Annotated in this window: 66 protein-coding genes and 2 pseudogenes; 24 read left to right on the top strand and 44 right to left on the bottom strand. The window is 43.9% G+C overall.

Annotated elements, in window-relative coordinates:
- The first annotated feature begins 18 nt into the window (after positions 1 to 18).
- Positions 19 to 2,241 carry an exodeoxyribonuclease V subunit alpha gene (gene recD, locus CXF61_RS09445; RefSeq protein WP_165598019.1) on the top strand — a complete coding sequence of 741 codons (2,223 nt, stop codon included), beginning with the start codon at positions 19 to 21 and terminating at the stop codon, positions 2,239 to 2,241.
- A 107-nt stretch (positions 2,242 to 2,348) separates the two neighbouring features.
- Here the strand turns inward: recD and CXF61_RS09450 are convergent, their stop codons facing one another.
- Positions 2,349 to 2,912 carry a hypoxanthine-guanine phosphoribosyltransferase gene (locus tag CXF61_RS09450; protein WP_057760160.1) on the bottom strand — a complete coding sequence of 188 codons (564 nt, stop codon included), beginning with the start codon at positions 2,910 to 2,912 and terminating at the stop codon, positions 2,349 to 2,351.
- A gap of 102 nt (positions 2,913 to 3,014) precedes the next feature.
- Positions 3,015 to 3,683, bottom strand: a complete 669-nt coding sequence (locus CXF61_RS09455; protein WP_165598020.1) for a hypothetical protein — start codon at positions 3,681 to 3,683, stop codon at positions 3,015 to 3,017.
- A gap of 302 nt (positions 3,684 to 3,985) precedes the next feature.
- Between CXF61_RS09455 and CXF61_RS09460 the strand changes: the two genes are divergently transcribed.
- The 3 genes from CXF61_RS09460 (at position 3,986) to CXF61_RS09470 (ending at position 7,190) form a co-directional block, all read left to right on the top strand.
- The gene (locus tag CXF61_RS09460) at positions 3,986 to 5,668 is read left to right on the top strand and encodes a carbon starvation CstA family protein (protein WP_165598021.1); all 1,683 of its coding nucleotides are present in this window, start codon (positions 3,986 to 3,988) and stop codon (positions 5,666 to 5,668) included.
- 115 nt (positions 5,669 to 5,783) lie between these two features.
- A complete protein-coding gene (locus CXF61_RS09465) occupies positions 5,784 to 6,095 on the top strand; it encodes a cory-CC-star protein (RefSeq protein ID WP_165598022.1) in 312 nt (103 codons plus the stop codon).
- Positions 6,096 to 6,167: 72 nt separating this feature from the next.
- Positions 6,168 to 7,190 carry an ArsA family ATPase gene (locus CXF61_RS09470; RefSeq protein WP_165598023.1) on the top strand — a complete coding sequence of 341 codons (1,023 nt, stop codon included), beginning with the start codon at positions 6,168 to 6,170 and terminating at the stop codon, positions 7,188 to 7,190.
- Positions 7,191 to 7,215: 25 nt separating this feature from the next.
- Here CXF61_RS09470 and CXF61_RS09475 read toward each other — a convergent pair whose 3' ends face one another.
- From CXF61_RS09475 to CXF61_RS09485, 3 genes are all read right to left on the bottom strand, one after another.
- Positions 7,216 to 8,892, bottom strand: coding sequence for a DUF3482 domain-containing protein (locus CXF61_RS09475; RefSeq protein WP_165598024.1), 1,677 nt, complete (start codon positions 8,890 to 8,892; stop codon positions 7,216 to 7,218).
- 239 nt (positions 8,893 to 9,131) lie between these two features.
- Positions 9,132 to 10,115 (bottom strand): sterol desaturase family protein, encoded by a 984-nt coding sequence (locus CXF61_RS09480; protein ID WP_165598025.1) that lies wholly within the window; start codon positions 10,113 to 10,115, stop codon positions 9,132 to 9,134.
- A gap of 214 nt (positions 10,116 to 10,329) precedes the next feature.
- The gene (locus CXF61_RS09485) at positions 10,330 to 11,730 is read right to left on the bottom strand and encodes a DUF2868 domain-containing protein (RefSeq protein ID WP_165598026.1); all 1,401 of its coding nucleotides are present in this window, start codon (positions 11,728 to 11,730) and stop codon (positions 10,330 to 10,332) included.
- A gap of 220 nt (positions 11,731 to 11,950) precedes the next feature.
- Between CXF61_RS09485 and CXF61_RS09490 the strand changes: the two genes are divergently transcribed.
- Entirely contained in the window at positions 11,951 to 12,742 is a 792-nt protein-coding gene (locus CXF61_RS09490; protein ID WP_264755681.1) for an SDR family oxidoreductase, read from the top strand.
- Positions 12,743 to 12,834: 92 nt separating this feature from the next.
- Here CXF61_RS09490 and CXF61_RS09495 read toward each other — a convergent pair whose 3' ends face one another.
- The 12 genes and pseudogenes from CXF61_RS09495 to CXF61_RS09550 form a co-directional block, all read right to left on the bottom strand.
- Positions 12,835 to 14,361: a bifunctional 2-methylcitrate dehydratase/aconitate hydratase gene (locus CXF61_RS09495; protein ID WP_165598027.1), complete on the bottom strand. Its 1,527-nt coding sequence runs from the start codon at positions 14,359 to 14,361 to the stop codon at positions 12,835 to 12,837.
- Positions 14,362 to 14,515: 154 nt separating this feature from the next.
- The gene (locus tag CXF61_RS09500) at positions 14,516 to 15,142 is read right to left on the bottom strand and encodes a GNAT family N-acetyltransferase (protein ID WP_165598028.1); all 627 of its coding nucleotides are present in this window, start codon (positions 15,140 to 15,142) and stop codon (positions 14,516 to 14,518) included.
- A gap of 71 nt (positions 15,143 to 15,213) precedes the next feature.
- Positions 15,214 to 17,067, bottom strand: coding sequence for an ABC transporter ATP-binding protein (locus tag CXF61_RS09505; protein WP_165598029.1), 1,854 nt, complete (start codon positions 17,065 to 17,067; stop codon positions 15,214 to 15,216).
- A gap of 38 nt (positions 17,068 to 17,105) precedes the next feature.
- The gene (gene prpF / locus CXF61_RS09510; protein WP_165598030.1) at positions 17,106 to 18,359 is read right to left on the bottom strand and encodes a 2-methylaconitate cis-trans isomerase PrpF; all 1,254 of its coding nucleotides are present in this window, start codon (positions 18,357 to 18,359) and stop codon (positions 17,106 to 17,108) included.
- 80 nt (positions 18,360 to 18,439) lie between these two features.
- Positions 18,440 to 18,700 (bottom strand): Txe/YoeB family addiction module toxin, encoded by a 261-nt coding sequence (locus tag CXF61_RS09515; protein ID WP_037025847.1) that lies wholly within the window; start codon positions 18,698 to 18,700, stop codon positions 18,440 to 18,442.
- 119 nt (positions 18,701 to 18,819) lie between these two features.
- A pseudogene (locus tag CXF61_RS09520) lies at positions 18,820 to 19,068 on the bottom strand (type II toxin-antitoxin system Phd/YefM family antitoxin); the annotation flags it as partial.
- A 258-nt stretch (positions 19,069 to 19,326) separates the two neighbouring features.
- Positions 19,327 to 21,960, bottom strand: a complete 2,634-nt coding sequence (gene acnD / locus CXF61_RS09525; RefSeq protein WP_193834212.1) for a Fe/S-dependent 2-methylisocitrate dehydratase AcnD — start codon at positions 21,958 to 21,960, stop codon at positions 19,327 to 19,329.
- A 304-nt stretch (positions 21,961 to 22,264) separates the two neighbouring features.
- Positions 22,265 to 23,392: a bifunctional 2-methylcitrate synthase/citrate synthase gene (prpC, locus tag CXF61_RS09530; protein WP_165598033.1), complete on the bottom strand. Its 1,128-nt coding sequence runs from the start codon at positions 23,390 to 23,392 to the stop codon at positions 22,265 to 22,267.
- A gap of 96 nt (positions 23,393 to 23,488) precedes the next feature.
- Positions 23,489 to 24,145, bottom strand: coding sequence for a DUF2059 domain-containing protein (locus CXF61_RS09535; protein WP_165598034.1), 657 nt, complete (start codon positions 24,143 to 24,145; stop codon positions 23,489 to 23,491).
- A 100-nt stretch (positions 24,146 to 24,245) separates the two neighbouring features.
- On the bottom strand, positions 24,246 to 25,139 hold the full coding sequence (gene prpB, locus CXF61_RS09540) for a methylisocitrate lyase (RefSeq protein ID WP_165598035.1): 894 nt from the start codon (positions 25,137 to 25,139) through the stop codon (positions 24,246 to 24,248).
- A gap of 372 nt (positions 25,140 to 25,511) precedes the next feature.
- Positions 25,512 to 26,798: an NRAMP family divalent metal transporter gene (locus CXF61_RS09545; RefSeq protein ID WP_165598036.1), complete on the bottom strand. Its 1,287-nt coding sequence runs from the start codon at positions 26,796 to 26,798 to the stop codon at positions 25,512 to 25,514.
- A gap of 284 nt (positions 26,799 to 27,082) precedes the next feature.
- A complete protein-coding gene (locus CXF61_RS09550; protein WP_165598037.1) occupies positions 27,083 to 28,108 on the bottom strand; it encodes a LysR family transcriptional regulator in 1,026 nt (341 codons plus the stop codon).
- A 233-nt stretch (positions 28,109 to 28,341) separates the two neighbouring features.
- Between CXF61_RS09550 and CXF61_RS09555 the strand changes: the two genes are divergently transcribed.
- On the top strand, positions 28,342 to 29,370 hold the full coding sequence (locus tag CXF61_RS09555) for a hypothetical protein (RefSeq protein ID WP_165598038.1): 1,029 nt from the start codon (positions 28,342 to 28,344) through the stop codon (positions 29,368 to 29,370).
- A 162-nt stretch (positions 29,371 to 29,532) separates the two neighbouring features.
- Complete coding sequence (locus tag CXF61_RS09560) at positions 29,533 to 29,985, top strand: hypothetical protein (RefSeq protein ID WP_165598039.1); 453 nt, start codon at positions 29,533 to 29,535, stop codon at positions 29,983 to 29,985.
- Between the two features lie 169 nt (positions 29,986 to 30,154).
- Here the strand turns inward: CXF61_RS09560 and CXF61_RS09565 are convergent, their stop codons facing one another.
- The 7 genes from CXF61_RS09565 to CXF61_RS09595 form a co-directional block, all read right to left on the bottom strand.
- Complete coding sequence (locus tag CXF61_RS09565; RefSeq protein WP_165598040.1) at positions 30,155 to 31,321, bottom strand: TauD/TfdA family dioxygenase; 1,167 nt, start codon at positions 31,319 to 31,321, stop codon at positions 30,155 to 30,157.
- Between the two features lie 258 nt (positions 31,322 to 31,579).
- On the bottom strand, positions 31,580 to 34,360 hold the full coding sequence (gene ppc, locus CXF61_RS09570) for a phosphoenolpyruvate carboxylase (protein ID WP_165598041.1): 2,781 nt from the start codon (positions 34,358 to 34,360) through the stop codon (positions 31,580 to 31,582).
- 160 nt (positions 34,361 to 34,520) lie between these two features.
- Positions 34,521 to 35,978, bottom strand: coding sequence for an alanine/glycine:cation symporter family protein (locus CXF61_RS09575; RefSeq protein ID WP_165598042.1), 1,458 nt, complete (start codon positions 35,976 to 35,978; stop codon positions 34,521 to 34,523).
- 67 nt (positions 35,979 to 36,045) lie between these two features.
- Positions 36,046 to 37,533 carry an aldehyde dehydrogenase gene (locus CXF61_RS09580; RefSeq protein WP_165598043.1) on the bottom strand — a complete coding sequence of 496 codons (1,488 nt, stop codon included), beginning with the start codon at positions 37,531 to 37,533 and terminating at the stop codon, positions 36,046 to 36,048.
- A gap of 52 nt (positions 37,534 to 37,585) precedes the next feature.
- Positions 37,586 to 38,449, bottom strand: coding sequence for a 4-hydroxy-tetrahydrodipicolinate synthase (gene dapA, locus CXF61_RS09585; protein ID WP_165598044.1), 864 nt, complete (start codon positions 38,447 to 38,449; stop codon positions 37,586 to 37,588).
- Between the two features lie 100 nt (positions 38,450 to 38,549).
- Positions 38,550 to 39,812, bottom strand: a complete 1,263-nt coding sequence (locus tag CXF61_RS09590) for an NAD(P)/FAD-dependent oxidoreductase (protein ID WP_160021742.1) — start codon at positions 39,810 to 39,812, stop codon at positions 38,550 to 38,552.
- A 69-nt stretch (positions 39,813 to 39,881) separates the two neighbouring features.
- On the bottom strand, positions 39,882 to 40,871 hold the full coding sequence (locus CXF61_RS09595; RefSeq protein WP_165598045.1) for a proline racemase family protein: 990 nt from the start codon (positions 40,869 to 40,871) through the stop codon (positions 39,882 to 39,884).
- Between the two features lie 234 nt (positions 40,872 to 41,105).
- Between CXF61_RS09595 and CXF61_RS09600 the strand changes: the two genes are divergently transcribed.
- On the top strand, positions 41,106 to 41,903 hold the full coding sequence (locus CXF61_RS09600; RefSeq protein WP_165598046.1) for a helix-turn-helix domain-containing protein: 798 nt from the start codon (positions 41,106 to 41,108) through the stop codon (positions 41,901 to 41,903).
- A 42-nt stretch (positions 41,904 to 41,945) separates the two neighbouring features.
- Here the strand turns inward: CXF61_RS09600 and CXF61_RS09605 are convergent, their stop codons facing one another.
- Together CXF61_RS09605 and CXF61_RS09610 are read right to left on the bottom strand one after the other, a co-directional pair.
- The gene (locus tag CXF61_RS09605; RefSeq protein ID WP_165598047.1) at positions 41,946 to 43,211 is read right to left on the bottom strand and encodes a tyrosine-type recombinase/integrase; all 1,266 of its coding nucleotides are present in this window, start codon (positions 43,209 to 43,211) and stop codon (positions 41,946 to 41,948) included.
- 1,337 nt (positions 43,212 to 44,548) lie between these two features.
- Positions 44,549 to 45,040, bottom strand: a complete 492-nt coding sequence (locus CXF61_RS09610; RefSeq protein WP_227526653.1) for a hypothetical protein — start codon at positions 45,038 to 45,040, stop codon at positions 44,549 to 44,551.
- A gap of 202 nt (positions 45,041 to 45,242) precedes the next feature.
- Here CXF61_RS09610 and CXF61_RS09615 point away from each other — a divergent pair, with 202 nt between their 5' ends.
- A complete protein-coding gene (locus CXF61_RS09615; RefSeq protein ID WP_165598048.1) occupies positions 45,243 to 45,911 on the top strand; it encodes a hypothetical protein in 669 nt (222 codons plus the stop codon).
- Between the two features lie 261 nt (positions 45,912 to 46,172).
- Here CXF61_RS09615 and rhuM read toward each other — a convergent pair whose 3' ends face one another.
- The 3 genes from rhuM to CXF61_RS09630 all read right to left on the bottom strand — a co-directional run bounded on the left by rhuM (position 46,173) and on the right by CXF61_RS09630 (position 47,990).
- Positions 46,173 to 46,310, bottom strand: coding sequence for a RhuM family protein (gene rhuM, locus CXF61_RS14335; RefSeq protein ID WP_413775336.1), 138 nt, complete (start codon positions 46,308 to 46,310; stop codon positions 46,173 to 46,175).
- 280 nt (positions 46,311 to 46,590) lie between these two features.
- Entirely contained in the window at positions 46,591 to 47,334 is a 744-nt protein-coding gene (locus CXF61_RS09625; protein WP_165598049.1) for a M90 family metallopeptidase, read from the bottom strand.
- A gap of 83 nt (positions 47,335 to 47,417) precedes the next feature.
- Positions 47,418 to 47,990, bottom strand: a complete 573-nt coding sequence (locus CXF61_RS09630; protein ID WP_165598050.1) for a TetR/AcrR family transcriptional regulator — start codon at positions 47,988 to 47,990, stop codon at positions 47,418 to 47,420.
- 118 nt (positions 47,991 to 48,108) lie between these two features.
- On the opposite strand from CXF61_RS09630, the gene CXF61_RS09635 reads away from it, so the two are divergent.
- Positions 48,109 to 49,548 carry an NAD(P)-binding protein gene (locus CXF61_RS09635; RefSeq protein ID WP_165598051.1) on the top strand — a complete coding sequence of 480 codons (1,440 nt, stop codon included), beginning with the start codon at positions 48,109 to 48,111 and terminating at the stop codon, positions 49,546 to 49,548.
- A gap of 38 nt (positions 49,549 to 49,586) precedes the next feature.
- Positions 49,587 to 50,717 carry a DUF2855 family protein gene (locus tag CXF61_RS09640; protein WP_165598052.1) on the top strand — a complete coding sequence of 377 codons (1,131 nt, stop codon included), beginning with the start codon at positions 49,587 to 49,589 and terminating at the stop codon, positions 50,715 to 50,717.
- Positions 50,718 to 50,904: 187 nt separating this feature from the next.
- Here the strand turns inward: CXF61_RS09640 and CXF61_RS09645 are convergent, their stop codons facing one another.
- Positions 50,905 to 51,543 carry a GDSL-type esterase/lipase family protein gene (locus CXF61_RS09645; RefSeq protein ID WP_227526654.1) on the bottom strand — a complete coding sequence of 213 codons (639 nt, stop codon included), beginning with the start codon at positions 51,541 to 51,543 and terminating at the stop codon, positions 50,905 to 50,907.
- 358 nt (positions 51,544 to 51,901) lie between these two features.
- On the opposite strand from CXF61_RS09645, the pseudogene CXF61_RS14275 reads away from it, so the two are divergent.
- From CXF61_RS14275 to CXF61_RS09680, 7 genes and pseudogenes are all read left to right on the top strand, one after another.
- Positions 51,902 to 53,359: pseudogene (locus CXF61_RS14275) on the top strand (circularly permuted type 2 ATP-grasp protein); the annotation flags it as partial.
- An 854-nt stretch (positions 53,360 to 54,213) separates the two neighbouring features.
- The gene (locus CXF61_RS09655) at positions 54,214 to 54,999 is read left to right on the top strand and encodes a transglutaminase family protein (protein ID WP_165598053.1); all 786 of its coding nucleotides are present in this window, start codon (positions 54,214 to 54,216) and stop codon (positions 54,997 to 54,999) included.
- A gap of 42 nt (positions 55,000 to 55,041) precedes the next feature.
- Positions 55,042 to 55,782 (top strand): proteasome-type protease, encoded by a 741-nt coding sequence (locus tag CXF61_RS09660; protein ID WP_165598054.1) that lies wholly within the window; start codon positions 55,042 to 55,044, stop codon positions 55,780 to 55,782.
- A gap of 608 nt (positions 55,783 to 56,390) precedes the next feature.
- A complete protein-coding gene (locus tag CXF61_RS09665) occupies positions 56,391 to 59,777 on the top strand; it encodes a BRCT domain-containing protein (RefSeq protein WP_165598055.1) in 3,387 nt (1,128 codons plus the stop codon).
- A gap of 71 nt (positions 59,778 to 59,848) precedes the next feature.
- Complete coding sequence (locus CXF61_RS09670) at positions 59,849 to 67,534, top strand: HEAT repeat domain-containing protein (protein WP_165598056.1); 7,686 nt, start codon at positions 59,849 to 59,851, stop codon at positions 67,532 to 67,534.
- Positions 67,531 to 69,774: a hypothetical protein gene (locus CXF61_RS09675; protein WP_165598057.1), complete on the top strand. Its 2,244-nt coding sequence runs from the start codon at positions 67,531 to 67,533 to the stop codon at positions 69,772 to 69,774. The genes CXF61_RS09670 and CXF61_RS09675 overlap by 4 nt, the downstream gene beginning before the upstream one ends.
- Before the next feature lie 12 nt (positions 69,775 to 69,786).
- Complete coding sequence (locus CXF61_RS09680; protein ID WP_165598058.1) at positions 69,787 to 71,226, top strand: reverse transcriptase family protein; 1,440 nt, start codon at positions 69,787 to 69,789, stop codon at positions 71,224 to 71,226.
- Positions 71,227 to 71,324: 98 nt separating this feature from the next.
- Here the strand turns inward: CXF61_RS09680 and uvrA are convergent, their stop codons facing one another.
- The 5 genes from uvrA to yghU all read right to left on the bottom strand — a co-directional run bounded on the left by uvrA (position 71,325) and on the right by yghU (position 80,445).
- Positions 71,325 to 73,892, bottom strand: a complete 2,568-nt coding sequence (gene uvrA / locus CXF61_RS09685; protein WP_165598059.1) for an excinuclease ABC subunit UvrA — start codon at positions 73,890 to 73,892, stop codon at positions 71,325 to 71,327.
- Between the two features lie 237 nt (positions 73,893 to 74,129).
- Positions 74,130 to 75,374, bottom strand: a complete 1,245-nt coding sequence (locus CXF61_RS09690) for a DUF819 family protein (protein WP_165598060.1) — start codon at positions 75,372 to 75,374, stop codon at positions 74,130 to 74,132.
- A 277-nt stretch (positions 75,375 to 75,651) separates the two neighbouring features.
- Positions 75,652 to 77,322 carry a DEAD/DEAH box helicase CsdA gene (locus CXF61_RS09695; RefSeq protein WP_165598061.1) on the bottom strand — a complete coding sequence of 557 codons (1,671 nt, stop codon included), beginning with the start codon at positions 77,320 to 77,322 and terminating at the stop codon, positions 75,652 to 75,654.
- A gap of 744 nt (positions 77,323 to 78,066) precedes the next feature.
- Complete coding sequence (locus CXF61_RS09700; protein ID WP_227526656.1) at positions 78,067 to 79,359, bottom strand: DUF1176 domain-containing protein; 1,293 nt, start codon at positions 79,357 to 79,359, stop codon at positions 78,067 to 78,069.
- A gap of 264 nt (positions 79,360 to 79,623) precedes the next feature.
- Positions 79,624 to 80,445, bottom strand: a complete 822-nt coding sequence (yghU, locus tag CXF61_RS09705) for a glutathione-dependent disulfide-bond oxidoreductase (RefSeq protein WP_165598062.1) — start codon at positions 80,443 to 80,445, stop codon at positions 79,624 to 79,626.
- A gap of 339 nt (positions 80,446 to 80,784) precedes the next feature.
- Here yghU and CXF61_RS09710 point away from each other — a divergent pair, with 339 nt between their 5' ends.
- On the top strand, positions 80,785 to 82,161 hold the full coding sequence (locus tag CXF61_RS09710; RefSeq protein ID WP_165598063.1) for a DHA2 family efflux MFS transporter permease subunit: 1,377 nt from the start codon (positions 80,785 to 80,787) through the stop codon (positions 82,159 to 82,161).
- A 175-nt stretch (positions 82,162 to 82,336) separates the two neighbouring features.
- Here CXF61_RS09710 and bfr (CXF61_RS09715) read toward each other — a convergent pair whose 3' ends face one another.
- The 3 genes from bfr (CXF61_RS09715) to CXF61_RS09725 form a co-directional block, all read right to left on the bottom strand.
- Positions 82,337 to 82,816: a bacterioferritin gene (gene bfr, locus CXF61_RS09715; protein WP_057760255.1), complete on the bottom strand. Its 480-nt coding sequence runs from the start codon at positions 82,814 to 82,816 to the stop codon at positions 82,337 to 82,339.
- A 68-nt stretch (positions 82,817 to 82,884) separates the two neighbouring features.
- Entirely contained in the window at positions 82,885 to 83,373 is a 489-nt protein-coding gene (bfr, locus tag CXF61_RS09720) for a bacterioferritin (RefSeq protein WP_165598064.1), read from the bottom strand.
- A gap of 364 nt (positions 83,374 to 83,737) precedes the next feature.
- Positions 83,738 to 83,929, bottom strand: coding sequence for a (2Fe-2S)-binding protein (locus tag CXF61_RS09725; protein ID WP_165598065.1), 192 nt, complete (start codon positions 83,927 to 83,929; stop codon positions 83,738 to 83,740).
- A gap of 388 nt (positions 83,930 to 84,317) precedes the next feature.
- On the opposite strand from CXF61_RS09725, the gene CXF61_RS09730 reads away from it, so the two are divergent.
- A complete protein-coding gene (locus CXF61_RS09730) occupies positions 84,318 to 84,647 on the top strand; it encodes an ArsR/SmtB family transcription factor (RefSeq protein WP_057760261.1) in 330 nt (109 codons plus the stop codon).
- A 165-nt stretch (positions 84,648 to 84,812) separates the two neighbouring features.
- Here the strand turns inward: CXF61_RS09730 and CXF61_RS09735 are convergent, their stop codons facing one another.
- The 5 genes from CXF61_RS09735 to CXF61_RS09755 form a co-directional block, all read right to left on the bottom strand.
- Positions 84,813 to 85,535 (bottom strand): sulfate/molybdate ABC transporter ATP-binding protein, encoded by a 723-nt coding sequence (locus CXF61_RS09735; protein WP_082624600.1) that lies wholly within the window; start codon positions 85,533 to 85,535, stop codon positions 84,813 to 84,815.
- Positions 85,536 to 85,631: 96 nt separating this feature from the next.
- Positions 85,632 to 86,582: a sulfate ABC transporter permease subunit CysW gene (gene cysW / locus CXF61_RS09740; protein ID WP_165598066.1), complete on the bottom strand. Its 951-nt coding sequence runs from the start codon at positions 86,580 to 86,582 to the stop codon at positions 85,632 to 85,634.
- A gap of 1 nt (position 86,583) precedes the next feature.
- Positions 86,584 to 87,468: a sulfate ABC transporter permease subunit CysT gene (cysT, locus tag CXF61_RS09745; protein ID WP_057760265.1), complete on the bottom strand. Its 885-nt coding sequence runs from the start codon at positions 87,466 to 87,468 to the stop codon at positions 86,584 to 86,586.
- A gap of 223 nt (positions 87,469 to 87,691) precedes the next feature.
- Positions 87,692 to 88,783, bottom strand: coding sequence for a sulfate ABC transporter substrate-binding protein (locus CXF61_RS09750; protein ID WP_165598067.1), 1,092 nt, complete (start codon positions 88,781 to 88,783; stop codon positions 87,692 to 87,694).
- 258 nt (positions 88,784 to 89,041) lie between these two features.
- Positions 89,042 to 90,169, bottom strand: a complete 1,128-nt coding sequence (locus tag CXF61_RS09755) for a sulfate ABC transporter substrate-binding protein (protein WP_165598068.1) — start codon at positions 90,167 to 90,169, stop codon at positions 89,042 to 89,044.
- A gap of 366 nt (positions 90,170 to 90,535) precedes the next feature.
- Here CXF61_RS09755 and CXF61_RS09760 point away from each other — a divergent pair, with 366 nt between their 5' ends.
- Complete coding sequence (locus CXF61_RS09760; protein WP_165598069.1) at positions 90,536 to 91,051, top strand: hypothetical protein; 516 nt, start codon at positions 90,536 to 90,538, stop codon at positions 91,049 to 91,051.
- Between the two features lie 127 nt (positions 91,052 to 91,178).
- On the opposite strand, the gene sat is transcribed toward CXF61_RS09760, so the two are convergent.
- A complete protein-coding gene (gene sat, locus CXF61_RS09765) occupies positions 91,179 to 92,441 on the bottom strand; it encodes a sulfate adenylyltransferase (RefSeq protein ID WP_165598070.1) in 1,263 nt (420 codons plus the stop codon).
- Positions 92,442 to 92,784: 343 nt separating this feature from the next.
- On the opposite strand from sat, the gene CXF61_RS09770 reads away from it, so the two are divergent.
- The 3 genes from CXF61_RS09770 to CXF61_RS09780 are packed head-to-tail and all read left to right on the top strand — an operon-like array spanning position 92,785 to position 95,743.
- A complete protein-coding gene (locus tag CXF61_RS09770; protein ID WP_165598071.1) occupies positions 92,785 to 94,470 on the top strand; it encodes a nitrite/sulfite reductase in 1,686 nt (561 codons plus the stop codon).
- The gene (locus CXF61_RS09775; protein WP_165598072.1) at positions 94,463 to 95,053 is read left to right on the top strand and encodes a DUF934 domain-containing protein; all 591 of its coding nucleotides are present in this window, start codon (positions 94,463 to 94,465) and stop codon (positions 95,051 to 95,053) included. The genes CXF61_RS09770 and CXF61_RS09775 overlap by 8 nt, the downstream gene beginning before the upstream one ends.
- Positions 95,054 to 95,104: 51 nt before the next feature.
- A complete protein-coding gene (locus CXF61_RS09780) occupies positions 95,105 to 95,743 on the top strand; it encodes a phosphoadenosine phosphosulfate reductase domain-containing protein (protein WP_101205909.1) in 639 nt (212 codons plus the stop codon).
- The last annotated feature ends 136 nt before the right edge of the window (positions 95,744 to 95,879 follow it).

Consider the following 95,879-nt stretch of genomic DNA (forward strand, 5'->3'; position numbering starts at 1 on the left):
ATAAGAGATAAATATACGATGAGTAATAATAACAATAAAAGTAAGTCAGCCATTAGTTTACAAGAGAGCTGGGCCAGTAACATCAGCGATTATATCTTGTTACGTCGTCAACAAACGCATGTAGCGTATGACGCGACAAATGCAAAGACGAATGATGAGAGCAAAAAAATCAATAAGTCGGAAAACAATGACTTATTTACTGCTCTATTCGTTATTTTAGCGGCTCATTTGGAAGAAGGGCATACTGTATTAACCATTGATGCAGCCGATCATGAAACGCCGCTACAAGGGGAAATTAATGGGGAAATAGTCACGTTATATGCATGGCAGCAGCAATTATTGGGGATACTTGCAACACCAATTTTTGCGCTGATTGATACTCAGATAAAAACGCAAATAGACACGCAATCAAACATGCAACTAGACGATGACACTACAACAGAGACATCGCTATTTGTATTACTAGATACTTTGTTTGGTCAGCGAGATTACCTGTGGGCGCAGCTAGCACTTAGTAACCATGAAAAAGAGACGTTGATCAAACGTTTTGATGCGATAACTACGTTATATCATCGCTTGAAAAATAGCGACTTAAATACTTTCGTTCATTCAATCCATGAGCATGCTTTATTTGCTAACGTTGAGGCGAATACTAATTATAACAACAATCAAAATAGCCTAAGCAAAGATAATCAACCGATTATTTACAACATAGCTAAAAGTGAACAAACTCGAAGTTCGAAAATCACATTTTGGTTACACCGCACTTGGCAAGCAGAATTTAACTTAGCGCAGCATATCAATCATATTTTGAATCAGCAGATAGTGCCTTTAGACATTACCATGCCTGAGAACTTAAATGACCAACAGATAGCCGCTATCAATGTGGCGAACAATAATGCATTTAGTATCATTACTGGTGGCCCAGGGACAGGTAAAACCTATACTGTGGCTCAGTTAGTCATGGCATTGCAGCAAGCGACAGAGAGTAGGGGAGATGAGTCTGAACATATTAGGTTTAGTACAGACAGTGCTAGCCTAGCATTAGCAGCGCCAACGGGTAAGGCGGCCCAACGTATGCAAGAATCTCTACAGGCGGCTTTAGACGACGCAAATGTAGAGCTGCAGTTGCAAGAGGCAAAAACCATCCATCGTCTACTAGGCATCGGTCGAACGGGTAGACCGCGCTACGATGCCAACAACCCTCTAGGTGAAGATATTATCATCGTTGATGAAGCATCTATGCTCGGAGTTGAGTTGGCCAATTATCTTGTGAGCGCGGTAAAGCCAGGTGCTAGGCTGATATTATTAGGCGATGCTAATCAGTTAGCAGCCGTCGATGCAGGAGCAGTATTGGCTGATCTCTGTCGCATTCCTCTACTGCAACCTATACATGCAGAACTAACCGAGAGCCGCCGATTTAGCGACGACTCAGGTATCGGTAAACTGGCCACTCAAATTAATAAAGCAGAGACAAATCTTCAAGCTATTTGGCAATTATTAAGGCAAGACGCTGCTTTGAGTTTTCGATATGTTAATACTTTACAAGCAGAGTCTATATTAAATAACAAAATAGAAAATAGCCTAAGCGAAAAAAAAATTGTTTCAAAGATATCTAAAAATTACCAATCATACGTAAATAAAGTTAAAAATTTACTAAAAAATCCAATAGAAAAATCCGTACCAGAATCAGTTAAAAATACTACCACTTCGTTGATGGAGGTATTTAATCAATTTAGAATCTTAACCGCTGGCCACAATGGTGAATGGGGCGACCACTATATCAATAACTACCTTACTCAGTGGCATCTTGCTGAGCTAAAGTTACCATTGGGTCAAAACACATGGTTCCATGGACGTCCTGTTATGATGCTACAAAATAACTATGAGCTTGGGCTATTTAATGGGGATATTGGTTTCTGCTTACAAACATCAGATGAAAGGAGCCAATTAGAAGTGTTCTTTGAAAATAAGACACAAGGAATAGCTATTAATTTGCTAAATGAAGAGGTGATAGCCACGGCGTATGCAATGACTATTCATAAGTCGCAAGGATCTGAATTTGATCATGTTGCTATTACTTTTGATAATAGTCATGCAAGATTGCTGAGCAAAGAGCTTATTTATACAGCAGTGACTCGTGCTAAGAAGCAGGTAACGATATATAGTACCAAGCACGCTTTAGAAAAAGCGGTTCAAACACCGACTGAACGCCATACAGGTTTGGCATTACAGTTTTAACGATTCATTCAAGTTGTTGTCGGCGCAATAAGTCAGTGCAATAAAAAAGCATCCAATTTGGATGCTTTTTTATTGCGCTGACTTATTTTAAGTAATTAAATCTAGAATTAAACTTTGTCTTCTTTGATTGCATAGATACCTGGCAGGTGACGCAAGTAACCATGGAAATCCATACCACAACCGTAAACATAGCGATCTGCAACATCAATACCCACAAAATCTACGTCGAAATCTGCAACTTTGCGATCATGTTGCTTGTTAAGCAAGACACAAGACTCAAGTGATAGAGGCTTTTCTTTACTTAATTCTTCAACAACTGCTTTTAGGGTAATACCTTCGTCAAAGATGTCGTCGATTAACAATACGTGCTCACCTTCGATGCTAACATCAGGCTTGAATTTCCAATCAAGCTCATTAGTACCTTCGTTATCACGATAACGAGTCGCATGGATATAGTGCATGCGATGGTAGAACGTAAGATGTGTCAGTAGTTGACCAGCTGGGATCAAGCCGCCGTTCATCACGACCATAACAATTGGGTTTAGACCAGCATAATGTAGATTGAGCTGAGCGGCCAAACGCTCATAAGCAGCAGCTACTTCGATACTGCTGATAAGGCACTCTGAGTTGCGTAAGGTTTTTTCAATTTCTTGGTTACTGATTTGGGTCATCGGGTGCGCCTTTGGTAAAAAGTGCCGCTTATTTTAGCAAATTTTAGTGAATTTGCCCAACGTCATATGACTTTTGGGACAAAATTAATCCAACTTTTGGGGTTATTCTGGCTTTTCTATAATAAATGGACGGTAATAGTTGGCCAATCTATTCAATGAGTCATTTGGTAGGTCAGGTAATAGCTTATTAAGTGCCATACTCATGCCTTTATCAATTGCCGATTTCGCAACTGGAACTGACTTACGCTTGATCATGCCTAGCTTCAATGTCTCGGCATAACGACTGATGAAGTGGGTCAATGTTTCTTCGTTCATGGTTTCGAGTGCTGTTTTAAATTTGACTCTATCTACATGCTCAGGCGTGATAGCAGCAAAACCTTCAGTGATGGTATTGGCATCTTTTTCTGATAGTTTAAAGCCGACACGTTTAACACCTTCATTATCAATAAAGGCTGCATGATCTCTTAGAAAATGAAAACTTGGTAACACGTCTTTGTTGTTTTCTTTACCTAGTAAGATATTGAGCAAAGTATCTGTCGCACGTTCAATCGTTCCAACAATTTTACGCATAGAGGCTTGGCGCTCAGGGTTCGGAATAATATCTACCAAACCAACCAATAAATTATCAGTAAGATCACGCGCTGTCTGATGCGTAAGGGCATCGCGATAAGGGTAGTACTCTACATTCTCATTTGAAGCAACGACTTGTTCGGCCTCACTGATTAAAGCTTTTAGTTTATCTGAGGGTACGAATCCAAAATAATGTGCCATTGCACTTCCTTTATTTGTTGTTTTTTATGTCTTACTTGCGTTACATTGATCACCAAATCGGTTATTATTCAAACAAAGTTTCAGTCTCAGGCTCATCAAACCAAATGCTGATTAGTGACATGCCCTAGTTATAAGATAAATGACTTTGTTGATTGGTAATAATTTTGCAAATTGCTAGAATTTACCTAAACGATAGATGAGCTGAGTCACTCATCGCACACTAATTTAGCATATTTTTCATATTTTAATTCAAAAAGCTTGAACTTATAAGGCTATTGACTACTTGTCTAGGGAGAGATGAGATGAATAGTGCTATCGTACTACTATTCGCCGTTGCCGCTATGCTCTGCGGCTACGTGTTTTATTCAAAATTTATCGCCACCAAAATTTTAGCATTGGACAACAGCCGTCCTACACCCGCACATACGATGAAAGATGGGATCGATTATGTTCCCACCAATAAGTATGTATTGTGGGGGCATCACTTTACGTCAGTGGCAGGGGCTGCACCAATTATCGGTCCTGCCATTGCAGTCATTTGGGGCTGGGTGCCTGCCATTATTTGGGTAGTGGTAGGTACTATCTTTATGGCTGGCGTACATGATATGTCTGCTATTTGGGCAAGTATGCGTAATAGAGGTCAGTCGATTGGCTCTATTGCTGGTACTGTCATGGGCACACGTGTTCGCAGCTTGATGATGGTTGTCATCTTCTTATTACTACTGATGGTCAATGCTGTATTTGGCGTAGCTATCGCCAATATGATGATCAAGACGCCATCTGCTGTATTGCCAGTTTGGGGTGCCTTAGTGGTTGCCTTTATCATCGGGCAGTGTATCTATCGCTACAATATGAATCTGGTCTGGGTGTCCATTATCGGGGTAACGGCCTTGTACGGGCTTATCTATCTCGGCCCTATGTTCCCGATTGTGTTACCTGAAACTGTCATGGGTTTGCCTGATAACGCGGTATGGATCTTGATCTTGTTTGCCTATGCGGCGATTGCGTCGTTGTTGCCCGTATGGATGCTGCTTCAACCTCGTGATTATATTAATGGCTTACAGTTATTTGTCGGTTTGATTCTACTATATGCCGCTATTTTTATTGGCACGCCTAATATTGTCGCGCCAGCGGTTAACACTGCATTACCAGCGGATACACCGTCACTTCTACCATTGTTGTTTGTGACAATTGCTTGTGGTGCCATATCAGGTTTCCATGGTTTGGTCGCAACAGGGACCACTTCTAAGCAGATTGATAAAGAAGAAGACGTTCGTTTCGTTGGTTACTTCGGTGCATTGGGCGAGGGTATGCTAGCACTTGGGGCAATCCTTGCAGCAACCGCAGGTTTTGCGACTCTTGGTGACTGGCAAGCGGTCTATCAAAAATTTGGTGATGGCTCTATCGGTGCGTTCATCGATGGCGGTGCAACCATCTTGAATGCTGGCGTTGGTATCGACATGGTGCTATCACAGACGATGCTCACGGTAATGGCTGCATTGTTTGCTGGTACGACGATGGATACTGGCGTACGTTTACAACGTTATATCTTCCAAGAATTTGGTGAATTTTATAATTTACCTGTACTCAATAAGAGTGTCGTTGCAACGTTACTTGCTGTCGGAAGCTGTTTGTTATTAGCATTCGGTGCTGGTGGTATCGATGGTGCGGGCGGTATGATCATTTGGCCACTATTTGGTACAACCAACCAGTTAATGGCCGCCTTAACCTTGATGATCGTTACCGTTATCTTGTTACGTAAGGGCAAGCCAGTTTGGTATACCTTAGCGCCATTGTCGTTCTTGTTGGTTATGACTGTCTTTGCACTATTGATTCAGCTCAAAACCTTCTTTACTGATGGTAATTGGCTACTTATTATTATGGATATTATTATCTTAATCGCGACCATTTTGGTGACGTTTGAGAGTTTGTCTGTACTACGCAAAGAATGGTCACTACATAAAGGTAAAAACGGTGAGGTTTAAACGTTAAACCATATTGAGTGTCTGTTTAATAAAAAACGCTAGCAGCAATTGCTGGCGTTTTTTATATCATATAGGCATGATAGATCATAAGAATTAAGTAAAATACGAGCATATTATGGAAAATGAAAACACATCAAATAATATAGTAAAGGTTCAACCATTAGAGAACACTCAACCATGGTGGCAACGGTTTAAGAGTGGATTAAATGAATTTTATCATGCGCCTTATCGTCAGACGATGGCACGGGCCGCACGTGATGAAGAAGATTTTTTTATGTTGCTCATGTTTGCCGAGAGCTTGGGTATTGATAATCCCGCCAGCTTTTATACATTAGAGCTACAGCCACTATTTTTAGAGAACTTTCATGAGTGGCATACACGTATGGGAATGGATAGATGTCCATTTGACCACGTTGGGTGCTGCTAACAGTAGTGGATTGACTATATAAAAAGAAGCTAAGCATTGATTGCACAATGAGACAAGAGACGAGATAACGATATGGCATTACACCCTTTACATGGCTTGGTAGAGCAGCTGGCGACACAACCGATTATATTTATCGGTGGAAAAGGCGGTGTGGGAAAGACTACGACTGCCGCTGCACTTGCCAGCTATTATGCAAGCCAGCAGCAAAAAACCTTAATTGTCTCAACCGATCCAGCACATAGTTTGGGCGATGTATTGAATGTACGACTCAATAATGAGAAAACGGTGATATCACCTTATCTAGATGCGATTGAGTTAAATCCTGATGTGATTGTCGATGAACATTTTGCTCAAGTCGAACGTACAATTAAAGCTTATGCCAACCCAGATATGATGCCAAAAATTCGTGAGCATCTGAGGTTATCGAAGTCGGCACCTGGCGCTCAAGAAGCCGCGATGCTCGAATCCATGTGTCACCATTTAGTCGAAGCGGCAGCGGCAGATGCTGGGTATGAACACATCATCTTTGATACCGCACCGACAGGTCATACTTTGCGATTATTGGTATTACCAGAAATGATGGGGGCGTGGACGGATGGGCTGCTTGCACAGCAGCGACGACAGGCCAAACTACGTTCGGCGGCGACACACTTGGATAGTCACAATCAGAAAAACAGCGCTCAAAAGAACGATGTAGCCAATCCCTTTGCAGCAAAAAAATCAGATCGCTGGGAACAAGCTGTCTCCGTATTAGAAAAGCGCAAGCAATTGTTCCGCCAAGCAGGGTTGCTACTACATGACCGTACACAAACAGCGATTGTGTTGGTGATGACTGCTGACGTCTTACCATTGGCTGAGACCAAGCGCGCTATCGAGCAATTAGAAGACAGTAAACTCATGCCAGCAGCAATCATCATCAATCAATTGATATCAACAACGCAGTCGGATGAGTTTTGGCGACACCGTGCTGAGCGTCAGCAGCATTTGCTGCAGGATATCGAACAAAGCTTTACCAAGTACCCGCTGTATCCGATCTATCTGCAACAGACAGATGTACGCGGCACTGATGCATTGAGTGCGTTGTTAAGTGCATAGGATGCATAGATAGTTCGCTGGTAATTTATGACTCACGCTTATACGACTGTAACTTACCTGACAGAGACCATGCCATGTCTGTACGTAACAACTGAGCTTGTTCGGACTTACCGCTACTAAGCGACGACCATTGTGGTTTACCACGCGCTTTTTTGAGTTCACTTGGTAATTTATGAGCTGGCCAGACAGTAATTGGATTATTGTCTTCATCTGCATGATCACTGTCGTCAGTTAACGACGTTCCAAGACTGCTGTTTTCGCCCTTATATAATAACTGAGTGGCATCTGTAGCAGCATGACCACGATGGCGTAATGCAGTAAGTAAGTCTAATGCTCGTGTTGCTAATAGCGTCAATGTTGCAGGATCGATATATAAGCGTTTTACCCCAGTAATCCTATCGGCAATACTGCTGGTATTCGATAGCAACCCGCCTGCGATACCACCTATTGCGGCGCCCAATCCTAATGTAGTACCTAGGGCTGCTGCATCGATACCTAATCCTAGAAGCGCACCAGCTGCTGCACCAGAAGTGGTGCGAATGCCGTAGCTCTTGAGAAGTTCAGGGTCGAAAGGATCTTGTTGATAGGCTTGTAGTTCAAGCGGCGTTGCTGCGACGGCATTGTCATAAAACTTATAAAGGTTGAGTAGGTTGTGCTGCATCGCACGTTCACTTTGCCTAACCACTTCTTGCATTTGCTGTAACACAGGAAGTGGGTCGTCATCTTCATTGATCTCGCGTACAAAGGCAGCAACATTCAATAAAAAATCAGCAATGATGATATTTGCTTCATCACTCAATTGTGCCCAATTTTCCGTTCGACGCTGCATCAACTGCTCAAGCATTTCAGAGTGGGTGAGCATAGTCGATAGATTTTTCCACAGCCGCATTTCATCTTCAAACTCAAAAGCAACCGAATCAAAACGCGTGGATATATGCAGATTGCGTCTTGCCAGCATCGTTTGCCAGTCGTCGATATTGGCGTTCTGGCTGTCGGTGAAATTAAAAACAGGCATGATAGGAATCGCAGCCCAAGACAAAATCGCTAGCTCATCTTTATATTTACCCAATACAGGCTCACGAGCATCTACCACGTAGATGGCCATATCGCTTGCCAGCAGCTGACGAATTACCTTGGCTTCTTGACTATAATCATAGGGCAAGTCATAACTGTCTGAACCTTGAGCAACATCCGCCGCCAAAAACTGTTGCAGACGTTCAATACCATCACGGCGACTGGCAGTGTTGTCCTCTAGCCAATCCATAAGCCCTGAAGCATCTTCCAGACCAGGTGTATCGTATAGTGCAACTAAGACTTCGCCAGTTTGGCTATCTGTCAATTGAGCCTGCTCGACATGCCGTGTGGTTGCCGCTTCGTTTTTGACTTCACCAAAATATACGTCTCGCAATAACGTGCGCAATATAGAGGTTTTACCCGTATTGGTATGACCGACGACCGCCAATTTAAGCGGTTCACCACTGGCGATGGTTTTTTTTGTCATCTTTGCCACTGGTGCTGTCGTTGCTGATGCTTCGGTTGATACAGGTTGATTATCCTGAGTAGCTATTGACTGAGCTACTGTGGATTTTGAAGTGTTGTCTGAAGGAGTGCTTGAAACATCAGGAGTTGGCTCATAAGCTTTGTCCGCAAACATACCTGTAGGCTTATTGTTCTCATGATTATTGTTATTGTCATTATTCATAGTAACGTCTTATATTTATTGATGGCAAAAATACACAGTAGCCATTTATTGTAAAGCAAATCTGATTGGGTATCGGTTATGAATGCGTATTGTCATATCATAAATCGTAGTCCACGTATTTATAATCAGGCTCTAGTCGGTTCAATATACTTTGGATACAAGAAAGACGAGTGAAAGCACTACAAATAGTAGGCTAAGCGAGACTGACACCGTATCCAATGTATAGAGAATTGACTATATTAGACAGCACTAGGTGGACGCAGCAGTACCTTTAGCTTTTTCTTGAACCCTTTGGCACGAAAAAACCGCTGCCACATACGGTAAAAGACCCCAAATATCAGACTAATAATATTGTCATGACTGGTTTCGCCAACCGCACCATATTTGACTGGGTTATTGACCGTATCTTCTTCTACATAAGTGCCGAACCAGCGATCAAAAATAATGAGAACACCGCCGTAATTTTGGTCAATATATTCGTCGTTGGTACCATGATGGGCACGGTGATTGGATGGGGTATCAAAAACATACTCCACCCATTTTGGAAATTTTCCCACGGTTTCGGTATGGATAAAGAATTGATAAATCAAATCCAACGCATAAAAGAAAAATACCCAGACAGGATGTACGCCTAGCATCATCAGCGGAACAAAGAATAGCCACCATCCCGTCACTGAGTACAGCAGGCTTTGACGCATGGCGGTGGACAGATTCATATGGTCATCTGAATGGTGCACGACATGCGCTGACCAAAACCAATTCATACGGTGTGACGCACGATGGAACCAGTAATAGCTAAACTCAACCGCAACGAATATAGGGATGGCGGTAAGCCATGTCACCTCAATAGTAAATAAGCGATATTGATATAACCATAAGCAGATAGGTATGACGATAAGCGCTTGGACAATCAATTCAAACCCTAGATAAGAGCCGCCCAAACTAAAATTGGTCATCGCACGGCGCCAACTAAAGCTTTTACTATTGCCGCGCTTGGACTGATAGAACCATTCTGCCAAAAATAACAAGAAAAATGGACCACCAGCCAGCGGTAGCAGCCACTCTTGCCAATACGCAGGCAAAATGCTCGCTAGCATTGGCTGCCACGCCTCTGGCGCAGCTGTTAAGATACTTTGGTTTAATGCCTCTCGGTAACCATCCAATAGTTGACCATATTGACCTAGGGTCATAAGGGGGCTGTTTAAAGAGTTATCTGCTGCCATCTTGGGCTCCTAGCCACTATAAAACATCCTTGTCGTCTTGATATGACGTCACAGCTATCAAAATATATCTTAACAACTGTTATATCAATAAGTCTTTAAGCCTGTCTGAGGTTATAGATCTATAATATTTATTTATTGTATATCATGCGAGTCATAATGATAAGTTCATATATGAAAAATAGATTGCAAGTAATAGATTAAAAATTAGAATGTATTAAGCATCTATATCAACCAAGCCAATTTTTCGTGCAGAGAGCGCTGTTTGCCATTGCTGATAGCGAACTGCTTGTTTGTCTAATGGCTCATCATCGGTACGTGCGTCAGTTAAGTCAGCAGCAGAGTTAGTATCGCTAAGCAGTTGTACGATAAGCCCATCTTTGGCGTGAGCAGCAATTTGATCGAGTTTGCGTAGCGTACCGCGGTCGGGCAGTGCGTTGCTATGAATGCCAAGTAAGACCTGTACAGGATGCGCATCTAAATAGTTTTTAAGCCGTGCCATATCATCACGGTCATCAACGATGCCAAAATCCTCAACTTCGCTTGATTGTCCAAAATCATGATGGCTGTCATCAAACCCTGACTGCCACCATTTGTCCTGATTTGCAGGGTATTCAAGCAGCGCAACTAACTTCTTGCCCGCACTGACCGTCGCTTTTGGAGCGATAGGGGCTGGTGCTTCTGTAAAGTCATCAGCATCCACCACGTGTCGCTGCCAAAAATTTAGGATTTTTTGATAATACGGCTGTTTGATATCCAAACGCATTTTTTTACGGCGGAACATCAATGCACAGAATGCCCATGCTATCGCTCGCGGTACAATACCGTACATCAGCAAGCTACCAACTAGTAACCCTGCCCATTGCCTTGCAACAGAAAGCGGCATCGCTTCGGTGACAAGCCTGCTCTGTGCGATCGCTGTACTGTCTGGCACACCAAATCCCACCATACTCGGTAACCAACCTAATACCTGAGTCAAGCTTACTAGCGCCTGATCAGAGAGTAGGGTTGACTCCCAACTAAAGCTATACTGACGTACAACCAACAAGAATATAATCGCAAGCAGCATACCGGTCAAGGTAGCCAGCCACAACTGATGACTAAACCGTCCCAGATACCAGCGCATACCGCTATGCTGCAACTGCCGCTCATACAGATCGACGGCTGCCTTGGTCACATCGTCCTTACCGCGTATGAGATAACTTGGACTGACAAAGCTCGCAAACCAGCTGGGCGATTGCTGATCTCGATTGATGAGTGTCATGACAAGCCAGCCACCAAGTATAATGGTATGAAAACCAAGCAGACAGACCAACACATAAAAGAAGTTCACAACATTAGACTGCAATAACGTAAATAACCCCAAAAATCCCGAGATACACCACACCACACTCATAACGATCATGATGCCCTTTATACGGCCGTCAATCTTACCCAGTACACGTGCAAGCGCACCGTTGCTATCTATACGTGATGCTCGTCGATGCAGCTTTTGGATAGGCGTACCGTCCTCGCCCTGTAGCTTTTCCGTGATTAATAACGGGTCAGTGGCAAAGACGTGCTGATCGGTCTCTAAAGCACGTACCAGCTCGGTCAGTTGATCTTGGGGTGATAGCATAATGCGATAATATCCGTATGAAAGCGTCAATATAAGAAATAGGAAGCAAAAAATGCGCGTTCTAATCGTTATAGATTATTGTAGCGTATATAGAATGAGGATGACTTGTATTATTTTTATCATAGTAAACCCTCATAAAATCATCCAAAATAAATATATAAAACCAAATCGTGTCAAAAAGCGTATAAAAGAGACATATCAAAAAAAAGGAAGGTGCCATATGAATAACGAAATGAATAATAAAACCTATCTTATCATCGGTGGAACAGGTGGTATTGGTCAAGCCATGGTGCAGCAGCTAATACAAAAAACGACTGCCAATCAAACGGACAGTCAATTTAATCAAAGCCATCGCGCACAAGTATTTGCTACTTATCATCGCAATGAGCCAAACATTGAAGCAGAAAACCTGCACTGGCTGCCAATGGACGTCAGTGATGAGGATAGCATTAAAAAAGCTGCCGATACCATTAAGCAGACAGTCGGTCATGTGGATTGGGTAATCAATTGCGTAGGGTTATTGCATACAGAGACCGCGCAGCCAGAAAAGGCCTTGCGACAGATGGAAACGGAGTTCTTTTTACAGAACATGCAAATCAATGCGCTAGCCAGTTTTCTGATAGCCAAACACATCAAACCGTTGCTAGCCAAGGCTACTCGCAGCGCCAATCATCCTGCTATTTTTGCGACCGTATCAGCCCGCGTCGGTAGCATCACTGACAATCAGCTAGGCGGCTGGTATAGCTATAGAATGAGCAAGGCCGCTCTCAATATGGGCATGAAAAACCTGAGTATCGAATGGGGCAGATCACTTAAAGATGTGTGCGTGGTCGTTATGCAACCAGGCACCGTCAACACTCAGCTGTCCGCACCGTTCCAAGGCAATGTCGCTGAAGGACATCTATTCTCGCCAGCGTATAGCGCGGAGTGCTTATTGGAAGTGCTCTCAGGTATGACTGCTACCCAGTCAGGCAGTTTTGTCGATTGGGCTGGAGAGTCGATACCTTGGTAGCCATCGAGTTGACAGCATATAACATGATGATAAATAGCTAGATAAAGACGTTAGGAGGCTGGCACAAGCGTACATACTGGTGAGCCATAAATCTAATATGCCTCAAACAGCGCCATAAACTCATTAACAGGCGTCTGCTCCAGTCTTTCTTGATCGTCGCATAGCTCAATAATCTGCTGACAGCGACTTTCGATAAAACGAGTGGCTAGACTGGCGCGGAATTTGGCTTCCAGTACAGGAATGCCCTCGGCGCGGCGACGTTTATGGCCGATAGGATATTCAACAGCCACTTTTTCTGTACTGCTGCCATCTGTAAAAAATACTTGAATGGCATTGGCAATAGAGCGCTTGCTTGGGTCATGATAGTCTTTTGAATACTGCGCGTTTTCTTCTACAACCATCTTGCTGCGCAGCTCATCGATTGACAAATGCTGTTCGTGATAGTCATCTTCGTAGTTCTCTGCCATCAGATCGCCTGTCAATAACGGCACAGCCACCATATACTGCAAGCAGTGGTCACGATCGGCCGGATTGGCAAGCGCGCCTTCTTTTGAGATGATGCGAATCGCTGAGTCATGTGTGATTAGAACGATTTTGTCGATATCGTCAATTCTGTCTTTTACGTGTGGGTGCAAAATGACCGCGGCTTCACAAGCGGTCTGAGCATGAAACTCAGCAGGAAAGCTTATTTTAAATAAGATGTTTTCCATCACATAACTACCAAAATCCCGCTGGAATTTAAAACGACGTTCGCCTTCAGGCTTGGTCGCTAGATCCTTATTGGTATGGCTAAATAGCACATCATAGAATCCCCACTGCGGTGCGGTTAATGCGCCAGGGATACCCATTTCACCACGTGCCGTTATATCGACCAGACGTACCGCACGACTAGTCGCATCACCTGCTGCCCATGATTTTCGGCTGCCAGCATTGGGTGCATGACGATAGGTGCGCAGTGCCTGACCATCGACGATGGCTTGTGAAATCGCTGCCATGATGCGCTCACGTGGTAGCTGATAAAGTTTGGCGACGACTGCTGTTGAAGCCAACTTGACCAAAAATACATGATCGAGCCCCACACGGTTGAATGAGTTTTCTAGTGCCAGTACGCCTTGAATTTCATGCGCCATGATCATGGCTTCAAGCACTGCTCTCATGGTTAATGGTGCTTGTCCTTGGCTGATATTTTTCTGACTAATATAGTCGGCGACCGCCAGGATACCACCCAGATTATCAGAAGGATGGCCCCATTCGGCGGCAAGCCACGTATCGTTATAGTCAAGCCAGCGCACCATACAGCCAATATCAAAAGCGGCTTTGATAGGATCTAGTCTATAGGAGGTGCCAGGGACGCGAGCGCCATGCGGCGTTATTTGATCGGGGCAATCAGGCCCCAAGTGCTTGGTACACTCAGGGAAGCGCAAGGCCAATAGACCGCAGCCAAGCGTGTCCATTAGACAGTGGCGCGCGGTATTCCATGAATCAGTAGGGTTTGGGGATTGCTCGTCTATTGAATAATCGAGAACGTAATCGGCGATTTTTTGAATTTCATCGTCATATTCTGGACGGACGTTACTCTCTACCGTCGCATCGTTAATATTTGAATTGGTAGTTGACATGGTTGTTACCTCATCCTGAGTGTACTACTTCCTTGACTGAGACTGAGCTGATTGGCTCAGCCATCCTTTTAAAGGAATCATCATTTAAAAGTAGCATACTCAATATGGAACAACCAATTTGAATTATGTTAAGAATTAAGACGTTAGCAGCGATCTAAATCATTAAGTACAACAGACCTAAAACAAACAAAGCGGCCATGATAAACAGCAGGAAACTTAACACTTTAGTCGTGGTTGACGCGGTGTCTGTGCTCTCTTTTTTGATTTTATTTTTCTTTGCAACGTATAGCACCATTTTTACATGCTCGATATTGTCCTCGAGGTAGTGATCGCCTTCAGGTACAAAACCTAACGACTCGTAAAAGCTAAGCAAGTAAACCTGTGCCGAGATAATAATCGGGCGCTTTTTACCATACTTTTTGCGGCACTGTGCAATAGCCTGATTCATCATCTGCCGTGCCAGACCATCACCTCTATGCTCTGATAGCACAAGCACTCTACCGATAGCAGGCATCGCAGTGTGGTTGGTCTTAATCGCAGGATCAGCTACTGATAGGTTGGATTTTAGCTTATTAAACTCAGGTGGGATAATACGGCAATAGCCCACCAATGCTGCGTTTTGATGAGCGATTAGGTGCAAGCAATCAAAATCCACTTCATCCATATCTTGATAGGCACAGTTTTGTTCGACGACAAACACTTGCGAGCGCGCCTTTAAAATATGATAAAGATCAACTGAGGTCAGCTCGTCAAAGGTTTTTAGAGAAAATTCACAAGTCATAATGGGCTAGCTTCTGGCAATAGGCAGTAAAAGATTAGCATTATAACGATTTAGGCAGGCATTAACCATTCCTAACCGTTTAGGGTCTGGCTGATTTTATCTAAGTTTAGGCTATCAGACATAGCGCTAAAGATTTCAAAGTATTTGCCGCGTTGGGCATAAAGTACCTCGTGGGTACCTGTCTCAACCACTTCGCCATTTTCTATCACTACGAGATCGTCGGCATCGATGATTTGGGCAATATTGTGCGAGACCATAATGACGGTACGGTCTTTTTTGATCAGATCAAGGCTTTTTTTGACCTGTTGGCTGGCAATGGCATCGAGGCTGGCTGTTGGCTCGTCCAAAAACACAATAGGTGGGTCTTTTAAAAACATCCTTGCCAGCGCAATACGCTGCTGCTGACCACCTGATAATGACTTAGCAGTGCTCTCATAGCCATCAGCTAACCCTATGATCTGCTCGTGGATAGAGGCTTTTTTTGCAGCCACGATGATGTCATCTTCGCTGGCATTCATATCCCCATAACGGATGTTTTCACTGATCGTACCCGAAAAAATATGATTACTCTGTAGGACTAGGCCGATGCGCTGACGCAACTCATGGGTATTACAGTCAGCCAAATCATGCCCATCTAGGCAAATCGTGCCAGCGTCTGGGGCATAGAACTTGACCAATAGATTGATAATCGTGCTCTTTCCTGCGCCAGAAAGGCCAACCAACGCGGTGATACGATTAGGCTTGATGGTAAAGCTGACGTTTTTTAGCGCTTGCGTGCCATTAGGATAAGTAAAATCGACATGTTTAAGCTCGATATGACCTTTGAGGTTTTCGCTACTGATACCAGCGATGCTCTCGACTTGGCTGTCATCTTCTAAAATATCAAAAAACCCTTCGGCATAGGTCAATGCATTATTTATCTGGTCGTAGATGCGGTGTAATTGACGGATAGGGGCGGCGACATTTTGAAACAGCATGACATGAAACAAAATCATACCAATGGTCATCTCACCTTGTAGGACAAAATAAGCGGTGAGCAAGATAATAACCACCACACCAATCTGCTCGATAAAGGTTTTGATAGCATCATAAACAAAACCAATACTGCGAATACGCAGCTGATTATCGGTCATTTCCTTTTGAATGGCTAAGTGCTTTTCTGCTTCTATCGACTCACGGACAAAGGATTTCACCACGCTGATCGAATTGATCAAAGATATTACCAAACCGCTTTTGGCTTCTCTATAGCCACGCATCTGCCGACGAAACCCTTGTAGACGCCGCGCTTGTTTTTGGCTGATAAAAAAGTAAATGGGAATGATAATAAGACCGACCAAGCCAACCCAAAAATTGGTCGAAAACATGATGATAAGCGCCACGATTGCATTGGCAAACAGCGGTAGCATATCGATAAAGAAGTTTTGCACTAAACTGGTTAAGCTGCTGACGCCATAATCAATACGGGTTTGCAACTTGCCGCTGTCGTTTTCGCTACTGGTATAAAATGCCATCCGATAGGTCAAGATGCGCTCAATGATTTTTTGCGATAAATCACGTGATAGATTGATACGAATCTTTTCGCCGAAGAAGCGTTGCCCAAACGAGATGAATATCGATAATATCTCTTTGGTTAAGAGTACCGCACTGATAATGGTCAGCATGCGCACGCCAGCTTCCCAAGGCTCAGCGAGGGTAGCGACTTCGGTCAAGGTATCAACGGCATAACGTAGTACAAAGGCATTAACTTGCGCGGTAAAGGAGCCTAGAGCAGTCAGCGCTAAGGTGGCGATGATAAGCAAGCGATAAGGCTTAGCAAATACCGCCAGTTTTTTGAGGATATCCCACAGCAGCGCCCGCCGTTCTTTTTTCTCGACTGGCGGTTTTTTGTCTAACTGTGCGCGGCGTGGTTGGGGAGATGTCGGCATAAAACTCTATCGCAAATTAAAATAAGCCATGACGACGCTTAAAACGCATCCGAAGGCACAAAAACTTCACCAACCATGATACGCCTTGCTGAACGACTCATCGACACTTTTTTGGCTTGCCAGCGTCCATCGACCAGTTCAGTCTTACCACCGACTAGTAATGTCCCTGATGGGTGGCCAAAACGTACTTCATTAAGCTCACCACCGCCAGCAGCCTTGTTAACAAGCGTACCTTGTGTGGTTGCCGCGGCGGCAATAGCGACGGCTGCTGTACCCATCATGGCATGATGCAGTTGACCCATACTCATAGCACGTACCACTAAATCAATCTCGCTTGCATCGACCGACTTACCACTAGAGGCGATATAGCTCTGTGCTGCGCCAACCCAAGCGACTTTAGGAATGTGTTGGCTGGTCTGTGCCTCGCTCACGTCTTCAAATAATCCCATCGCCACGCCGCCTGTGGCACGGATTTTCTCAAGCTTGGCAAGTAGCTCACCATCGCTATTGATATCGCCTTGTAATTCAGTACCCGTAAAGCCTAAATCTTCAGCTTTCATAAAGATGGTTGGGATACCTGCGCTAATGAAAGTAGCTTTGACGCTATCAGCCTCTAGACCGCAGCCTGACACATCAAAGTCATCGACCAAATTGCCCGTCGGGAACATGTCGCTGGTGGCATCAACCGGATCGATAAACTCAATTTTGACTTCAGCTGCTGGGAAGGTGACACCGTCTAATTCAAAATCACCTGTCTCTTGAACCTGTACTTTGTCATTTGCATCTTTATAGACTGGCACATGGGCAATAATGGTTTTACCAATATTTTCTTGCCAGATACGCACTTCACAAATCCCGCTTTCAGCATTGTCATCGATACTATTAGCAATTTTGTCGGCATCAACTAGACCCATATTAATGCCACAGGCACCGACGGCTGCAGTTAAGTTACCACAGTTACCCGCCCAATCAATCATCGGCTTGGCGATATTAACTTGTCCAAACAGATAATTCACGTCATGATCTGGTCTGTCAGAGGCCGATAAGATAACGGTCTTTGATGTGCTAGAGCTGCCATTGCCTAAGCCATCGATCTGCTTACCGTAAGGATCTGGGCTACCGACGACGCGCAGCAAAAACTTATCACGCGACTCGCCAGCAACTTGGCAGCGCTCAGGTAAATCAGACAATTTAAAAAACGTGCCTTTTGACGTGCCGCCGCGCATATAGGTGGCAGGGATGGGGATTTGCGGGGCGAAAGAAGCTTTTGATTGAGAATTGGTTTGGGCCACTGTATTAAGTCCTTTTTATATTGTTATAAGATTGGGTATGCTGCCATCAGCAAGTAAACATACATGACTAAGAACGCTCGTTAATAATGATAGCGACAAGAGATAATCGTCAGATAGTTATCATCGACGGCATATACCAACCGATTGGCGTCATCGATGCGTCTTGACCAAAATCCAGATAGGTTTTCTTTTAGGGGTTCAGGCTTGCCAATGCCTTCAAACGGATTACGCTTACATTCGGTGATGAGTTTGTTAATACGCTTGAGTGTCTTCTTATCTTGTGTTTGCCAGTACAGATAGTCTTTCCACGCAGCGTCTGTCCATGCTAGTTGTTCACTCATTGTTAGACCCTTTTCCTTTGAATGGATTACAGTCTTTGAGTTCAAGCACTTTCAATATCGCTATCCGTATGTTCATTATTATCGATGCTACCATTACTTTTATCACTATCTTCTGCCGTATCAATTAGCTCACGCGTAACGGTCTTGCCAGCTTTATATTGGGCAATAGATTCCGCTAAGTGCGCCGCATTGGCAGGAGATTTGAGCAAATAGACGGTTTCCATCAGGCTATTGTAATAATCAAGCGACATCACAACCGCATCATCAGCGTCACGGCGGGTTACGATAGTGGCGTTGGCATCATCGTTTACCGTATCTAAGACGGACTTTAGGTGCTTTCTGGCTTCTGAAAAACTAACAACTCTCATGGCTTACTCCTCTCACGACATACTTCATAACTTGTACAATATATCGTACATATTACGCTATTGGTGAAGCAAACTCAATATTTAGCTATTTTTCAATATTAAGATATAAGTAAGAAGGCTCAGTGTGTAGCGTGCAAACCATGTTTTGAACCAAGCTTTAACATTAGCAAATAAAAGCCGATATCATATAAACAAGTTATACAACATCGGCGACTTTTATACTTTGCTGCTTATCACACTAAAAACTACAGGATAGCCTTAGACAATATCGAGCGTACCTTCGATAAACTCTTTAGCAAAACGCTGTAGCATACCGCCTGCGTTGTACATTTTTACTTCGTCAGCAGTATCTAAACGGCAGATAATTGGCGTCTCAGTAGTGGTGCCATCAGTACGATGAATCACTAACGTCATCAATCCGCCAGCAGAGACTTCGCCCGTTACATCGAAGGTTTCTGTACCATCGATATTTAGCGTATGACGATTGGTGCCTGCTTCGAACTGTAGAGGTAGCGCACCCATACCTACCAAATTTTGACGATGAATACGTTCAAAGTCCTCAGCGACAACGGCTTCCACGCCAGCGAGACGCACACCTTTGGCAGCCCAGTCACGGCTTGAGCCTTGACCGTAGCCATCACCTGCGATGATGATGAGCGGCTGCTCACGGTTCATGTAGGTTTCAATTGCTTCCCACATACGCATGACTTGACCTTCTGGTTCAACGCGCGCCAGTGATCCTTGGATGACTTCACCGCTGTCGTCGAGTACCATCTCGTTTAACAGTTTGGGATTGGCAAAGGTGGCACGTTGCGCGGTTAAATGGTCGCCGCGATGAGTCGCATATGAATTATAGTCCTCAGCAGGCAAGCCCATAGTGTCTAAATACTCGCCAGCTGCCGATGCACCAAGAATAGCATTCGACGGTGACATATGGTCAGTGGTGATGTTGTCACCAAGCACTGCTAATGGACGCATACCTTTTAGTTTGTTCATCGCTGCCATTTTGCCTTCCCAATACGGTGGGCGGCGAATATAAGTGGTCATTTCACGCCAGTCATATAGTGGACTTAACGCCTTACCTGTGTCTTTTTTGGCTTCATCAAACATTGGGATATATACAGCATTGAATTGCTCAGGCTTCACAGCAGCAGCGACGATGGCATCAACCTCATCATCATCAAACCAGATGTCTTTTAGATAGACGTCATTGCCGTTTTGGTCTTTACCCAATGAATCTTTTTCGATATCAAAGCGAATATTACCGGCGATGGCATACGCAATAACAAGCGGCGGCGATGCCAAAAATGCTTGCTTAGCATACGGATGGATACGACCGTCAAAGTTACGGTTACCTGATAATACCGCCGTGGTAAATAGGTCATTATCAATGATTTCTTGCTGGATATCAGGGTCTAATGCACCGCTCATGCCGTTACAGGTCGTACAAGCAAAGCCAACCACGTCAAAGCCGATCTCTTGCAATTCTGGCATCAGACCTGCTTCTTCTAGGTACATTTTGACGGTTTTTGAGCCAGGCGCTAAGGATGACTTCACCCAAGGTTTACGTAATAATCCTTTGGCATTGGCGTTACGAGCAACTAAGCCTGCGGCAACCATGTTGCGTGGGTTTGAAGTGTTGGTACAGCTGGTGATCGCAGCAATAATCACGGCGCCATCTGGCATTAGACCATCTTTTGGCTCTGGTAGTTTTTGATCGGGCGCGTGGGCGATACCTTTGGCAACCAAATCATCAGTTGATACGCGGGCATGTGGACGCGACGGGCCTGCCATATTACGACCGACTGATGACAGATCAAACTCAAGCACACGTGCGTACTCGGCTTTTTCCATGCCGTCAGCCCATAAGCCAGTTTGCTTGGCATACTGCTCAACCAATTTGATTTGCTCTTCACTGCGACCAGTCAGTCGTAGATAGTCAGTAGTTTGCTCATCGATATAGAACATCGCAGCAGTGGCACCATATTCAGGTGTCATATTAGAGATTGATGCACGGTCACCAACGGTCAGCTGACGGGCACCTTCACCAAAGAATTCAATATAAGTAGAGACCACACCTGCATCACGTAAGAACTCAGTCATTGCCAGTACCAAGTCCGTACCGGTAATGCCTTTTTGTAATTTGCCTGTTAATTTAACACCAACGTAATCAGGCAGGCGCATATATGACGGGTTACCTAGCATCACGCTTTCGGCTTCTAGACCGCCGACACCGATTGAGATCACACCTAGGGCATCGACCATCGGCGTGTGACTATCCGTACCGACCAACGTATCGGCAAACGCGACTTCTTCACCCGCTTTATTGTGCACGACCTGTACGACAGGTGACATTTTCTCTAAGTTAATCTGATGCATGATGCCGTTACCAGGCGGTACGACATTCACATTGTCAAAGGCATACTGACACCAGTTGATGAAGTGAAAACGGTCATCGTTGCGGCGCTCTTCAATCGCGCGGTTCTTCTCAAAAGCGTTTTCTTCAAAGCCTGCGTGCTCAACGGCCAATGAATGGTCAACGATAAGCTGAGTTGGCACGATAGGGTTTACCTTGGACGGATCACCGCCTTGCTCAGCGATGGCATCACGCAATCCTGCCAAATCAACAAAGGCCGTCTGACCCAAGATATCATGACAAACGACGCGGGCAGGGTACCAAGGAAAGTCTAGATCTTGCTTGCCTTCGATATGCTGCTTCAGCGCATCGGTCAACTCTTCTGGTGGGCAACGGCGTACTAGGTTTTCACATAATACTTTTGAGCAAAATGGTAGCTTGTCATACGCGCCTGCTTCGATGCTCTCGACGGCCTCACGGGTGTCAAAATAATACAAATCAGTACCGGGAAGTGGCTTTTTGAATTGTTCGTTCATTGGTTGTACTAGGGCGTTGTCCATAAGTCACCTTTGGCTGTTGGCTAATTATAATAAGTAGTTAAGCGTGGATATTAGGTAAAAATTCATTCCTTTAGCAAAATCATCGTTTGCTTTTGTAGGCTTTGCTAAAGAAGCGATATTAAAAAGGTATGGTTTATATAAAGGGTAATAAGCGTATGACGATTAAACCTGAAAAACTCATAGCAAGGCTCAATCATCATACCTATATCAGCTAGCACTGCCGCTAGCTGATAAGATTACTTAGCACAAATCATCTTAATAATTGCTAAATAACAGCCGTTTAACGAGCACTCATATCTGGCACTGGACGCAACTCTTCACCGGTATATTCTGCACTTGGACGAATGATACGGTTATTGGCACGTTGTTCAAACACGTGGGCTGCCCAACCAGTCAAGCGTGAGCAGACAAAGATAGGGGTGAACAGTTTGGTTGGGATACCCATGAAGTGATAGGCAGATGCATGGAAAAAGTCAGCATTACAAAACAGTTTCTTCTCACGCCACATCACTTCTTCACAGCGTACCGAGACGGGGTATAGCACTTCATCACCCACGTCAGCGGCCAGTTTCTCAGCCCAGCCTTTAATCACGACGTTACGCGGATCTGACTCGCTATAGATCGCATGACCAAAGCCCATGATTTTGTCTTTACGCGCCAGCATACCCATCATTTCTTCTTCAGCCTCATCAGGTGAGCTAAAACCTTCAATCATATCCATCGCTGCTTCATTCGCTCCGCCATGCAATGGACCGCGTAGTGAACCGATGGCACCAGTGATACAAGAATGGATATCAGACAAGGTAGATGCACACACACGAGCGGTAAAGGTCGACGCGTTAAACTCATGCTCTGCATAAAGGATAAGCGAGACGTTCATTACTTTTTCGTGCAGCTCGTTTGGTTTTTCGCCTTTGAGCAAATGTAAGAAATGACCACCAATAGTGGCATCATCTGTATCGGTCTCGATACGTACATTGTCGTGGGTAAAACGATACCAATAATTGATAATCGATGGGAAGGCCGCTAGCATACGGTCAGTTTGATCGTTTTGCTGAGCAAAATCGGTTTCGGTCTCAAGGTTGCCAAGCATAGAGCAGCCAGTACGTAGCACGTCCATTGGATGCGCATCAGCTGGGATACGTTCAAGTACGTCTTTTAATGCTTGTGGTAGGCCGCGTAAGCTTTTGAGCTTAGTTTGATAGGCGTCAAGCTCGCTTTGAGTAGGCAAATTGCCGTATAACAGCAAATATGCCACTTCTTCAAAAATACACTTATCTGCCAGTTCTGATACATCATAACCGCGATAGGTCAGACCAGAGCCTGATTTGCCAACGGTAGATAGAGAGGTTTTACCAGCGACTTGTCCACGTAGACCTGCGCCTGAAAGTTCTTTCTGTGCTGCCATGTTTACATTCCTTTTGTTGGTAGCTTTTTTGAGTGAAAACGGTGTTTCTGATAATAAGTTTATTGGTTAATGACTGACTATAGCGCCAGTTTAGCGTTATGCAGGCTGTTCAGGCTGTGGACCGTCTAAATCGACGTTACAACGCTCAAATTCAGCTTCAATAGGGCCATTTAAGACTTCCATCGCGCTGCCTTCGCCTTCAGCATTATTGATCTTCATATACTTGGCACCCAGTGGTGACTCCATAAATGTCTGAATTTCAGTCATTTCTTCTGGGGTAGGGTCAGCCAAAGGCGTTGCTACTTCTTCGCCATTCATGACGCGCAATTGCTCATTGCCAAAAGCAAGCAGTTTTTTACCTACATCCGACGTATAAAAGTCATCTAATTCTTTTAACTCTGCATCGGTAAACTGACTCTTATAAAAACGATCGACTTCCGCTTTACCCAAATCTTTGTCGCGTGACTCGAGGCAGCTGACTTGCTCTTCACTGAGCGCGCCGCTATTGATAATTGGTGCAAACAATAGGCTGTTGACGGTATCTAACGTAATCGTCGTCATGATCAAGTCATTTTGAGCATCAGTCTCTGATGGCGCAGTTTCGCTTTCGCTAACAACAGTCTCGCTCGTATCACTGGTAGTATCGTCGACGTTTTCTGGTGTTTTATCACAGCCCGTCATGAATAACAGCGCCGCTAGCGTGCTACTAAGTAGTGAGGATTTAACAACCGTATGAGCAGTAAAAAATGGCATAAATAACCTAAAGGTAAATAAAGACGGGTTTTGAAACGATAAAGTCCACAAAGGTGGTTTACCGTTTCGGCGTTGCTAATTGGTAATTATTAGTTATTAACTACTTATTATCAGCAAATAGCTTGTCTAGTGTCTGCTCAAACTCATGGTAGTTCAAGAAATCATAGAGCTCCATGCGAGTCTGCATGGTATCGACGACTTTGTCTTGTGTACCATCATCTAACAAATGCTGATAAACGTTCAATGCTGCTTTGTTCATAGCGCGGAAAGCGGATAGTGGATATAGCACCATCTCAACACCCACACTATACAACTGATCAGTGGTATATAGATCTGTCTGACCAAACTCTGTCATGTTTGCCAGTACTGGAATATCGAGTACATCAGTGAACTTACGATACATCTCGATATCGGTTAGCGCTTCTGCAAAGATCATATCTGCACCCGCTTCTTGAAATGCGACGGCACGTTCCACAGCAGCGTCCAAACCTTCTACCGATAAGGCGTCTGTACGAGCCATCACTACAAAGTCAGGGTCAGTCTTTGCGTCCAATGCCGCTTTTAGACGATCAACCATCTCTGAGATACTAACAATTTCCTTGTTAGGGCGATGGCCACAACGTTTTTGCGCCACTTGGTCTTCAATATGTACTGCCGCGACGCCTGCTTTTTCCATTTTTCTGATGGTTTGGGCGATGTTAAACGCACCACCAAAGCCTGTATCAATATCAACCAATAATGGGGTATCGACTGCATCAGTGATACGGCGAGCATCTTCTAGTACGTTATCAAGGCTGGTCATACCGAGATCAGGTAAACCAAATGACGCATTGGCCACGCCAGCACCGGAGAGATACAACGCTTGGTGACCAACTTGGGTCGCCATCATCGCTGTATAGGCATTGATAGCGCCTGCAATCTGTAATGGTTGGTTGTTATCATTTTTTTGAACGAGGGCATTGCGAAAGCGCGCGCCTGCTGAAGATGAAGTCATATGATTGTCCTTGCATAGAGGGAAAATATTCTAATTGTTGTAGCTGATTATACTCAATTATTCATGCCTGAAAAGTTTGGGTTATCAGTTAGTATTTAGTTTCAATAATAATTAAATGTAGTATTTATAATATTATTCATAATTCAAATAGCATTATGCAGTTATTGGTAATTTCCTATGATAAGTATTCATATTGCTTAAAATCATAGCTTTTAGAATCGTCTATTTTTTACATTTAGTTACAATTACTAAAGCTGCCTTGCTTTATTGATATAATTACACTCATTAAAAAGCCCCAACAGCTAGGCTATTAGGGCTTATGTTTCGCTTAAATAAGATTGTTAAGTGCTGAGTCTTATAGTAAGCAAAAGCTTAAGCAAATAGACCTGCAAGATTAGCCAAGAACAATAATGCGAAGCCTGCCAAGAATATTAGACCCGCGATAGACAGAGCATTCATACCTGCTGACAGTTTCTTATGCTTTTTAACCAATGAGTAGTTTAACCAACCAAAAATAGGCGCAGAGACGAACGCCGATATCATGGCAAATTTAAGCATAGCGCCTAGTTGTCCTGTGAAGAAAGTGATAATTACTAGACCACCACCGATAGCATAGGTCGTCCAAAAAGCGATCTGCTTTTTATTGATTTCGCTTTCACCTTTTAGCAGGCGCCAGCATTCAGCATTAGCGCGTCCATAGCCATCAGCACAGGTAATGGTTGTGCCGAACATACACATAAAGGCGACGAAAGCGACCAGCAATCTCGACCATTCACCAATGGTTGCGGTATACATATTGATTAACTGGTTGATATAAGCACCGCCGACCAACTCAATCTCTTGTCCTGATCCGTACTGGACAAACACACCTAACGATAAGAAGAACAACGCCAATATCGCTGATACTGCATAGCCAACGTTAAAATCTAACAAGCCTTGGCTATGCGTGGTGTGATCCGCTTTGACTTTGGCAGAGGTCCACATAGAGGTAATTGCAGCAAACTCAAGCGGTGCTGGCATCCAGCCCATGAGTGCTACGATAAAGCCCAACGTGGCTAAATTCCAAGGAGAGGCCGCCACAAAATCTACTGCCATAACGGTTGGCTTGCCAGCAGCAATGATAACTGCAGCAACGGTTGCCGTGGTAAGCGCAATCATAATCCACTTAGTCACACCATCGAGCAACTTATAATGCCCTGCAATCAAAAAGAACCAAGAGACCGCGACGATAATGAGAGATAACGCCATTGTCGACAGACCAAGTGAGGCTGGCAACATAAAGCCCAAAATTACGGCCGCAATAAGTGAAACCGCACCCGTACTAATAACCGCTGACAAGATAGAAAGAATAAAATATACCCAAAGATATACCTTTGAGCGTTTGGCATAGCCTGCAATCAAACTCTCGCCAGTATCGTAGACGTAGTCAGTTGCAAAGCGAAAAAACGGATACTTAAACACGTTGGCCAATACAATCATAATAGCCAATTGCCAGCCATAGATAGCGCCCGCCTGTGTTGATGAAATCAAATGTGAACCACCAATGGCAGCAGTTGCCATCAAAATGCCTGGGCCAAAGATGCGCCAGCTAAAGCCCTCTTGTTGCGAGGCAACGCTATCGTCAGGGGTACTTGGGTTGTTGAGTTGTTGTGTGGACATGAATACCTCGAAATGGTTAAAACAGCAAATTATCACTTACCTGTGTCAGCTTGCCAATGATCAGAAAAGAACGTCCTATAAACCGTCTAAATATAAAACGATTTAGATCGTATCGACTTTATCACACCAACACTGTCTAGGAGAATGATTATTCTAGTTATTATTACTATTTGTTTGCATTGCTATTCTTGTTAGTTAGCATAATTATAAAATAATATCAATATTTAAAATGAATTATTTTTGGCGGTTCTTTATAACACAATATTCATCGGATATCTGCCCATTTAGGCCTGTGACACAAAATTTTGCTGCCGATAAGTGATGCCGCGCTGTTCGTAGACGTGATAAATGGCTGTGAGCAAGTCAGGTATTTTTGGGTGTACAAAGTCTTTGAGGGTGTGTAAATAAATAGGGGAGGTGACATTTTCATGAACCAAACGTTGGTAGCTGATCTGTTCCGTACGTACGGTTTGCAAGCTGGCAGGCACCAATGTAATGCCTTCGCCTGCCGCGACCAGTCCCAATGCTACCTGCAAATCGCTGACTGTCGTGGTCATAAAAGGCGAGATACCATATTGCGCAAATAGATGTAGTAAAGGCTCAGTAATAGGCTCGTTAGATGCTGCTTCATGAGCAGCAGCACGGTTGACTCTACTTGTAGACAGCTTGTCGTTCGCTTGAGTTGCTGTTTCTGTCGTCACCGTGGACGAGACTGGCAAATGTGTTTGATGGTATAAAATTAAGCGATTGTTCGCTAGGTCTATCAAGCGTTGCTTACGTACATTGGCAAGCGGATGTGATTTTGGCAATGCCACCACATAGCGTTCATGACGTAGCAGGATTTGCTGAATCCATGGGTCTTGATGGGCAAATCGGCCAAAACCAACATCAATCTCACCAGACTTCAGGGCATCCATTTGTTGATATGAGCTAATGTCTTTTAAATTAACGTCGATATCAGGGCTGAACTGTTTAAGCATGGCAATTATTTCAGGCAGCAGGCCGTATAGCACTGAGGGCACAAAACCTATATTTAAAACGCTGCTGGGTGCTGATAGACGCTGAGTCATACTAGTCACAGTTTCAATCTCGGTCAGTATGGTGCTTATTTTATCGTAGAAAAAACTACCCGCTTCAGTCAAATGTAGTGGCCTGTGGTAGCGATCAATAAGCACCACGCCCATATCAGTCTCTAACTGTTTTAGCAATCGACTCAGGCTTGGCTGTGACAGTCCTGTTTTGGTGGCGGCAGCGCTAAAGCTGCGCAAATCTGCAACCGCGATAAACGCATTAAGCTGTTTTAAATCCATACTATTGAGCCTGTCATAGTCTATGCTATCTCTACATAGAACAGTTCTTAAGGTTGATTTATCATATTATTTAGAATAGTTCTTATCAATATTAGCGCTATCCCATAAATTGTGCTTGAAGATAATAGGTCGAGCAACTATATTGTTGGCTAATAACACTGTTACACTATAGTAAGAAAATTCATTCTAGCAATCATTTAACACCAGTAGAAAAACTGGTTTGGTATTATTCTATGAGCGACGAAAAAAAAGACGCTGGCACCGATTTTGATGAAAAATTGGCTAGAATTATTGACCAAAAATCGCGTAAGCGTAATAATAATGACATCTACGAACGCTTTATCAATCGAGTCCATGGTTCTGAAGAGAACGATCAGGCTGCGTTTGAAACACTAGAAAGTGCAAAGAACCTTGCCGCTTTCGAACCCTTGAGCACAGAAGAGTTGCAACTGTTTGAAGATCAAAGCAGTGAGCAAGAGTTATTGCTAGAAACAGAAAATGCTACAGCAGCAAACACTACCTCTGAAGCTTCAGATACAAATGTAGTATTTGAAAATATATCTGAAAATAATGTGCTGAATATCGCTAACGATAGCGACAGTATTAGTATCGATGTCAATGATGTCAATGATGTCAGTTCAGATACAGAGGCCCCAGAATATATAGATCGCAACAATATAGATAGTAGTAATCAAACAGAGTCACCCTCTACGATTGACCATAGTGAATCTGTCATAACTGAGATATCAGATGATGATTCTTTAAACATCCCTTTAGAAATTGAGGATGTGTCTGAATCAGCTATCGAAGAGCCAGTCATAGACAATAAAGTGATCAAAAGCAAGAAACCAATCATGATGGCTATGGTAATTGGTTCAGTAGTATTGATTGCTATTATATTAATACTCGTTTTTTCAGGAGTCTTATCTACTTCGGTGGTTGATAGTATAGACAACAGCACTGACGGTAATGTAGAGACAGACAGTACACCAGCTGTTAGTGCTGATCCAGTACTGTCTACTGACAGTCAAACAACTACGGATGGCGTTGACCCTGTAAGTACGCAACCAGCCACTACTCAGCAAGATACTTTGGACAACAATAGACAGGACCTGCCAGCTGTTAGTGAATCAGTGTCAACTTCTGAAGCTCCTACATCAGAGAATGATGCCGCAGTTATAGCTACTGAAGAAGCTGCTATAACTTATGAAGATTTTAGACAAGAGTCGCAGACTACCTTGTACCGCGAAACCAATGATTAAATGGTTTACGTTTTATACCATTTCAGACAGTTAGATAACCGTCTATCAATTTATTCGAGGCGTTCGTACTAGAAATTGTTGCAACACAATATCAAATTCGTATCATTATGTAAAAGGCATGGTTCTGTGCCATTGATGATATGAATTATATGGTACGTAACTATGAACGACTCAGAAAACGTGAATAATGATATCGAGCCAAAAAGCATCAGACCCCGTAGTCTTGTTCTTGCTATTATCAGTGTCATCTGTATTGTTCTAATATCTGCCTTTTATATGTCTAACCGTATTTCTTCCACGCTATCTCAAGCGTCGACGACTAATAACGGTTTAACAGTCAGCAACATTACTAAAGAGGCTAATGCTAATCAGACTGTACAACAGCATTCGAATAGCCAAAATCAACCTAGAAAATCTATAGTTATTGACGGTCATGAAGATGACACCGCCATTAGCTATCATGATTTCAAGCAAGAAGCGCAAAATGTGCTATTTCGTGAGGAAGAAAAGATTATACAAGCTAAATACAGTGCACATGGTATAACGCCTGCTGTCAGCGCTGAAGACTTTAGAATAGAAGCACATAAAACCTTATATCGTGAATCCAGTTATTAGGGCTACTATTAGCACTATAAGATTATATTGATAGCTATAAGTGAATAAGTGAATAAGTGAATAAGTGAATAATATTAAGCCCCATTTCTCCTCTCTAAACATAAGAGAAGAGGAATGGGGCTTTTTTGTGGGCTTAGTGCTCCATGTTTTAGCTAGCTTATGAATCGGCTTAAGCCAATTGCTTTTTAAGCGTTCGTAAACGGCTTTTAAATTCTGAGCGGTCAACATAACAGCCTTTGAGACGACGCTCCCCAACGTTTTCATCAAATGCGTTACGCCCATGCAGGACTCGGCGGTTATCAAAAACCACCATTTGACCAGCCGCTAGTTTTAACTCAATCTTATAGCGACTGTCTTTTAGTCGGGCCATTAGCTCTCGATAAGCAAGGTAGTAGTCGTACATAACATCACTTGGCAAATCAAAAACATATGCAAGATGCGCGTTGTATTTAATTTCGACAATATTGCCAAAGTTGTCTAGATTGATGATGGGGTGGTGCTCACGGATATCATGGGCGCTGTCATGAAAACGAAAGGGGATAGCATATTTGGCAAGCAAACGAAAATACTCAGGCTGCTCTTCTCGTAACCCTTCTAACACCTTTAGTCCATCCACAAAAGTAGATTCGCCGCCTATACTTTCATTGCTCAAAAAATGCAAAAATTGATAGCCTGGAGGCAGTTCCTGATTGGGCAAGTCGGTATGCAACGGTAATGAGAGCGAGGTATAAGCTAAATTAATCGGCGACTTCTCTGATATGACATCAAAGGTCATGCCAAAATTAGTCTGCCGTAAATAATCGACTCGCATGGCTGTTTGTATGCCAGCGTCAGCGTCGTCTGGCATATTATCAATAATGGTAAGCCCATATTTATCCAGCGCACTCATCCACTCATATAAAACGCTGTCACTGGTCATGATGCTGTGTTGGTCATACATCGGAATGTGGTCAATAAACGTGCCATTCCAGCTTTCATAAGGACTGCTATGATCCTTGGCCAATGCACTAGAATACCCAAACTCACGTAACCAGCTTTGTTCAAAGTGGCTGATATGTGCTTGTTCTGACCATTCAATCGTCAGCGTTGTATCATTAAAAGAAACAGATAGTGGATGGATATCTTTTGAGATACTCAGCAAATCAAAGCTACGCTCGCCAGTGTGCGGATGAAAAGCCGATGGGCAGTTATCACGCAGCCAGATATAGTGGTAGGTGCTGTCAATACCATCATTCCAGCGTATTTGAATGGCGTGATCAATGAGCGCAACGGATTCTATTTGATAGTCAGTTGCTACGGCGATGTCTAGAGATGGCGTTGATTGAGGCGTTTCCATTGGAGCAGACCCTACATATACATGAAGTAAAAATATATTTTACGGTATCTTGTTCGGATCGGTTATTCAAACAATGAATTACGAATCACCTAATAGGCAATATCAATCAACGCAGTACTAAACTGCGATTGATATCTGGTGAGATATTTTTTGAAGGGTTTTGAATAATATTAAGGCTTCGCGAACGAAGCCTTAATATTTAGCGACAATTGATATAAGCGTTCTGTTTATCCGAAAGCTAATTATTGAAAAGCTACCTTAACCAGTATTTCGTAACCCTGCAGCTAGCGCATTGATACTACGGATTAATGGATCTTCTACATTAAGGTCGCCATGTGCCAAATCGTTCGGGGTGTCCTGTTGTCTAGCACGTTTCAACAGCTCAATCTGGATATAGTTAATAGGATCTAGATAAGCGTCTCGCCACTGCAGGGATGAAGCAAGATTCTGCTGATTGGACAATAAAGAGTCTTGCTCAAGCAGAGAGTTTAATCCTGAATTGGTCAGCGCGTATTCATCGGTGACCGATGTCATGATTTTTTCGCGTAACGGCTCATCATCACACAGTTGGCTATAAGCCTCAGCGATATTCATATTGGCTTTGGTAAAGGCCATCTCGATATTACTGATAAATACGCTAAAGAAAGGCCAATGCTGATTCATCTCTTTCATCAATGCTTCGTCTTTTTTGACACTATCTAGCGCACTACCGACGCCATACCAAGCAGGTAAGGTAAAGCGTGCCAGTGACCAGCCAAATACCCAAGGAATCGCTCGCAAGGTGGTCTTACTTGGCAGGCCTTTTTTGCGATGGGCAGGACGTGAGCCAATGTTTAATAACGAGATTTCTTGTACTGGGGTGACCTCGGAGTAGAATTTATAAAACCCTTCGGTATGATCGGTCAGCTCGCGATAACGTTGCTCACCCTCATTTGCTAAGCGTGCAAACAGCGCTTCATAATCTGGCAGCTCAGCAGGTTGCACCACAAACCTTGATGAGCAGGCCTTGAGTGTACCCGTGATGCCCATAGTGAGCTCAAATACAGCGGTATCCGTATTGGCGTATTTGGCATAGAGCACTTCACCTTGCTCGGTCACTTTAACCTGACCATGTAGCGTGCCAGCTGGCTGTGCAGCAATGGCTTTATGCGTTGACCCGCCACCACGGCTTACAGAACCACCGCGACCATGGAACAATCGTGTTTTGATACCATATTGCTCAGCAATGTTATTGATGGTTTGCTGTGCGCTATAAAGCTGCCATGCCGAGGTAATAATGCCGCCATCTTTTGATGAATCTGAATAACCTAGCATGATCTCTTGTGTGTTATCGGTATTTTGTAGCAATCCGCGATACAGTGGATTATCTAACACGGCAGGCAAGATTTTATCAATATTTTTGAGATCTTCGATGGTTTCGAACAACGGTGCGACAGGTAGGTCAGCAGACAACTGACCTTCGTCATCAATTCTGCATAAGCCTGCAAACCGCATGAGCAGCAATACTTCTAGTAGCTGGCTAGCATTATTGGTCATCGAGATAACATAGCTACCAAAAGTAGCCTGTCCCACCAATTTGCGTAGAGTAGCGACCGAATTCATCAGTGATAATTGCTCACGCGTTTTGTCTGTCAGGTTATCAGTATAGATAAGCGGCGTGCCTGGTTTTTCTAGCAAGCGCGTCAACCACTCTTGACGTTCGGTTTCGCTTAGCGTCTGATAATCAGGCAGGTTGGAGGCACTAGCAAAGATATCGGCAATCACTTCGCCATGGTATGACGACTCTTGACGGATATCGAGCGCTGCCAAATGAAAGCCGCAAGTTTTGACCAAACGAATGACATCTAGTAGTAATCCATCGCTGTGTGCCGTATCGTGTGTATTGACACTTTGACGGATAATGCGCAGGTCTTCTAGTAATTCTTCTGGATTGGCATAGGCGTCCTTTTCAGCTTCGATGTCCGTGCCTTTGCTTTGGATGCGGCGATTGGTGGCTTTGACTTTAGTCAGAATGATAGAGAGTAGGCGACGATATGGCTCATTGCCATAGTCATCGAGGTTATAGTCAAACACACGTTGATCGAGCTCATCATAACTTTTGATTTTGGCATATACGTCAGGTGAAACGGTGACAATAGTGTCACTATGAATCAGCTGTCTGCGCAGTTTTTTGAGTAGCACTTGATAGTGACGCAGCACGGTATCCGCATGCATCAATACGGCAAGTTCTGTGGTCTCAAAAGTCACAAAAGGATTGCCATCTCTATCACCACCAATCCATGAACCAAAGCTCATAAATGCAGGCAGTGGATAGTCTGTAAGCTCTGGATAGATATCGACAATGGCTTTTTTGATATTACGATACACTTTAGGAATGGCATTGAACAAACTGGCATTAAAGTAATGCAAGCCATTGTTAATCTCATCATATACCAACGGCTTACGGGTGCGCACTTCGTCAGACGACCATAATAGATCAATCGTTTGCGCCGTTTGTTCTTTAGCTTGCTCGTAGGCGAAGCTGTTTTCAGACACGTTGTTTAAAGCGTCGCTATGCGTGAATAGACTTTGTAAGATATTCATCGTTGTACGGCGACGCGCTTCGGTAGGATGCGCCGTAAATACAGGTGTAAACTTTAGCTGATCAATCAGCTCTTGCATTTGAGCAGGCTCGATATTGCGCTCACGACACTCAAGTAAGGTACGACGAAATGATCCTTCCCAGCTTTGCTCAGACTGCATACGCTGCGCATGACGCTGCTCACGCAAGTAATTCTCTTCGCTTAGATTGGCTAGGAAAAAATAGATAGAAAAGCCGCGTATGACGTTTTTTAAGGTTTGATTGTCCAAAGAAGCAATAAAATCGATAAGCTGCTGTTTATGTGCCTCATTCGGCTCACGGCGCTGTTGAATAAAGCCTTTGCGTAGCGTCTCAATCGTATCTAGCGTCTGCTCACCAGATTGGCGAGAAATAGCATCACCTAATAATGAACCCAACAAGCTGGTGCGTTTACGTAGTACGTTGTTATCTAGTTTCATCTTCAACCTTCCTATCAAATGAGTGGATACAATACTATGGTTATCTTATACGTAATATCCTTATGGTTTTTTGCAATTTAACATAAATAGGTGAGGCCTGCTTGATGTTGATAGCAAATTTTTTACTAGTAGATACTGGCAGACCTCTAATGCACTATTATTAGAGCGATTTTTTATGACCATGCTCATTGCTATATTCTATCCAAAAGTCCGCATTATCTACTCCAGCCTTTCTAGGGTCAAAGACAGGGTTTATACCTAATTTCATCTGCTCGTCGTAGTCTTTTAGAACTTTTAGAGCAACTTTACTTAGCAGTAAAATGGCAATGAAATTTAAGTAGCACATACTACCAAACCCTATATCACCTAACGCCCACATCATACCAATCGACTGGACACTACCAGTGAAACAAACGATTAAAAATACCAGTTTGAGTACATGTTTGAGAATGGGGTAGCGCAGTTTATTGTCCAAATAGACCAACGTAGTTTCGGCAATATAGTAATAAGCAACCAAGCAGGTGAAGGCGAATAAAAAGATAGCAATCGCAACAAAGCCACTTCCATACTGGCTAAAGACAGTAGAGACAGCCGCTTGGGTAAATGCCGTACCAGCTTCAACACCAGGCATATTATCAACTAGGGTTACACCTTCAGGGGTCACCACGTTATACATGCCAGTTGATAGGATCATTAGCGCTGTTGCAGTACAGACAAGCACCGTATCGATGTAGATAGAGAAGCTTTGCACTAAGCCTTGTTTAGCAGGATGTGATACTTCGGCTGCCGCTGAGCTAAAGGTCGCCTCGCCAGCACCCGCAACGTTTGAGAAAACAGCACGGCGTACGCCCCAAGAGATTGCGGTCCCAACCATACCACCAAACACTGCATCAATACCAAAAGCGCTCTTAAAGATAAGTGCAAACATTGCAGGGATATTTTGAGCGTTAAATGCCAATACAATCACCATCATAAGAATATAACCGATTGCCATGACAGGTACGACTTTTCCTGCAAAATTAGCAATACGCTTTACACCGCCAAAAATAATGATACCTAAGAGTACGACAAGGATAATTCCTGTTACAACGGGCGGTATATTAAATGCTGTATTAAAAGAGTCCGCAATGGTATTGGCCTGAACACCAGGCACTAACACGCCGTAAGATAGACAGGTCACGATAGCGACGATGATAGCAAAAGGTTTTAGCTTTAATCCTCTTTCAATATAAAAAGGGGAGCCGCCACGATATTGATCACCGACCTTATGTTTGTATACCTGCGCTAAGGTAGACTCAATAAAAGCGCTAGCACCACCTAACACACCCATGAAAATCATCCAAAATACCGCCCCAGGGCCACCTGCTGCGATGGCTGTTGCCACCCCAGCGATATTACCCACACCAATACGTCCTGATAGCGCCATACAGAAAGCTTGGAAGGAACTAATCCCTGCTGATGAGCTTTGTTTGTCGAACAACAGACTAATCATTTCTTTGAAATAACGGATTTGTACGGCGCGAGTCATAATCGTAAAATATATGCCGACGCCTAACGCAAGATAGACCAGGGCGTCACTCCAAATATACCCGACGATAGTATTGATGATATTTTCCATAACTTTACTTCCTTGTAATGTTTTTGGTTATGCTGACTTGGGCGTGGATAGCGGACAATGTCAGTTTTTAGTTCACCAACCAGATAGTTTTGGTTTGGGTATACTGGGACAACGCCTCTAAGCCATTGTCACGACCGCCGAAGCCAGATTGTTTATAACCACCAAAAGGTGTCGTAATATCGCCCTCAGAAAAACCATTAATCGAGACGGTACCAGCTTTAATAGCGGATGCCACGCGGAATGCGCGATGGATATTTTGTGTATAAAAGGAAGCGGCAAGCCCATAATTACTCTGATTGGCGAGCTGAATAGCTTCTTCTTCGGTTTCAAAACTTGTGACAGCTAAAAGTGGACCAAAAACTTCTTCTTTAAACAGCGTCATATCCGGGCTGACATTATCAAAGATGGTAGGCTCGATATACCAGCCACTACCGAGTTCATCGTGGATACGTCCACCTGCGATCAAACGAGCACCCTCCGTTTTTGCAGTATTGAGATGTGATATTACTTTCTCAAAATGCGCTTTTTCGATCATTGGGCCAATAGCGACCTCGGGATTGTGAGGATGACCAACCTTCCAAGACTGAAGACCTTCTTTTAATAGCGTTAACAAGGCTTCTTTTTGGCTAGAGTGGACAAGTAGACGTGAACCACAGCTACAGTTTTCGCTCATATTCCAAAAGGCAGAGGATAAAATATGCTCGATGGTTTGTTCGTTGATAATGGCATCTGCAAAGACGATTTGAGGGCTTTTGCCACCACACTCTAAGACGACTTCCTTGAGGTTGCTTTGTGCAGAGTACTGTAGAAACAGTCGACCGACTTCGGTTGATCCTGTAAAAGAAACCATATCAACATCCATATGCTGACCGAGTGCCGCACCTACTTCTTCCCCAAGCCCACAGACTAACTGCAACGCCGCCTTTGGCACGCCAGCCTCGTACGCCAATTGTGTTAATCGATATGCTGAGAGCGAGGTTAATTCAGCCGGTTTAACAATGACTGAGTTGCCAGTTATTAATGCGGGTGCAACTTTCCATGCATACATTTGTGCTGGGAAATTCCATGGTAGTACTGCACCCACTACACCAATAGGCTCTTGTACTACAAGGCCTAGTGCATCAGCACCAGTAGGAGCAACCTTGCCAAAAACTTTATCAGCCGTTTCGGCGTACCATTCAAAGGTTTCAATCGTAGCGGGTAGGTCAGTGTTGAGACATTCTGTAATAGGCTTGCCTGCATCGACGCAATCTAGGGCAGCTAACTCATCCATATGCTCATGCATCAATTGACACCAGCGCTGCATGATAGCTTTGCGCTCTGCAGGAGACATCCGTCGCCACTCGCCATGTTCAAAAGCGTCTCGGGCTGCCGCGACCGCCGTATTAACATCTTGCCGACTTCCATTAGCAATGCTACCTATGCAGGTATTATCAATAGGGCTGTAGTTAGGGAGTGTTGTCTCAGGTACTGGTGCTGTGGTATCTATTAAATGGCCTGCCCAAAGCTGTTGGTTGCTGGCGAGTTCGAAGACTTGTGCTGTGGTCATACTCATTAGATTGTCCTTTTCTATACAATGGTAGGAATGATAAGAATGGTGCGATGTATCAAGACAGAAGTGCTAAAAATGACTGAGTCTCTTCTTTTGACATATCAGTCAAAGGTAGTCGTACTGACCCAATATTGATGCTCCCGTTAATGCAGCCTGCTTTGGCTTTTTGGTTATAGTTTCCAGACTCCATAGAGTGGATAGCAGGATACATGGCTGTCATTAGTTCTTTAGCACGGTTCCAATCGCCTTTTTGTGTGGCTTCAAACAATGCGACTTGTTCTGCTGGAAATACGTTAGCCGCACCAGCGATCCAGCTCTTAGCACCCCAAAAGAAGAAATCTACTGGTTGGTCGTCACAACCACAAACCACTTCAAAGTTTTCAAAATCAGCCTGTAGCATACGTAATGCATGGCTAAAATCGCCGCTGCTTTCTTTGACACCTACAATATTGGGATGTTTGGATAAATGCGCGACGGTTTCAAACTCAATGCTTACACCGACGCGTGCTGGAAAATTGTACATAATGATAGGTAAGTCAGTGGCATCAGCGACGGTTTCAAAATGCGCAATAATACCGTCTTGGTCTGGTAGGCTATACGGATTGGCTGATAACATTAAGCCGTCGTAGCCCAAGTTTTTGGCTTGGTGAGCAAGTTCGATAGAATGATTGGTCGATAAACTGTTGATACCTGCAATTAGAGTGACTTTGCCTTTGGCAGCGTCAGCGATAGTGGTCAAAACCAGTTCACGCTCTGCAGGCGAGAACGTGTAGTATTCACCCGTTGTACCGCAAGCTACGATTCCGGTAACGCCTTTTTCTACGAATACATTGACCAGTTCGGTTAACTTTTGAGTATCGATATCTCCATTAACATCGAAAGGAGTAACGATAGGGACTAAAACGCCATGAATGTTCATATAAATATCCTTATTTGGAAGTAAAAGCCGTTAGTAAGCCATGAGCTATTAGCGACGTTGTTGGTTCTATGAGTTGTCATAGAGATAAAATGTTCGATTATTATTTAAAAGATTTACGTTTGAAGCGGTTTAGACGATAGGCAGTAGGATCTACCATGGCAGTATCGCCAAAATACAAAGCCGCGATCATCTGTGCGCTTACGACAGCTTGGGTCAGACCTAGATGCTGATGACCAAAGTTTAAAAAGACTGAATTACGTCTATCTATGACAGGTAGTGAGTCTGCTGTAGAAGGTCTAAACCCCATCCATTGCGTATTGCTGTCACTATCTAGTGGGATCTTTAGCATTGCTTGAGCTTGTTTCAACAGCATATTCGCACGGTTCATGTTTGCTGGCGCCTCAAGCCCTGCATACTCAACAGTGCCAGCCAAGCGCAGCCCTTTTTCCATTGGTGTCATAATAAAGCGGCGATCCATGCTAGAAATAGGGATGGTAAGACGCTGACTTTCGTTAGGAAGCATCAGGTGATAGCCTCGCTCTGTATCCATTGGTACTGAGACGCCTGTTAGCTGTTTGGCTAAGGCTTTAGAATGCGCCCCTGCGGCGAGCATAATTTTGCTGGCATGAAGCTGCTTTTGTGTCGTCGTCAAACGAATACCATCAGTTATTACTTCCGCGCTCAGAACACGGCAATTTTCATAAATCTGACCACCAAGCGATCTAAAAATAGTACTTAATTTATGGGTAATGGCTTCTATATTGGTGATATGACCTGTCTCTGGAAAAAACAAAGCACCCAATTGATTGTCTTTTAACGCAGGCTCAAGATCTGTCAGTGCTGATTGTGAGAGTAGGTTGTTAGAAACCCCTAAACGGTTTAAGCGTTGGCCGTGTTCAGTCAGCACTTTTAGGCTGTTGGGCGTCTCTGCGGTTAATACAGATCCTTGTATTTGTACCCAAGAATGTAATTGCCACTCTTTGGTAAAATCTTGCCAAGCTTGAAGGCTCTGTGCATTTAATGCCAAAAGCGCTTGGTGACTGCGTGCAAATGGTTCGGTACGCATATTAAGTAATAACTTGAAGGCCCATGGTGCTAAGCGTGGAAGGTAGCGCCAATCTATACGCAGAGGTCCTTCAGGGTTGAGTAGCATGGCAGGAACATGTCGTAAGATACTGGCATCAGCGATAGGGAAAACCTGTTCAGTGGCAATGTGACCTGCGTTGCCATAAGTTGCACCGCGACCGATTTTATCGGCTTCCAAAATCGCAACTTTTACCCCGCGAGACTGTAGGGTAACCGCAGCACATAGCCCGATAATGCCACCACCGATAATATGTATATCAAACACTTGTGTGTCCATGAGACTCTCGCTTTTCTGACCTTACTGAGCAGTGATTGGTTGCGTTCTAGAAGCCATACAAACGGGTATTTATAAAGAAATACCCCATTTGAATGGATCGCTGTCTTGAACGATGAGAGAGGTCTCTGCACATACGTAGGCGTACCCTCGGATCGTGGGGATAATAGTATTGATAGGGTGGTTATGAAGAGGGTTATGATTACTAAGCACATCAATAGGCTGATAGCTGGCACTAAAGACACTGCCAATGATGCTTTGCTGATACCAAGTCTCACCAGGTGCGAGTACATTGTCGGCGGCTAAGCAAGCCAATTTGGCACTGGTTCCAGTACCACAAGGAGAGCGATCGTAGGCAGATCCAGGGCATAATACGAAGTTTTTGCTGTTAGTGCCGGTGAGATCGCTCTTGCCAAACAGTTCTATATGATCAATTTCGCCATTGTTAGCACCCATAATTCCAGACTTATGAAGTGCTTCCTTAATCTGTATGCTAAATTGAGTAAGCGCCTCAACATTATTGGCTTCAATAGCTTGCTTATGATCGTTGACTAAGAAAAACCAATTACCACCCCAAGCAATATCTCCATAGATAGGACCGATATTGGGTACTTGAACTTCTACTTGTTTTTGGTAGCGATAAGAGGGGATATTCTGGACGCTACAACTACCATCATCATGCAAGGTTGCTTTAACTAGGCCTACGCTTGTTTCTAGATAGTGATCACCAGCGGTTATCTTTTGTCGATAAGCTAGAGATGCAATAACGCCGATAGTGCCATGGCCACACATACCTAAATAGCCATGATTATTAAAGAAGATCACGCCAGCCGTGGCACGAGGATCAGAAGGCGGGCACAAAAGCGCTCCGACAAGCACGTCATTACCACGAGGTTCTAGGATAATACTTTGACGTAAATGATCGAAATTCTGTTTGAAGTCTTGAAGTTTTTCTTGAATAGATTGCCCACTAAGCTCAGGAAATCCTGCATACACCATACGAGTAGGTTCACCGCCAGTATGCGAATCAATAATCTTAAGAGTGAAAAGCGTATCAAACATGACTGCCTACCTGATTCATCCGTGAGTTAATATACTGTTAGCGTTATTCATAAATGAACAAGGCGTAAATATAGAATGACGTTTTTCAGAAAAGCAGTCTTGATGTTTTTATATGAATAAATGCGCATTTCTGCACAGGTTATAAAGATATTTAGGAGTATAAATATGGTGTAGTACCCTAAAATACCTGAAAAGCTCAACAACAAGCTTGAGATGCTATATGGGAATATACCGATGCGGCCGTTAGTATTAGAAGCACCTACAAAACAACTGTCAAAACACCTACAGACTTATCAACCAGCCAATTTTGATGAGTTTGTTGGCAATATATCGTTATTGATGCCTCTGTTTGATATTATGAAAAATGTGGTGTTTTTTGTTAAAGATGATCAAGCATGCTATCGATTAGTCAGTAAAACGCTCATTAGACGTAGCGGGCTTAAAAACAAAAAAGCACTAATAGGACTGACTACAGAACAAGTCTTTCTGGAGTCTCAGGGCAAGGATTATCTCAATCAGGATCTTAGAGTGTTAAGGGAAGGCAGGGAGATTATTGATAAGTTAGAACTACATAGTTATGCATCAGGACAGCTAGGATGGTGTATCACGCAAAAAACCCCCGTCTATGATGTAGAAAATCATATTGTAGCGATGGTAGGTATATCAGTAGATATTGATGAAGATAACGAGCGGATATTACGTAAGCACGCTCGGTTGGCAAGCGTAGATCAATACGTACGAGACAATCTTGATCAAAAAATTAAGATTTGCCAATTGGCGAAATTGGCAAATCTTAGTCAATCGCAATTGGAGCGTACCTTCAAAGCAGTGCTCAATATGTCACCCATTCAGTTTGTACAAAAAATGCGCTTAGAGCATGCCATTCGACTATTAGCGAATCATAAGCTAACAGTAACTCAAGTCTCCTTAAACTGTGGATACGGTGATCATAGCGCCTTTAGTCGACAGTTTAAGCAGTTTACTGGCATGTCTCCTGTGAACTTCCGTAAAATACATTTCAAAGAGCCATAAATAAGTGCAAAAAAATATGGTTTTTGACTCTAAAATAACTCTCTAACGACTCCGAAGATTATCTATATAATCTGCCCAATCTTGCATCATCTGTACCCTAGTATCGATTTCATCGAGTCTGTTGTAAGCCCCGCCATGTGTGTCTTTGATTCGATGACCTAGCTGTAGTTCTGTGACGATGTCAGAATAGCGTAGCTCAGGCTGTTCCATAAGCAAGGTTTTAGCCGATGCTCGAAATCCATGCGCACATTGCACGTCTTTATATCCAAGTCGGTGGAATATCTGTACCAACGTCGCCTTACTGATATAGGCATTGCTTGAACCGCGCATCGACGCAAATACATGTTCCTTATGCCCAGTAATTGATTGGATGTTTCGTAATCGCGCGATTACTTGTGTGGCTAAAGGAACAACTAAGTGCGAGACCATATCGTCACGACCTTCGCCTTTGGTCGGGGAGAATGCCCATGTATTGTTGTCCCAATCAATGTCACCCCAACGCATTGAGCGCAGATCGATGCTACGTACAAACACGTAAGGTAATAAGTTCATCGCCTCTAATGTAATCTTACTTGCACCTCTAAAATTCGACATATCCTTTAAGAGAGTCGCAAATTGGTCTGGCTTGGTGATGGCAGGCAAGTGATTGCCTGAATTGGCAGGTGCAAGCTCACCACGGGTATCAATTGCCACATTTCTATCGCACAACCCTCGAGCAACAGCGAATGAAAATACCTTTTCAGTATACAGACGAGTGCTTGCACCAACGAAAGTCGCTTGGTTTTCATTGTTTTGAATCGACTCACACACACTTAGTATCATCTCGCTGGTGATATCGTCCATTCTTAAATCACCAATTTCTTGGCACATATATCCTAGGCATAAATCCCAGAACTTAAGGGTTGACTCACTGTATGACGGTTTTTTAGATTTACTTTGATTGCGACCTGCTGTTTTGTGTTCTCGCCATGCTTGAGCAATGTCATAAAATGGTGCGTTTTTTAGGTGAGTATATTTATTGGTTTGCTCTTTTTGCTGAATAGCTTTAGGGTCAGAGCCTTTTGCGACCATATCAAGAATGGTGTCTGCTTTATACTTAACCTCATGGAAACTGACATCCTCAATCTTACCCAACATCATCCTAGGACGTTTGCCCTCGATATGCGGATGGGAATAACGTAAGTAGTATTCCTTTTTGCCATTTGGATAAATACGCAGACTTAGGCCAGCCACACCTGAGATACTGACAGAATAATCTTTGTCTCGGCATTCAAGCTTATTGATATCGTTTGCAGTGTCGATAGCCATAATGTACATCCGTCATATGATAATTAAGGTTAATGATAGGTTTATGATTAATGACTTATAAAAAGTCTCTTCTGTAGAAAACTATAGAATTATTGGACACTGTCATGGACACTGTCATGGACACTGGTATTCGTTATTATTATTAGTAAATCCTTATATAATAATACTTTTAATATTAAATTATCCCCAAGGTTCACTTGGGGATAATTATAGCATAGTGGCCAAATAGTGAGTAGGCCATACGCTGAATGGGTTACACGGCATTTCTACCAGTTATTTCGATACATAGTTAAATGCGATTATCGTTTCCATGATTGATTCGGCAAGGAGTTGAGCATATTCTCTACAAAACACATGCTCCTGTACTCGCACAGAATATAAAAATCAGGGTCATAGTACTGTTCTGTGCAAATTTAGAATGCACCAATTTTGAGGGGTTTATAGAAAATATATAACGAAAGGCTGAATATATTAAAAAATATCAATAGATAGCTCATTCATCTTAAAAATAGCTTGGTAACAATAAATAGAGGGCTACTGTTTGTGGGTAGATAAGATTTATCGCTACGCAAAAGAGAATAGAGTCAGTTCTAATGATTTAACAGTCTGTCTATGATTTAAATTTGAAATGTTATACGTGGTGACTTGGCATAGTGATTGAAGGCTAGATAAGATTAGAAATATTCGAAGGAGTTATAAAGTCTGGCTGATTTTTTGCAATTAGATATAGGTTGGTAATATTAGTTGATATCTAGCCACACAAACGATGGTTATCAAAAATAGGCGATTAGCATATCTATATTGAAGACTTAGTCAACAGATACAGATACAGATACAGATACAGATAATAAATAAACTATCGCAGACGAATAGCCATGATCATATCAAATAAAAAGCTAATAACGTATTTGGACGTAGCCATTAGTATTTTAGCGAAGCATAGAATATTAATGGCTAATCATATAGAGCATGCAAATTTCAACGCCTAATAAATCGTTAGGTGACCGATGCAATAATATACCTGTCAGAGATGTTTAGAAGTAAAACTGATCAAGCGTGAACTATCATCCAAAAGATTCGGTTGAATTAACAGGACAGAGTTAGTCGGTGAGAGCTAAATAGTTTGGTAGGATGTTTATACCTAGCAGTATCAGAAATGTATGATCGTCATGATTCTATAGTTAGTAAGGCTTAAACCTACGACCTAATAGACCTTATTTAACATAATATACATTATGCGAAAACAAACCAACGGTTTTAGTAGTTAGGCGAAAAACCATTTATACCATGTCATTCTGATACCTTAACTCGGATTTGATATTAGTTATAGACTTTTACTAACGACAATTTTCAAGCAAATGCTGACGCAAAGTTTTGCCATCCCGATCTAAAACCACGTCTGCGACTTGGCAATTTTTATTATTGTCATCACATGACAACTCATAATAAACATCGCTACCTTGTGCCAAGCTAACCTGAACCAATCCTTGATCAGTTATTGAAAACTTTTTGTCTTGCGTATAGTCAGGATCTTGCGAGTTCCAAAGTACATCGTAATCTATATTGCAGGACGTCTGAGTTTTATCAAAATATTCTTGCTCAAGTTGCATGGCTGCTTGCAAGTCAGCATCTGCGTATTGCTGCAACACTACAGGATGACTCATACCTTGATCATCCATATCTTGTTGGTACATTTTCGTGATGGTCGCAATCTTGATATTAGCCATGGCATTTTGTTTCTGATCTACTTTTGATACATCCGCTATAGCGTGACCGACAGGCATCAGTCCTATGGTCAATAGTAATGTCAGCGATTTATATGTTGGCATTTTATTCTCTGCGAGCTTTTGTCCTATAAGTGTTACCGACTATTACATCATACCTATATTCGGACTCTGCTGTATTATCGTATCATTCAGGTTTACTTACCAAAATATCGATTACATAGCGCTTTTATGGTATTTTTTACCAGTTCCCATGACAATTTATAGTGATGTTTCTTTCGCTAATAACTGTGCTAAGGATGATTTTATGATGACATTACCTGCTTTTTTTAAGGAAAAATCTGCGACATTAGCCTTTAGTAGTTTTTTGCTATTCACGCTAGCTGCGACGGGTTGTCAGTCTGCTTCTGAGTCCAGCGAAGCCATTGTATCTCAGCCAACCAGTAGCTCATCAACACCTAGTAATGCTGATATCAGTCAGCAAACCCTTAGACAGCAAGCGTTACGTATACAGCGCGCACTGGCAAATAAGGACTTTTCTAGAATCACTAATGACATCCATCCAACACGTGGCGTTCGTTTTTCGATGTACGCTTATGTACGGCCTGAGTCAGATAAAGTCTTTAGCCGCGGGCAATTTGCACAGTATTTACAGCAGTCTAACATTCAATTTACTTGGGGCAAAAAAGACGGTACTGGCGACCTATTGGTAACGCCGTTGCCTGCTTATCTGGATACTTGGGTGGGTGGCAAAAATTTCAATAACGCTAGTGTCAATGTCAATGAACTCAAAAATAATGGCAATTCTATCAATAACTTAAAACAGATATACCAAACATCAGATGTTGTAGAATTTTATTATAAAGGCACGGATGAGTATGATGGTATGGACTGGCGAATACTGCGTTTGGTATTTGATGAGTATCAAGGCAAGCGGTATCTGGTGGCGATTATCAATGACCAATGGACGACTTAGAGCGTATAGAAATATTGCCCGACAACTTCTATAAGGCTTGTTTAAATTGGCAGCCTACTCTATCTGGTTATAAATGCTATATATATTCAATTAAATATATATAGCAGCTTGTGCTACATGGTTTTTAGTATAGTTTTTAATGACAATCTTCGTCAGTTTTAAGCTCGGTGCTTTGGGCAATTTTTTTGATTAATTTTAGCGCTTGTTGTAGCTCGCTTGAGTTTTTATAGAAGCGCTGTTGATTGAGCGTATAGCCTTGTACTAAGTAGTCGCTGCGTTGCCCAACGCTCTAAATTGCACACCTTGATGAGATTTGATGCGATAGCCTACTGATATAACCACGTCTAAGTCGTAAAAAGTCACTCGACGGTTTGAATTTGCAATATGCATTTTTTGCATATTGCAAATTCAGCGATTTTTTCATCTTTTATGGCATTGGCGATATGACGAGAAATGACTGATTGATCACGACCAAACAACTCGGTCATTTATGCTTGTGACAGCCAGACAGTCTACTGCTCGAAACGTACATCTACTTGCGCCTTTCCATCAGCACTTTCATAGATTTCTACTTTTGCCACATCATCACTTATAGTGTTAACCACCTCAGCTTCCCCAATTCCAATATGCTTATGCTGTCTTGAATACAGTTTACTGTCACCATCTCTATAAATATCACTCATAACGGCGTCTGACGAAAGAATTTCACCATAATCTGATAAACGTCAGGATAAGCATCGACCAGCTTTTGCGGCGTTTCAAAAAACACTTCACTGAGTACCGAAAAAAACTCAGCAGGATTGGTTGCTCCATAACGATCAAGCCCTGACTTGCGATGTGTTTGAAAATCTTCAAAATCGCGACTCATAATCTGAGTCCAGTTTGCAGGATCCATATCAGGTTGCATCGGTGGAAAACCATTGGCGCGGCCGTTCATCATATCGAGCTTATGTACAAATTCATGAATGACAACGTTGTGTCCGTCACGTTCGCCTGAGTGCTTGGCATCTTTCCATGAAAGAATAACAGGCCCTCGCAGCCATGCTTCTCCGCTACGGTGCTGAGTGCCTTCATGGACGATACCAAACTCATCCACCGTGGTGCTGTTGCTTTTGTACGAGCCCATATAAATAATGATGGATAACCAACCAGCATACCAATCAAGGCCTAAGTTCAAGATCGGCAAACACGCTTGCAGTGCGATAGACTGTCTGACAGCATCGGTAATCTCAAAACCTTGTGCGCCTGTGATGGACTTATTAGCCAAAAACAATGTCGCGAGCTCAAATAAATGCGTCATCTCGTCAACACTCAATCTGTCGAGTATCACGATACGCTCAGCCGCTTGCATCCAATCGGCATGGGTAAACTCGCTATTGTCTAATATACGCTGTTCACGCCAGTCTTTTATGATACCAAACATAATTTTCTATCCTTAAACCTTACGACATTGAAATAACTCAGCCTAGCATGCACTCACTTGCCACAAATATACCAATATCGTTATTAAGAAGACTTTATGGCATCCAACTGTACTCCAACCACACGAAGTGCCATCGTCTTCCAATCTAGCTCCAGTTCATCGGCGAACACAACATGGTGACTGATACTGACGTAACCATGCACGATGGCCCAGATATCTAACGCTATTTGCCGACGTTCCGTCATGCTAGCATCTTCTGATAAATAAGAACCTGCGACCCGAACCAACTTCGAAAACGCGCTATCTCTTGCTGCAATGGCCTCGATTGAGGGCTGATATCCTGCATCAGACTCCCCAAAAATCAGACGATAGTGTGCTTCATATTTCTCGCCTACATTGAGATACCCTAGGCACGCCTCTAGCACTTGCTCTTTGTTTGCTCTACCCTCTGGAATGACATCCATTGCTTCACGGACGAGATTAAACCCTTCTATGTACAGCGCATCTAGTATGCCTTGCTTACCTTGGAAGTGACTGTATATACCGATGGTGGACAGTCCTGCCCGCTTGGATATGGCGCGTACACTCAAGGCGTCCCCACCCCCTTCTAAGAAAAGCTCAGATGCAGCGTTTAGTATTTTGGTTCTGGCATCCATTAGATTCTCACTATGTCTTGACAATTATAACAGTGTTATTCTAGTATATAACACTGTTATGCACAAACAATTATGAATTGATTGTGTTGATGAAAACTCAACTTAGAGTAAGGACACTATGAGTATTCAACAGCTAGAAACGGATTATCTAATCATTGGTAGTGGCGCGGTGGGCATGGCTTTTGCCGATGTGCTGCTCACAGAAACAGATGCTAATATTATTATCGTCGATAAACATCATAAGCCAGGCGGTCATTGGAACGATGCCTATTCGTTTGTCACCTTACATCAGCCGTCGTCTTTTTATGGCGTTAGCTCACGTGAGCTTTGCGGCGGTATGATTGATAAAATTGGTTTAAATAAAGGCTTGTCCGAGCTGGCGTCAGGCGCAGAAGTCATGGCGTACTTTGATAAAGTCATGAAGCACACGTTTTTACCAAGTGGCCGCGTGAAATACTTCCCGATGTGTGACTACAAATGCGACGGTAAGTTTTCATCATTACTGTCTGATACCAGCTATGAGGTTGAGGTCAATAAGAAAATCATTGATGGTACTTATTTTAAAACTTCAGTACCAGCAACCCATACCCCAAACTTTGAGATTGCTGAAGGTATTAAGTTTGGCCCGTTAAATGATTTGCCGAGTCTAACCAAACCCCGTGATGGTTACGTTATCATTGGTGGCGGAAAAACAGGTATAGATGCGGTTTTATGGCTACTAGAGAATCAAATTGACCCAGACAATATCACGTGGATTATGCCAAGAGAGGCTTGGCTGATCGATCGTAAAAACACCCAACCCTCTCGTGATTTTTTCGTTCATACCATGGGTGCACAAGCCACTCAGGCAGAAGCGATTGCTGATGCTGAAAACCTCGAAGACCTGTTTGATCGTTTAGAAAAAGGTGGCGTATTAATGCGTCTTGATCCAAATGTGCGCCCTCAAATGTTCCATGGTGCCACCATTAGTAGTGATGAGCTCAAGCAGTTACGCCGTGTTAAAAACATTGTACGTAAAGGGCGCGTGACTCGCTTAGATACTGACAAGATTTATTTTGGTGAGGACAGCATTTCTACCACGCCCAACACCATGCATATCGACTGCTCTGCACGGGCAGTACCAGTGACAGAGACTTACGATGTATTCAAAGGTGATACCGTGGTGGTGCAAACCGTACGTACCTATCAGCCTGTATTTAGTGCCGCATTTATCGCCCACATTGAAGCCTGTTATGATGATGAAACCATCAAAAATGAGTTGTGCCAAGTGGTGCCAATCCCAAATCATGATACGGACTTTTTAGTTGGCCTTGTCAAACAAATGCAGAATCAGATGCGTTGGTCAAAAGAGCCTGCGCTACGTGAATGGATGATTAACAATCGATTAGATGGCTTTACCAAATTGGTACGAGCCAGCGAAGACACGCCACCTGAAGAGTTAGCCATCCTTAAACGTCTAAAGGAAGCAGGACCAAAAGCCGCTGCAAACATGCCCAAACTCATGGGTGAAATCATGCAAATTACGGCAGCACGTCAAGCCAAAACTGCTAATGCTTAACCTGATGACCATAAAGTAAAATAAAAAAGGAAATAACCATGCAAGAATTTCAGACCAATAAAGCAAACCTAACTCAAGCTCGCCTACAAGAGACGCCTGTACATACCCTAGGTGATGGTGAAGTACGTGTCAAAGTTGATCGCTTTGCTTTTACTGCGAATAATATTACTTATGCAGTCATGGGTGACCAATTACGCTATTGGCAGTTTTTTCCGCCAAATGGTGACGAGCCTGAAAAATGGGGCATCATTCCAGTCTGGGGATTTGGCGATGTGATCGAATCAAATAGTGATACATTACCTGTTGGTGAGCGCTTATTCGGTTACTTCCCGCCCGCCAATGAATTAATCATAACACCCAAGCGAGTCACCCAAACCAGTTTACTTGATGGTAGTGTCCATCGTGCCGAGCTACCACCCGGTTATAATTTATACCAGCGCGTCAATCATGAACGAGGCTATGACCGCGCTCATGACGATCAGCGTATGCTGTTGTTCGTATTGCACCTGACCTCATTTTGCTTACATGATCTATTGAAGGGTAATGATTGGTTTGGTGCAGAGCAAGTGTTGATTATCAGTGCCTCTAGTAAAACCAGTATCGGCCTAGCCTATGGCCTCGCTGATGATAAAGACGCGCCGCACGTTATCGGCCTCACATCAAACCGTCATGTAGATTTTGTTCAGTCAATTGACGCTTATGACAGTGTGCTTAGCTATGACACCCTTGAGCAGATTGATGCAACTAAGCCGACAGTTATTGTAGATATGTCGGCCAATACTGACGTGCTCAGCCGTCTACACAGACACTTAGGCGATAACATGCGCTACACCAGCAATGTCGGCCTTACGCACTGGGACGAGCCACGTCATGCCGAAGGTATCATTCAAGAACGTAGCCAGCAGTTTTTTGCGCCCAGTCATGTACAGCAACGTATGAAAGAATGGGGCCCTGAAGAGTTCAATAAACGCTCTATACACTACATCATGAATAGCACCGCAAAAACTAGTGCGTGGTTAAAGATTCAAGAGCTTGATGGAGTTAAAGGTTTACTGGAGGTTTATAAAGATATCTGCGAAGGTAAGATAGCCGCTGATGAAGGTTTGGTAGTAGTTATGGGTGACGATGAAGGTTTGGTAGTAGTTATGGGTGACAGTGAAAAAGACTAAACTATAAAACTGGCTATAAAATTTATCGACTATTTGTCATTAGAAAAATGAAAATTAAAAAGCAGAGAGCCTTGCCAATAAACTCTCTGCTTTTTTTGCTTTATATACTGACTACAGACATACGCCCTACTCATAATCTTTAAACTTAAAAACTTTTAAATTTAAAAACGGTAGTTTAAATTGCGGTTTAATGCACCCACCCTTCGTCTTTTAGATAATCATTCAACCCTTCAGCGAACTGTCTATAGCCTGCCGCATTGGCATGAATTTTATCAGATTTCAATGCATCATCTGACAGTACAGTTGACCAGCCATCAGAATACAGAGGTATGCCTTCAGCTTCCGCAATATCTTCATACAGTGGATTATCACTTGCCTTGCCAAACAAAGCACTGGTACTGAGATACGGCTCAGCGATTAGGACAACGTCAATATTGTTGGATTGTAAGGTATCTATAGTCGCGATGATATTAGCCCGCGTGGTATCAGGTGCAATCCGCTGCAATACATCATTACCACCCACACCCAGTAAGACTAAATCTGGGTTTTGCTCAGTGATCTCATTCACTCGAGTAAGCACATCTGCAGAAGTGTCACCATTTACGCCTGCATTAACGACGTTCCATTTGCTTAGCTCTGCTAGCACCGTAGGATACGCTGTTTTAGGATTTGCGCCGTAACCATAGGTTAATGAGTCGCCAAGTGCGACCACTGTGCTACCAGCGGGCAAGATATCTTGTTGTGGTTTGCTACCACAGCCAGTTACACTGATAGTCGCTGACAACCCTATACCTGCCAGCATTAAAAACCTACTACGTAGCTTCACGTCTTCTCTCCTCCTGTTTCTATTGAGTTAAACTTATTATAATTAGGTTCAAGTTTTTAAAAATCTATTATTTAACTCTTGTTGTATATTGCTCAGTAACCGTTGTATAGTCCATACAGGAGATAGACTACCTATAGACTACCTGTTGGGCGCAGTACCAGTGCTACTCTACTTAGCATAGACAGTGTATTCATCATAAAGTATAACTTTACCAAGGATACGTGAGGTATTTATGAATAAAACAGCATCTCAAAGTCAGTCTAAGGATGGAAACCCAGACAAAGAAAAATCTGCAAATCAGAGTCAGAGTCAGTCCATTAAAGCAACCAGAACCGATACCACAAGTCCTGATTCAACGATGGCCAAAGATACCTTAACAAAAGACACTTTAGAAAAATCTGAGCAAAAACCACAAAGTTTCGATGAATTGCAGATAAGTAAGGGTAAGTATCGCCCAGTGGCACAAGCTGTTGGCCATTGGCTTGATAACATCAACATGGATGCCCTCAATTATTTAAACGAACAAGCAGAAAATATCTTTTATCGTAAAGGGGTCACCTTTACCGTCTATAGCGACGCCAAAAACATCGAGCGTATGATTCCGTTTGATATCATTCCACGCATTATTGCCGCGAGCGAATGGAAACAAATAGAAGCAGGCTGTAAACAGCGTATCACGGCTCTCAATGCATTCTTACATGATATCTACCATGACCAAGCCATCATGAAGGCAGATATTGTCCCTGCCAGCTACGTCTATGCCAGTGGCTGCTATGAGCCATGGATGATGGGCATTGAGCTCGACAAGCCTATCTATTCGCACATCAGCGGTATTGATTTGATTCGAGACGAGACAGGTAAGTTTTGTGTGTTAGAGGATAACCTGCGTACCCCATCAGGCGTCTCATATATGCTTGAGAGTCGCAATATATCAGAGACACTATTAGCTGATATATTTACTGAAACGCCTATTATGGGTATTAGTGATTACCCTAGCCGTCTCAAAGCCTGTCTTGCCAGCTCAACATCCAAATATGATCCACAAGTCGTCATTTTAACGCCAGGTCGCTTTAATAGTGCCTATTATGAGCATGCTTTCTTAGCGCATGAGATGAATGTACCACTCGTCCATGGGTATGATTTGGTCGTTGAGGACAGCAAAGTCTATATGCAAGGCATTCGCGGCAAGGTACAAGTCGATGTGATCTACCGCCGCATTGATGATCCCTATATTGATCCGTTAGCCTTCAAATCTGATTCCATATTGGGTGTATCAGGGCTAATGAGTGCTTATCGCGCTGGCAACGTGGTGATTGTTAATGCTCCAGGTACAGGCGTGGCCGATGATAAGAGTTTATATCCTTTTGTACCAGATATGATCAAATTCTACTTAAATGAAGAGCCCATCCTACCTAATATCGAGACATACCAGTGCCGTAAGCCCGACGATCTCAAATATGTACTCGACAATCTAGACAAGCTGGTGGTAAAAGAAACGCAAGGCTCAGGCGGCTACGGAATGCTCATTGGTCCAACGTCGACCAAAAAAGAAATCGAAGAATATCGCCTGCGCTTGCTTGAAAACCCAGCCGGTTTTATTGCTCAACCGACTATCTCATTATCTACCAATCCCACTGCCGTAAGCGACGGTATCGCACCGCGTCATATTGACTTGCGTCCCTTTATCCTCAGTCATGGTGATGGCACAGTAGATATTGTACCTGGTGGTCTGACACGAGTGGCCATGGTTGAAGGCTCTTTGGTCGTCAATTCATCACAAGGCGGTGGTATCAAAGATACTTGGATTATTGATGACAGTGATTTAGACAACCAGCAAACCGACAAGTGCTCGCCTTTATCATCAGTAGGTGTCAATGCTTTAGGGCATGCGAACTACTATGATCGAGTCCAGCCCTTAGAAACAGGTTACGAGAGTTTAGATGATGCGCCCATGATACTGCTACTCTCTACCGCCAGCCACTTGATATGGCTAGGCCGATATAGTGAGCGTCTGTATTACTACGACGATGTTATGAAACAACTCATCAAAGGCGATCTCAAAAAATCACAGATTAGGCATCTAATTAGTCATTTAGGGTTTGCCGTTGATGGTGAAGTGTCACTGACCACCATGAAAGCACAAATGATGGCTGATTTGGAACAAAACATCATACCCAATATCGTGCAATCTATTGAGGACAATGTCCAAGAGGCCAAAGGTGTCATTGGTAAAGATACCGCTGAGTTATATAACTTAATCAAGCGTTTATCAAGTGCTGGCACGTATCGAGCAGCGACCTTGCAGCTACACGCGTGTAACGCTGCGATGAAACAAGAAAATCCGACAGTGACTTGCTTCTGGCAATTAGGGCGCCACTTTGAGCAGCTTGAGCGTGCCGTCTTGTTGGAAGAGGATTCAACAGAGATCAGTTTTGAATTCAGACATTGGATTAATGAGTTGCCGGAGAATACGCGCTGGCGTGAGCTTATCCGCTTGACCAACCAGATGATCAGGTCAAAGAAATTTAGTGATTTTGCGCTGATTAGCAAGGAGTTCAATCTCATATTGCGTCAAGGTGTATAGAAGGTGTCTAGCCAAAAACCAATAGCAATGGCTCATGAGACATATGGAATAAACAGAAAGTAGAAAGATGCTATAAGGAAAATGCCATGAAACTTCAAATCAGTCACCAAACCAACTATTATTACAATGAGCTAGCGCAGCGCAGTGTACAGTATATACGCATGACCCCCATGCAAATGCCGCATCAGACCATTCATAAATGGGATGTCATGCTCCCTAAAGTGGCGACTAACCAAAAGGATGGCTTTGGTAATGCATGGCTCACGCTCAGTCGTAACGAGGCACATAACAACTTACAAATGCAGGCGTCGGGTATCGTTGAGATCAACACCGAAACCGAACGTTTAGAGGATATGGATCATGTCCCCTACCTGCTATTTACCGTACAAACCCCGTTGACCAAATGCTCACAAGAGATGCGAGAATTTGCAGCACCATATCTGAAAACCCCTACTCATGACAGCTTAAAGGCGATGGCGAATGCCCTTATTATGAAAATGCCTTTTGTTAAAGACGTCACACATGTGGGCACAACTGCTGCTGAGGCGTTTGCGACAAGTGCCGGTGTGTGCCAAGACCATACGCATGTATTTTTAGGTATCTTGCGCGATCAACAGATTCCAGCGCGTTATGTGTCCGGTTATCTGTATGACGATACCGAAAATCACATGGCCAGTCATGCATGGGCTGAGGTTTGGCTGGATGGTTACTGGTATACTTTTGATATCTCAAATCAGGCATTTACCCCAAACTCACATGTGTACGTGGCTATTGGGCGAGATTATCTAGATACAGCGCCTGTTCGCGGCGTGCGTATGGGCGGCGGTTACGAAAATCTTTACAGTTTGGTATTAGTCAAAAAGCTATCATAGCGTTTGCTATTTTTTATTACGTTTATTCATCAAGGGTATTTTATGACTTATTGTGCTGCCATTCGTCTAAAAGACGGTATGGTCTTTGCCAGTGACACGCGCACGAATGCCGGTGTTGATCACATATCGACATTCAGAAAGTTGTATCAATACGGCGTTGAAGGCGAGCGCTTTATGGTGCTACAGACAGCTGGTAGCTTAGCGACATCGCAGGCAGTGTTCAATAAACTACAAAGCGACATTGACCAGCGTGCTGAGAGTAACCTTAATACAGTAGCGACGTTGTTTGATGCCGCGCAAATGGTTGGTGAATGTATGCGTGATGTTATGAACCATGCAAAAGCAGTCGCTAACTCTACTCGCGATGGTGCATTTACCAGCTCGTTTATGCTTGGCGGTCAAATCAAAGGACAGCTACCTGAGCTATACCTGATTTATCCTGAAGGCAATTGCATCAAAGCCACTGAAGATACACCGTTTTTTCAGTTGGGCGAAAGCAAATATGGCAAACCTATTTTGGATCGTTCTGTCAGCTATAACACGGATGTAAGACACGCGGCACGTGCGCTGATGCTGTCATTTGATTCCACGATTCACTCAAATCTATCAGTCGGTATGCCGATAGATTTTGTACTTTATGACAATGACAGCCTAGCTCTGCCCAACGGCCGACGTATTGATGAGCGTGACGAGTACTTTAACACCATCCGTCATCAATGGTCAGATGCGTTACGTCGCACGTTAGTTGAATTGCCTAAATGTCCTGATGGTTATTGGGGATAAATAGCTCCGTATAAAATCATATTTTCTGCACTAAAAAGCCCTTTGTCTATCACAAAGGGCTTTTTTATTATCAACTAATAATCAGGCAATAAAAAACCGGATTAGCGCTGAATAAACAGCCCTAATCCGGTTTTGCTTTAAAGGCCTTGAATGCCATCATAATGATGTCACACTCAATTGTTGTGTAATCTACCTCATGACCTGGTACATGGAAGACTCACTGGACTGCACCTAGATAAAGGCCCTAGTGCATTAGCTCAATCACGATTGCGTGATTGCGCCAGCGAGCTAATGACACTAGGGCCTTTATCTAGGTATTAGCAGGACTGAAACAGTCTTCCTTGGGTAAAATGTAATGGCTTGACTCGTGGACGACGCAACGTCGCCCCTCACCGTAAACGGTGAAACGCTAAATCTCACAACTCGTTAAGTTTGCCTCATAACAGTTATTATTGTCAATATATAATTGCAAATAAAATCGTGCGCGACGCTATATGTCGCAGCCCATATATTTCCTTACAAAAGTCCTTGATATTTTCTGTGAAACGCGCTTTTATGGTGCTACAAAATTACGCGCACTGACAAAATAAAAATTAAGGCAAATTTCTATGAGTCTGTCATTTTCACAAATTCAGCAAGCTTGGCAAGTCCAAGATCCAAGTTTGGTCGATAAATTATGTACATTGGCAACTCAAGCTGTTGCGATTCCCGAGACGCCCATCCCTGAGCATGAGCTTACTTTTGATCGGTTTTTAGATAAGATATTTAGTCATCAGTTTCGGGACCAACATCCCGAAGTACAGTTTACAGAGCGCGTGGCAATGATTGCCAAACTGGAAGCAGACGAAGGCGTTTACCCCCTCCCAGATCGCTATAAGATCCATATAACACTGACCGCACTGTGGGAAGATGGCAGCGCGTACTCTAGAGCCATCTTAAAACAAGCCATTACGGCTTTGCCAGTCAGCTATGGTGCGTGGAAGGGTTTAAAGCGTATTTATAAGCAAGCTGAATTTTCTCAAGATTATGAGATATTTGGACAAATAGCCGCCAAGATTGATTTACAGCGTTTCAATCAAACCGCCAACTCTGCGGTCAGCCTAGCTACCAAAACCTATATGAGCCTTAGAGCATGGCGTTATTTGCGCCAGCTAGGACAGCAAATGCCAATTGGCTACATTGATGCCGCCGTTTCTGTACTCGCCAGCTATGACGAAACCATGACAGCAGGCAGCCTTGAACAAACGAACAGCTGGGTGCTCAATCATATTTGCTTCCACAACAGCCTTGATTATGGTGTCAATCGATTCAGCAGTCGCTCACCTCGCAAGCTCTTTGATGCAAAAGGTCGCGCGTTCTCTGAGTCATGGCAACGAGACCCTGAACCACTTATCCAGCTATTGGCTATCGCCAAAAATGAGGCTATCAGACAGTTCGCAACCGATAGCCTAAAGCACGACTTTAAGACCCAATTACGTGATGTGAGTGGTGAGACGCTACAATATTTATCTGCCGGACAAGCGCACAGCAAAGCGCGTGATGAGATGATTGTTTGGTTATTAGAAAATTCACCGCATTTTGAAAAGTCTAAATTTCAAGTATTGGGCTTGCATCAAGTCGTACTGCAACTACTCCTTTCACACTATCCTGCCGCCTATCAATATGCGATTGGCTATGCCAAAAGCTATGCTCAAGACTTATCGCTCACTGAGCTGATGTTACTAGCCATGTCAGATTATGAGCCTGTTAGAGCATTTGCCATCAATAGTATCCTGAGTCGTGACCTTGTTGCTGATATTGGTGTCAACGGTTGGGGGCAGTTATTAGATACCGAACATCACTATCAAACCGCGAGCAAACAACTTAGCAAACACTTTACAAGGCGCGATTTGACCCCTGAGTGGTTTTTTGAACGATTGACTAGCGGCAGAACACACAGCGTAAAATTTGCCATAAAAAAACTGCCTGAGCTTTATAGTGCCAAAGAGCTAGGGACTGAATACTTTATTCGCGTTGCCCAGCAGTTAGATATACCAGAGCAACAGGAATTCGCTGCTAATAACGACAGCTACTGCATGGACTTTGCGTTGGACCAGCTCAGACGGTTGGATTTGAGCCAAGTAAACGCTGCCGTGTGGCAAACACTGCTATTACATCCACTGTCGCAAGCGACTATTACTGATTGGTTTGATGAAGATGTACTGTCAGCGGCGACGCTTGATATGAGCTATTGGCATGCGCTTGCCTATGAGCGTGATTGGCAAGTGAGTGAATATATTGAACAATTAAAATCTGCTGACACTCCTATTAAAAACTGGAAAAAGCACTTGACCTTTGATGAGTATTTAGCAGAAAACGTGCGAGATTGGCTGTCTGATGTGCGTCGGTTTGCGCCGATAGATTTAGGTTTCGACTGGCTTATGAATCTTGCGCATAGCGAACAAGCACTCTACCGTGAATTTGCTATTGAGCGCATTAACAAAGGGTTCTTGCCTGCCGACTTTGTCGCATATCTTGACAGTAATGAAGACGCCTCTACTGACAACGCTTCCAGTAATAGCATTGACAATAAAGGTTCTGATAGCAGTGCCGCTACTGAAGTAGATTTAACCGGCCAACGCTATTTATTCACAGGCAAGATGCAAAGTATGACTCGTGGCGAGGCCGAAAAAGTTGTGAAAGCGGCTAATGGTGCCATCAGTGGTGCTGTCAACGGCAAGTTAGATTACTTGGTCATCGGTGATGATGGTTCACCGTTATACGGTAATGGCCGTAAAGGTAGCAAGCAAGTGAAAGCCGAAAGCTTAATCGCCGATGGTGCGCCGCTAAAGATTATCTCCGAAACCGCATTTTTGCAGATGTTAAGTGGTCAATCTAGAGAGGTATCTGAAGACGATACTTTTGCAGGTGCCAATGCACTGTGGCATATGGCAACAGATGATGCTACTGCACCTATCAGTGAGCTTGCGATCAGCTACCTCAGTCATCATCATGAACAGATCTGTATGGCACTGACAGACAGACCAGTCGATCCCGATGCGATTATCCCTTCTTCGTTCTTTGATGCGGAGCGCGTCATTCCTTTATTGCAACACCGTAACAGCCAGCTGCGAGCATTTGGCTTATTACTGAGTGAGTATGAAATGGCGACGTGGCAACCGACGCCGGCCCTATGGCTGATGATGGCAGAATCTCCCTATACTGAGGTCACGCAACTGCTGAAGCGTGCGCTATTGGATAAGCCATCCGTTGCCAATCGACGTTACCACGTTCAGCCAGCACAATTAAATGCTGGCATGTTGAATGCTTTGATTGAAAGCAAAGCGCGAGTCGCTCGCCAAATCGGCATTACCTTGCTGCAGCGTCATGCTAATTTCCAAGATGTGCAGTCTCTATATCGATTGACCCAAAGCACAGACCGCGAAGTACGCTATGCCGCCGTGACCATGCTATGGAAACACTACAAGGCGCGTCACGCGTCTCCAAACTGGCAACCAACCAGTACCGATAGTAAAGATAAAGATGCTACTCAAGATAAAGACAGCAGCGCTCAACCAGTCTTAACAGAGCAGTCAGATAGTCGTTTAGCAAGCTTGCCTGCAGAAGTCGATCAGTTATTGATGCTACTACGCCGTGGTCTCTTTGAGCTACCACCTGGCCGTCTAGGTGGTTCGCAAGAGCCCAGTACTATTGACAGCAGTAAGCATAAGCAACAACGCTACTCAGATAAAACCTTATCGGAGCAAACTGAGTCAAATATCAATATCACGCTAAAACCTATATCTGCGAGTCGTGCTAAATTGGCGTTGATTGAGACCTTTCGTGATGTGGCATTGGCTGACAGCACCTTTGCGGCGCTCATTATGCCCACACTGTTCACCTTTACGCACTCTGCAGGCAAGATGGAGCGTCATGCGTGTTTGGTTGCCGTCACGCGGTTATTGCATCGCTATCCTGAGCTATCTAAAAATCTGCAGCCAGTGGCATCGGCTTAACGGCTTTGGCAAACAGATATAGATAAAAGATACTTAAAAAAATATGACTTCACCTCAACTGAGATAACACAATGAAAACAATAACACTCCCCTATTGGGGTCAAATTATTGGCTTAGTCAGTAAGGCCAACAGCACCCAAACGGCAACTCAAAAGACAACCAAACAAGATGGGCGCAGTCTTTTTATTACTCGCCAGCAGCAAGCATCTACTACGGTCTTATACATCCTTGATCAACAAGGTGAGCAATTTAGCTTATCGACAACAGCGCTGCCTTGTGCGATGCAAGCCATCACCAAAATAGATGACAGCACTATTGTGATGATTGGTGACGATGGTCATCTTTACCAAACGGATTGGCAAGCAAAGAAAGTTAAGAAGACCAGTGCTACATCCTTGTTCGATGCACCTAAAAATAATAACAATGCTATAGGCCGTGCCGTAGCAATGGCACCACTACAAGATGCACTGGCTATTCTATATCCAAAACATATCGTGGTATGGCCTTATCAGGACAGTCAAGCCAGCAGTACTGTCATCATTGAGCCTTATTCGTCTTCTATAGCAGCATCAAGTAAGGAGTCTGCATTAACCGCGCTAGCAACCTCAAGTGATGGCTCGTGGTTAGTCGTAGCAGATAAAACGGGAGATGTTAGTAGCTATCAATGGAGCTCAGATAAAGCTCAGCTCACTCTAAGTAGCCGAAAACAGCTCCACCAAGGTAGGGTAAACGCGCTGTGTTTTGAGCCAGTCGGGCAGTACTTCTTCTCAGCAGGCACAGACAAATGTCTATACCGTACTCATGTCCAAGGCGATCTGCATCCTGTTGATAGAGCCAAGTCTAGCCAACACAGCGAAATGATCACGGCGCTTTGTGTCTCAGACACTCGGCTCTTCACTGCCGCCGATGACAAGAGCGTCAAATCATGGGCATTTGATAAAGGTCAGCCAAACAGCTGTAAAGAGGATCTAACCAAGGCGCGACAGATCGTCTTATCTTCTTACGCTGAACAACCAACGCTCATCGTAGTCAGTGCTGATCAGAGCTTACGTTTTATACCTATTGACCACACTCAAAGTACATCACAGAATAGCACCTCACAAAATAGTACGGCAAAAAATAGCAAGCTATTACCAGTCAATTATATTATCAAAGACGGCTATCAGAGAATCAGCCAATTACTGACAGATACTTCAAACAATAATGATGTGTCGTTTAAAGAAGGCTTAGCGCTGCTACAGGCGCAAGCAGATAACCAAACGTTAGAGCTGATTAAAAAATTACTTGCTGATAGCGATACACTTACGGCCAACCAAGCGTTGCAATTGGTACAGTGGGTTGCGACTACTAATCTTGATAAAACTGCACAGGTTTTAGAGCAGCAACTAAGCTCGGCGCACAGTGCAAAAGTACGCCTTGCTGCTTTTCATGCCTTGGCCGACCGCGCAAGTACGGCGAAGCGCCCGCTGCATTATCTAGAAGAAGCTTTTAAAAACCGTTACTACGAAGAAGTGGTGGCTTCTGCGTTACAAGGTTACCTAAAGGTCGCAATGAAGGATGCCACCAGCCAGCGCCGCATCTTACCTATTTTAAGAGAAGCGTTGTCACACAGTTTTGCGAATATTCGCAAGCAAGCATTGGCGTCCCTTGAGACTTTATTGCCAGAGAACAGTCCGCAAGCAGATTTGATGGCATTAGACTGCAATCAATCAGACATTGTCCAATCAGGGCTGATTCGTCTGTATCAGCGCGGCATGCTAAATCACCTTGAAGTCTCGCGTCAATTGATGCTGCTAAAGAATCATCGTAATATAGAGATTAGGCAAACGGCATTTTATGTCTCATTGCTGTCTCAGCCTAAGTTGATAGAGGCGTTGAAACAGCAAGGTGACACGCAAACATTGCGCACCCTGTCTGATTTTGATGACTTTCGCTTACTGCGCGGCACGCTACTAGATAATGCTAGCAGCACAGCGACGAATGATAAGAGTGTTAAACCATCAGAATCCGATGAGGCGATCCGTTTAACCTTATCTACGCAAGATTTTATCTCGCAAGCAGATAGTACTCAAGCATCTAAGAGTAAGGCTAAAACGACCAAATCCAAGAAGCCTGCTGCTGAATCTATAAATCTAAGCAATGACACGTTAGAGCCCTTATTACAAAGCTTAAGCAATAGTCACGAAGATATCAGTTTCCGAGCGGCTTATGCGCTGGCTTGCCTACAAGACAAACGGGCGTTTGGCACCCTGATTAGTCTGATGAGCCATAATGACAGCGCCATCATCCGTGCTGGTGTGGCTACCGCGCTTGGTCATTTAAATATAGAAGACGGCAAAGCAGTCCTACCGACATTACTAGACGATAAGGACGCTGGCGTGCGCCAAGTGGCTATGCAAGCCTATGGCAAATTGGCAGACAATGCATTGTCTTGGGCAGCGACAGGTTTTGCTTCTAAACATCAAGACATTCATGAGCAGTCTTTAGCACTGTTTTTAAAACATGTCGCACCAGATAGCTCAAATAGTGGTGACAAAAGCACTCAGATGTCGTCAGAGATGACAGACATACTGCTACAGGCATTGAATAATCCTTTTACCAGCATTCGGTTAGAAGTGGTAAAAGTTCTATTAAACCGCCAATTTAAGCAGTCATCTGACACTATTTCTAAAAACGTTTCTGACGATGTTTCTGATAGCGCTATCGTTGACATCATTGAGCTATTGCAGCAGAGCCTCTTTGAAGATGTGCATCAAGTGGCGATAGAAGAATGGCAACGACTGCTGCTAGCGATGAACTCGAAGCATAAAACAAATAAAGCCAATAACACTGAAGAAACGAATCACCAAAAGATCAATCAAGCTGTCCTGACCCTGTTCTTTGCGGATACGTTTGCCGCTATCCGCAAACAAGCCTTTGATATTGCACTTAAGCAAAGTAAACATTTAGGGTTTGCTGAGATAATGCTAAACGCGCTTGCCAGCCCTTATGCGGACACTAAGCAACTGGCCCTTACGACAGTGCAAGCCAGAGCCAATACGACTCAGCTGACACAACTGATGCCAGCTCTAGTGGCCATGTTCGCTGATGACAGTATTGAGCTACGTAAACAAGCTTTGACGGTCGCTTTGGCGCTGACAGACTTACAGTCTACTATTTTAGCGGATCACAGTAGCCTAGATGATAGTAGCGCCGATGATCAACCGAATCATCACGAAGCATTAATTACCGCGGCCCTCAACAGTCCTTATCCTGATATTCAGCTAACAGTCGCTCAACTGCTGGCCAGCCAATCTCGTTTATATGCTGACGAAGAACAGGCAAAGCGAAGTGATGAGCAAGCGTACCAAGTCTTTAAGCATTACTTAGATCTACCAATACCCTCTCAGGACAAAAAAAGTGAAACATATACTCAGTGGTACAGTCATGTAGGCCAAGCATTATTTGGTTTATCAAAGCTAGCTTATCCCTCAACATACAACGCGCTTAACTGGTACGATAAATATTTAAACCACCCTGACGCCGATTTTAAATCACTTGCTCCAACACTCACGCTCATGGTGACTGTAAACGATATTGATCTGCTGCTCAAATGGCAAAAAGATGAGAGCCCCATTATTTGCCATTGTGCCAATTTTGGTTTGGCTATCCTAGGTGATACGCGTGGGCAGGCTTTGTTGACTCATGATATTTATGGCAATATCGACAATAGCAATCTGGTAGCATCAAAAATGCCTGTTTATTGGCTTCAAGCGCAGCACGGTTTAGGTATTACACATGCACTACAATTACAGCCTTTGTTTGAGTCAGAGTCCTATGCAGTAGCAGCCAGACTGTTATTGATATTTAATGATTTACAGAATGGCTTGCAAGGTGGCAGGCAAGCTCCTGAAAAGACCGCTACCAGCACTGTCAGGCCCAATCGACTGATAGAAACATTAAGCTTTGCTGATAATGACACGGCAGTAGTCTACGCCAATATACTCGCTCGTTACCCGAATGACGTACAACAACGCAATAACCAGCAAGCACTATCGTCAACGTGGCAGTACCTAAGTGATTATTTGTCACGTCAATTAGGCAGTATTTTATCTTCTCACTCTGAAGTCATTACGATGATGATAGATGCCATGCCAAACACGGCATATAAAGGTGGTGTTAAAGGACAGTCGCATAATACATCCTCTATCCGAGCAAGTATCCTGACAACCGTCAGTACCGAAAACTTACAACAGCTCGCCAACCTCAGTCGACATCAGCAGCCATTGGTACGCGCGCAAACCATTAGTGTCATTTGTAACTTATCTGAATTACTCGCCCATGACTACTATGACGATGAGGACGATGTTTTTGAGACATTACAAAAATGGCAACGCAGTTTGCAGGCATTGTTAAGTGCTCACCCAGTTACAGCCACAGTTGATGAGGTAGCAGGCGATACACAAACAGGCGATAGCTCTCCTACTGAACAACAAGACAGTCAGGAAGTACATTATCCATACCAGTCTCTTGCCTTTGGCGCTTGGATTGGCGTCATACGCGCAGGCGATGATTATTATGCTAATAGCAGCACCACAGACCAAGCCATTCGAGGGCTAATGTGGCTTGCTACTCAATCATCGCAGCTCAACACTAATAGCGATGAGGACTGGCGAGACAGTACCAGTCGCGTGTTATTGCCATTACTCAACCACAGTAGTTTTGACACTCGTGAGTTGGTTTGGGCATGCTTGTATAAGCTGGACATGCCTGCCAAAAAGCTGGCTGACTATGCCATGAGCACGCCCTACCGTGACATGGTAAAACGCGGCTTGGATTTATTGTTAGATACCGTAAAGAACGATGCTATACAGCAGCAAAGCAAACCATCGGATACAGCTACTGTCAGTAGTAGCGCTGATCAACAACTCATTGATTTGTTAAAAACCAATAATCACACCTTAGCAGAAGAGGCCTATCAGCTGTTAAAGGGCCGACTAGGCCATCTGCCTGCTAGCTTACTTGGGCTACAGTCTTATTGTCAGTCGCTACTGCCTCAGATCGTTGCTGAATGGAAACAAGTCATCGTCACGCCCTTTGCAAACAGTCAATCGCCGTCAGTGCAACGCCAAGACAAACTGACGTTTTTGTTGCATGCTGTGAAGAGTGATGATTGGGATGCAAAATATCAAGCACTGAGTCAACTGGTCGAGTTTCATGACGTACTCTTTGCGGACAACACGCTATTTGATAGCTTATTTGATTTTGCTGAAGACGCTCAGGCCAGTAATGAGAAATACCGTAGCTGGAACTTACTTGTTGAGGCACTCACGTCGTACCAATTCATCAATAAGAACACTTTAGAGGGTCATTTAAAGAATGGTTTGGAGAGCAGCTTTGATATTGCGACTGCTGAACAAGTTGCTAATGAAGCGCACTTACGATTATTAGCCTTACTTGACGATCCCCATATCAACAAACCTAAGCAGTTTATTTATGGTGATATCGCTGACCTGCGTAATACGCATCTGGTCGCACCATTACTACAGCGTTTAGAGAATCTGTTTGAGTACACGCCAGAAAAGCATAAAGAAGAGCGTAAATACTTATTTGACACTTTGGTGAAAATCAGCGGTTACGATCAAAACATCGATGACTACCTAGATGAGCGTGAAGACACGCGTTGGTTACAACGTCAGCATCCTAGAGACTCGAAAGTCTTGCTGTCACTGTTTACGACCCTTATGAGTCATAGTGATTATGCACTTGCCGCGCTGCTATTGCCGTCACTTGCATGGGCAAAATCGGACGACAGTGATTTATCCTCGCGCATTGATAGCGCTTTGGCGCTAGCCTACGAGCAGATGCCAGCTAACTATATCTTTAAGTTGGTTGAAGCACTGGCATATCGAGCCAAAAGACGACATAGCAGCATTACCTCATTACAAAACGCCCTGCGTAATAAAGACGCTGATGTGCAGTTTGCCGCGGCTGAAGGACTCGCTAAATGCGGTCATGCTGATGGGGTCAATATCTTGATGGCCACGATCGATTACAACCCTGATGCTGAGTTCCGCAGCTGCAGTGTGTTAGCCATTGGCGAGCTACTAGGCAGCACTAACAATCAAAATGCGGACAACGCTGATAAAAACTTACAGATTCATACCTTATACAAAGCCTATGATAAGTTAATCAAACTGGCCGAGGACGACGAGCACTACTTACAAGACGTGGCTAGTGAAGCCTTGGGTCGCCTTGCACAAGGCGGTGATTTTGAGCATAGTCCGCATATTTTTGAGCTATTAAAATCGCACTTGTCAGACCCTGCAGTCCATTTCACCAATCCCGCCATTGTCCATTGGTTAAATGGACTGCGCTGGCTCAACACAACGCCTGCTTGGGAACAAATCCGCAGCTATATCCGCACTCATATCGATAAAGCCATATTCTTCCGTCCACAAAGGCATGCGGTATGGCTACTGCAGATGAATGATAACGATGCCAATAAAGCATTAATCTTAGATATTTTAAAAACGAGCAACCTAGATCGTACTGTGCTCATGGTGGCTTATACTGCGGCACAGAAAACTTGGGGCAGTCTCGCGTCGCAGGTTTACCCTTATGATTGGGCAGCCATTCAAAGCCATAATACTGACTTTATAGAAGAGACTGAGCATTTGAGTCTAAAGCGTATCATTGATAATAGCAGCATCGATGAGCTGGCAGCATTTATCACCCAGCATGGCGCGCACTTGCCAGCTGACACCTTGACGGCACTGCAAAATGCCATTCTGGCCAAGCAAGACATGCCAACATCGCAGCTTACCGCGTTGATTACCAGTAGTAACACACTGACACAGCATATTGGACTGTGCTATCTGACTCAGTATCCATCCAGCTATCTAGACAAAGAAATGGTTGCGACATTGCAGCAGCGTTTTGACACTGCAAGCGAGCAATGGCACACGCTTATCGACACCATCAACCGCAGTCCAACGACCATCAATAATAGTCAATGGATTGATATGGTTGAGCAAGTGGGTAGCACCATCAAACAGCTGGTTTGGCTAATCATGCGTCATGTGTCCATTACCATTGCCAAAGGTGCTGTCAATAAAGTGGCGGTTAAGCAGATTCACGCAATGCTGGATTGGCTCAATGATGCTCGTCAACCATTGACTACCACTGCTATTCCATTACTGTCTACTACCGTCAGTGATTGGTGGCAGCAAGCGCTGTTAGGACTACTGGCCAGACCAGTCGCTGACGATAAGGTGTTATCAAATATAGTGCCAACATTGAGCAGCGTATCAACTACGGTTCAATCGCCGCTCACTTATGACAACCAAACCTTACTATCAAAGCTACTAACCCGTATTGAACAAAGCGGTACATCTACCCAAAAATCCATAATAACGGTAGTAAAGAATGCGCTAAAACATAAGAGCTCGTCTACCGAGATACCAATCAATCAGCAGCTACTACAGTGGATCAAAGCAAAAGACGCTAACGCACTGTATCATTGTGCAAGTAATGACAACATGGAGCTGACGGTTCGTATCCGTGCTATCGAAGCGCTTGGACAGCTACATGATCCAAATATCAAACAATGGCTGACGACGCTCATGGCACATGAAAACTCAGACGTTCAGAAGCTTGCTTATAAAGTACTACGCCGCTGGCAACGTGCCATGATACGAGCACAGCAAAAGCGTCCGTTGGCATATAGTCAGGACAGCAGTCAAAAAAGCAATCAGGGTGAAGGAGACAGTCAATGACTATAGACAATCAATTAGACCAAGCATCAGAAACAGAGTCAGAAGTAGTAGCAAACATTGATGGCCTGATGATGCAGTTGGACTACGCCGCCCCTAGCCAAATCAGTCAAGTTAACGAATCGTCAGATTCATTGTCGGAGGCGCAAACGACCGAACACACTCAGCATGTGGCTCTATTTGCTCAGCTGAATCGATCGGAGGTTAACTTCCATGGTAAGGTCAAATCCCCCCTTGTCTTTCGTGACAGTTTGCTAGCGCTGTTTGATGTGGTCAGTAGTGATTATCGCTATGTGCCAAAAGACCGCTCAGCGTACACGGTATTTATGCAGATGCGCCGTGCCAGCAGCAATAAAAACCTGTTTACTGCGCAGCGTGATTATTTCACGTGGCTATTCAATAACGACCCACTGGCTTTTTGTATTTTGGACCCGATTATTCAGGTGCATGAGCAAGGTGTCAGCTTTGAGGTGTTTAGCCGTGATGAAGGCTGCTATGCCCAACTGACATTGACCAATGAAATTTTTGAGCAAAGTGCCGAAGCTACCCTTGGTACCACCAGTATTGATTACAGTACGGCTTTGTTTAACGGTATTGAGAAAATACGAGATCATCAACAAACGATATTAGACATTGGTCATGAAGCGGTCGGCTTACAGTTACTCGAGACTATGCCAGAGACGGCTGAAGCAAATACTGACAGCGCAGTAACTACGCCCACCGTAAAAAAACAGATCATAGAAAAGCGCATCAATGTGCCCAAAAGTTGGATCAGAGCACTGCTGCAAGTACAGTCTGCAGGTCAATTACCGCAAGACACCATCTATCTTGATCCAATCGCACTGTATAACGTGCTGTTTGAGCTGCGTATGCATGCTGATATCAAAGGCAAGCGCCGCGGACTGCTGATTGAGCTTAGACCTCAGCAGCTGCCGGTGATTATATTAGAGCCTTTTGACATTACTGTCACAAGCCAAGTCAGCCAACAGCAAAAGCCCTATCAAGGGAAACAAGCAAAGCTCATTCGCTTATGGGGTCGCCGTCGTCTGAGTCTATTGAAACGCCTGTTGCCACATACTGACAGCATTTCGGTATCGCTACTGGGTCAAGGCATGCCAAGCTACTGGACACTAAAAGGCAAAGGCTTTCATTTTACCTTTGCTATGACAGGCTTTAGCCAAGCCAACTGGTCACAGTCATTAAACTTTGACTTGTTACTGCCAAAGCGCCCACTGCAAAATACATTAGCTGCTATTGAAGGGTTATCAGACAGTAGTAAAGCAACCTTAGATGATAGTAATAATGATAATAACGATGAGCATAATGGCTTGTCTGTATTAATTAAGACACTGGAAAATACCCCTAGTACGCTAGAAGATTTGGTAAAGTCGCTATCAGCAGATGCTTCATTAACGTCTGTGCCTGTTTCTCACTCACAAGTACAGCAGTGGTTACTGTCAGGTACTCAGCAAGGCTTAATTCGCTATGAGATGGCGACGCAGCTGTATCACTACAGACCTTTGAGCCAAGTGCTGCTTGATATGGCACAGTTCGCTTATCACAACGAAGCAGAAAAGCAGGCTTTTGATTTGATTGGCCGTACAGATGCTGTGCAGAAATTCACAGTTGAGACTGTCGCTGTCAAAGGTATTACTATTCGTGCAGATATTCATGTCGAAGAAGACAGACGTACTTATCACAGCCAGCTGCAATTAGGCGATGAAGGGCTAGTTACCAAGGCGGAATGTAGCTGTCCGCAGTACTTGCAACATCGTCTCACTCATGGCGTGTGCGCGCATCTTATTGTGCTACGACTTAGATATAATCAATACGACCCAAACAATACGGGCAATGATAGTTGGCATGACACTCGTGTCTTGAGTAAACGCGTACCGAGTAAGCGCTTTAATCAGCCTAAGAATAAAAAAGAAAGCGTACAAGTAGCATCCAATAGCTCGTTGATGACATTACCTTCTGCACCGACGCTTGATTTAACGGCCTTAGCCCAACCAGCTGCTCAGATACACGCGACTACAAGCGATAAGACACAAGCGTTAACCGCACAAGAGACCGCTATTGCTTATGTTTACATCACCATTGCCCATAAGAAGATTACCATTGAACAAACAATAGGTGACAAGGATACGCGCCAGCAGCTGGTGTTCAATCAGCCTGCCCAAGCCAAAGCCGCTTTTTTACAACATATTGCCAGATTTGAAGCCAAAGGCTTTATCGAAAACTAAGGGATGTAAGGTATGACCACACACACAGCCAACAATAACGATTACATCAGCCCTGAGCCAGTACCCACTCCTTTTGAGCGTCAGTGGCAGCAACTATGGCAAGATATTGAGCTGGCAGGCGGACGTTACCAATATGTTCAGCAGCAGCTGGTCAGTCAAGGCTTTATGGTCGAGCGTCAACCTGTCGATAACATGAGCCCAAAAGAACGGGATCGCTATAAAAAAGCCTTAAAAAAGGAAGCAGCTGAAGAAAAAAGTCTCAAAAAAGCTGCTTGGCAAGCATACAAAGCGCATCACATGGTTTACCTTGGTCGTCATGTATATTGGACGGACGATACCAGTATCGATAAGTGGGACGTAAAAGACGCGGCCAATCGGCTGATTGAAAACAAGCTGCCACTGCTGCGTAAACATAATGAGTTAGCAGAAGCGGTTAACCTTTCCATTCCGCAGTTAAAAGGATTGTGCTATCAAAGAGAAGTTGCCACCAATCTGTCTTATTCGCATTTTACTATTGCCAAACGCAATGGGACAGCACGTCAAATATGGTCGCCGATACCACGTTTGAAGTTTGTACAACGCTGGATTTTGCATAATATTTTGAATAACTTAACGACGCATGGTGCCGCCCATGGCTTTGTACGCGGAAAATCCATCGTGACCAACGCGGCAGTACATAGCAATAGTGAGCTCCTTATTAAGCTTGATGTCAAAGATTTCTTTCCTAGCGTGAGCTGGCGCCGTGTCAAAGGGGTCTTTCGTCATGCTGGCTACCCAGAGCAAATTTCGACATTACTAGCATTACTCTGTACGGAGTCCCCTAGGCAAGTGGTACAGCAAGATGGCGTTACCTACTATGTGGCATTAGGTGATAGAGCCTTGCCACAAGGCGCGCCTACCAGTCCGGCATTAACGAACATTGTTTGCTTAAATCTGGACCACCGCTTGACAGGGTTAGCAGAAAAATTGGGGCTACGTTATAGTCGTTACGCCGACGACTTGACCTTTAGTGTTCCTGCTATTGAAGACATCAAACCCAAATCGAAGGCTAAAACAACGATTAAATCCACGACCAGCACCACAAAGAAACAAGCCGATACGCAGCACAACAAGCTAATCGGACAACTGCTCGGCTCAGTCCATAAGATATTACATGAAGAAGGTTTTGCGTTGAATAATGATAAAACGCGCGTGATTCGTAAAGGTAATCAGCAACAAGTGACAGGCATGGTCGTCAATGGACAAAGCATACCTAGGGTATCTCGTCAAATCAAAAAAATGTTGCGTGCGGCCGTCCATAACCTAGAGACAGGCGGCAAATTACGCGCGGATGAGACTTTAAATACGCTGTCAGGATACGCCGCTTGGATAGCCTCGGCAGAGCCAGAGCTAGGACACAGTTATCTAGCTAGAATTGAACGTTTGCAAGTGAAGCAAGAGACACTTGCATAGATGTTTATTTATATTTATAAAAAATGAGTATTAGAAAACTTCCATTTCTAATACTCATACTTATCTCAATAATATGTACTGATATAAATATACTGCTATCACACCAATAAAAACGGTGCAGTACAACTGTCTCTCGATTGGGCAACGTCATATGGTGTACCTTGAGCAACAATCAGTCCACCTTCTTCGCCAGCCCCTGGCCCAATATCAATAATCCAATCGCTGTTGCTAGCGACTTGCATATCATGCTCAACCATGATGACGGTATTGCCCGCATCGACGAGACCATTCAACTGCGTCATAAGCATAGATACGTCAGCAGGGTGTAGGCCGGTGGTTGGCTCATCCAATATGTATAGTGTGTCGCCTCGCTGCGTGCGTTGCAGCTCGGTGGCAAGTTTAATGCGCTGTGCTTCGCCGCCCGATAATTCGGTAGCAGGCTGGCCCAGACGTAAGTAGCCAAGTCCAACTTGTAGCAATGCCTCTAATGCCCGCAAAATAGGTGCCTCATCAACGAAAAACTCATGAGCCGCTTCAACCGTTAAGTTTAATACTTCAGCGATGTTTTTGTCTCGATAAGTGATTGCCAACGTTTCCTCGTCATAGCGTTGACCATGACAAACCTGACAAGGCGCATAGACGCTTGGCAGAAATAATAGCTCAACACTGACAAACCCTAAGCCTTCGCAATTTGGGCAGCGGCCTTTGGTCGTGTTAAATGAGAACCTGCCAGCATCATAGCCATGAGATTTTGCTTGCTTAGTCGCCGCAAAAATCTTACGCACATCATCAAACAAGCCAGTATAGGTTGCCAAATTAGAGCGCGGTGTACGTCCAATTGCTTTTTGATTGATATTAATAAGGCGACGGACGTGCTCCATACCAGCGACAATTTCACCGCCAGTTACTGACTCAAGCTCTTGCTCAAGTAAGTCCGCCTCACCGACAGGCGCTTCTGTGACTGTCTTTTGCCCCAACGCTTCATTGATAAGCTCTACCAACGCTTGACTGACGAGACTTGATTTGCCTGATCCTGATACCCCTGTGACGCTGGTCATGACCCCAAGCGGAAACTCAACATCTAATCCTGTAATATTATTTCGCTCAATATTGGCAAGCTTAAGCCAGGCTGCTGGCTGCCTTGTATTAGATTTTGACTGTGCGTTAGATGTCGCATCGGCAAAGAGATATTGGCCAGTATGCGACTGCGTAACCTCACGAAGACCATTTACAGGACCACTATAAACAATCTGGCCACCATGCGTGCCTGCCTTTGGCCCGACATCGACTATCCAATCAGCATGTCTAATGACACTCACGTCATGCTCAACAACAAACACTGAATTACCAGACGCGATTAGCTCATCCAACGCCCCTAGCAATGCTTGAGTGTCAGCAGGGTGCAGTCCAGCTGATGGCTCATCAAGGACATACACCACGCCAAACAGCTGCGAGCGAATTTGAGTGGCTAATCGCAGTCGCTGTAGCTCACCAGGAGAGAGTGTCGGTGTGGTACGCTCAAGCGAGAGATAGCCTAGCCCTAACCTTGTCAGCGCTTCAACACGAGAGAGAATATCACTGGCAATACGTTGGGCAACGATGGCTTTTTCGCGGTTTGGTGTCTTGTTAGCTACCTTGGTACGTGCGGTTTTTTCCAGTCTTTGTGCCATTTCAGTCAGTGTTAGCTGTGATAGCTCACCGATATCGAGTCCTGCAAACTTAACTGAAAGCGATTCTTTCTTTAGTTTTTTGCCGTGACATTCTGGACACTCAGATATCTGCATAAACTGCGAGACACGTTTTTTGGTACGCGGGCTCTGAGTCGTGGCAAAAGAGTGCAAAATGAAGTTTTTTGCACTGGTAAAAGTACCCATATAGTTTGGCTTTTCGCCTTTTTCGATCGCATCGCGCGTTTGCTCAATGTTGTATTCAGGATAGACAGGCACTGTCGGCGTATCATCTGTAAACAAAATCCAGTCGCGTGTTTTTTTCGGCAATGTATGCCATGGTTTATCAATATCATAGCCCAATGTGGTCAATATACGACTGAGGTTTTGTCCTTGCCACGCTGGTGGCCATGCTGCAATTGCACGCTCACGGATGGTCTTGGTATTGTCTGGGACCAGCAGCTCTTCAGTGACCTCAAATACGCGGCCAATACCTGAACAAGTCGGGCAAGCACCATCTGGCGTATTGGGAGAGAACGCATCGGCATATAGTATTCCTTGATCTGCGGGATACTCTCCTGCGCGTGAGTACAGCATACGCAGACCATTGGATATCGTCGTTACGCTACCCACGGACGAGCGCACTGAAGGCGTACCTCGCTTTTGCTGCAAGGCGACTGCTGGTGGCAACCCTTCTATGGTATCAACATCCGGCTCATCAACCTGATCAATGAGTCGTCTTGCATAAGGGGATACCGAATCAAGATAGCGGCGTTGTGACTCAGCAAATAGTGTACCGAATGCTAATGACGACTTGCCTGAGCCTGAGATACCAGTAAAGACCACCAAGGCATTACGAGGTAAGTAAACATCAACGTTCTTCAAATTGTGTACGCGCGCACCTCTGACCTGAATATTATCTTGGTCAGGGTTATAAAGGGTATTTCTCACTGTGCTTGTTTTACTTGTTTTTTCTTCTAATTTTTCTGAATTTGCCATAGCATTATTGTTCCTATCGAATCGTTGTTTATTCCTAACGTGCTTAGTTTTCTTTACTTGATTAGTTGTCTTTATTTAATTAGCAGAAAGGTTAACACGTACTCATGTGTGGCCATGGCTAGGCTTACATATCAATAGCATAGATAGACAAAACGATAACTCAAGTCACCCAATCATTAATAATAAAAAACCCGCATCAAGGCGGGTTTTGTTTAGCAAGAACTGAAAATTTAGACATTAAGACACAACCAAGCGCATCAATTGGGTGCTGATATAACCACCAAATGTCCCTACTGCGTAACCTAAAATACCTAAAAACACTCCTACTGGTGCTAGCGATGGATGAAACGCTGTTGCGACAATTGGAGCAGAGGATGCACCGCCTGTATTGGCATTAGAACCAACTGCCAAAAAGAAAAACGGCGCACGAATGATTCTAGCAACGGCAAATATGATAACGACATGGATGCTCATCCATAGTAAACCGATAAGCAATAGTCGCCACTGTGAGACGATTCCAGCCAGATTGATTTGCATACCAATCGCGGCGATTAATACAAAGATAAATACCGTGCCGATTTTTGATGCGCCAACATGATCTAACCTACGTATCTTAGTAAACGAAAATATAACACCTATTACCGTAATAATTACCACCATCCAAAAGAACGAGCTGGCAAAGCTATATTGAACGGCCCAACTATAAGGCGCAAAGAAATCTGCAATCTGGCCACCGACAAAGTGCGCCACTCCGACCATCGCAAAGCATAAACCAAACATCACCATCAAATCATTGATGGTTGCTGGGCGGGCATGATCACGCTCATAGCTTTCAACTGCTTTGACTACTTTATCAATGCTACTGGTATCCGCGCGTAAAAAACGGTCTATCTTGTCGCTATGTTTCGCCATGACCAAAATAGCTAGCAGCCACAATGAGGCATTGGTAGTATCAACCAAAATCATCATACCAAACAAATCATCACTGACCCCAAACAGCTCCTTCATTGCCGCTTGGTTGGCTGCGCCGCCGATCCAACTGCCCGCTACGGCCGAGAACCCACGCCATAACGTATCATCGGTAAACATCGCAGGCGATATCCACTTAGCGACTCCCAAACTGATTGGACCACTGATGACGATAGCAATACTGGCAGCAAAAAACATCGCGATCGCTTTCCAGCCCAAGCCCAGTATTTTTGGTACATCCATAGATAAGGTCATCAATAGTAAACTTGCTGGCAGCAAATAAGTCGCAGTAAAGCCATAAATCTGCGAACCAACACCATCGGCAAACACACCCAAGCTATTTAGAGTGGCTGGTATAAAGCAGCAAAGTACAATACCAGGCAATACGGCATAAAACCGACGCCAAAACTTACCCGGCAAGCCTTGGGTATAAAAAACCAGACCAATAATGGCCATAATGATGCCAAAGGCTAATGGCAAATTATCAATTGCTAAGTTTGAGGTGGCAGGCATCAAGGCGCTCCAAGAGTTACAACGGGCAAAAGTAAATCAGTATAGACAAGGCAAAAAACTCCTGCAAGCAGCCATCGACTATTAGCTAGGATTTGCCGAGTAGTATTTGACGGAATAAATAGCAAGGTAACGGTTAGGCAAGTAAGGGCATAAAGTAATCATGGCGCAATATAAAACAGGTAAACACAAAAAAGCCAGATAACAAGTATCTGGCTTTTTCAATGCTATCTTTAGACGATTAATGAATCAATGATTTTAATCGTCAAATATAGCTGTATTACGAGTTGTTACCACGGTTGCCGCCGTTTGGACGACCTTGGCCACGGCTGTCAGAACGACCAGCTGGACGACCTTGGCTGCCGCTTGGACGACCGCGACCAGTTGCAGCACGCTCACCACGTGGAACGCCATTGCTATCACCGCGGTTTGGGCCACCAGTGCGCTTGCCTTGATACGGCTTGCCACCTGAACGCTCATTTGGTTTGCCTGACGTGTCACGTGGCTTACCTTGATAACCGCTGTCATTGCTAGCGCGTTGACCAGTTGGAGCGCTGTCGCTTGAACGACCACGACCTTGACCACCACCGCTAGATTTACCAGCATAGCCACCGCCTGAACGACCACGGCCTTGACCGCCACCGCCGTTAGAACGACCACGACCACGGCCACGACCATTACCTTTGTTTTCGCTAGGTACGTAAGTTTTCTTAGGCTCCATACCTTCGATGATACATACTTCCATTTTGCGATCTAGATAACGGTTGATAGCGTTAAGCTGTGGACGATCATCCATGCTACATAGGCTGATAGCAACACCAGTACGACCAGCACGACCACAACGACCGATACGATGGACGTAATCTTCAGTCTGACGCGGCAAGTCATAGTTGATAACGTGCGAGATAGCTGGGATATCTAGACCACGAGCAGCAACGTCAGTCGCTACTAGGATTTTTACTTTACCATTACGCAAGTCTTGAACGATACGGTTACGCTTGCTCTGTGGCAAGTCACCATGTAGGAAGCTTGCTTTATGGCCTGCTTCTTGTAACTGTTTAGCCAGTTTTTCAGTGCTACGTTTGGTAGCAGCAAAGATAATGATTTGTTCCATATCTTGTTGGCAAACGATTTTGTCAAGTAAACGGTTTTTGTGATCAAAATCATCACAGTAGTACACTTTTTCTTCGATGTGTGCAGATTCTACTTTGATTGATACGCGCTCAGGGTTCTTAGTGAAACTGGCAGCGATTTTACCTACTGGGCCATCCCAAGTTGCTGAACACATGATCGTTTGACGATCGATTGGCGCTGCACGAAGGATGTCACTGATGTCATCAGCAAAACCCATGTCTAGCATACGGTCAGCTTCGTCAAGTACCAATACTTCTAGGTTTGACAAATCAACGCGACCTGCATTGATATGGTCAAGTAGACGACCAGGAGTTGCAACGATTACTTGAACGCCCTTTTTCAAAGCAGTGATCTGACCGTTGTATGGTGCGCCGCCAACTAGTGGTACACAAAATAGACCGCGCATATCTTTAGAATAAGTGCGAACGCTGTCATGTACTTGCTGAGCAAGTTCACGCGTTGGCGTTAGGATAAGTGCTTTGGTTAGTTTGTCAAAGCTAGTAGCACGGCTCAAACGGTCAAGTACAGGGATAACGAAAGCCGCTGTTTTACCACTACCCGTTTGCGCTGACAATAAAAGGTCACGACCAGCTAGAGCAAAAGGAATGGCTTGTTCTTGAATAGGGGTTGGATTGGTATAGCCACTGCGATCAAGGGCAGTAAGAATTGGCTTAGCAATGCCAAGATCAGTAAAAGTGATTTTGTTTTCTTCAGTGGCGTCAGTAGCAGCCGCTTGAGTATTGTTATCAGTATTTGGAATGTCAGTGCTTTCGATGATGCCGTTTTCAGCGGCGATTGCAGATAAGATGTCAGTCATAAGAATCCTTGGTAAGTATAAGTTGCTGTAAATTCAGCAAACTTGATGCATACCACTGATAACCGTTCACCACGCTGCTCTTATTAGCATTACCGAGCAATATAAAATTGTCGATAATTAGAAACCAAGCCAATAGAGCTTAGCGTCTTTATAATAAATGCGTTCGTGCTGTCTGACGTATTTTGGTGGTAGTGCCGAGTGTCTTATCCTTGCTTGATATACGCTCATTATCAATGCTTTGTCCAAAGCAGATAAAGGCAAACAGCAACCAATCTAGACCCTAGTTATAGGCCAGTAGATAAGATATGAGTCAAAAATAACTGATATTTTTAAAGGTTATTTAAGTACACAAAATCATCGGCAACAATTACTTATGGTCATCCTAGACCCAAAATCGCAGGCGATGTTATCAATCTCATAATTCACGAAAGCCTAAGCTAACGTGGCGACGCAGTATAGCACAATAAAAAAATATATGTACCTATTTCTTCAATTACTGAGTAAATAAGCACTAACAGTGTTGATAATAAACAAGTTTAGTTGTTTTATTGGTGGTGTATCAAAAAGTATGCTAGCGATAAAAGTCAATAAGAAATCTATGCTAAGTTCCCTGATTCTATAGGGCTTTAAAGGCTTCAAAAATTGTTCGAATTTTAATCAGCATACTTTTTGATACACCACCGTTTTATTTAATAACTACAGCAGAATTGAATAACTAAAGCAAATGAGCTACTCACTATTTATCTATCGTACTACTTTGACTTCTGTTACATAAGTAGGTAGCTGCCATGCCCCGCCCGCCTCGATTAAGCGGCAAAGTCCAGTGGTGCTTTCATGGCTTTTTTCAAATGCACGGCCCGTCCATAGCCAATCGGTTTTGCTCATGCAATCACCGATGCCGCGACCTTTTTGTACAGAGGTAAGCTTGCCTTTATCGTAGCCAGTAGCATTGGTCGTAACCAACGTTGGCTTATAAGGTTTACTATCATTGATCACCCAAACCCCTGCTCCAGCGTTATAAGCGCCTGTCCAGCACTCATGCTGTGCCAACAGCTGCGAGCCATTTAGACGACTGATACGCCAAGGTGATTTGTCTGAAAGATTGGGACAAACGCTGTCTGCATCTTTCATTGTGCCTTTTACCAACGATGCCAACTGAGAGGACCTCATCACAAATTTTTTGTCATTACCATCGTCCGCTTTGGCACTTGGCACGACAAACCGTAGTATTGGCGCAGCTTTGGGAGGCAATATACCGCCACTAGATTTAACAGCATCGTCATTTTTGATAAAAGCACTGGATGTACCAACGCGACCTTGGAACTCATCGGCTTTTAGCATAGCAGCACTGGCACCTTTGTCAGAGAGCTGCCAACGTGAATTGCGCAAGGCCAACGTAATCTTACTAGATTTAGTCAAAGCCTCTAATAATGCAGTTACCTGCGCTTGAGTCAACTCAGCGTTACCTGCAGCGGCTGAATATGGCTTCGTCTCGCCATAATCCTTGTCGTTAATAAACAACGAGATGCGATGACGATTACCGAGCTGCATTAGGGCTTTAGACGAGCTGTCCTTTGCCCCGCCAAGCTTTACTTTACCATCCACGCCAGCATTCGCACCTGCGCGGCGTACGAGCAATATAGAAACCGGGAACTCGCTGTTATTCTCTGCTTGATACCCTGCCAGCCGGCATGTACGCGTATTATCACAAGCGACTTGCCAGTCTTGACTGGTAAACTCAGTCGATGTACTGGCCATACTGGTGGTACTAAATAAAGCTGTGCTAAGCGCTGCAAGTACAGGCAGTAATATTTTATTTTTTATCATATAGGTGGGTTGTTCTTTTATTTTTTTAGGTATGTTTTCTGAGTAATACTCTACAATGATGTTTTTGGGATTTTTATTAAACTGGGCACTATCTTTATAGCTATTGTCATCATACTTATTATCGTCATAGGTAATCCCTGACCTACTAACACCAGTTAAATCAAAGCCTTTTGATAGCGACATATTGTTTATATAATTATTGTCTTTCATAATCATCACCTTTCAGTAGAAGAAGTATAAACACCTGTCTATTGTAATGGTGTTCGGCTATCTTAACGCACTAGTGTTTCTATCTGTTGTACTAATGTATCATTGTGTAAATACAAAAGGAAGACCTAGCATACGTTATATTCATTTTTATGAATATAAGTAAAAAGGCTGATAAGCTATTTGCTTATCAGCCTTGCTGCTGTGTTTAAGGTTTATTTATGCTTAAAATGTACTGTTAGATCTAAACTGTATTGAGTACTTGGTTTAGTCTATTGGTTTTAGCTCTAGCGCTACTGCACGTTTAACTGCAGGACGTTCAGCAATTTTCTTAGCCCAACGCTGCAAGTGTTTATAGTCTTCTACTTGCAAAAACTCTGCTGCGTCATAGAGCTTACCTAGTGCTAACTGGCCATACCAAGACCAGACAATCATATCCGCAATGTTGTAATCAGATTCATCATTGCCGCACAGGTACTCATTATCTTTTAAATGCGTATCTAATACATCGAGCTGACGCTTGGTTTCCATCGTATAGCGGTTGATTGGATACTCTAAAGGTTCAGGCGCATACGCATAAAAGTGCCCAAAGCCGCCACCTAAGAAAGGCGCGCTACCCATTTGCCACATAATCCAAGACAGACAATCTGCTCGCGCTTTGCCAGTAGCCAGTGGCAGAAATTTATCAAACTTTTCTGCTAGATACATTAGGATAGCGCCTGACTCAAAGAGTGCTATCGGCTCCCCCGCTGTATCAGTAGAATGATCGACCAAGGCTGGAATCTTTGAATTGGGGTTTATCTCTACAAACCCTGAGCCAAACTGCTCGCCTTTAGAAATATCGATTTTGTAGGCATCATATGCTGCCCCATCAATACCAAGTTCGGCCAGCTCTTCTAATAGTATGTTTACCTTAACACCATTTGGTGTATTTAACGAGTACAGCTGTAACGGGGCATCACCAACGGGCAGCTCTTTATCATAGCGAGCTCCAGACGTTGGACTATTAATACTAGCAAACTTGCCGCCGTTGTCTTTATCTTGCGTCCAAACTTTTGGTGGTACGTATTTATTATTATCTTGACTCATAATTTATCCTCGGTTTGTATTTATGACTGCCGCGAAGGTTTACTATAACGAGAACTCGTAACGATATTAAAGTCCTCTCTTGTAATCAATGTTGTGTTTCTACTGCTAAAGTAAAAAGAGACGAGCTATTAGCACGCATCGAATTTCTTGTCTTGTTTCGCCTCTTTTCCTTTTTAGCAATCCTTCGCATCGTTGCTCTTATATAAGTTATCTTATATCAGTTACTTTGAGTCACTTTTATTATGAGTTAAGCTTTCTTATACTACTCAGCTTGCATAGTGATCTGTTCGCAAATCCGCTATTTTCTTACTTCATAACGAGACGTTCAATGGGACTCACATGGTAACGCTCACCCCGACTCAAGATAAATACTTACCCTATGTGCTAGCGGTAGCGCTATTTATGCAGATTTTAGACGCTACTATTTTGAATACCTCGTTGCCACAAATGGCGCAAGCACTGGGTGAGTCACCATTGAAGATGCAATGGGCCGTCATCAGCTATGCATTAACCTTGGCGATTTTTATCCCTATCAGTGGTTTTTTAGCGGATAAATATGGCACACGCCGCGTATTTCTATCCGCGGTCATCATTTTTTGTATTGGCTCATTACTGTGCGCGGCGTCGCAAACGCTAGATTTTTTGGTTGCTTCACGTGTGGTACAGGGTATCGGCGGGGCCATGATGACGCCTGTCGCTCGCTTGATATTGGTTAAGTCTTATCCGCGCAATAAGCTGCTAACTGTGATGAATTTTGCTGTGATACCTGCATTGGTTGCACCATTAGTCGGTCCAGTATTGGGCGGCTATATCGTGCAATATGCCAGCTGGCATTGGATATTTTTGATCAATATACCGATGGGCGTGGCAGGTTTTATTATGGGCAAAAAACTGGTGCCAGCGCTATATGAAGATACTAAGCGTCTTGATTGGACAGGGTTTGTATTGTTTGCTGCCGCTGCTTGCGGGTTTACACTGGCTGTCGAGTTTGGTTCACAGACAGGTCGCGGAGTTTATGGGTTGTTGCTTGGGTTGGGCGCAAGTCTATTGATAGGCGCGTATGTCTGGCATGCCAAACGGCGAGCAGCTCCCCTGTTTCCACTCAGCTTGTTTGATATTCGCACCTTTCGAATTGGTATTACAGGCAATTTGTTTACGCGGCTTGGTATCAGTGCCGTGCCATTTTTGCTGCCCTTGTTACTCCAAGTGGTGTTTGAGTACTCACCTTCGCAGGCAGGTTGGTTGCTTGCCCCGATTGCGGTGGGTGCTATAGGTATCAAACCTTGGGTTAGCAAGATTATTCAGCGGTTTAGCTACCGTAAAGTACTGGTCTATAATACCTTGTTTATGGGCTCACTTATCATTGTGCTGGCGCAGTTTAATGATGCCTCGCAGTGGCTATGGTTTATACCTATCCTAACTGTCATGGGTGCCTGTAACTCTATGCAGTTCAGCGCGATGAATACGATTACGATTGGCGATTTACAGGGCACACAAACCAGTAGTGGTAATAGCTTAATGGCGGTCAATCAGCAGTTAGCGATTAGCTTTGGTATTGCGTTCGGTGCTGCTGTGTTGAATCTACTACGTGAGCGTCTGCAGATGGATACGTTAGTAGCGTTCCAAACCACTTATTGGATATTGGGCATTTTGACCATTCTCTCGGGGCTGTATTTTTTACGTCTGAAACCTGAAGATGGCCGCGGTTTATACTAGGGTGTGTCTTCAATCGAGATAAGCTTTCTATTGAGTGAGATTTTACGTACGGCAAGTCTCTATTCTATATATCCGAAACGTTAAAAATAGCTTATCTATAGACAGAAAAAAGCCAGTATGCGATTGGATTATCAATCTCATACTGGCTTTTTATTACGACTTACATTAACAAATATTATGCGTCATCATCACTCATTTGCGATTGGATGTAGCGCTCTACACCAATACTTTCAATCAAGTCCTGCTGCGTCTCTAACCAGTCTTCATACTCTTCATTGCCATCTTTTAGCGTGACTAATAGCTGGCGAGAGACATAGTCAGACTTTGTCTCACATAAGGTGACAGCATCAGTAATAATATCGAACTTTTGTCTCTCAAGGCGTAGGTTGCACTCAATGATTTCTGGTACATCTTCGCCAACCAATACTTTGCCCAGTTCTTGCAAGTTTGGCAAACCGCCTAGCAATAAAATACGAGCGATTAGGTCGTCTGACCATTTCATCTCAGCAATAGATTGCTTATATAATGAGTCATTAAGCGCCTCTAGACCCCAATGACGTGCAATACGTGCATGCAAAAAATACTGGTTGATGGCAATCAATGACTGCCCAAGTACTTTGTTTAACGCGCGAATAACTTCTTTATCCCCTGTCATTACCTTTCTCCCTTAATCTCTGTTATTTATGCTAAATACTGTGAATGCTACTTATATGTAGGATGATATCAGACAATATTAGGAGTGACTTCAGCCATTTGGCTTTGTAGGTAATTCGGTAGACCAATCATGTCGATGAGACGGAGCTGCTGCTCAAGCCAATGCGCATGATCTTCTTCGGTATCTTTCAATTGCTCGACCAGCATCTCACGCGTGACATAGTCATGCTCTGCTTCGCAAAGTGCGATACCTTCTTTTAGATGCTTTTGTACTTGATACTCTAAATCTAGGTCAAACTGCAACATCTCAGGGACAGTCGAGCCAATATGGATAGCATCGACAGACATCTTTGGCGTGCCACTCAACATCAAGATACGGCGAATGATGTTCTGTGCGTGTAGCGTTTCGTCTTCCATTTCATGATGGATACGGTCGTATAACTTGCCATAGTGCCACTCAGCATACATCTCTGAATGGATAAAATATTGGTCACGAGCAGCAAGCTCACCACCTAGTAAGAAATTCAAATAATCAATGATTTTCTGGCTAACTATCATAACGCGTACTCCCCTATTTATTTTTACCGATCACCATACATCCATAATTTATTATATAAGAATAGCATAATTGGCAAACTGATCAGTAAAAATCAAAATCAATAAAATGGCTTCTAATCTCAGATAAATATAGTAGCATACAGGCGCAGTATAGGGTGTAACGTTATGAACTAAGAATAAGATGCTAATTGAGAATTATAATTAGCTACAACTAGTATTGATATGTGTTATGTAACATGCTGGCGTTTGAGTGAGGTTATATGGACGCTTGCACCCTATCCCTTATGTATAATAAATAAAGTTAGATGCAAAATAATGAATATATTTCATCGTATTATATTATAAGTTATATGGTTGATAATATTTAAACGGCGTACGCTAAATCATCAAGTTTTGCATGATGTTCGTCTAGGTAGTCATTGACCATCGGCTCACAGCAGCCACAGCACGTTGCTACATCGAGCGTATCTTTTAGACCATCGAGCGTATCAACACCTGCAGCAATAGCTGCTTTGATTTGCTTTTCTTTTACGTTGTTGCAGATACATACGTACATGGATTGGCTCCTCGGAATACCACTATTCGATAATGACGGCATACGACACTTGTATAAAAACCTTTGTGATAAGTGTCATTGATAAACGGATAATTTACTGTTTTCTAACAATTAAAAAGTAGTCGTTGAAATCACGTTTAACGCTTGCAGTATAATAACGATAATTATTATCATTTTCAATCACATTCGATATATTTATTTTTCGAGACAGTATCCTTATATTACAGGCAGTTCATTTATGTAAGTGGATATAAGTGTGCGTGTAACCGAATATTGTCAAAGGTAGTGAATTGACGATGAACTGTAAATTTGCTTATTTTTTAATCGATTTTGTAGATAACTGCTGTTATATTGAACCCCTATTAACGAAGCCCATTGGAATTCTCCTATGTCTGATAATAACTTTACGATACGACCTATCGATTTATTCAAAGTCCTATCTGATCCGACACGTCTAAAAATATTTCAAATTCTTTTTAAAAAAGAAGCACGTTGCGTGGGTGATTTGGTAGATATGCTTGACCAGCCGCAACCAACGATATCACGCCACCTAAACCATTTGAAAAAATTGGGTATTTTGAGCTGTGTACGTGATGGTACTTGGATGTGGTATGAGGTCGCTGATGATTTACCAGATTGGTGTCAAGATATCTTGGACATCACCTACGAGCAAATCACTCCTAGAGGCACTAGTAGAGATGTATCGGATCTTGCTTAGATACTATTGTCCGCTTAGATTTTTGGTTCTTTGACTGTGCTTTATAAAAAGCGCTTAAGACAATAGATCTGCGGCAATGCGCCAAACAAAAAAGACCTACTTTCGTAGGTCTTTTTTTTGGCTCAACTATTGATAATTCGACCTAAATTGCGCTAGGTCAAATAATTATACAAGATCTAAGAAATCGCTGATAAAGGCGTTGGCTGGCTGGTGTATCAGCTCCTCTGACGTGCCCACCTGCTCTACTCGGCCCTGATTCATCACGACGATCTCATCTGATACCGCACGGGCTTCTTCTTGATCATGCGTTACCATGATACTGGTGATACCAAGCTCGTGGTGGATGTTTTTTAGCCATGTGCGCAGCTCTTTACGGACTTTGGCATCTAGTGCACCAAACGGCTCATCTAGCAGCAACAGCTTCGGTTTGACAGCAAGTGCACGTGCTAAGGCAATGCGCTGACGCTGACCACCTGATAGCTGATGTGGATAAGCATTGGCAACTTGTGGTAGCTGTACAAGGTCTAAGAGCTCTGCCACACGCTTATTGATATCAGCTTTGCTTGGGCGTTCGTTTTTTGGCAACAAGGTCAATCCAAACGCCACATTGTCCGCGATATTTTTATGGCGAAACAGTGCATAATGCTGAAACATAAAGCCAATATGGCGCTTTTGGACTGGAGTATTGGTCACATCCAGCTCATCAAATAATACCTGCCCAGAGTCGGCATACTCTAGACCCGCGATAATACGTAGCAAGGTGGTCTTACCGCAGCCTGACGGGCCTAGTAACGTCGTCAGTTTGCCAGTCGGCACAGTGATATTTATATTGTCTAAAGCCGTAAAATTGCCGAATTTTTTATTAACGTTGCGAATCTCAATGCTCATAATCGTATCTCTTATTATATCTTTTGTCGTATCGTGGCAAGTAGCTGAGTAGCGACTGCATTAATAGTATTAACATCATTTATCAGATAATGGCAGTTATACCTTGCCAGTACTGTCCGCACTCGTCGATTCAGTGACGGCAGTGGCGTTAGCACTTACTGGCAGCTCAGGTGCGCTGGCGAGCCGCTCAGACTTGGCAAATTTACGCTCTTGTATCTTAGTCATGACTTGCTGAATCAGTAGCGTCACTAAGGCAAGTGCAGCCAATATGCTCGATAAGGCAAACGCAGCGGTAAAGTTATAATCGTTATAGGCAATCTCAACCAATAGCGGCATGGTGTTGGTCTCGCCGCGAATGTGACCGGAAACCACGCTGACCGCACCAAACTCACCCATCGCTCGGGCATTGGTCAAAATCAAACCATATAGCAGCGCCCATTTGATATTAGGCAGTGTCACATGCCAAAACGTCTGCCAGCCAGTCGCACCTAAGGTTAACGCTGCTTGCTCTTCAGAGTCGCCTTGAGTCTGCATCAATGGAATCAGCTCACGCGCAACAAAAGGAAAGGTCACAAACAATGTAGCCAAAATGATACCAGGTACTGCATATATGACCTGAAAACCCATACTCTCAAGCCAGCCGCCAATAGTAGAGTTCAGTCCAAACAGCAGCACAAACATCAAACCTGCAACCACTGGTGATACCGAAAATGGCAAATCTAGCAAAGTGGTGACCAGCTGCTTACCTTTAAACTGATAGCGCGTGACCAACCATGCAATCGCAATGCCCATTACCATATTAATCGGTAAGACAATTCCTGCCGTGATAAGCGTCAGCTTGATGGCTTGCAAAGCTTCAGGGTCTACTAATGAAGCAATATATAGCTGCCAACCATTTTTAAAGGCTTCGTAAAACACAGCCAGTAATGGAATGACCAACATGACAATCATGAATAGTACCGCAATGGCAATAAAGGTACGGCGTATCCATGGGGTATCTTTGGTCGCAGCGTTGCTTTGGTAGTCGTAGCTATTAGATATTTGCATATTAGCGAGCTCCTACACGGCGCGACAGTTTCCACTGCATAATATTGATGGTCAGCAAGATGACAAATGATATGAGTAGCATAAATAGTGCAACCGCAGAAGCACCTTGAATATCAAACTGCTCAAGCTTACTGATAATAATGAGCGGTAAAATCTCAGACTGCATCGGAATATTGCCCGCGATAAAGATAACTGAACCATACTCGCCAGTGGCACGAGCAAACATCATACCTGCGCCCATCAGCAAGGCTGGCAATAGCTCCGGCAAAATCACTTTGCGAAAAGTCGTTAATCGATTGGCGCCCAATACCGCAGCGGCTTCTTCAAACTCAACCGACAGCTCAGCGAGTACTGGCTGTACTGCACGGACGATAAAGGGGAAGCTCACCACAACTAAAGCTAGCCAAATACCTATTGGCGTAAAGGCAACCTGAATATCGAACTTGGCAAACCATTGACCGATCAAGCCATTAGGCGCATACAAAGTAGCAAGCGAGATACCTGTAACGGCCGTTGGTAGTGCAAATGGTAAATCAACTAAGGCATTAATCAGTGACTTACCCCAAAACTCATAGCGGACAAGCACCCATGCGACCAGTGTGCCAAATACCATATTGGTCAACATCGCCAAAAACGACATCCATAAGCTTAGCTTGATAGCGGCAGTGACTTGTGGCTGGGTAATGGTTTCCCAAAAGCCCGTCCAACCCATCTGAGTCGTGGTATAGGCCATCATGGCAAACGGTAGTACCACCAATAACGACAAGCTAAAGACAGTAATACCCATGCTCAGACCGAACCCGGGTAGCACATTGCGCTGACGCAAACGGGTCAGCCAACCTTTTTTATTGCCGGGCTTACTGGCAGAAGAAGATGTTGCACTCATAGTGATGTCCTATTGCCTAACTGATGGTACTTAGCGAGGGTGCTCACTGTAAGACCATTATTACCATTGTTATCAAAATTATTATTGGTCGGCTTATGATATAAAGGACATAGTGCGTACGACCATGTCCTTTATGGGGTGCTTCATGACTGACTGTACGAATAATTGAGTTAATCCGTTTCAGTGTTTAGCGCAGTAGCTGCTCTAAGTACTTAGCAAGTGATTACTGAGGCGCGTTAATTGCCAATTGGTCAAACACACCGCCATCGCTGAAGTAAGTGCTCATGATCTCATCCCATGTACCAAAGGCATCATTCGGGCGGAAAGTCTCAACTGGCGGTAATTTGTCACCGTTTTTGTCAAGAACGCTCTTAACGCTAGGACGTAAGTATAAATCGGCTGCTAGTTGCTGAGCAGGCTCACTCCATAAATAATCAAGATACGCTTTGGCCGCGTCTGTGGTACCTTTTTTGTCTGTTACCGTCTTCACGACAGCCACAGGGCTTTCTGATTTGATTGAGTATTTTGGATAAACGATATCTACTTGACCCGCACCAAAATCAGTCGCTGCAAGGTTGGCCTCGTTTTCAAAAGTGACCAATACATCACCGATACCGCGCTGTACGAAAGTCGTTGTCGCGGCACGTCCGCCGTTTTCATAGACTTTGACATTTTTTAGCATGTCTTTGACGTAGCCTTTAGCTTTTGTTTCATCTTGATTAAAAGCATGTAGACCATAACCGTAGGCGCCTAAGAATGCATAACGACCGTTACCTGTGACCTTTGGATTGGCCATGACAATCTCAACACCGTCTTTGGTCAAATCTTCCCAGTCTTTGATATTTTTTGGATTGTCTTTACGTACCAAAAATACGATCGTACTGGTAAACGGCACTGCGTTGTCAGGGAATTTGCTTTCCCAATCTGACTCAACCAAGCCTTTTTTCTCAAGTAGCTCGATATCAGAGCCTTGGTTCATGGTGGCAACATCGGCTTGTAGACCATTAGCCACAGACAATGCCTGTTTGCTTGAGCCGCCATGTGACTGCTTGATTAGAATCTTGCTGTCTGGATGCTCAGCTTTATAATGCTCAACAAACAAAGGGTTGTAGTCTTTATAGAAGTCACGTGCCACATCGTATGAGACATTGAGTAGCTCAATATTCTGCCCTTCTGCCGTCGCTGAACCGTCAGCTGCCGCCTCAGTAGTCTCACTGTTGCTACAGCCAGCTAGACCCAATGTCAGAGCAACGCCAGCAATGCTCAAGGCACTAAGGGTTTTACTCTTTTGTTGATAACGAGCTACGTCTGTCATAAATACCTCAAAGATGTCTGTTGTGTAATGCAAGTATGCTAACAGCGCCATCTTATTATGTTTAATGATGAATATGCGTATGTTATTGCCAAAAGGGAATAACAAGCAGGCAAAGCCAATCATATCAATAATTTATGAAAATTATATACGCATAACCAACTGTTTTCTGTTTTTAACATTGGATACGTCTTATCTATCTTGTCCGTGTTTCACTGATAACGGCCAAGACAGATCATTCTACAAGCCAGAAATTAACGACTACTTAGTACTTGCCAGCTGATCGAAACGACCACCGTCTACAAAGAAAGTATCCATAATCTCTGCCCACGGGCCAAAGACGGCAACAGGCTCAAACGTTTCAATATCAGGTAATGTGTCCTTATGGGCGGCAAGTATTTGCTCATCACTCGGACGCATATACATTTTTGCCATCAGCTCTTGTGCAGGCTTGTCCCACAACCCTTTTAGATAGGCGCTTGCCGCTTCGGTCTTGCCCGCTTTATCAGTCACTGCCGTGACGACTGCTACTGGGTTGGCAATCGTAATCGAGTAACTGGGATAGACAATATCGACCTGACCCATGGCAAATTGCTGAGCGGCCAAATTCGCCTCATTTTCGGTGGTGATGAGTACATCACCTAGGCCGCGCTGGGTAAAACTGGTCGTCGCAGCACGTGCGCCATTGTCATAAGTGACCACGTTTGCCAACAGCTTTTTGATAAAGTCATTGGTTTGAACTGGGTTGTCACTGCTGTTTTCTTTAAATTGATGCAAGCCATAGCCATAGGCGCCTAAGAAAGCATAACGTGCCGTACCACTGGTCTTGGGATTGGGCGTGACCACATCGATATCGTTACGGGCTAAATCTGACCAACCCTGAATGTTTTTTGGATTACCTGCACGAACCAGTAGCACCATAGTGCTGGTGTACGGCACAGCATTATTGGGTAGTGCTTGCTGCCAATCAGAAGCGACCAGACCTTTTTCCACCAACAGATTCATATCGCTCTCTTGGTTAAAGGTGACCACATCTGCTTGTAGTCCATTGGCAACAGAGAGCGCCTGCTTACTAGAGCCGCCATGCGACTGATTGATATTTACTTTGCTGTTTGGATGGGCTTTTTGATAGTCAGTGCTAAATAGCGCGTTATAGTCTTTATAAAAGTCGCGAGACACATCATAGGAGACATTGAGTAGATTAACATCCTGCGTCTCACCATTAGCGTTGTTTACTGCCTCGTTTTGCGTCCCTTCGGTTGGGCTACAGCCTGTCATCATGATCGCTGCTGCGAGCATGCCGCTAGTGGTAAGTACCCGCGCTTTTATATGTTTATTATTGGTTGGCTGGATGCTAGCAATGCGGAATTTTTGGAATTTTTTTTGCATGATGCTCTCGATAAAGGTGGTAGAAGCGTGTTGTCAAAATTTTGACCATCATCATAGGGCTTACAATCATTTGAGCTTAGTTCTATTGACTTTTACTTTGTTGATTTCGGTTTTCGGATGATGAAAGCTATGCTAGCAGCATAAATAGCAAACGCTTAGTGACGAATCCGCTTATCAAGTCTTGATGTTGGCATAAGCACTTAGCATGTGCTTTTAGGAAATTATGGGAAACGTGAGGTAAATCATTGCAGGCAGGCTTATTAAATAGGCTATAATTTAGCTAGGCTGTACCCTCATTCTATATGGTAGGGCCCAAGCGCCAATGCTATATCCATTTTACCGTCTTATTTAACCAAAGGCCTTTTTATGACTCTTTCGTCCCATCGCTTTCATTCTATTGCAGCATTAACATTGATAGCCACTACCCTAGCTGCCGTAACGGGTTGTCATAATGTGACGCCCGCGGTGAAGAGTTCTGCGAACAATGCTGTAGCGGTTCATTCAATTCCAGTGGATGTTATGAAAGACTATATTTCTGGTGATTATGCTTCTGCAGATTATGAAAAACGCGCACAAGGCTATGACTGGGTTGGTGTGATGGTACGAGCAGATGGTGATCAGATTGACATTAAAGTTCGCTCACGCAGCGATATCAAAAAACCTACTTGTCATTTCGATGGTAATGCGACATTAATAGGGCAAGATACTGCTCACGGTACGATTTTTCAGGCAAAGGTAAATGGCAGCACTGCTTTTTTCCAATTTAAGGACGACTCCCTCATCATCGACAGCCCAGACAAGTATGCACTGAATTATTTTTGCTCAGGCGGTGGCTCACTTGCGGGAGAATATCAAAAGCTGACAGAAGATTTAGAGATTTGATAGCTCACGCTAACTGCGGCGAGAGATGCTAGAAAGGATACTAGCAATAAAAAAGGTGCCAGACTCATTGTATGGCACCTTTTTAGTTTTGATATCGCGTTGATGTTTTATGCTGACACGCTAGGGTTTACACCGCAGAGGCGCCCGTGAGTTTGATCTCAGCACGTTCTTCACGAGCGATGCTACCGTAGTAGTTACGTAGTATCTCAAGCACTTCTGGACGGCTAAAGTTATCTGGTACATCTTCGTCTTCTGATAGTGCTTTACGCAGCTTAGTACCTGATACTTTAACGTGCTCAGAGGCGTCATGCGGGCAAGTCTTATCAGAGGCCATCGCATTACAAGCGTTACACCAGAACGTCCAGCCGATTTTGAGCGGCTGAGTGATAAGATCATCTTTACCAACGTGCTCAAAAATCGTTTGCGCATCAAACGCACCGTAGTAATCGCCGACACCCGCATGATCACGACCGACAATCAGGTGGCTACAGCCATAGTTTTGACGGAATAGCGCATGTAACAATGCTTCACGTGGACCAGCATAGCGCATATCCAACGGATAACCTGCTTGGATAACGGTATCTTGTCTAAAGTAGTTATCAATTAGCGTTTTAATGGCTTCTTGGCGGACTTCTGCTGGGATGTCACCAGGTTTCAATGCGCCTAATAATGAATGAATCAGTACACCATCACAGATTTCAATCGCAATCTTGGCCAGATACTCATGTGAACGATGCATTGGATTACGCGTCTGGAATGCAGCCACTGTTTTCCAGCCTTTAGCATCTAAAATTGCGCGCGTTTCTGCTGGCGTTTTGTAGATTTCTGGATATAGTGTTGGGAACTCGCCTTCGCTCAATACTTCAACACTACCGGCAATATTGACGGCTTCTTGGTTCAATACTTGTTGTACGCCTGGATGCTCTGAATCCGTGGTCGTAAATACTTGCTGACACTCATGCTCTTTATCGATGGTATAAGTCTCTTCTACCGTCAAGATACCCATGACTTCGCCATCTTGAGCGACCAAGGCTACTTTGTCGCCTTGACTCAAATTATCCGCAGTCTCTTTTGGCGCAGACAAAGTGATAGGAATTGGCCAAAACAAACCTGCGTTTTCACCGCTTTGCAAACGCATATTGTCTACCACGCCCTGCCAGTCCGCTTGATTCATAAAACCATTTAACGGAGTGAAACCACCAATACCGAACATGATTAAATCACCGCGCTCACGTGAGCTTAGAGTGATGGTCGGCAATGTGCTGGCAAGCTCTAATGCTTGATCACGTGCTGCACCGTTTAATAATAGTGGCTTAAGCTCTGCACTACCATGTGGTGGAACCAGCTTTGATTTGAATTGTGATTGGGTTTGGCTTTGAGTTTGAGACATATAGTTATTAAAACCTCTTATAAAAAGAATGGTTGGAAGAGATGAGCAAAAATGCAAAAGCGATTAAATGTACAAAACTGAGAAGAAAGCCGTCGCTAGATAATAAGTAGCGTACTAGCGACTGGGCATTAAATTTGATACGCATAGGCTACCTAACTTTCGTTATGAAAATTTATGCTGTGTTTGGATATGGATATGTCTGAAAGGAATTTATGTTTCTGGCTACAAGCTTATATGATGTATAGCTGAATTATTTACATTGCGAACGGCAATAAAACCTATTACACACGCAAATCATTTTCGTCGCTGATTTTAAGATTAAAAACAAAACTGAGATTACGTCATGTATCAATATAATTACGCTGACCAGACTTTGGTAGAGGAACGAGTTGCCCAATTTCGCGACCAAACCGAGCGGTTTTTGGCAGGTGAGCTTGCCGAGGAGCAGTACTTACCACTGCGATTGCAAAACGGCTTGTATATCCAGCGTTATGCGCCTATGCTCCGTATCGCCATTCCTTACGGCTTGCTTGCCAGCTATCAGCTACGCAAATTGGCTGAGATTACCCGTAAGTATGATAAAGGCTATGGGCACATGACCACCCGTACCAATATTCAGCTGAACTGGCCAAAACTAGAAGAAGTGCCAGACATTTTGGCTGAGCTTGCGACAGTACAGATGCATGCCATCCAAACCTCAGGTAACTGTATCCGTAATACGACAACGGATCCTTATGCGGGTATCCATAAAGAAGAAATTGCTGATCCACGTCCTTATTGTGAGATTATCCGTCAGTGGTCAACCTTTCATCCTGAGTTTGCTTTTTTACCACGTAAATTTAAAATTGCAGTGATCGGTACCAAAGCGGATCGTGCGGCAACGCAAGTACATGATGTGGGTCTGCACGTCGTTACCAATGACGCAGGCGAGCTTGGCTTTGAAGTGATCGTTGGTGGTGGCCTCGGGCGTACCCCTATTATCGGCAAAACGATTCGCAAGTTCTTACCGCGCGAGCATTTACTCAGTTATCTTGATGCGGTTTTGCGCGTTTATAACTTGCATGGTCGCCGTGATAACAAGTACAAAGCCCGTATTAAAATTTTGGTTGATAGCTTAGGCGGCGATCAGTTTGGCAAATTGGTGGAGGCTGAGTGGGAGGCGCACACCAAAGACGGTCCGCTGACCTTGACGGATGACAATTTTGACACCGCTGCCAGCTATTTTAGCATGCCTGATTATCAGTCATTTGATGCGCTCGCAGTACAATCAGAGTTGCAAGCACAATTGGCAGACAATAAAGATTTCGCTGATTGGTATAAGCAAAACACCGTGGCACATAAGGTGGACGGTTACCGTGCGGTAGTGATCTCTTTAAAAGCCGGACTGGTGGACGGTCGTTATGTGCCATCAGGTGACTTGAGTGATGCGCAAATGGATGCGCTTGCCGATTTGTCTGATCGTTATAGCTTTGGTGAATTGCGCGGTACGTATCAGCAAAATCTAGTATTCGCTGATGTGCAAACCAATGAGCTTTATGAATTGTGGCAGCAGCTATCAGATTTGCATTTGGCCCGTCCAAATATCAACACCCTAACCGATATGATCGTCTGCCCAGGCTGGGATTTTTGCTCGCTTGCCAATGCCACAACCCACAATATCGCTGAGCAAATCGAAAAACAGTTTAATGATCTCGACTACCTTTATGACTTAGGTGAGATTCGCCTCAATATGTCGGGCTGTATGAATGCCTGCGCCCATCACCATACCGGCGATATCGGTATCCTTGGGGTCGATAAAAAAGGTGAATACTGGTATCAAATCAGCCTTGGCGGTAACTCTAGCAACGACGCCAAACTCGGTAAGATATTGGGCAAGGCTGTACCAACCGATGCCGTAGCAACGACGATACAAAAGATAATCGACGTCTACCTTGAGCAGCGCGTCAGTAATGACAATGATGTCGAAGGCTTTGGTGACTTAGTTGACCGTATTGGTATTGCCCCTTTTAAGGAGAAGGTCTATGGCTAATCATCATGTGCTCGATAGCCATGGCGCAGACATCAGTGGCGAAGATACTTGGCAAGCGCTAGCGACAGCGCAGCTGCCTGACGGTATCGCATTATCAAGCCTGACCTTACTTGAGCTGTTACACAAACAAGAAAAAGTTGATGTACTTGTCCCACTAGCAGATTTATTAAATGCTGATGGAAAACTGGCAAACGGTTTGCTCGCGCAAGTATTGGATATCCTCAAGCAGCACAGCAGCCGATTGGGTGTGTGGATCACGTCCAACACCGATGCTGATGATCTGCCTGATGTAAAAGACTTTTTATTGACGCAAGATTTGATCGTCATTCATGTCCCAAGTTTTGTGGACGGTCGCGGTTTTAGTTTTGCACAGACCCTGCGTCAGCTCGGTTATGAAGGTGATATTCGCATGGCAGGCGCGTTTGGTCGTGACCAAATCGCTTATTTGCTGCGCGCTGGTGCTACTAGCTTTGTACTCAATGAGCATGATGCTAAATCTGATATTAGCCAAGCCTTCACTGCCCTAGCCAGTAGCTATGATGGTCGAGACGCTTCAGCATTACCGATGTTCTCAAAAACCTAAACTCGATATTAAAGAACCATTTTTATATTAACAATTATTAAGGAATGTATTATGAGCCAATTACACCCAAACCTGGATATCGACCAAGCAAACCAAGATTTGCAAGGTAAATCACCTGAGCAAATCGTTGAGTGGGCATTGACGCAAGCCAAAAACCCAATCATCACCACCAATTTCCGTCCTTATGAGTCAGCGATCTTGCATTTGGTTGCCAAGCAGCGCCCTGACATCACGGTATTGTGGGTAGATTCAGGCTATAACACCGATGCGACCTATCAGTTTGCCAACAAATTGATTCGTGATCTTGATCTCAACGTCGTGACGTATATTCCAAAACAAACCGCTGCCCATCGTGACGCCACCATGAATGGCATCCCAGGCATTGATAACCCGCAACATGGCGAGTTCACTGAACAAGTGAAACTTGAGCCATTCCGCCGCGCCCTTGCTGAGCTAAAGCCTGACGTATGGTTTAACGCGATTCGTAAAGACCAAACCGAGTTCCGTCAAGGGCTTGATGTACTTAGCTTATCAAAAGATGGCGTATTGAAAGTAGCGCCATTGTTTGAAAAAACCGATGCAGATTTGGATGTGTACTTAGATGAGCACAACTTACCAAACGAGCATGACTACTTTGATCCAACTAAGGTAGAAGAAAGCCGTGAGTGTGGTCTGCATACTCAGCTATAGTAAGTCGCTGACTGTAGCTATTGTTTATTGAACAATGGCTATAGCTATATCAATAAAGAAATCCCGCTAGGCTCTTGATAGAGTCGTTAAGCGGGATTTTTTTGTGCCTGTTCTACTATTAAAAACTTACCGCTAT

Source organism: Psychrobacter sp. 4Dc (assembly GCF_002836715.1).
Classification (GTDB): Bacteria; Pseudomonadota; Gammaproteobacteria; order Pseudomonadales; family Moraxellaceae; genus Psychrobacter.

What these genes read in the sequence shown, in the direction of transcription:
- recD (WP_165598019.1), top strand. Translation starts at nt 19, where the DNA reads ATGAGTAATAATAACAATAAAAGTAAGTCAGCCATTAGTTTACAAGAG.
- CXF61_RS09450 (WP_057760160.1), bottom strand. Translation starts at nt 2,912, where the DNA reads ATGACCCAAATCAGTAACCAAGAAATTGAAAAAACCTTACGCAACTCA.
- CXF61_RS09455 (WP_165598020.1), bottom strand. Translation starts at nt 3,683, where the DNA reads ATGGCACATTATTTTGGATTCGTACCCTCAGATAAACTAAAAGCTTTA.
- CXF61_RS09460 (WP_165598021.1), top strand. Translation starts at nt 3,986, where the DNA reads ATGAATAGTGCTATCGTACTACTATTCGCCGTTGCCGCTATGCTCTGC.
- CXF61_RS09465 (WP_165598022.1), top strand. Translation starts at nt 5,784, where the DNA reads ATGGAAAATGAAAACACATCAAATAATATAGTAAAGGTTCAACCATTA.
- CXF61_RS09470 (WP_165598023.1), top strand. Translation starts at nt 6,168, where the DNA reads ATGGCATTACACCCTTTACATGGCTTGGTAGAGCAGCTGGCGACACAA.
- CXF61_RS09475 (WP_165598024.1), bottom strand. Translation starts at nt 8,892, where the DNA reads ATGAATAATGACAATAACAATAATCATGAGAACAATAAGCCTACAGGT.
- CXF61_RS09480 (WP_165598025.1), bottom strand. Translation starts at nt 10,115, where the DNA reads ATGGCAGCAGATAACTCTTTAAACAGCCCCCTTATGACCCTAGGTCAA.
- CXF61_RS09485 (WP_165598026.1), bottom strand. Translation starts at nt 11,730, where the DNA reads ATGCTATCACCCCAAGATCAACTGACCGAGCTGGTACGTGCTTTAGAG.
- CXF61_RS09490 (WP_264755681.1), top strand. Translation starts at nt 11,951, where the DNA reads ATGAATAACGAAATGAATAATAAAACCTATCTTATCATCGGTGGAACA.
- CXF61_RS09495 (WP_165598027.1), bottom strand. Translation starts at nt 14,361, where the DNA reads ATGTCAACTACCAATTCAAATATTAACGATGCGACGGTAGAGAGTAAC.
- CXF61_RS09500 (WP_165598028.1), bottom strand. Translation starts at nt 15,142, where the DNA reads ATGACTTGTGAATTTTCTCTAAAAACCTTTGACGAGCTGACCTCAGTT.
- CXF61_RS09505 (WP_165598029.1), bottom strand. Translation starts at nt 17,067, where the DNA reads ATGCCGACATCTCCCCAACCACGCCGCGCACAGTTAGACAAAAAACCG.
- CXF61_RS09515 (WP_037025847.1), bottom strand. Translation starts at nt 18,700, where the DNA reads ATGAGTGAACAACTAGCATGGACAGACGCTGCGTGGAAAGACTATCTG.
- acnD (WP_193834212.1), bottom strand. Translation starts at nt 21,960, where the DNA reads ATGAACGAACAATTCAAAAAGCCACTTCCCGGTACTGATTTGTATTAT.
- prpC (WP_165598033.1), bottom strand. Translation starts at nt 23,392, where the DNA reads ATGGCAGCACAGAAAGAACTTTCAGGCGCAGGTCTACGTGGACAAGTC.
- CXF61_RS09535 (WP_165598034.1), bottom strand. Translation starts at nt 24,145, where the DNA reads ATGCCATTTTTTACTGCTCATACGGTTGTTAAATCCTCACTACTTAGT.
- prpB (WP_165598035.1), bottom strand. Translation starts at nt 25,139, where the DNA reads ATGACTTCATCTTCAGCAGGCGCGCGCTTTCGCAATGCCCTCGTTCAA.
- CXF61_RS09545 (WP_165598036.1), bottom strand. Translation starts at nt 26,798, where the DNA reads ATGTCCACACAACAACTCAACAACCCAAGTACCCCTGACGATAGCGTT.
- CXF61_RS09550 (WP_165598037.1), bottom strand. Translation starts at nt 28,108, where the DNA reads ATGGATTTAAAACAGCTTAATGCGTTTATCGCGGTTGCAGATTTGCGC.
- CXF61_RS09555 (WP_165598038.1), top strand. Translation starts at nt 28,342, where the DNA reads ATGAGCGACGAAAAAAAAGACGCTGGCACCGATTTTGATGAAAAATTG.
- CXF61_RS09560 (WP_165598039.1), top strand. Translation starts at nt 29,533, where the DNA reads ATGAACGACTCAGAAAACGTGAATAATGATATCGAGCCAAAAAGCATC.
- CXF61_RS09565 (WP_165598040.1), bottom strand. Translation starts at nt 31,321, where the DNA reads ATGGAAACGCCTCAATCAACGCCATCTCTAGACATCGCCGTAGCAACT.
- ppc (WP_165598041.1), bottom strand. Translation starts at nt 34,360, where the DNA reads ATGAAACTAGATAACAACGTACTACGTAAACGCACCAGCTTGTTGGGT.
- CXF61_RS09575 (WP_165598042.1), bottom strand. Translation starts at nt 35,978, where the DNA reads ATGGAAAATATCATCAATACTATCGTCGGGTATATTTGGAGTGACGCC.
- CXF61_RS09580 (WP_165598043.1), bottom strand. Translation starts at nt 37,533, where the DNA reads ATGAGTATGACCACAGCACAAGTCTTCGAACTCGCCAGCAACCAACAG.
- dapA (WP_165598044.1), bottom strand. Translation starts at nt 38,449, where the DNA reads ATGAACATTCATGGCGTTTTAGTCCCTATCGTTACTCCTTTCGATGTT.
- CXF61_RS09590 (WP_160021742.1), bottom strand. Translation starts at nt 39,812, where the DNA reads ATGGACACACAAGTGTTTGATATACATATTATCGGTGGTGGCATTATC.
- CXF61_RS09595 (WP_165598045.1), bottom strand. Translation starts at nt 40,871, where the DNA reads ATGTTTGATACGCTTTTCACTCTTAAGATTATTGATTCGCATACTGGC.
- CXF61_RS09600 (WP_165598046.1), top strand. Translation starts at nt 41,106, where the DNA reads ATGCGGCCGTTAGTATTAGAAGCACCTACAAAACAACTGTCAAAACAC.
- CXF61_RS09605 (WP_165598047.1), bottom strand. Translation starts at nt 43,211, where the DNA reads ATGGCTATCGACACTGCAAACGATATCAATAAGCTTGAATGCCGAGAC.
- CXF61_RS09610 (WP_227526653.1), bottom strand. Translation starts at nt 45,040, where the DNA reads ATGCCAACATATAAATCGCTGACATTACTATTGACCATAGGACTGATG.
- CXF61_RS09615 (WP_165598048.1), top strand. Translation starts at nt 45,243, where the DNA reads ATGATGACATTACCTGCTTTTTTTAAGGAAAAATCTGCGACATTAGCC.
- rhuM (WP_413775336.1), bottom strand. Translation starts at nt 46,310, where the DNA reads ATGCAAAAAATGCATATTGCAAATTCAAACCGTCGAGTGACTTTTTAC.
- CXF61_RS09625 (WP_165598049.1), bottom strand. Translation starts at nt 47,334, where the DNA reads ATGTTTGGTATCATAAAAGACTGGCGTGAACAGCGTATATTAGACAAT.
- CXF61_RS09630 (WP_165598050.1), bottom strand. Translation starts at nt 47,990, where the DNA reads ATGGATGCCAGAACCAAAATACTAAACGCTGCATCTGAGCTTTTCTTA.
- CXF61_RS09635 (WP_165598051.1), top strand. Translation starts at nt 48,109, where the DNA reads ATGAGTATTCAACAGCTAGAAACGGATTATCTAATCATTGGTAGTGGC.
- CXF61_RS09640 (WP_165598052.1), top strand. Translation starts at nt 49,587, where the DNA reads ATGCAAGAATTTCAGACCAATAAAGCAAACCTAACTCAAGCTCGCCTA.
- CXF61_RS09655 (WP_165598053.1), top strand. Translation starts at nt 54,214, where the DNA reads ATGAAACTTCAAATCAGTCACCAAACCAACTATTATTACAATGAGCTA.
- CXF61_RS09660 (WP_165598054.1), top strand. Translation starts at nt 55,042, where the DNA reads ATGACTTATTGTGCTGCCATTCGTCTAAAAGACGGTATGGTCTTTGCC.
- CXF61_RS09665 (WP_165598055.1), top strand. Translation starts at nt 56,391, where the DNA reads ATGAGTCTGTCATTTTCACAAATTCAGCAAGCTTGGCAAGTCCAAGAT.
- CXF61_RS09670 (WP_165598056.1), top strand. Translation starts at nt 59,849, where the DNA reads ATGAAAACAATAACACTCCCCTATTGGGGTCAAATTATTGGCTTAGTC.
- CXF61_RS09675 (WP_165598057.1), top strand. Translation starts at nt 67,531, where the DNA reads ATGACTATAGACAATCAATTAGACCAAGCATCAGAAACAGAGTCAGAA.
- CXF61_RS09680 (WP_165598058.1), top strand. Translation starts at nt 69,787, where the DNA reads ATGACCACACACACAGCCAACAATAACGATTACATCAGCCCTGAGCCA.
- uvrA (WP_165598059.1), bottom strand. Translation starts at nt 73,892, where the DNA reads ATGGCAAATTCAGAAAAATTAGAAGAAAAAACAAGTAAAACAAGCACA.
- CXF61_RS09690 (WP_165598060.1), bottom strand. Translation starts at nt 75,374, where the DNA reads ATGCCTGCCACCTCAAACTTAGCAATTGATAATTTGCCATTAGCCTTT.
- CXF61_RS09695 (WP_165598061.1), bottom strand. Translation starts at nt 77,322, where the DNA reads ATGACTGACATCTTATCTGCAATCGCCGCTGAAAACGGCATCATCGAA.
- CXF61_RS09700 (WP_227526656.1), bottom strand. Translation starts at nt 79,359, where the DNA reads ATGAAAGACAATAATTATATAAACAATATGTCGCTATCAAAAGGCTTT.
- yghU (WP_165598062.1), bottom strand. Translation starts at nt 80,445, where the DNA reads ATGAGTCAAGATAATAATAAATACGTACCACCAAAAGTTTGGACGCAA.
- CXF61_RS09710 (WP_165598063.1), top strand. Translation starts at nt 80,785, where the DNA reads ATGGTAACGCTCACCCCGACTCAAGATAAATACTTACCCTATGTGCTA.
- bfr (WP_057760255.1), bottom strand. Translation starts at nt 82,816, where the DNA reads ATGACAGGGGATAAAGAAGTTATTCGCGCGTTAAACAAAGTACTTGGG.
- bfr (WP_165598064.1), bottom strand. Translation starts at nt 83,373, where the DNA reads ATGATAGTTAGCCAGAAAATCATTGATTATTTGAATTTCTTACTAGGT.
- CXF61_RS09725 (WP_165598065.1), bottom strand. Translation starts at nt 83,929, where the DNA reads ATGTACGTATGTATCTGCAACAACGTAAAAGAAAAGCAAATCAAAGCA.
- CXF61_RS09730 (WP_057760261.1), top strand. Translation starts at nt 84,318, where the DNA reads ATGTCTGATAATAACTTTACGATACGACCTATCGATTTATTCAAAGTC.
- CXF61_RS09735 (WP_082624600.1), bottom strand. Translation starts at nt 85,535, where the DNA reads ATGAGCATTGAGATTCGCAACGTTAATAAAAAATTCGGCAATTTTACG.
- cysW (WP_165598066.1), bottom strand. Translation starts at nt 86,582, where the DNA reads ATGCAAATATCTAATAGCTACGACTACCAAAGCAACGCTGCGACCAAA.
- cysT (WP_057760265.1), bottom strand. Translation starts at nt 87,468, where the DNA reads ATGAGTGCAACATCTTCTTCTGCCAGTAAGCCCGGCAATAAAAAAGGT.
- CXF61_RS09750 (WP_165598067.1), bottom strand. Translation starts at nt 88,783, where the DNA reads ATGACAGACGTAGCTCGTTATCAACAAAAGAGTAAAACCCTTAGTGCC.
- CXF61_RS09755 (WP_165598068.1), bottom strand. Translation starts at nt 90,169, where the DNA reads ATGCAAAAAAAATTCCAAAAATTCCGCATTGCTAGCATCCAGCCAACC.
- CXF61_RS09760 (WP_165598069.1), top strand. Translation starts at nt 90,536, where the DNA reads ATGACTCTTTCGTCCCATCGCTTTCATTCTATTGCAGCATTAACATTG.
- sat (WP_165598070.1), bottom strand. Translation starts at nt 92,441, where the DNA reads ATGTCTCAAACTCAAAGCCAAACCCAATCACAATTCAAATCAAAGCTG.
- CXF61_RS09770 (WP_165598071.1), top strand. Translation starts at nt 92,785, where the DNA reads ATGTATCAATATAATTACGCTGACCAGACTTTGGTAGAGGAACGAGTT.
- CXF61_RS09775 (WP_165598072.1), top strand. Translation starts at nt 94,463, where the DNA reads ATGGCTAATCATCATGTGCTCGATAGCCATGGCGCAGACATCAGTGGC.
- CXF61_RS09780 (WP_101205909.1), top strand. Translation starts at nt 95,105, where the DNA reads ATGAGCCAATTACACCCAAACCTGGATATCGACCAAGCAAACCAAGAT.